The 114,982-nt window shown below is 64.4% G+C and carries 98 protein-coding genes and 1 pseudogene; 43 read left to right on the forward strand and 56 right to left on the reverse strand.

Annotation, left to right across the window (positions count from 1 at the left end; genetic code table 11):
• Positions 1-157 (forward strand): annotated as a pseudogene (locus YUU_RS58830) (IS5/IS1182 family transposase); the annotation flags it as partial.
• A 270-nt stretch (positions 158-427) separates the two neighbouring features.
• Here YUU_RS58830 and YUU_RS58835 read toward each other — a convergent pair.
• A complete protein-coding gene (locus YUU_RS58835; RefSeq protein WP_156944457.1) occupies positions 428-880 on the reverse strand; it encodes a hypothetical protein in 453 nt (150 codons plus the stop codon).
• A 405-nt stretch (positions 881-1,285) separates the two neighbouring features.
• On the opposite strand from YUU_RS58835, the gene YUU_RS56525 reads away from it, so the two are divergent.
• A complete protein-coding gene (locus YUU_RS56525) occupies positions 1,286-1,567 on the forward strand; it encodes a hypothetical protein (RefSeq protein ID WP_084801511.1) in 282 nt (93 codons plus the stop codon).
• 180 nt (positions 1,568-1,747) lie between these two features.
• Here the strand turns inward: YUU_RS56525 and YUU_RS0123115 are convergent, their stop codons facing one another.
• On the reverse strand, positions 1,748-2,023 hold the full coding sequence (locus tag YUU_RS0123115) for a hypothetical protein (protein ID WP_027524541.1): 276 nt from the start codon (positions 2,021-2,023) through the stop codon (positions 1,748-1,750).
• A 195-nt stretch (positions 2,024-2,218) separates the two neighbouring features.
• The gene (locus YUU_RS0123120) at positions 2,219-5,983 is read right to left on the reverse strand and encodes a vitamin B12-dependent ribonucleotide reductase (RefSeq protein ID WP_027524542.1); all 3,765 of its coding nucleotides are present in this window, start codon (positions 5,981-5,983) and stop codon (positions 2,219-2,221) included.
• Between the two features lie 748 nt (positions 5,984-6,731).
• Between YUU_RS0123120 and YUU_RS0123125 the strand changes: the two genes are divergently transcribed.
• Entirely contained in the window at positions 6,732-7,628 is an 897-nt protein-coding gene (locus tag YUU_RS0123125; RefSeq protein WP_027524543.1) for a DMT family transporter, read from the forward strand.
• 59 nt (positions 7,629-7,687) lie between these two features.
• Here the strand turns inward: YUU_RS0123125 and YUU_RS0123130 are convergent, their stop codons facing one another.
• The 4 genes from YUU_RS0123130 to YUU_RS0123145 all read right to left on the reverse strand — a co-directional run bounded on the left by YUU_RS0123130 (position 7,688) and on the right by YUU_RS0123145 (position 11,786).
• Positions 7,688-8,230, reverse strand: a complete 543-nt coding sequence (locus YUU_RS0123130; protein ID WP_027524544.1) for a transposase — start codon at positions 8,228-8,230, stop codon at positions 7,688-7,690.
• 62 nt (positions 8,231-8,292) lie between these two features.
• Complete coding sequence (locus YUU_RS0123135) at positions 8,293-10,545, reverse strand: CHASE3 domain-containing protein (RefSeq protein ID WP_027524545.1); 2,253 nt, start codon at positions 10,543-10,545, stop codon at positions 8,293-8,295.
• Entirely contained in the window at positions 10,542-10,952 is a 411-nt protein-coding gene (locus YUU_RS0123140; RefSeq protein ID WP_027524546.1) for a response regulator, read from the reverse strand. The genes YUU_RS0123135 and YUU_RS0123140 overlap by 4 nt, the downstream gene beginning before the upstream one ends.
• Before the next feature lie 228 nt (positions 10,953-11,180).
• A complete protein-coding gene (locus YUU_RS0123145; protein WP_027524547.1) occupies positions 11,181-11,786 on the reverse strand; it encodes a BA14K family protein in 606 nt (201 codons plus the stop codon).
• Positions 11,787-12,018: 232 nt separating this feature from the next.
• Between YUU_RS0123145 and YUU_RS0123150 the strand changes: the two genes are divergently transcribed.
• Positions 12,019-12,426 carry an NADH:ubiquinone oxidoreductase subunit NDUFA12 gene (locus YUU_RS0123150; protein WP_027524548.1) on the forward strand — a complete coding sequence of 136 codons (408 nt, stop codon included), beginning with the start codon at positions 12,019-12,021 and terminating at the stop codon, positions 12,424-12,426.
• A gap of 476 nt (positions 12,427-12,902) precedes the next feature.
• Here the strand turns inward: YUU_RS0123150 and YUU_RS0123155 are convergent, their stop codons facing one another.
• Positions 12,903-13,589 carry a DJ-1/PfpI family protein gene (locus YUU_RS0123155; RefSeq protein ID WP_027524549.1) on the reverse strand — a complete coding sequence of 229 codons (687 nt, stop codon included), beginning with the start codon at positions 13,587-13,589 and terminating at the stop codon, positions 12,903-12,905.
• A 105-nt stretch (positions 13,590-13,694) separates the two neighbouring features.
• On the opposite strand from YUU_RS0123155, the gene YUU_RS0123160 reads away from it, so the two are divergent.
• On the forward strand, positions 13,695-14,633 hold the full coding sequence (locus YUU_RS0123160) for a GlxA family transcriptional regulator (protein ID WP_027524550.1): 939 nt from the start codon (positions 13,695-13,697) through the stop codon (positions 14,631-14,633).
• Here the strand turns inward: YUU_RS0123160 and YUU_RS0123165 are convergent.
• Positions 14,630-15,634, reverse strand: coding sequence for a Na+-dependent transporter (locus tag YUU_RS0123165; RefSeq protein ID WP_027524551.1), 1,005 nt, complete (start codon positions 15,632-15,634; stop codon positions 14,630-14,632). The genes YUU_RS0123160 and YUU_RS0123165 overlap by 4 nt on opposite strands.
• A gap of 209 nt (positions 15,635-15,843) precedes the next feature.
• Positions 15,844-16,806, reverse strand: a complete 963-nt coding sequence (locus tag YUU_RS0123170) for an alpha/beta hydrolase (protein WP_027524552.1) — start codon at positions 16,804-16,806, stop codon at positions 15,844-15,846.
• Between the two features lie 248 nt (positions 16,807-17,054).
• Here YUU_RS0123170 and YUU_RS0123175 point away from each other — a divergent pair, with 248 nt between their 5' ends.
• A complete protein-coding gene (locus tag YUU_RS0123175; RefSeq protein ID WP_027524553.1) occupies positions 17,055-18,116 on the forward strand; it encodes a DUF2155 domain-containing protein in 1,062 nt (353 codons plus the stop codon).
• On the opposite strand, the gene aat is transcribed toward YUU_RS0123175, so the two are convergent.
• The 10 genes from aat to YUU_RS0123225 form a co-directional block, all read right to left on the reverse strand.
• Entirely contained in the window at positions 18,113-18,790 is a 678-nt protein-coding gene (aat, locus tag YUU_RS0123180) for a leucyl/phenylalanyl-tRNA--protein transferase (protein WP_027524554.1), read from the reverse strand. The genes YUU_RS0123175 and aat overlap by 4 nt on opposite strands.
• Positions 18,791-18,851: 61 nt before the next feature.
• Positions 18,852-19,955 (reverse strand): sensor histidine kinase, encoded by a 1,104-nt coding sequence (locus tag YUU_RS0123185; protein ID WP_027524555.1) that lies wholly within the window; start codon positions 19,953-19,955, stop codon positions 18,852-18,854.
• Positions 19,952-20,392, reverse strand: coding sequence for a response regulator (locus YUU_RS0123190; RefSeq protein WP_027524556.1), 441 nt, complete (start codon positions 20,390-20,392; stop codon positions 19,952-19,954). The genes YUU_RS0123185 and YUU_RS0123190 overlap by 4 nt, the downstream gene beginning before the upstream one ends.
• Positions 20,389-21,915, reverse strand: coding sequence for a CHASE3 domain-containing protein (locus tag YUU_RS0123195; protein ID WP_027524557.1), 1,527 nt, complete (start codon positions 21,913-21,915; stop codon positions 20,389-20,391). The genes YUU_RS0123190 and YUU_RS0123195 overlap by 4 nt, the downstream gene beginning before the upstream one ends.
• Before the next feature lie 107 nt (positions 21,916-22,022).
• Positions 22,023-23,372 carry an acetyl-CoA carboxylase biotin carboxylase subunit gene (accC, locus tag YUU_RS0123200; RefSeq protein WP_027524558.1) on the reverse strand — a complete coding sequence of 450 codons (1,350 nt, stop codon included), beginning with the start codon at positions 23,370-23,372 and terminating at the stop codon, positions 22,023-22,025.
• A gap of 82 nt (positions 23,373-23,454) precedes the next feature.
• Positions 23,455-23,940, reverse strand: a complete 486-nt coding sequence (gene accB, locus YUU_RS0123205) for an acetyl-CoA carboxylase biotin carboxyl carrier protein (protein ID WP_027524559.1) — start codon at positions 23,938-23,940, stop codon at positions 23,455-23,457.
• A gap of 36 nt (positions 23,941-23,976) precedes the next feature.
• The gene (gene aroQ, locus YUU_RS0123210; RefSeq protein ID WP_027524560.1) at positions 23,977-24,444 is read right to left on the reverse strand and encodes a type II 3-dehydroquinate dehydratase; all 468 of its coding nucleotides are present in this window, start codon (positions 24,442-24,444) and stop codon (positions 23,977-23,979) included.
• 231 nt (positions 24,445-24,675) lie between these two features.
• The gene (locus YUU_RS0123215) at positions 24,676-25,491 is read right to left on the reverse strand and encodes a DUF1236 domain-containing protein (RefSeq protein WP_027524561.1); all 816 of its coding nucleotides are present in this window, start codon (positions 25,489-25,491) and stop codon (positions 24,676-24,678) included.
• A 196-nt stretch (positions 25,492-25,687) separates the two neighbouring features.
• Positions 25,688-26,455, reverse strand: coding sequence for a DsbA family protein (locus YUU_RS0123220; RefSeq protein WP_027524562.1), 768 nt, complete (start codon positions 26,453-26,455; stop codon positions 25,688-25,690).
• 112 nt (positions 26,456-26,567) lie between these two features.
• Complete coding sequence (locus YUU_RS0123225; protein WP_027524563.1) at positions 26,568-27,971, reverse strand: M48 family metalloprotease; 1,404 nt, start codon at positions 27,969-27,971, stop codon at positions 26,568-26,570.
• A gap of 165 nt (positions 27,972-28,136) precedes the next feature.
• On the opposite strand from YUU_RS0123225, the gene YUU_RS0123230 reads away from it, so the two are divergent.
• The 4 genes from YUU_RS0123230 (at position 28,137) to YUU_RS0123245 (ending at position 33,643) form a co-directional block, all read left to right on the forward strand.
• Positions 28,137-29,324, forward strand: a complete 1,188-nt coding sequence (locus YUU_RS0123230; protein WP_027524564.1) for a pyridoxal phosphate-dependent aminotransferase — start codon at positions 28,137-28,139, stop codon at positions 29,322-29,324.
• Positions 29,325-29,408: 84 nt separating this feature from the next.
• Positions 29,409-29,966 carry a biotin transporter BioY gene (locus tag YUU_RS0123235; protein WP_027524565.1) on the forward strand — a complete coding sequence of 186 codons (558 nt, stop codon included), beginning with the start codon at positions 29,409-29,411 and terminating at the stop codon, positions 29,964-29,966.
• A gap of 84 nt (positions 29,967-30,050) precedes the next feature.
• On the forward strand, positions 30,051-31,388 hold the full coding sequence (locus YUU_RS0123240) for a dicarboxylate/amino acid:cation symporter (RefSeq protein WP_027524566.1): 1,338 nt from the start codon (positions 30,051-30,053) through the stop codon (positions 31,386-31,388).
• A 170-nt stretch (positions 31,389-31,558) separates the two neighbouring features.
• Complete coding sequence (locus YUU_RS0123245) at positions 31,559-33,643, forward strand: tetratricopeptide repeat protein (protein ID WP_027524567.1); 2,085 nt, start codon at positions 31,559-31,561, stop codon at positions 33,641-33,643.
• On the opposite strand, the gene YUU_RS0123250 is transcribed toward YUU_RS0123245, so the two are convergent.
• From YUU_RS0123250 to YUU_RS0123260, 3 genes are read right to left on the reverse strand one after another with little or no spacing between them, the layout of a single operon-like run.
• Entirely contained in the window at positions 33,640-34,872 is a 1,233-nt protein-coding gene (locus tag YUU_RS0123250; RefSeq protein WP_027524568.1) for an FAD-binding oxidoreductase, read from the reverse strand. The genes YUU_RS0123245 and YUU_RS0123250 overlap by 4 nt on opposite strands.
• A gap of 13 nt (positions 34,873-34,885) precedes the next feature.
• Positions 34,886-36,115 (reverse strand): MFS transporter, encoded by a 1,230-nt coding sequence (locus YUU_RS0123255; protein ID WP_027524569.1) that lies wholly within the window; start codon positions 36,113-36,115, stop codon positions 34,886-34,888.
• 51 nt (positions 36,116-36,166) lie between these two features.
• A complete protein-coding gene (locus tag YUU_RS0123260; protein WP_027524570.1) occupies positions 36,167-37,663 on the reverse strand; it encodes an amidase in 1,497 nt (498 codons plus the stop codon).
• Positions 37,664-37,871: 208 nt separating this feature from the next.
• On the opposite strand from YUU_RS0123260, the gene YUU_RS0123265 reads away from it, so the two are divergent.
• The gene (locus YUU_RS0123265) at positions 37,872-38,534 is read left to right on the forward strand and encodes a helix-turn-helix domain-containing protein (RefSeq protein WP_027524571.1); all 663 of its coding nucleotides are present in this window, start codon (positions 37,872-37,874) and stop codon (positions 38,532-38,534) included.
• A gap of 64 nt (positions 38,535-38,598) precedes the next feature.
• Here YUU_RS0123265 and YUU_RS0123270 read toward each other — a convergent pair whose 3' ends face one another.
• Positions 38,599-41,658: a ribonuclease E/G gene (locus YUU_RS0123270; protein WP_027524572.1), complete on the reverse strand. Its 3,060-nt coding sequence runs from the start codon at positions 41,656-41,658 to the stop codon at positions 38,599-38,601.
• Positions 41,659-42,378: 720 nt separating this feature from the next.
• On the opposite strand from YUU_RS0123270, the gene YUU_RS0123275 reads away from it, so the two are divergent.
• From YUU_RS0123275 to YUU_RS0123295, 5 genes are all read left to right on the forward strand, one after another.
• Positions 42,379-43,674 carry an N-acetylmuramoyl-L-alanine amidase gene (locus YUU_RS0123275; protein ID WP_027524573.1) on the forward strand — a complete coding sequence of 432 codons (1,296 nt, stop codon included), beginning with the start codon at positions 42,379-42,381 and terminating at the stop codon, positions 43,672-43,674.
• 255 nt (positions 43,675-43,929) lie between these two features.
• Positions 43,930-46,434 (forward strand): penicillin-binding protein 1A, encoded by a 2,505-nt coding sequence (locus tag YUU_RS0123280; RefSeq protein WP_027524574.1) that lies wholly within the window; start codon positions 43,930-43,932, stop codon positions 46,432-46,434.
• Positions 46,435-46,557: 123 nt separating this feature from the next.
• Positions 46,558-47,689 (forward strand): peptide chain release factor 2 gene (prfB, locus tag YUU_RS0123285; RefSeq protein ID WP_156944459.1). Its coding sequence is split into 2 segments (ribosomal slippage): positions 46,558-46,626 and positions 46,628-47,689, totalling 1,131 coding nucleotides; the frame shifts between segments, so codons are not numbered across the junction.
• Positions 47,689-48,561: an NAD(P)-dependent oxidoreductase gene (locus tag YUU_RS0123290; RefSeq protein ID WP_027524576.1), complete on the forward strand. Its 873-nt coding sequence runs from the start codon at positions 47,689-47,691 to the stop codon at positions 48,559-48,561. The genes prfB and YUU_RS0123290 overlap by 1 nt, the downstream gene beginning before the upstream one ends.
• A gap of 84 nt (positions 48,562-48,645) precedes the next feature.
• On the forward strand, positions 48,646-49,572 hold the full coding sequence (locus YUU_RS0123295) for a DMT family transporter (protein ID WP_027524577.1): 927 nt from the start codon (positions 48,646-48,648) through the stop codon (positions 49,570-49,572).
• Here YUU_RS0123295 and YUU_RS51445 read toward each other — a convergent pair.
• From YUU_RS51445 to YUU_RS60325, 5 genes are read right to left on the reverse strand one after another with little or no spacing between them, the layout of a single operon-like run.
• Positions 49,552-50,796 carry an O-antigen ligase gene (locus YUU_RS51445; RefSeq protein WP_051389850.1) on the reverse strand — a complete coding sequence of 415 codons (1,245 nt, stop codon included), beginning with the start codon at positions 50,794-50,796 and terminating at the stop codon, positions 49,552-49,554. The genes YUU_RS0123295 and YUU_RS51445 overlap by 21 nt on opposite strands.
• Positions 50,797-50,806: 10 nt before the next feature.
• Complete coding sequence (locus tag YUU_RS0123305) at positions 50,807-52,192, reverse strand: glycosyltransferase family 1 protein (protein WP_027524578.1); 1,386 nt, start codon at positions 52,190-52,192, stop codon at positions 50,807-50,809.
• Complete coding sequence (locus YUU_RS0123310) at positions 52,189-52,929, reverse strand: ABC transporter ATP-binding protein (RefSeq protein WP_027524579.1); 741 nt, start codon at positions 52,927-52,929, stop codon at positions 52,189-52,191. The genes YUU_RS0123305 and YUU_RS0123310 overlap by 4 nt, the downstream gene beginning before the upstream one ends.
• 4 nt (positions 52,930-52,933) lie before the next feature.
• Positions 52,934-54,853, reverse strand: a complete 1,920-nt coding sequence (locus YUU_RS0123315) for a glycosyltransferase (RefSeq protein WP_027524580.1) — start codon at positions 54,851-54,853, stop codon at positions 52,934-52,936.
• A gap of 19 nt (positions 54,854-54,872) precedes the next feature.
• Positions 54,873-55,031 carry a hypothetical protein gene (locus YUU_RS60325; protein WP_198031807.1) on the reverse strand — a complete coding sequence of 53 codons (159 nt, stop codon included), beginning with the start codon at positions 55,029-55,031 and terminating at the stop codon, positions 54,873-54,875.
• A 129-nt stretch (positions 55,032-55,160) separates the two neighbouring features.
• Here YUU_RS60325 and YUU_RS0123325 point away from each other — a divergent pair, with 129 nt between their 5' ends.
• Together YUU_RS0123325 and YUU_RS0123330 are read left to right on the forward strand one after the other, a co-directional pair.
• A complete protein-coding gene (locus YUU_RS0123325; protein ID WP_027524581.1) occupies positions 55,161-56,042 on the forward strand; it encodes a DUF6502 family protein in 882 nt (293 codons plus the stop codon).
• Positions 56,039-57,235: a DUF5666 domain-containing protein gene (locus YUU_RS0123330; protein WP_027524582.1), complete on the forward strand. Its 1,197-nt coding sequence runs from the start codon at positions 56,039-56,041 to the stop codon at positions 57,233-57,235. Before YUU_RS0123325 ends, YUU_RS0123330 begins: the two co-directional genes overlap by 4 nt.
• Before the next feature lie 55 nt (positions 57,236-57,290).
• Here YUU_RS0123330 and YUU_RS0123335 read toward each other — a convergent pair whose 3' ends face one another.
• Both YUU_RS0123335 and YUU_RS0123340 read right to left on the reverse strand, forming a co-directional pair.
• The gene (locus tag YUU_RS0123335) at positions 57,291-58,646 is read right to left on the reverse strand and encodes a M23 family metallopeptidase (RefSeq protein WP_027524583.1); all 1,356 of its coding nucleotides are present in this window, start codon (positions 58,644-58,646) and stop codon (positions 57,291-57,293) included.
• Positions 58,647-58,757: 111 nt separating this feature from the next.
• A complete protein-coding gene (locus tag YUU_RS0123340; protein ID WP_084801514.1) occupies positions 58,758-59,450 on the reverse strand; it encodes a peroxiredoxin in 693 nt (230 codons plus the stop codon).
• A 195-nt stretch (positions 59,451-59,645) separates the two neighbouring features.
• Here YUU_RS0123340 and YUU_RS0123345 point away from each other — a divergent pair, with 195 nt between their 5' ends.
• Complete coding sequence (locus YUU_RS0123345) at positions 59,646-63,473, forward strand: DUF3971 domain-containing protein (RefSeq protein WP_027524585.1); 3,828 nt, start codon at positions 59,646-59,648, stop codon at positions 63,471-63,473.
• A 57-nt stretch (positions 63,474-63,530) separates the two neighbouring features.
• On the opposite strand, the gene YUU_RS58840 is transcribed toward YUU_RS0123345, so the two are convergent.
• The 4 genes from YUU_RS58840 to tyrS form a co-directional block, all read right to left on the reverse strand.
• Positions 63,531-63,716: a hypothetical protein gene (locus YUU_RS58840; RefSeq protein ID WP_156944462.1), complete on the reverse strand. Its 186-nt coding sequence runs from the start codon at positions 63,714-63,716 to the stop codon at positions 63,531-63,533.
• A gap of 11 nt (positions 63,717-63,727) precedes the next feature.
• Positions 63,728-64,159 (reverse strand): DoxX family protein, encoded by a 432-nt coding sequence (locus YUU_RS0123355; protein ID WP_035663121.1) that lies wholly within the window; start codon positions 64,157-64,159, stop codon positions 63,728-63,730.
• Positions 64,160-64,383: 224 nt separating this feature from the next.
• Entirely contained in the window at positions 64,384-65,631 is a 1,248-nt protein-coding gene (locus YUU_RS0123360; protein ID WP_027524587.1) for an MFS transporter, read from the reverse strand.
• 57 nt (positions 65,632-65,688) lie between these two features.
• Positions 65,689-66,942 carry a tyrosine--tRNA ligase gene (gene tyrS / locus YUU_RS0123365; RefSeq protein WP_027524588.1) on the reverse strand — a complete coding sequence of 418 codons (1,254 nt, stop codon included), beginning with the start codon at positions 66,940-66,942 and terminating at the stop codon, positions 65,689-65,691.
• A 161-nt stretch (positions 66,943-67,103) separates the two neighbouring features.
• Between tyrS and YUU_RS0123370 the strand changes: the two genes are divergently transcribed.
• Together YUU_RS0123370 and YUU_RS0123375 are read left to right on the forward strand one after the other, a co-directional pair.
• Positions 67,104-68,207, forward strand: a complete 1,104-nt coding sequence (locus YUU_RS0123370) for an anhydro-N-acetylmuramic acid kinase (protein WP_027524589.1) — start codon at positions 67,104-67,106, stop codon at positions 68,205-68,207.
• Between the two features lie 95 nt (positions 68,208-68,302).
• Positions 68,303-68,980, forward strand: a complete 678-nt coding sequence (locus YUU_RS0123375) for a glutathione S-transferase family protein (protein WP_027524590.1) — start codon at positions 68,303-68,305, stop codon at positions 68,978-68,980.
• A gap of 22 nt (positions 68,981-69,002) precedes the next feature.
• Here YUU_RS0123375 and YUU_RS0123380 read toward each other — a convergent pair whose 3' ends face one another.
• From YUU_RS0123380 to YUU_RS51450, 4 genes are all read right to left on the reverse strand, one after another.
• Positions 69,003-69,278 (reverse strand): DUF1330 domain-containing protein, encoded by a 276-nt coding sequence (locus tag YUU_RS0123380; RefSeq protein WP_198031808.1) that lies wholly within the window; start codon positions 69,276-69,278, stop codon positions 69,003-69,005.
• Positions 69,279-69,289: 11 nt separating this feature from the next.
• Positions 69,290-69,808 carry a DUF1697 domain-containing protein gene (locus YUU_RS0123385; RefSeq protein WP_027524592.1) on the reverse strand — a complete coding sequence of 173 codons (519 nt, stop codon included), beginning with the start codon at positions 69,806-69,808 and terminating at the stop codon, positions 69,290-69,292.
• Between the two features lie 9 nt (positions 69,809-69,817).
• Complete coding sequence (locus tag YUU_RS0123390; RefSeq protein WP_027524593.1) at positions 69,818-70,465, reverse strand: alpha/beta hydrolase; 648 nt, start codon at positions 70,463-70,465, stop codon at positions 69,818-69,820.
• Positions 70,466-70,844: 379 nt separating this feature from the next.
• On the reverse strand, positions 70,845-71,792 hold the full coding sequence (locus tag YUU_RS51450; protein WP_051389862.1) for a LytTR family DNA-binding domain-containing protein: 948 nt from the start codon (positions 71,790-71,792) through the stop codon (positions 70,845-70,847).
• Positions 71,793-71,836: 44 nt separating this feature from the next.
• Here YUU_RS51450 and YUU_RS0123400 point away from each other — a divergent pair, with 44 nt between their 5' ends.
• The 9 genes from YUU_RS0123400 (at position 71,837) to YUU_RS0123440 (ending at position 80,627) form a co-directional block, all read left to right on the forward strand.
• Positions 71,837-73,030 (forward strand): acyltransferase family protein, encoded by a 1,194-nt coding sequence (locus YUU_RS0123400; RefSeq protein ID WP_027524594.1) that lies wholly within the window; start codon positions 71,837-71,839, stop codon positions 73,028-73,030.
• Between the two features lie 54 nt (positions 73,031-73,084).
• Positions 73,085-74,224, forward strand: a complete 1,140-nt coding sequence (locus YUU_RS0123405) for a cysteine desulfurase family protein (protein ID WP_027524595.1) — start codon at positions 73,085-73,087, stop codon at positions 74,222-74,224.
• Positions 74,225-74,337: 113 nt separating this feature from the next.
• Positions 74,338-75,834 carry a Fe-S cluster assembly protein SufB gene (gene sufB, locus YUU_RS0123410; protein ID WP_027524596.1) on the forward strand — a complete coding sequence of 499 codons (1,497 nt, stop codon included), beginning with the start codon at positions 74,338-74,340 and terminating at the stop codon, positions 75,832-75,834.
• A gap of 62 nt (positions 75,835-75,896) precedes the next feature.
• Entirely contained in the window at positions 75,897-76,649 is a 753-nt protein-coding gene (sufC, locus tag YUU_RS0123415; protein WP_027524597.1) for a Fe-S cluster assembly ATPase SufC, read from the forward strand.
• A gap of 11 nt (positions 76,650-76,660) precedes the next feature.
• Entirely contained in the window at positions 76,661-77,968 is a 1,308-nt protein-coding gene (gene sufD, locus YUU_RS0123420) for a Fe-S cluster assembly protein SufD (RefSeq protein ID WP_027524598.1), read from the forward strand.
• Positions 77,965-79,212, forward strand: a complete 1,248-nt coding sequence (locus tag YUU_RS0123425; RefSeq protein ID WP_027524599.1) for a cysteine desulfurase — start codon at positions 77,965-77,967, stop codon at positions 79,210-79,212. Before sufD ends, YUU_RS0123425 begins: the two co-directional genes overlap by 4 nt.
• On the forward strand, positions 79,209-79,580 hold the full coding sequence (locus YUU_RS0123430) for an SUF system Fe-S cluster assembly protein (protein WP_027524600.1): 372 nt from the start codon (positions 79,209-79,211) through the stop codon (positions 79,578-79,580). The genes YUU_RS0123425 and YUU_RS0123430 overlap by 4 nt, the downstream gene beginning before the upstream one ends.
• A 53-nt stretch (positions 79,581-79,633) precedes the next feature.
• Positions 79,634-80,041: an iron-sulfur cluster assembly accessory protein gene (locus YUU_RS0123435; protein ID WP_198031809.1), complete on the forward strand. Its 408-nt coding sequence runs from the start codon at positions 79,634-79,636 to the stop codon at positions 80,039-80,041.
• Positions 80,042-80,177: 136 nt separating this feature from the next.
• On the forward strand, positions 80,178-80,627 hold the full coding sequence (locus YUU_RS0123440; protein WP_027524602.1) for a TfoX/Sxy family protein: 450 nt from the start codon (positions 80,178-80,180) through the stop codon (positions 80,625-80,627).
• Between the two features lie 67 nt (positions 80,628-80,694).
• Here the strand turns inward: YUU_RS0123440 and YUU_RS0123445 are convergent, their stop codons facing one another.
• From YUU_RS0123445 to YUU_RS0123455, 3 genes are all read right to left on the reverse strand, one after another.
• Positions 80,695-81,762: a GGDEF domain-containing protein gene (locus tag YUU_RS0123445; protein ID WP_027524603.1), complete on the reverse strand. Its 1,068-nt coding sequence runs from the start codon at positions 81,760-81,762 to the stop codon at positions 80,695-80,697.
• A 230-nt stretch (positions 81,763-81,992) separates the two neighbouring features.
• Positions 81,993-83,540, reverse strand: coding sequence for a DEAD/DEAH box helicase (locus YUU_RS0123450; protein ID WP_027524604.1), 1,548 nt, complete (start codon positions 83,538-83,540; stop codon positions 81,993-81,995).
• 320 nt (positions 83,541-83,860) lie between these two features.
• Positions 83,861-84,823 (reverse strand): helix-turn-helix domain-containing protein, encoded by a 963-nt coding sequence (locus YUU_RS0123455; protein WP_027524605.1) that lies wholly within the window; start codon positions 84,821-84,823, stop codon positions 83,861-83,863.
• 210 nt (positions 84,824-85,033) lie between these two features.
• Between YUU_RS0123455 and YUU_RS0123460 the strand changes: the two genes are divergently transcribed.
• A complete protein-coding gene (locus tag YUU_RS0123460) occupies positions 85,034-86,557 on the forward strand; it encodes a caspase family protein (protein WP_027524606.1) in 1,524 nt (507 codons plus the stop codon).
• A gap of 12 nt (positions 86,558-86,569) precedes the next feature.
• Here YUU_RS0123460 and YUU_RS0123465 read toward each other — a convergent pair whose 3' ends face one another.
• The 3 genes from YUU_RS0123465 to YUU_RS51455 form a co-directional block, all read right to left on the reverse strand.
• Positions 86,570-87,457, reverse strand: coding sequence for a carbon-nitrogen hydrolase family protein (locus tag YUU_RS0123465; protein ID WP_027524607.1), 888 nt, complete (start codon positions 87,455-87,457; stop codon positions 86,570-86,572).
• Positions 87,458-87,527: 70 nt separating this feature from the next.
• Entirely contained in the window at positions 87,528-89,027 is a 1,500-nt protein-coding gene (locus YUU_RS0123470; protein WP_027524608.1) for a M81 family metallopeptidase, read from the reverse strand.
• A gap of 173 nt (positions 89,028-89,200) precedes the next feature.
• Entirely contained in the window at positions 89,201-90,418 is a 1,218-nt protein-coding gene (locus YUU_RS51455; RefSeq protein WP_198031810.1) for an MFS transporter, read from the reverse strand.
• Positions 90,419-90,520: 102 nt separating this feature from the next.
• On the opposite strand from YUU_RS51455, the gene YUU_RS0123480 reads away from it, so the two are divergent.
• The 4 genes from YUU_RS0123480 (at position 90,521) to YUU_RS51460 (ending at position 94,861) form a co-directional block, all read left to right on the forward strand.
• Positions 90,521-91,432 (forward strand): LysR family transcriptional regulator, encoded by a 912-nt coding sequence (locus YUU_RS0123480; RefSeq protein ID WP_027524609.1) that lies wholly within the window; start codon positions 90,521-90,523, stop codon positions 91,430-91,432.
• A gap of 79 nt (positions 91,433-91,511) precedes the next feature.
• Positions 91,512-92,729 (forward strand): FAD-dependent oxidoreductase, encoded by a 1,218-nt coding sequence (locus YUU_RS0123485; RefSeq protein WP_084801515.1) that lies wholly within the window; start codon positions 91,512-91,514, stop codon positions 92,727-92,729.
• A gap of 183 nt (positions 92,730-92,912) precedes the next feature.
• The gene (locus YUU_RS0123490) at positions 92,913-93,689 is read left to right on the forward strand and encodes an outer membrane protein (RefSeq protein WP_027524611.1); all 777 of its coding nucleotides are present in this window, start codon (positions 92,913-92,915) and stop codon (positions 93,687-93,689) included.
• A gap of 272 nt (positions 93,690-93,961) precedes the next feature.
• A complete protein-coding gene (locus YUU_RS51460; protein WP_198031811.1) occupies positions 93,962-94,861 on the forward strand; it encodes an outer membrane protein in 900 nt (299 codons plus the stop codon).
• A 71-nt stretch (positions 94,862-94,932) separates the two neighbouring features.
• On the opposite strand, the gene YUU_RS0123500 is transcribed toward YUU_RS51460, so the two are convergent.
• From YUU_RS0123500 to parE, 8 genes are all read right to left on the reverse strand, one after another.
• A complete protein-coding gene (locus tag YUU_RS0123500) occupies positions 94,933-95,703 on the reverse strand; it encodes an SDR family NAD(P)-dependent oxidoreductase (protein WP_027524612.1) in 771 nt (256 codons plus the stop codon).
• A 30-nt stretch (positions 95,704-95,733) separates the two neighbouring features.
• On the reverse strand, positions 95,734-95,919 hold the full coding sequence (locus YUU_RS0123505; RefSeq protein WP_027524613.1) for a hypothetical protein: 186 nt from the start codon (positions 95,917-95,919) through the stop codon (positions 95,734-95,736).
• Positions 95,920-96,260: 341 nt separating this feature from the next.
• Positions 96,261-97,040, reverse strand: a complete 780-nt coding sequence (locus tag YUU_RS51465; RefSeq protein ID WP_051389852.1) for an outer membrane protein — start codon at positions 97,038-97,040, stop codon at positions 96,261-96,263.
• A gap of 524 nt (positions 97,041-97,564) precedes the next feature.
• Positions 97,565-98,305 (reverse strand): outer membrane protein, encoded by a 741-nt coding sequence (locus YUU_RS0123515; protein WP_027524614.1) that lies wholly within the window; start codon positions 98,303-98,305, stop codon positions 97,565-97,567.
• Between the two features lie 415 nt (positions 98,306-98,720).
• Positions 98,721-99,521: an outer membrane protein gene (locus YUU_RS0123520; RefSeq protein ID WP_027524615.1), complete on the reverse strand. Its 801-nt coding sequence runs from the start codon at positions 99,519-99,521 to the stop codon at positions 98,721-98,723.
• Between the two features lie 240 nt (positions 99,522-99,761).
• Positions 99,762-100,550 (reverse strand): outer membrane protein, encoded by a 789-nt coding sequence (locus tag YUU_RS0123525; RefSeq protein WP_027524616.1) that lies wholly within the window; start codon positions 100,548-100,550, stop codon positions 99,762-99,764.
• A 243-nt stretch (positions 100,551-100,793) separates the two neighbouring features.
• A complete protein-coding gene (locus YUU_RS0123530) occupies positions 100,794-101,579 on the reverse strand; it encodes an outer membrane protein (protein WP_027524617.1) in 786 nt (261 codons plus the stop codon).
• 244 nt (positions 101,580-101,823) lie between these two features.
• A complete protein-coding gene (parE, locus tag YUU_RS0123535) occupies positions 101,824-103,869 on the reverse strand; it encodes a DNA topoisomerase IV subunit B (RefSeq protein ID WP_027524618.1) in 2,046 nt (681 codons plus the stop codon).
• 275 nt (positions 103,870-104,144) lie between these two features.
• Between parE and YUU_RS0123540 the strand changes: the two genes are divergently transcribed.
• From YUU_RS0123540 to argC, 3 genes are all read left to right on the forward strand, one after another.
• A complete protein-coding gene (locus YUU_RS0123540) occupies positions 104,145-104,675 on the forward strand; it encodes a DedA family protein (protein ID WP_027524619.1) in 531 nt (176 codons plus the stop codon).
• A 228-nt stretch (positions 104,676-104,903) separates the two neighbouring features.
• Positions 104,904-105,584 (forward strand): FMN-binding negative transcriptional regulator, encoded by a 681-nt coding sequence (locus YUU_RS0123545; RefSeq protein WP_027524620.1) that lies wholly within the window; start codon positions 104,904-104,906, stop codon positions 105,582-105,584.
• On the forward strand, positions 105,581-106,564 hold the full coding sequence (argC, locus tag YUU_RS0123550; RefSeq protein WP_027524621.1) for an N-acetyl-gamma-glutamyl-phosphate reductase: 984 nt from the start codon (positions 105,581-105,583) through the stop codon (positions 106,562-106,564). Before YUU_RS0123545 ends, argC begins: the two co-directional genes overlap by 4 nt.
• Positions 106,565-106,676: 112 nt before the next feature.
• Here the strand turns inward: argC and YUU_RS0123555 are convergent, their stop codons facing one another.
• Both YUU_RS0123555 and YUU_RS0123560 read right to left on the reverse strand, forming a co-directional pair.
• Complete coding sequence (locus tag YUU_RS0123555; protein WP_027524622.1) at positions 106,677-107,075, reverse strand: MAPEG family protein; 399 nt, start codon at positions 107,073-107,075, stop codon at positions 106,677-106,679.
• A gap of 65 nt (positions 107,076-107,140) precedes the next feature.
• The gene (locus YUU_RS0123560; RefSeq protein WP_027524623.1) at positions 107,141-108,949 is read right to left on the reverse strand and encodes an alpha/beta hydrolase; all 1,809 of its coding nucleotides are present in this window, start codon (positions 108,947-108,949) and stop codon (positions 107,141-107,143) included.
• Positions 108,950-109,214: 265 nt separating this feature from the next.
• Here YUU_RS0123560 and YUU_RS0123565 point away from each other — a divergent pair, with 265 nt between their 5' ends.
• The 5 genes from YUU_RS0123565 to YUU_RS0123585 all read left to right on the forward strand — a co-directional run bounded on the left by YUU_RS0123565 (position 109,215) and on the right by YUU_RS0123585 (position 114,247).
• On the forward strand, positions 109,215-109,499 hold the full coding sequence (locus tag YUU_RS0123565; protein ID WP_027524624.1) for a hypothetical protein: 285 nt from the start codon (positions 109,215-109,217) through the stop codon (positions 109,497-109,499).
• A gap of 229 nt (positions 109,500-109,728) precedes the next feature.
• On the forward strand, positions 109,729-110,949 hold the full coding sequence (locus YUU_RS0123570; protein ID WP_027524625.1) for an LL-diaminopimelate aminotransferase: 1,221 nt from the start codon (positions 109,729-109,731) through the stop codon (positions 110,947-110,949).
• 27 nt (positions 110,950-110,976) lie between these two features.
• On the forward strand, positions 110,977-112,293 hold the full coding sequence (locus YUU_RS0123575) for a homoserine dehydrogenase (protein ID WP_027524626.1): 1,317 nt from the start codon (positions 110,977-110,979) through the stop codon (positions 112,291-112,293).
• Between the two features lie 93 nt (positions 112,294-112,386).
• A complete protein-coding gene (gene glpX, locus YUU_RS0123580) occupies positions 112,387-113,388 on the forward strand; it encodes a class II fructose-bisphosphatase (protein WP_027524627.1) in 1,002 nt (333 codons plus the stop codon).
• Between the two features lie 139 nt (positions 113,389-113,527).
• Complete coding sequence (locus tag YUU_RS0123585; RefSeq protein ID WP_027524628.1) at positions 113,528-114,247, forward strand: haloacid dehalogenase type II; 720 nt, start codon at positions 113,528-113,530, stop codon at positions 114,245-114,247.
• Between the two features lie 51 nt (positions 114,248-114,298).
• On the opposite strand, the gene YUU_RS51470 is transcribed toward YUU_RS0123585, so the two are convergent.
• The gene (locus YUU_RS51470) at positions 114,299-114,904 is read right to left on the reverse strand and encodes a glutathione S-transferase family protein (protein ID WP_156944464.1); all 606 of its coding nucleotides are present in this window, start codon (positions 114,902-114,904) and stop codon (positions 114,299-114,301) included.
• Positions 114,905-114,982: the final 78 nt, after the last annotated feature.

Genomic DNA, 114,982 nt, shown 5'->3' on the forward strand with positions numbered 1-114,982 from the left:
CCAGGCCCGCACGATCTGCGAATGCATCCATGCCCGATGGCGGAACTGGGACCTCAGGCAATTGACCGTGCGCGGTATCGAGAAGGTCCGTGCCGTCGTGCTCTGGTACGCCCTCATCAACAACATCTTGCAGGGACACTATCTCGCTAAAGCATAGACCGTAGAAGCACACCGGACGGCCTGACGCCGCCGGCTCCTTGCCATCAAGGGGCGCTACCGCTCCTTGATGTCGAATGCAGAAAAGCGAATTGGCTCACACGCTCTACGGGCTACTGCGGCTTGCAGATGACGCTTCGCTCGAAAGCGAAAGTGATAGGCGAGTTGAGTGCACTGTCAGCGTAGTCCCATGACAGCTTCTTGCTGCCGGCGTTCACTGTCGTGACTGGCATGACTAGAAATTTGAACGCCGCATTGCGTTGCCTGCTCATCACTCGCCTGCGGGTGGGCTACGCAATTGAGATGAAAGTGCCGGATTTACGAGTTGTATGCCTGACGGCGTGATCTGCCATTTGCCGTTGCCCACGGAGACGATAAGGCCTCGGTTCTTCATGCGATGGAGCATGGTTCGAAATGTTCCTTCCTTCAGTGTACCAACGATCAAACAGGCATCTTGGTAAAGGGATCGAGTACCTCGTATTCGTCCGGTCTGCGTCAGAGTCTCCAGTACTGAACTCTCGACTAGCACGCGCCCGACGCTATTCCTTCTTGTGACGTCGACTCGCTTCACCAGTTCGTTCTGCCGGCGCGCTTTGAGCAGCATTTGTTCGAATGAGCGAATTTCATTTTGGAGCTCGCGAATCTTGACCTGTCGTTCCGCGATCTCCTCGCGTATTCGCTTCTCAAGTTCGGCGGCGGTGTTTTGGTCGCGGAAATCGGTCATGTTGCAGACATCTATTTTGTAACGCAGATCGCGAGATCGTTCTTTTCACAGCTTTGTATTTTCAAGGCCTTAGGCACCCTAGGCGAATCGTAGAAAAAATGTTAGTGACGCAGCGTCACTTGACGCTGCGTCACTAACATTTTCGACGCGTTACAGAAACGGTAGACGTTGCGGTAGAGCGTTTTCTATGTATGATCGCCATCGGCGATCGTTGCGCGTTGACACTGCCGCGCGCTTCGATATGAAAAAAGGGCACTAGCAAAAAGCTGCTAGTGCCCTTTCGTCGTTGTGACCCTTAATCGGAGGGGCAGATTGCCCACGACGACAACGGATCTCACTCTTCGCAAGCTTGAGATATCTGGAAAGGTCCCTTAAGGCAACCCTGCCCCGGTACGGAGGCCTTTCTTGGCTAGTTTTACTAAGCGTGTAGAGCTCCATAATGCTGATTGGAGCGACTACGAATTGTTGCATAAGAAGATGGCGGCGCAAGGCTTTTCGCGCGTCATTACCTCTGACAACGGCAAACGTTATCAGTTGCCGCCGGCAGAATATAACTTTGAAGGATCGTCAACCCGTGGTGACGTTTTGGCAAAAGCCCAAACCGCAGCGGGGCAGGTCAAGACGTCATATGCAGTGTTTGTTACTGAAGCTGTTGGCCGTACCTGGTCCGGCCTTGACGCTGCCTAGCAGTCGATTGCGGATAAGCACTAAGGGCGGCCTTTTGGCCGCCCCTTTTCGTGGACGCCCGGAAGTCAATAGGTAGGGAGGGTTGAGCCTTGGCGAAACCCATCATCTTCGCGGTTGGCAATTGATGGTATCGCTTCGCTCCACCCATCCTATGGGTTGCGCGCCCTCATTACACATCAACTATTTTTCAACCTCGGAAAGCCAGCGGTCGATGCGACGGCGCTCGCCGTCGACTTCCGTAATCCCCGCCCACTCGATTCGTGGATGCTGTCTGCGTAGCTCCGCGACGGCGCTGTCATAGCGGGTAAGCGCGTCGATTGGCATGACGCCGGCGCCGGTCATCCAGTTTGTGTCATCGGCACTCTTCGCGGAGCGCTCTGTCAATGTGATTGCGCACCCTCTTGGGGGGCGGACGTGACGAACAAGCTCTTCGATAAACTCCTGGGCGCCCTTCATCGCGATCCTCCAAAACTGGTACTGGCTCAAATGGGAGCCGGTGGGCTGCGTTTCAAGGACGGTCGGCAGACGGGATACATCGCATCAGTCGTTGTTCGCGTAAAACCGTGGCAGCAAAAAAAAGGCGGCCTTCCGGCCGCCCTTCGTGGATGCCCGGGTCAAGCCCGGGCATGACGATCGTCGCGATCTAGCCGCTCACGAACACCCCGTCGTACTTCCGCAAGTATCGCACTTCATACAAGTGCCATTCCGCACCAGCGTGAAGTTGCCGCACTCTGAGCACATCTCGCCTTCATAGCCCTTGGCCTTCGCTTCCGCGCGGCGCTCGGCCTTGGTGGGCACGACCGTCTGCGCGGTGCCGGCCTTGCTCCACTGGAGCTGCTCGAGCTTCTCGGTCGGCGAGAGGTCGTGGCTGGCTTCCTGCTTCAGTGCGACGGCGCCTTCGATCGTATCGCCGGCGCGCACCGATGCGCCGTGCAGGGCGGTGACGCGGTGGCCGCCGGCGGGGGCGCTGTCGTTGCCGGAGGAGACCGCGGCGGAGCCGCCGCGCATCACGACCAGATTGTCCGTGCGCGAGCGGGTGAGGCCGCGCGAGACCAGCTTGGTCGCGTGGTGGCCCGGCTCGTCGTCCGGCTCCTTGCCTTCCTCGACGCCCTTGCCGAGCGCGTCAAAACCCGTCTCGCTGGGATCGACGTGGGCGAGGTCGAAGCGGCTGAGATAGCTCACCGCCAGCTCGCGGAAGACGTAGTCGAGGATCGAGGTCGCGTACTTGATGCTGTCGTTGCCCTGCACGGGGCCCGCCGGCTCGAAGCGGGTGAAGGTGAAGGCGTCGACATATTCATCGAGCGGCACGCCGTATTGCAGACCGAGCGACACGGCGATGGCGAAGTTGTTGATGAAGGAGCGGAGCGCTGCGCCTTCCTTGTGCATGTCGATGAAGATTTCGCCGAGACGGCCGTCGTCATACTCGCCGGTGCGGAGATAGACTTTATGTCCGCCGACGACCGCCTTCTGGGTGTAACCCTTGCGGCGATCCGGCATCTTCTCGCGTTCGCGCATCACGATGATGCGCTCGACGAGCTTTTCGACGATCTTCTCGGAGACCTGGGCGGCACGCGCGGCAAGCGGCTTCTCGTAGAGCTGCTCGACCGCATCGTCCTCGTCCTCATCATCGCTGATGAGCTGCGAGTTGAGCGGCTGGGACAGCTTCGAGCCGTCGCGGTAGAGCGCGTTGGCCTTCAGCGCCAGCTTCCACGACAGCATGTAGGCGGACTTGCAGTCCTCCACCGTGGCGTCGTTCGGCATGTTGATGGTCTTGGAGATCGCGCCCGAGATGAAGGGCTGGCTCGCCGCCATCATGCGGATATGGCTCTCGACCGACAGATAGCGCTTGCCGATCTTGCCGCAGGGGTTGGCGCAGTCGAACACCGGATAGTGCTCGGCCTTGAGGTGCGGAGCGCCTTCCACCGTCATCGCGCCGCAGATGTGGACGTTGGCCGCCTCGATCTCGCGCTTGGTGAAGCCGACGGCCTGGAGCAGGTCGAAGCCGGGGGTTGCGATCGCCTCGGCGCCGATGCCGAGCTGGTCGCGGATGAAATCCTCGCCAAAGGTCCACTTGTTGAAGGCGAACTTGATGTCGAAGGCGGTCGGCAGGGCCTTTTCGACCTTGGCGATCGCTTCATCGGTAAAGCCCTTGGCCTTCAGCGTGGAGGCGTTGATGCCGGGGGCATTCGACAGCGAGCCGTGGCCGACGGCATAAGCCTCGATCTCCGCGATATCGCTCTCGCGATAGCCGAGCGCACGAAGCGCTGCGGGGACCGCGCGGTTGATGATCTTGAAGTAGCCGCCGCCGGCGAGCTTCTTGAACTTCACCAGCGCGAAGTCGGGCTCGATGCCGGTGGTGTCGCAATCCATGACGAGGCCGATCGTGCCGGTCGGCGCGATGACGGTCGTCTGGGCGTTGCGATAGCCGTGCTGCTCGCCGAGCTCGAGCGCCGCATCCCAGGCTGCCTGCGCATGCGCGACCAGGTCGGCCTGCGGGCAGGAGGCGTGGTCGAGCGGCACCGGGTTGACGCTGAGCGCCTCGTAGCCCGAGCTCTGGCCATGCGCGGCGCGGCGGTGGTTGCGGATGACGCGCAGCATGTGCGCGGCGTTCTTCTTGTAGCCGGGGAAGGTGCCGAGCTCGGCCGCCATCTCCGCCGAGGTCTTGTAGGTGATGCCGGTCATGACGGCGGTCAGCGCGCCGCAGAGCGCACGGCCTTCCTTCGAGTCGTACGGCAGGCCCATCGTCATCAAGAGGCCGCCGATATTGGCGTAGCCGAGGCCCAGCGTGCGGAACTCGTAGGAGAGCTCGGCGATCGCGCGGGACGGGAACTGCGCCATCATCACGGAGATTTCGAGCACCAGCGTCCAGAGCCGGCAGAGGTGCTCGTAGCCCTCGACGTCAAAGTGCTTCGTCGTCGTGTTGTAGAAAGTCAGCAGATTGGCGGAGGCGAGGTTGCACGCCGTGTCGTCCAGGAACATGTATTCCGAGCACGGATTGGACGCGCGGATGTCGCCGGACGCCTTGCAGGTGTGCCAGTCGTTCATCGTGGTGTTGAAGTGCAGGCCCGGGTCGGCCGACGCCCAGGCGGCGTAGCCGATCTTCTCCCAGAGGTCGCGGGCACGCAGCGTCTTCGTCACCTTCTTGTTGGTGCGGCCAATGAGGCTCCAGTCGCCGTCGGTCTCGACCGCGCGCAGGAAGTCGTCCTTCAGCGAGACCGAGTTGTTGGAGTTCTGGCCGGAGACGGTGAGGTAGGCTTCTGAATCCCAGTCGGTGTCGTAGGTGTCGAACTGGATGTCCTTGTAGCCCTGCTTGGCAAACTGAATGACCCGCTTGATGTAGTTGTCGGGCACGAGGCTCTTGCGCGCCAGCTTGATCTCGCGGCGCAGGGCAGGGTTCTTCTCGGGGTCGAAGCAGTCGTCGCCCGAGCCTTCGCAGTTCACGCAGGCCTTCAGCACCGCCTTGAGGTGCTTCTGGTTGATCTTGGATCCCGTGACGAGGGCTGCGACCTTCTGCTCCTCCTTCACCTTCCAGTCGATATAGGTCTCGATGTCGGGGTGATCGACGTCGACCACGACCATCTTGGCCGCGCGGCGCGTGGTGCCGCCGCTCTTGATGGCGCCCGCCGCGCGGTCGCCGATCTTGAGGAAGCTCATCAGGCCGGACGAGCGGCCGCCGCCGGAGAGCTTTTCGCCTTCGCCGCGCAGGCGCGAGAAGTTGGAGCCGGTGCCGGAGCCGTATTTGAACAGGCGCGCCTCGCGCACCCAGAGGTCCATGATGCCGCCCTCGTTGACGAGGTCGTCACCGACGCCCTGGATGAAGCAGGCGTGCGGCTGCGGATGCTCGTAGGCCGACTTGGACTTGGTCAGCTTGCCGGTGAAGGGATCGACGTAATAGTGGCCCTGGCCAGGGCCGTCGATGCCATAGGCCCAGTGCAGGCCGGTGTTGAACCATTGCGGCGAGTTCGGCGCGACCATCTGCATGGCGAGCATGTAGCGGAGCTCGTCATAGAAGGCCTGGGCGTCCTCGTCGGAGGAGAAGTACTTGCCCTTCCAGCCCCAATAGGTCCAGCAGCCGGCGAGGCGGTCGAACACCTGCTTCGCCGAGAGCTCGCTGACATAGCGCTCCTTTTCAGGCAGAGCGGCCAGCGCGTCGGTATCGGGCACGGAGCGCCACAGGAAGGAGGGGACGGATTCCTCCTCGACCTTCTTCAGGCGCGCGGCAACGCCGGCTTTGCGGAAATACTTCTGGGCCAGCACGTCGGAGGCGACCTGCGACCACTCGGTCGGCACTTCGACGTTATCAAGTTTGAATACGACCGAGCCGTCGGGATTGCGGATCTCCGACGTGGTCAGCCGGAATTCGATTCCGGCATAGGGTGACTGTCCTACCGTGGTGTGGCGCCGCTCAATTTTCATAGTTTGCCCCGTCCTTTTCTAGCCGGACCCGCCTTTCGTTCAGGCGGTGCCGGGTCGTTATTCTCTCGCGACTCCTCCCGGCCGTTTCGGCTTCAAGGCTTCGCAGTTCAGCCGGTGGATCCGGCCCAGTTTCTCCCGACGGAGCGACCAGTACCGAAGCACCGATCATCCGCCGGCATGTCCACGTGCACCCGCCCCCAAGGGGATGCGCGCGACATGCGTTCAACGCCACCACACTACGCTTGCTCCGGGCCTGTCTCGGCCCGTTCGAGCGCCCCGAGAGTCGGCAAATCAAGGGCAGACAAGCCCTTCACCCGCTGCCCCCTTCGGCTGGCGGAGTGGTCATTTGCGAGGACCCTTTGGGGAGTGACCGGCGGGACGCAAACACACTCGCGCCGAACGGACCGAAAGCTAGGACTCTCCGTTGCGCACGTCAAGAACTAGTGCGAGTTCCTGAATCAAATACTAAATATGGTGGAAAGACGGGGATAACAGGGGTCGGAACCGCGCCTGTTGTGGAGGCAAGTATCAGTGAGTCCTGAGAGATTCCCAACCAAAAAAATTTGCGTTCGGTGATGCCTGGCGGGCTTCGTCCCGCTGTTCACAGGGTGCGTTTATTTTTGCCTCGGGGCTTGCGTCAGCAGGACTCACGTAGCGCTACGGAACGTACAGGCAGCCATGCTCGCTTGGGTGGTGGTGGAGCGCGCCAATAGGCGACAAGGTGGGCCCGTTTCTGCCGGGCTACCACATGCATGATTCGACAAAACGGGGGATGCGGACGCGCATCGCCCCGGCCGGCCTGATGTTCCTCGCCATCACCTCGGTGGGTTGGGGCTTCAACTGGCCGGTGACCAAGTTTTTGCTCTCCGAACTACCGCCGCTGAGCTTGCGCGGCGTCACCGGCGTGCTCGGCGCGCTCCTGCTCGCAGCCCTGGCCGTGATCCGCCGCGACAGCCTGAGGATCGCCCCCGGCATATGGCCGCGGCTTCTGGTCGCGGCCATTCTCAACGTCACCGGCTGGATGGTGCTGATGGGGCTCGCGCTCTTGTGGTTGCCGGCGAGCGAGGCGGCGCTGATCGCCTACACCATGCCGGTCTGGGCCTCGCTCTTTGCCTGGCCGGTGTTAGGGGAGCGGCCGACGCTTCTGCGCACCGTCGCGCTGGTGATGGCCTTTGCAGGCCTGGCCTCGATCATGGGCGGCAACGGCGTCTCCGCGAGCGTGGAAAAGCTGCCGGGCATCATCATGGCGCTCGGCGGCTCGATTGGCTTTGCGGTCGGCACGGTGGTCTCAAAGAAATATCCGATCCATCTGCCGCCCATCACGGCGGCCGCCTGGCAGATCGGTCTCGGCTGCCTGCCGGTTGCGATCGTGGGCCTGGCGCTGGAGACGACGCATCTGTCGCAGGTGACGCCGGTCGGCTGGGGCTTGCTGGTCTATTCGGTCGTCGGGCAGTTCTGCATCGCCTATGTGAGCTGGTTCGCCGCGCTGTCGCGCCTGCCGGCCTCGGTCGCCGCGATCGGCACCATGGCCGTGCCCGTCATCGGCGTCGTGACCTCAGCGCTCGCGCTGCACGAGCCGCTCGGCGCAGGCCAGATCGCCGCGCTGGCCTTCACCCTCGCCGGCGTCGTGCTGGCGACGCGGTGAGGCGGCGCAATATTTGTAGGATGGGTAGAGCGAAAGCGAAACCCATCAACTTTCTTCTCTCAAGTTCTTTCGCCGAATTGGGGACCGTCCTCGTCGCGGGAGACGACTCCGGCCCAGTCCGCCGGGTAAATCCCAAGCTTGACGAAGCGATGGAACGACGACGGCGCCCAGTCTGACACCCGCCCGACCAACCCATGCTTGACGGGATTGATGTGAACATAGTCGATGTGCCTCGCCAGATCCGTCTCGTTCCGGATGGTGTGCTCCCAATAGCGGCGCTGCCACACACCGCGCTCACCCCTGCCGGCACGGCTCGCTGAAATTCGCTCGACCCGCGCGAGGTTGCGAGAGAATGTTGATTTGATCAATCGCCACCGCGTCGCGAAATCCGCATGACCTTCGGGCATGCTCCAGACTGTGTGAAGATGATCAGGCAGCACAACGATTGCATCGATCGTGAATGGGTGCCTTTGACGTGTCTCTCGGAACGCCGCGCGCAGCAACTCGATATGGGTCGTCAACAACGAGAGCTTCCGTTCGACCAGATTGACGGTGAAGAAGAAGGTCCCGCCGGGGACGAAATTGCGGCGATACGAGGTCATTGCGCAACGATAGCACAACTTGGGCGTGATGAGTTTCGCTTCGCTCTACCCATCCTACAATTCTAACCCACCGGCTCCTTGCCGAGCGCCAGGCGGATCATCTCGGCGAGCTGGTTGCGGCGATAGGGCTTGGTCAGCAGCAGCACGCCTTCGTCGAGCTTGCCCTGGTGGACGATGGCGTTGTCGGTATAGCCGGAGGTGTAGAGCACTTTGGTGCCCGGCCGGCGTTTTTCGACCTCCTGCGCCAGCGCGCGTCCGCTCATGCCGCCGGGGATGACGACGTCGGTGAACAGGAGGTCGAACGGCTCGCCGCGGTCGACGAGCGCCAGCGCCGTGCGGCTGTCGGCGGCGGAGATGGTCTTGTAGCCGAGGCTTTGCAGCTGCGCGGTGACGAAGTTGCGCACGAGATTGTCGTCCTCCACGACCAGGATGGTTTCGACGCCTCCGGTCGCCGGAGCAGCCGCGCTGACCGCCGTCTCGCTCGCGCCTTCGCCGGGCGGCAGATAGAGCTTGATGGTCGTGCCGTGGCCCGCCTCGCTGTAGATCTTGATGTGGCCGCCGGACTGCTTGACGAAGCCGTAGACCATGGACAGCCCGAGCCCCGAGCCCTTGCCGATTTCCTTGGTGGTGAAGAACGGCTCAAAGGCCTTTTCCTGCACGTCTGGCGGCATGCCGCTGCCGGTGTCGCTGACCGCGAGCATCACATAGGCGCCGGGCGTCACGTCCGGGTTGGCCTGCGCGTAGGCCTCGTCCAGCGTCACCCGGCGCGTCTCGAGCAGCAGCTTGCCGCCATCGGGCATGGCGTCGCGGGCGTTGATCGCCATGTTGAGCACGGCGTTGGTCAGTCGCGACGGATCGATGTGCGAGGTCATCGGCCCCTGTTCGAGCGCGGTCTCGATCTGGATCTGCTCGCCGAGGGCGGGACGCAGGAGCTTTGCGCTGTCTGATATCGCGGCGTTGACGTCGACGTTGCGCGGCTCCAGCGGCTGCTTGCGGGCGAACGCGAGCAAATGCTGGATCAGCTCGGCGCAGCGCTGCGCGGCATCGTCGATCAGCCGCGCCACACGCTGCAGTTCGGGTTGCTTCCCGAGGCTGCCGACCAGCGTCTCGGTATTGCCCGAGATCACGGTCAGCATGTTGTTGAAGTCGTGCGCGACGCCGCCGGTCAATTTGCCGATGGCGTCCAACTTCTGCGACTGGTGCAGCTGCCGCTCGGTCTCGCGCGAGATGGTCGCATCGTGATAGACCAGCACCGCGCCGGAGATCACGCCTTGCGCGGTGCGCATCGGCCGCCCGCTGATGAGGAGATGGCGGGCGGGATCGCCGCTGTGCGGGCGGACGATCATCTCCATCTCTTCGAATTCGTCGCCGCGCAGCACGCGCGCCGACGGCAGCTCCTCGGACTGCAGCGGCGTCACGCCGTCGCCGTGGAACACGTCCGACATCGCGCGCAGGCTCGTCAGGTTCATCCCGGCGCGATGCAGCAGGATGCGCTCTGCGGCGGGATTCGACAGAAGGACGTTGCTGTCCTTGTCGATGACGAGCACGGCTTCCGCCATGCTGTGGAAGGTGCTTTGCATCACGTTCACCGAGATGCGGAGCTCGTCATGGGCGGTGACGAGGTGCTCGGTTCGCTCTGCGACCGCCGCCTCCAGTGCCTCGTTGGCAGCCCTGGTCTCGTGCAGCGTGCTTTGCAGAGCGACACTGGTGCGCCGGGTCTCGCGTATCAGGAGCGCGACCAGGAGCAGGATGATCAAGGCCCCGACAATGTCGATGCCGAGCAGGACGATGCCGGTACGGCGAGACTCCACCGCGCGAGCGGCAAGCTGCTGATCTTCCTCCGCGGTCAGCCGGTCGAGATTGGCGGTCACCGCCTCCATCAGGCCGCGGCCTTCGGCCTTGCCCTGGAGCGCGGCGATGCCGTCGCCGTCATTCGCGGCGCGCAGCCGCATCGCTTCGGCCGCGATATCGAGCCGGCGCAGAATCAGCGGTTCGGTGCCCTCAAGCAGCGCAACTTGATCGCGATTGTCGTGGAGCGCGCGCTTGAGATCGGCGAGTGCAGGCGCGACGGCCCGGCGCGTCGCCTGGAACTCGTCGTTGAAGGCGGGGCTGCGATAGAGCTCATAGCCGCGCGCCGCACTTTCGGCGCGACTGACGAGCAGGCGCAGGTCCGAAATCTTCTTCAGCGCCCCGACGGTGTGGTTGGCCCATGAGGTGTCGGAGCGCGCCTTGACGTCGAGACCGATCGAGGCGGCGGTGATGATCAGGAGGATCGCAAGTCCGGCACCGAGAATGACACGCTGCGAAGCAATCAAGGGGATTTGTTGTCCTTCACCGGCGTCGCCTCGTCGAGGCATTCCTTGATTGCCGTCAGCAGCGTCTCGGGCGTGAACGGCTTGCGCAGGCAACGCGTCGCGCCGAGCTCGAGTGCCATGCGGAGAAAATCGGGCGAGGGCGATGCGGACGAGGCGAAGGCGTAGCCGGACATCGCGATCAGCGGGATCGTCGGCGCACGCTCATGGAAGATGCGGATCGACTCGAAGCCGCGCATATGCGGCATGAAGATGTCGACCAGCATCGCGTCGAAAATCTGCTGCTCCAGCGCAGCCAGCCCGGTTTCGCCGCCGTCAGTCAACGTGACGTCGAAGCCTTGGCGTTGGAGGAGGACCTCGATGGTCGCGCCGACCATCGGATCGTCATCAACCACGAGAATACGCGGCATGACTCTGCCTAACCAATCGAAGTCCCCACAGTCTTTGCTGATATAGGCGAATCGTGGATCGGGTCAATTTTGGATTGGATTAGGACAGATATGCACGGTGGGGTGCATAAAACGCGCGATGTATGGCGTTCGTGTGAAAGCCCGCGCAGCTCAACGACGCGTCAAAAAGGCGCCGCGTGAAAGCGGCGCCTTTTTCGATCAAATTAAAGCAGTGCAACTAACCTGCCCCTAGGGGCAGGGATGTCGCAGACCGTCATAGCCGAGATAGGTGCCTGACGCGGGGTCATAGGACCTGTAGCGCTGGGCACAATAGGCCGCGGAATCGCCGCCGGTGTCGGGCACGACGGCAACGCTCGGACCCTCGTCATAGTAATAGTCATCGTTGTAGTAGGAGTCGTTGTAGTAGGGGCTGCCGTAGTAGGCATACGACCCCAGCGTCCCGATCGCGGCGCCGGCAGCCACGCCGGGCCAGAAGCCGCCACCGCGATGGTGCCAGCCGCCGCCACGCCAGTTACCGCCGTTCCAGTTGCCGGACGGAGCGCCGGCAGCAATACGGCCGCCTCCGGTGAAGGCTGGCGCGGAGACGCCAGGACGAACCGCTGTGGAGGCTGCGAAATTGCCGCCACCACCGCGGATCGCCGCGGCACCGCCGCCAAAATTACCGCCGCCCATCCGGGCTCCCCCGCCGCCGCCTCCGACCGAGACGTGTCCGCCACCGCCACCGCCGCCACCGACGGCCTGAGCGCGGGATTGGGCAAAGCTGGCGGCCGGCGTCACCAGCGGGAGAACCAGTGCCAGCGTCGCCGTGGCGGTCAAAACTCTGAGATTGTTCATTTTCGGCTCCTTTTCCCGAAATCAAACCGCTCAAGCAGGCAGTGGTTCCCGGGCGCCCGCGTGGTTTGCATGGGAAGCGCAGGATTCCAGCCCGCATCTGTACCCGCCATGAACGGATCGCGTCCTCCTTGCGGCGGATCAGCGCATTCCAGATGGTTCATTCGCAGTGCCGCAACTGGACAAGTTCGCTTGCGGATGGCATCAGGACCCCACGAAGCAGGGCCCTTGCCGCATGAAACAATTCTTTCTCAAGCTCTTCACCTGGTGGAACGGCCAGACCTTTGGCACGCAGCTCTGGACCTGGCGGTTCGGCGAACTGGTCGGCGAGGACGAGCAGGGCAACCGCTACTACCGCACCCGCGGCGGCGTGATCGATCCGACGCTCGGTTTCGAGCGACGCTGGGTGATCTATAACGGCTATGCCGAAGCGAGCCGCGTGCCGCCGGCCTGGCATGGCTGGCTGCATCACGTCGTCGACGTGCCGCCTACCGAGCTCAACTACAAGCCGCGCGAGTGGGAAAAGCCGCATCAGCCGAACCTGACCGGCACGCCCAAGGCCTACCGGCCCTCGGGCTCGACGCTTGCGAGCGGCAAGCGCCCGAAGGCGACCGGCGACTACCAGCCCTGGACGCCCGGCTAGACCGGCAAACTCAGTGATCATTGGTGCTGGATGCATTCGCATCCAGCTATCGCAGCTGTGAACAACGGGAACAGCGGGGACGCCGCGCGCGCCGCCGTTGCACTTTCGCGAGCGATACGGCTCAATGAACCCATCTTACGGAGATGGGAGACCATCGCGTACGGTTCGGGCAACAGTTCGCGGCTGTCCCGAAATGCAGCGGCTGCCGAAGAGGACTCGATCGGGAGATAGGCCCCCGGTCTGGAAGCTCCGAAATCGCCCGTTGGAATGTGCAGCTGTCGTAAGACAGGAAAGGCCGCCCGGGAAACCAGGCGGCCTTTTTCTGTTTGTCGGTCGCGTGCCCCGGACGCAGTGCAGCGCGCCAGCGGTGCACTGCTGAGCCGGGGCCCAGTCTCGTGCGCAGTGGCTCGATGGGTCCCGGCTCTGCGGCGCAGCGTTGCACGCTGCACCGCGTCCGGGACACGAGTGCGGCGTCCTCACATTACCCTGGCCGCGGCCTGCTTGGCGGCTTCGATGCGGCGCGCTTGCGCCGGCGCGATGCGTTCCTTCATCAGTGCGAGCACTTCAGCGGGGGCTGTCTCCGGCGAGCCCGCATTGAACGGCGGTGCCGGATTGTATTCGAGGCGGAGCTGGATCGCTTCCGCCATGGTGCGGTCGACCAGCATCGAGACCAGCGTCAGCGCGAAATCGATCCCGGCCGTGACGCCGCCGCCGGTGATGCGGTTGCGGTCGATGCAGACGCGTGTTCGCGTCGGCGTCGCGCCGAACAGCGCCAGCACCTCCATCGCGCTCCAATGGGTCGCGGCGCGATAGCCCTTCAACAGGCCGGCTGCGCCCAGCACCAGCGATCCCGTGCACACCGAGGTGACGTATTTGGCGCCCTCGGCCTGCCTGCGCAGAAAGTCCAGCACCTCCTCGTCATTGACGAGCGCATCGGTGCCGAAGCCACCGGGCACGCAGATCACATCGAGTTGCGGACAATCGGCGAAGGTCGTGGTCGGCGTCAGCGTCAGCACGGAATCGCTCGGAACGGGCTCGATCCGCTTCCAGATCAGGTGCACCTCGGCGCCGGGCACGGAGGAAAACACCTGCACGGGACCAGTGAGGTCGAGCTGGGTGACACGCGGAAAAACCAGACATCCGATTCTGAGCGGTGACGACATGAGAGCCTCCAGACAATCAGCTTGACGGGCAGACGATGCCATGATGCTCTTCTGTCAGAAATGGCATAATTCCCTCAATTTCGGACATAACGCAGGGTTCGGCCCATGATCGGCGTCCTGATCTTCCCCGACTTCCAGTTGCTCGATGCGGCGGGCCCGATCTCGGTGTTCGAGATCGCTGCGCGCTATTCGAAGAAGGTGCCTGCTATCCGCGTGCTGGCGCTGAACGCCGGGCCCGTGCGCAGCTCGTCCGGCGTCGAGATGATGGCGCGTGATTTCAAATCGGCGCACGCGATCACGACGCTGGTCATCGCGGGCGGCGAGGGCGTGGCGGGCGCAGCGCGCTGCCCGGCCACGCTTGCGTTCGTGCAGCGGCTGGCCAGGCGCGGCGTGCGCGTCGCGAGCGTCTGCTCGGGCGCCTATGTGCTGGCGGAGGCTGGTTTGCTCGATGGCAAGCGCGCGACCACGCATTGGGGCCGCACGCGCGATTTCGTCGCGCGTTATCCCAAGGTGAAGCTCGAGCCGGACCAGATCTTCACCCGCGACGGCAATGTGTGGACATCGGCCGGCATCAGCGCCGGCATTGACCTCGCGCTTGCGATGGTGACCGACGACCATGGCGAGGCCGTCGCGCAGGACACCGCGCGCCAGCTCGTGCTGTACCACCGCCGCAGCGGCGGGCAGTCTCAATTCTCCTCGCTGCTCGAATTGAAGGCGCCGAACGGGCGCTTCGGACCGCTTCTCGCCTGGGCGCGCGAGAACCTCGATACGCCGCTCACGGTCGAGGACCTAGCCGAGCGTGCCAACATGAGCGCCCGGCACTTTGCGCGCGCCTTTGCGGCGGAGACCGGCTCGACGCCGTCAAAGGCGATCGAGCGCTTGCGCGTCGAGGTGGCGCGCGAGCGCGTGCAGTCGTCAAGCGAAGCGATCGAACTCGTTGCGCAATCGACCGGCTTCCGCGACCCCGAGAGGATGCGCCGCGCCTTCATCCGCGCCTTCGGCCAGCCGCCGCAATCGCTGCGGCGGGCGGCGCGGGCGGGCTAGGATGTCGTTCCGGCGGTCGCACCGACCGCAGTCGACTGCGCCGTCAAGCGTCGGGCGATCGGCGTCAGCATCTGCGGCGCGACGTAGTAGGGAAACTGGGTGAGGGCGAAATAGAGCCAGGTCACGCCGGGCAGGGTTCCGGCCGTCGCGGCCAGCATCAGCCCGATATTGCGCTGCGAGACCATCAGCCCGAGCGCGAAGGCCTGTTCGTAGCCGATGCGGCGGAACAGCAGCGTCGTGACGATCAAGAGCGCAAAGAAGATCGCGAAGGCGAGCAGCGCAATGGCGATCGACAGCAGGGGATCGGCGAGGAAGTCGGCGATCACATTGCCCATCACGGCCGCGACGAAGACGAGCAGGATGATGATGTTGATGCCGTCGATCGGCCGGCGTTGACGCTGGATCGCGTCGGCGCCGAACAGCCAGCGGATCACGGTTGCGACCATGAGCGATCCCGCGAGGATCGCGAGCAGTTTTGCGCCGAGCGCAAGCGGCGAGATGCTGAGCGTTTCGCCAAGGAAGAGTGCGGCGAACAGTGACGCCGTGAACGGCACCAGCGCCGTGGAGGTCACCAGCGTGACCAGCACCAGCGTGGCATCGAGGCCCATCAGCGCCGCGATCGCGGGCGATGCCATCATCGGCGAAGCGATGGCCTGGAGCATCAGAGCGAGGAACAGCTCGGGCGAACGGGCATCGAAGCCGGACAGATGCGCCACGAGGCCGAAGATCAGGGGAACGCCGATCGTTGTCCAGGCGGTGGCCGCGACGATCAATCCCGGCCGGCGCAGATGCGCGCGCAGCGCGGCGAGATCGACGCGCATGAAGGAGATGACGAGCAGAAGGAAGATCGCTTCGGTCACGTAAGGCCGCAGCAGCGCGCCGAGGGGCGGGATCGCGATCCCGAACAGCACCAGCGCCGCCACCGCGCGGGTACCCTGGTCGCCGAGCCATGCCAGCCATCGCACGGGGGCGACCAGGATGCGTTGCAGGCTGAGGGACATTTTGTCTTCCAGGAGAGGGGCCACCTCGCGCGAAGCGGTTGAGGCGATTTGCGGAGTGCAACTCTTGAGGCACTGGCCTTGTTGTTCAAAGTAACAAAGTGATTACCGTGCATTGCCATGAGCGGTAGCCCGGATGAGCGAAGCGATATCCGGGGACAGGTGCTTCCTCGCAGCGACAAAGTCCGCGCATGTCGCTTCGCTCATGTGGGCTACGATCGATCATCGCTGGCTGAGATCCTCAACCACGCGCCGATCTCTTTGGCCGCGACATCGGCCTGCGGCAACAGCTTGCCCATGGTGAAGAAGCCGTGGAATTGGCCGGGGAAGTGTCGATAGGTGACGGGCACGCCGGCAACTTTCAAGCGCTGCGCATAATCGTCGCCTTCGTCGCGCAACGGATCGCCGCCTGCGGTCAGCACATAGGCCGGGGGCAGGCCGACAAGCGTCGGAGCGCGCGCAGGCGAGGCGCGCCAATCATGGGTGTCGGCGGTGCCATTGAGATAGTGGTCGCGAAACCAGCGGATCACGGAGTGGGTGAGGAGGAGGCTGGTTTCGGGCTCGCTGTGCGAGGCGTGAGTCATCGCGAAATCGACGGCGGGATAGATCAGCACCTGGCCTGCGATGGCCGGGCCGTTGCCGTTCCGGGCGGCGATGGCGACCACGGCGGCGAGATTGCCGCCGGCGCTGTCGCCGCCGACGCAGAGGCACGACGCATCGATGCCAAGCGCGCTTGCGTTCGCTGCGATCCAATGGGTCGCGGCGATGGCGTCGTCGACCGCGGCGGGAAACTTGTGCTCGGGCGCGAGGCGATAGTCGACGGAGATCACGATGAGCTCGCCCTCGACGGCGAGCTTGCGGGCTGCGACATCATGGGTGTCGAGATCGCCGATCACCCAGCCGCCGCCATGGAAGAACACCAGAGCCGGCGATAGACCGTCGCGTTGGCGCAGCTTCATTGGCACGTAGAGGCGGGCGGGGATCTTGCCGTGCGGCGCCGGGATCGCAAGCGCTTCGACGCGTGCCAGCTCCGGCGGCTCGGGATTGGTCGCAAAGCGCGCTTGCGAATAATCCGCGCGGGCTTCCGCTGCGGTCAGCGCTTCATAGGGCGGGCGGTCGGCGTCGAGGAACGTCTTGTAAACGGCGGCGGCATCGGGATCGAGGACGACTGGCATGGGAGGCCTTATCGAGGAATTGGCAGGGCGCTTTCGGAGTCGCCTGTTGGAGGCTCCCCGGAATGATGGGGAGGCGCCGCCCGTCAGGGCCCGCCGGAAAGGGTTCATCGACGCAACTATCCCATCCACCGGGCGGTGTGGCCAGCCAAGGGACCGGGAACGGGCCGGCGGGCGGGGGAAACCGCCCTTTCCCCGCCGTATTCGGCGTGTTAACCGGATGGTCTGCGAGCGGCCGTAACCCCTGTACAATGCTCGATAAACCCGATTCGCTGTTGAAGCCGCGCGAGATGTCTCGAAACCTGATCCTGACCGGCCTTGCGGCGCTTTTTGCCGCCACAGCGATGACCGTCTCGCCTCCGGCGCAGGCGCAGATTGGCACGATCTTCTCCGATCCGCCGCCGCTGCGGCCGCCCGGCAGCATTCCACGCGGCAACCAGCCGCAGCAGCAGATGCCTGACGACGACGAGGAAGTGCCGGAGCTGCCGCCGCAGGGCCGCGTGCTGCCGACGCCGAACCGTCCGGCCGCCCGCCAGGGTAATGCTCTGCCCGGTCCGGTTGAGACGCAGCCTCTGGCGCCGCCGCCGGGAAGCACCGTGCTGCCGCAGAACCAGCAGCCCTCCATCGCGGTCGCACCGCCCAATCCTCAAAGCCCCCCGCCGCAGCCGGGCGCCAATCCGACGCTGCCGGGCTTGCCGCCCGGGCAGCGCCAGCCCAAGGGCACGCCGCAAAACGGTGTGCCGCAGACGCCGGCCAGCCTTCAGCCGGGCGATGAGGTCGTCACCGAGCCTCCGGCGCAGAAGATCGTGAACAAGAAGGCGACCTTCTCCGGCCTCGACAAGATCACCGGCCGCATCATCAATTTCGACGAGGAGATCGGCGAGACCGTGCAGTTCGGCGCGCTGCGCGTCAAAACCGACGCCTGCTACACGCGACCGGCGACGGAAGCCGCCAATACTGACGCTTTCGTCGAGGTCGACGAGATCACGCTGCAAGGCGAGGTGAAGCGGATTTTTTCGGGCTGGATGTTTGCGGCAAGTCCCGGCCTGCACGGCGTCGAGCACCCGATCTACGACATCTGGCTGACCGACTGCAAAGAGCCGCAGCAGACGATCGCGACCGCGGCGCCGGATCCGGCGAGCAGGCCGGCCGCGCCACCGCCGCCGGCGCAGAAGAAGGCCGCACCCAAGCAGGCCGTGCAGCAGCCGCGTCCGCCGCAGCCGCCGCCGCAACAGCAGCAGGTGCCGCCTCCGCCGCCGCCACCGCAGCAGCAGCCGGGCCTCTTCGGGCTCCCGGGCTTCGGCCGGAATTAGCTTCGCGTCGCGATGATCTCGAGTGCGCTCGCCCCCGGGATCGCGTCTCCAGGCAACTTCAGGAAGTCGGCGGACTCGCCCGCCAGCGCCTTGTCGAGCAGGGCGGTGTAACGGCGCCTGGAAATCTCGACCGCACCGAAGCTGCGCAGATGCTCGGTGACATATTGCGTGTCGAGCAGCTCGAAGCCGCCGCAGATGAGCCGCGCCACCAGATGCACCAGCGCGACCTTCGAGGCATCACGCGCGGTGTGAAACATGCTTTCGCCGAAGAAAGCGCGTCCCAGGCTCACGCCATAGAGACCACCGACGAGGTCGTCGCCCTGCCAGGCCTCGACACTGTGGCAATGGCCGAGCTCGTGCAGGCCGCCATAGAGGTCACGAATACGCTTGTTGATCCAGGTGTCCTCGCGTCCGACCTGCGGCGCGGCGCAGCCCGCCATCGTCGCCTTGAAGGCGGTGTTGACGGTGACGCGAAACACATCCGAACGCACGGTGCGCGCAAGGCGCGAGGCGACGCGAAATCCATCGAGCGGGATCACGCCGCGCATCTCCGGCTCGACCCAGAACAGAGTCGGATCGTCCGCGCTCTCGGCCATCGGAAAGATGCCGCAGGCATAGGCACGCAGCAGCACGGCGGGGGTGATTTCAGACGAGGCGGAGTCGCGCGCAGTCATGCGCGGCACATTAGCAGGATCGCGGCAGCCTTGCGATGGGGTCGATGCGGGGCTTCGCGGATCAGCTCGCGGCGGCGCTGTTCGTCGTGCTCGACGGCGCGGGCAGGCGGCGGAACTTCAGCAGGATCTTCGTCCCGGCGTGATCCGGATCGCGTTCGACGGAGGCGTCGAGCTTGGAAGCCATCGCCGCGACGATGCGCTGGCCCATCCCGGTCGAGCGCGGATCGGCCTTGGCGTTGTCGCCGACGCCATCATCGGCGATTGACAGAACGAGATCCTCGCCCTGCGAGGTCAGCTCGACGTGAATGGGGCCTGCCCCGTCCGGATAGGCGTATTTCACCGCGTTCATGACGAGCTCGTTGACGATGATGCCGACCGCGACTGCGCGGTCCGGATCGATCTCGATCGGCTCGGCCTTCAGCGTCAGGCGCGACATCCGGTTGCCCTCGGCCGAGCGGCGGAGGTCCTCGAGCAGCGAATCCAGATACTGGTTCAGGACCACGCTCTTCAGATCTTGCGAGGTGTAGAGACGGCGGTGCACCTGTGCGACCGCGGCGACGCGGCCCATCGCATTGGTCAGGGCGGCCTTGACCTCCTCCTGCGCAGCCGAGCTTGCCTGGAGATGCAACAGCGAAGCGATGATCTGGAGCGAGTTGCCGACGCGGTGGTTGACCTCGCGCAGCAGCATTTCGCGCTCGGCGGCAAGCGCCGCGTAGCGGTCGCGCGAGGCGTGGATCTCGGCTTCCGCCTCCTCGCGCGCCTTCTGCAACTCGGCCTGACGCAGGGCGCCGTCGGCCGCGACACGCAGCAGCGGGATGAAGTCGCCCGTGACATCCTTGACGAGGTAATCGGCGGCGCCCGCCTTCAGCGCGGTCACGGCAATGCTGGAATCCTGCGAGGCCGTGACGAAGACGACGGGCGGCGCGTCCGGGATCGCCATGATCTGTTCGAGTGTCTCGAGACCGTCGAGGCCCGGCATGTACTGGTCCAGCGCCACGACGTCGATGTCGCCGTCGACGTTGCCTTGCCGGATGCGAGCGAGGCCTTCCTCGCCGCTTGCGGCAAGAACGACCTTGTAGCCGCGGCGCGACAGGCCGCGCTCGACGAGGCGCGCCAGCGCGTCATCGTCGTCGATATAGAGCAGCGTCGGCGTGGTCTGGCTCATGTGGCGGCGGCTGGGATCTGGATGACGGAGAAGAATAGCCCGAGCTGGCGGATCGCGTTGGCAAAATTCTCGTAGTTGACCGGCTTTGTGATGTAGACGTTGCAGCCGAGCTCGTAGCAACGCTTGATTTCCTGGGAGTCGTCGGTGGTGGTCAGCACCACCACGGGCGATGCCTTCAGGTACTTGTTTTCCTTGATCCGCCTCAGGATATCGATCCCGGTCATGTCGGGCAGGTTGAGGTCGAGCAGGATCAGGAGCGCGTTGCCTTTGTGCGCCAGGCCGTTGCCATCAGCGCCGAACAGATATCTGGTGGCGTCCGTGCCGTTCGCGAACGGTACGATCTCGTTATTGACGCCGGAGCGGCGGATGTTGCGCTCGATCAGGCGGGCGTGCCCTTCGTCGTCCTCGATCATGATGATGGTGACGGGCTGGGTCATTGGTTTCTGTCCCGATTGCTGGCGTTCCACTTGATCGGCAGCGTGATCGTGAACGTGCTGCCGACGTTAAGTTCGGAGGAGACCGACATCGTGCCGCCGAGGCGCCGCACCAGGGCGCGGACGTGGGCAAGGCCGATGCCCTGGCCCGGCTTGTCCTGGAGGCCGGCGCGGCGGAACAGATCGAAGATGCGCTGGTGATCCTTCGGGTCGATGCCGCGGCCATTGTCAGAGATCTCGAAGATCGCATAGCCGAGCTTGGTGCGGCCGCGCAGCACGATCTCGCCGGGAACGCCGGCCTTGAGATACTTGATGGCGTTGTCGATCAGGTTGGAGAAGATCTGCTCCAGCGCCAGGCGGTCGCTCACGATATCAGGCAGCTCGCCGACGCGGATTTCGGCCTGCGCCTCGGCGGCCTGATGCGCTACCGTCGCCACGATCGTCTCGATCAGCTCGCCCGTGTCGATCCTGACCGGCTCGAATTCGCGCCGGCCCTCGCGGGTGAGGTTGAGGATCGCCGAAATCAGGCGGTCCATCTTGCCGATCGAGGATTTGATGAAGCCGAGCGCCTCGGAAAAATCCTGCGACAGCTGCTTGTCCGGTTCCTCCAGCGCGCTTGCTGCGGCATCATTCATTGCCAGCGGTGGCCCGTCCGCCGGCACGTGGGTGAGGCTGCCGATGCGCCGGAAGATGTCGTTGCCCAGTTCCTCGAGCTCGCTGGTGAAGCCCATGATGTTGACCAGCGGCGAGCGCAGGTCATGACTCACGATATAGGCAAAGCGCTGGATCTCGTTGTTGGCTTCGCGCAAGTCCGCCGTGCGTTCATCGACGGTGGTCTCGAGATTGAGATTGGCATCGCGCAGGCGTGCCTCCGCCTCGTCGCGGATGGCCGCCGAGCGCCGCACCAGCCAGATCGAGATCAACGCGAGCACCACGACGAGACCGGAGCCGATGCCGGTGAGCGATGCCGCCAGCGTCTGACTGTTGTTGGCATTGGCCGAGCGGAGCGTGAATAATCGCTGTTCCTCGCGGAGCATGGCGTCTGCGGCGTCGCGGATCGTGCTCGTCGTGTCGCCGGCGGCCGCTTCGCGGACGAGCGCGGAGGCGCGTGCGAAGTCGCTCTGCTCGATGTAATTCATCTCGCGCGTGAACTGGTCGAGCCTGGTTTCGACCGCCGGCCGCAGCTTGCGGACGCTTTCCGCCTGCGCGGGATTGTCCTTGGTCAGCTCCACCAGCCTGTTGAGATGCGGCGGGACCCCCGCCACCGCGGCCTGGTGGTCGGTCCAGAATTCCGGCCCGCGCGTGAGGAGAAATCCGCTCGCACTGCTCTCGGCGCGGCGAATTTCCAGGAGCAGCGTGTGGATCTGGTTCTCGACCTCGATGGTGTGAATGACCGAGGCGTTGTCGTCACGCGCCTTGTTGACGAGGTAGACGGAGCCGGCGCTGATCACCGTCAGCACCAAGAGTCCCGCCGCGAACAGCAGGATCTGCCAAAGTGCGCGCCGCCGTCTCAGGTCAGGCGTCACGCCAACTCCAGTTCCGACCTTAAGAATTTCCACTCCCCCATGCAGAAAACCCGCCGATAACGCCGCAAGCGGCGTTCGGTTCCATAGCAAGGGTAGGACGGTGGCCGCTAGTTGCCGGATTGGCCGGCCAGGTACTGTTCGAGCCAATGGATGTGATAGTCGCCGTCGATGATGGCGGGTTCACGCACCAGGGATCGGAACAGCGGCAGCGTCGTCTCGATGCCGTCGACCACCATCTCGTCCAGCGCGCGGCGCAGCCGCATCAGGCACTCGGTGCGGGTCTTGCCGTGCACGATCAGCTTGCCGACGAGGGAATCGTAGTAGGGCGGGATCGTGTAGCCCTGATAGACGGCCGAGTCGATCCGTACGCCCAGACCGCCGGGCGGATGGTACTGCGAGATCCGGCCAGGTGAGGGACGGAAGGTCTGCGGGTTCTCCGCGTTGATGCGGCACTCGATCGCGTGCCCGATGATCTGGATCTCCTCCTGCTTCGCCGGCAGGTCGCCGCCGGCGGCAATGCGGATCTGCTCCAGCACGAGGTCGATATCGGTGATGCTCTCGGTGACGGGATGCTCGACCTGGATACGCGTGTTCATCTCGATGAAGTAGAACTCGCCGTCCTCGTAGAGGAACTCGATGGTGCCGACGCCGAGATATTTCATCTCGCGCATTGCCTTGGCGCAGGTTTCACCGATCTTGGCACGCGCGGCCGCGGAGAGGACGGGCGAGGGGCCTTCCTCCCAGACCTTCTGGTGACGGCGTTGCAGCGAGCAGTCGCGTTCGCCGAGGTGGATCGCGCCGCCGCGGCCGTCGCCGAGGATCTGGATTTCGATGTGGCGCGGCTTCTTCAGGTATTTTTCCAGGTAGACGGACGCGTCGCCGAAGGCGGATTTCGCCTCGTTGGCGGCGGTCGACAGCGCCAGCGCAAGGTCTGCCTCGCTGTTCGCGACCTTCATGCCGCGGCCGCCGCCGCCGGCGGCAGCCTTCACCAGCACGGGGAAGCCGATCTGCTTCGCGATCGCCGTCGCGTCGTCGTTGGGACCGACCGCGCCGTCCGAGCCGGGCACCACAGGGATGCCGAGCCGCTTGGCGGTCTTCTTGGCCTCGATCTTGTCGCCCATCAGGCGGATGTGCTCGGCCTTCGGACCGATGAAATGCAGATTGTGCTCGGAGAGGATTTCCGCGAAGCGCGCATTTTCCGACAGGAAGCCGTAGCCCGGATGCACCGCATCGGCGCCGGTGATCTCGCAGGCCGCGAGCAGCGCTGGAACGTTGAGATAGCTGTCCTTCGACTGTGGCGGCCCGATGCAGACGCTCTCGTCGGAGAGGCGGACATGCATCGCGTCCGCGTCGGCGGTGGAGTGCACGGCGACGGTCGCGATCCCGAGCTCCTTGCAGGCCCGCAGGATGCGAAGGGCGATCTCGCCGCGATTGGCTATGAGGATCTTGTCGAACATGGTGCCTCAGCGGGCAAATAGCGAGTAGCGAATGGCGAATGGAAGTGTAGCAACCATTCGCTATTCGCCATTCGCCACTCGCTTATTCAATGATGACCAGCGGCTCGCCGAACTCGACCGGCTGGCTGTCCTCGACCAGGATCTGAGTCACGGTTCCGGCGCGCGGCGAGGGGATCTGGTTCATGGTCTTCATCGCTTCGATGATGAGGAGCGTCTGACCGACCGAGACCTTGGAGCCGACCTCGATGAAAGGCTTTGCGCCCGGCTCGGGCGACCAATAGGCGGTGCCGACCATCGGCGAGGTGACGGCGCCGGGATGTTTCGACAGATCTGCCGGCGCTCCGGCCGCAGTCGCCGTGGCAACTGCCGCGACAGGGGCCGCGATGATCGACGTCGGCACGGCCGCGGCGACGCTGATATTGCGCGCGACGCGCAGGCGAAGTCCTGCGCGTTCGATCTCGATCTCGGTGAGGCTCGTCTCGTCGAGCAGGGTCGCGAGTTCGCGGATGAGCGCGGAGTCCTCGCTGGAAAACTTTGCGGCTGCTTTATCGTCTGGCTGGCGCGCCATGATCTTGATTCCGAACCTTCTGTTTGAAAAGGGGCGTCAGGCTTTGGGCTGGATGCCGAGCTTGGCGGCAAGGCCCTGGATCGCGAGGCGGTAGCCTTCGATGCCGAAGCCGCACAGCGACGCGAAGGCGGCGCGGGCGGTGTAGGAATGGTGACGGAAACTCTCGCGGGCGTGGATGTTGGTGACGTGCACCTCGACCGTCGGGATCTGCACCGCGAGCAGTGCATCATGCAGCGCGATCGAGGTGTGCGAATAGCCGCCGGCATTGATGATGATGCCTTTCATCTTGCGGGCGTGCGCCTCGTGGATGAAGTCGATCAATTCGCCTTCGCGGTTGGACTGCCGGCAGTCGGCCTTGAGGCCGAAGTTCGCTGCGGTCTCCCGGCAGAGCGTCTCGACATCGGCGAGTGTCGCGTGTCCGTATTTCTCCGGTTCGCGCGTCCCCAGCATGTTGAGGTTCGGCCCGTTGAGGACGAGGATCGTGTCGGTCGCAGGTTCAGCCATTCAAAATCCCGTCAGGTGCTTCGGCGGAGGTGGCGGGGGTTATAGGTAACAAAGGGGCTTAGGGGAAGCCTTCAACGACCTCCCGCGGGGCTTCAGATAGCTCATCCAGCCCGCAAAAAGCTGTGCGGAAGCTACGGAAATTGCTTGTTAACCAGTCCAAATCATGGCCGGCCGATGGCAAAAAGGGCGGGCATTGCTGCCCGCCCCTGGGGGGTGCCGATCTGCCGGCCGTCAGGCGTTGAGAACCGCGATGATCTCGTAGGTGACAGGATCGATGATCACGATCTCCTCGCGGACCAGGATGTACCTGTAGCTTCGCCACTCCGGATATATCGTCGCCACCCGCGACGGCAGGGCGTGCAGCTCGATGCCCTCACGCGGAATCCGCGTGCCGACCGAAACCGAGAAGTTGACGTTGCTGACGGGAGCCACGTGCTCCTCGTGGATCACTGACGTGATCTGCGTGCGCTGCTCGGTCGAGAGCTTGGCGCCGGCGCCGGCCTGGCCGGTGGTCTGTGTCTGGGTCGACGTGCCGGACTTGGTTTGCGTCTCCGAGCTCATGCCCTTCGACCTGTCCTGCTGGCCCTGGGCGCGTTCGTCAGTGCGTTGGCCCTTCGTTACACCCGACTTCTCCTCAGCCGTCGGATTCTTGTGCATCGTGCCCGAGGACTTTTCGTCCTTCATCGCGCCTGAGGATCTCTCTTCAGCGCCGGACTTCATTGACCCGCCGGCCTGTCCCACGGTGCCCTTTTCCTTGCCCGTCGAATCCTTGTGCATGGCGCCGGACTTCTCGTCCTTCATCGCGCCCGAGGACCTCTCTTCAGCGCCGGACTTCATGGATCCGCCAGCTTGTCCCACGGTGCCTCTTTCCTTGCCCGTGGATTCCTTATTCATGGCGCCGCCGTGCTCGGTCGCGCCAGCTGATGGCTGGTGCTGCTGCGTCTGCTGACCGCCGTACTCCTTGGTCCCAGTTCCCTGCGCATTCGCGAGACCAGTGCCCGCGACGAGTGCCAGCGCGGCAACCGAGATCATAAAGCGATTAGTCATTGAACCTCTCCTCACGTGTTTTGTGCGTCATTGCCCGCGCCGACAACGAAAGGAGAAATGAGATGTTCCGAAACTTCATCGGTTCCGAGGTTTTTGTTTGTTGAATGCGAGATGAATGGTCGCACCAAGATTCCGACAACAAAAAAGGCCGGTAAAAACCGGCCTTTTTCAATGTTCGGATAATCGAAAACGGGAACTAGCAGGTCGCCTTGCCGCAGCGTGCGACGCCGATCTTTTCCTTCAGGCCGTCGAGGCCGATGGCGCCGACCACGATCTGCTTGCCGATCACGTAGCTCGGCGTGCCGTTCATGCCCATCGCTTCGGCGAGCTTGAAGTTCTCCTCGATCGTGGCGCGCACTTCCGGAGTGGCCATGTCCTTCTCGATCTTCGCGACGTCGAGACCGGCTTCCTTGGCGGCGGCAAGCGCGTGCGCCTTGTCGGCCTGGCCGCGGCCGCCGAGCAGCTTCTGGTGGAAGTCGAGATACTTCTTGCCGGTGGGATCCTGCATGCGGACGGCGACCGCAACCTGCGCCGCCTCGACCGAGCCCTGGCTCAGCACCGGAAACTCCTTGAGCACGACCTTCAGCTTGGGATCGGCCTTCATGAGATCGAGCATGTCGGTCATCGCGCGCTTGCAGTAGCCGCAATTGTAGTCGAAGAACTCGACGAAGGTGACGTCGCCGTCCTTGTTGCCGAGCACGACCTGGCGCGGCGAGTTGAAGATCGCATCCGCATTCTGCGCAATGCTTGCTTCGTGCTTCTGCGCTTCGGCTGCCGCCTGGCGCTTGCTGAGCTCGGCCATCGCATCCTCGAGCACCTCGGGATGGCTGACGAGATAGTTCTTGATGATCGTCTCGATGTCGGAGCGCTGGGTGTCGGTGAAGCTGTCGGCCGCGGCCGGCCCGGTTGCGCCGAACACGGCGAGCGCAAACAGGGCGGGTACGATCAGGCGCAGCGAAGGCATTGGCAAATCCTCTGGTCGAAAGCAGGTTTCGGAAGACATCCCGGCCGATCTAACCTGGCCGCGCCGTGACGTCGTGGTGTTGGTGTCATTGCGTCGGTGTCGTTCTAAGCGTCTAATTGTTGCGTGGCGGTTTTGACGCCACGATGTCATCGGCCTTGACCCAGCCGGGCGTGCCAATGGCGAAACGGGTTTTTGCGCGCGTCGCAAGCTCGCGTGCGGTCTTGTTGTCGCCGCGCAGGTAAGCTGCCTGCGCCGACGCCAAATCGGCCTCCGCATAGTCCCCCTTGCGGCCATAGGCCATGGCGAGCTGTGTGTAGCCGATCGGCGCCTCCGGCTCCCGCGCCACCGCGGCACGGAGAATCCGGATCGCTTCGTCCGTGTAGGACTTATTATCAGTTCCGACCAGAGCCTGCCCAAGTAACATCTCGATGAGCGGGGCGTTGCCGGACAGCTGCACCGCCTTGTGCAGGGCAGGGATCGCTTCCGCCGCCTTCCCGCTCTCGAGCAGTGCCTGGCCGCGCACCTCGTAGAAATACGGGTTGTTCGGCTGCGCCTGGATCAGCGCGTCGATCTGGGACAGCGCGCTGCGCAGGTCGCCGTGCAGATAGGTGCTGATGGCGCGGGCATAGCGGGCTGGTATGCTGTCGTTGGACAGCGGATAGCGGCGGTAGACAGTCTCGGGCCGCTCCATGAAGGCGGAGACCTTGGCGCGAACCATGTCATGGCGCGCCTGGAGTGCCGGATCGTCCTTCTTGTCCCAATAGGGGCTGGCGCGGGCGAACTGGGCGAGCGCCTCGACGCGCTCGGCCGGCATCGGATGCGACTGCAAATAGGGATCGGCGCCGCGCGCGGCGAACAGGCTCTCGCTGGTGAAGCGCTTGAACGTCTCGTACATGCCCTTCGGCGACTGCTGGGTCGCGGTCAGGAACTTCACGCCGGCACGGTCGGCGTTCTCCTCCTGTTGGCGCTGATAGGACAACAGCGAGCGGCGGATCATCTCCTGCGGTCCGGCGACGGCGGCCGCGCCGGCATTGGCGAGACCACTGTTCGCGTTGCCGCTGCGGGCGCCCGCGACCATGGCGCCTGCGCCGAGCAGCATGGCGATGATCATCTGCGTCTGGGCGTTGGCGAGCTGCTCGCGCAGCTTGGCGAGATGCCCGCCGGCCAGATGCCCGGTCTCGTGCGCGAGCACGCCGATCAGCTGGTTCGGGGTTTCCGACTGCATGATCGCGCCGTAATTGACGAAGATGCGGCGGCCATCAGCGACGAACGCGTTGAACGATGCGTCGTTGAGGATCACCATCTGGATGTTCTGCTTCTCCAGACCCGCGGCGCGCAGGATGGGTCGGGTATATTCGCGCAGCAGTTGCTCGGTCTCGGTGTCGCGCAGCACCGGCGGACCTCTGGGGCTCTCCTGCGCCTTGATCGCCGGGAGCGGCGCCAGCACCATGGCGGTCGCGGTCACGATGGCGGTGAGAGCGGAGGCCTTCTTGCGCAAAGCGAGCTGTAGCAACATCGATCGGTCTTGAAATGCAGTTTTGTGATTGGTCTTGGTGATTGGCGTCGGACCGGATACGGGCTATGCCCTAATGAGCCGCACAATGCGGCCAGTCTGGGGCGCGGACGCCCCCGTTCCCGGCCCCCCAAGGGTTCCGAACTGGAAGCGAAATAGCAGATATTGATGGCCGATGCGATATTGAGGAACCGGCTGGAGCCTTGGCTGACGCCATCCCGCCGCAGTGACGTTCCCCCCTTCATGGTGATGGACGTGATGGCGGCGGCCGCGCGTATAGAGGCAGCCGGCGGCCACGTCATTCATATGGAGGTCGGACAGCCCGCCGCGCCGGCCCCGAAGACCGCGATCGCGGCCGCCCACAGGGCACTGGACACCACGCGGATCGATTATACCTCCGCGCTCGGCATCCCCTCGTTGCGCGAGCGCATCGCGCGCCATTATCGCGACGCCTATGGCTGTGCGGTGAGCCCCGAGCGGATCGTCGTCACCACCGGGTCTTCCGGCGGCTTCATTCTGGCCTTCCTTGCCCTGTTCGAGCCAGGTGACCGCGTCGCGGTGACGGTGCCCGGCTATCCGCCATACCGTCATATCCTGACCGCGCTGGGCTGCGAGCCGGTGCCGATCGAGACCACCAGCGAGACCCGTCACGCTCTGACCGGCGAGGCGCTGCTGGCTGCCCATCGCAAGGCGCCGCTCAAGGGCGTGCTGGTTGCAAGCCCCGCCAACCCCACCGGGACCATGATGTCCAGGGAAGCGCTATCCAGCCTGATCGCAGCCGCCGAGGGCGCCGGTATTCGCTTCATCTCGGACGAGATCTATCACGGCCTCGACTATGCTTTTCCCGCCGTCACCGCAGCGGCGCTGTCGGACCATGCGCTCATCATCAATTCGTTCTCGAAATATTTTTGCATGACTGGCTGGCGGGTCGGCTGGATGGTCGTGCCGGACGTCCTGGTGCGGCCGGTCGAGCGGCTCCAGCAGAACCTGTCGATCTCGGTGCCGTCGCTGTCGCAGATCGCGGCTGAAGCAGCATTCGACGGCGCTGCCGAGATGGAGGAGATCAAGCACGGCTATCAGGAGAACCGCCGCATCCTGATCGAGGGCCTGCCCAAGGCGGGCCTGACCAAGTTCCTGCCCGCCGATGGCGCATTCTATCTCTATGCCGACGTGTCGGATTTCACCTCCGACAGCTTTGAGTTCGCCAAGCAGATGCTGGAGCAGGCCCATGTCGCGGCCACGCCCGGCATCGACTTCGATCCCGTGCACGGCCGCTCTTTCATCCGCTTCTCCTATGCGAGATCGGGGGAGGAGATGCGGGAAGCAGTTGACCGGATCGCCCACTGGCTTAAATAGCCGCCAGTTTTTGAGAGCCTTCCGGAGTTCAACGTGTCCGATAGATCGCCTGCCGCCGCGCCGCATTTTCCTCTCGCCACCATCGTGTGGCCGGTCCAAAGCGGCGAAGCCGCGGGCGCGCTGCGCGCGGTCGTGCTGGTTGCGTTTGGAACGGCCTTGATGGCGCTATCAGCCAAGGTCAGCCTGCCGCTGCCCTATGTGCCCATGACCTTGCAGACCCTGGTCGTGCTGATGATCGGCGCTGCCTTTGGCTGGCGCCTCGGTAGCGCAACCATGATCGCGTATCTCGCGGAAGGCGCAATGGGCCTGCCGGTGTTCGCAGGCCCGGTGGGCGGCCTCGCTCCGCTCGTCGGCCCCACGGCCGGATATCTGTTCGGCTTCGTCGCGGCGGCCTTCGTCACGGGCTTTCTCGCGGAGCGGGGCTGGGATCGGAGCATGGCCTGGCTGTTCGCGGCCATGGCCATCGGCCACATCGTCATTTTGGCGATGGGCTTCGCCTGGCTTGCGTTCGGCCTCGGGCTTGGCGCTGTCAAGGCCTGGCAGGTCGGTATCGTGCCGTTCATCGCGGCGTCGCTGATCAAGAATGCGCTCGGGGCGACCTTGATGCCGGCCGCGCGCCGGATCGTCGATCGCCGCCACTAGGCGGTCAACGGTCGAGCAGTTCCATTTGACTCGGCCCGCCAAGTTGATCTTGGCTAGAACCAAGAGAATTGAGGGGAGGGAGCAATGACAACGACAACGATGACGGCGGCCGCGCCTGCCGCAAAGGCCGCGGCCAAGCCGTGGTACAAGGTTCTCTATGTCCAGGTGCTGATCGCCATCTTCCTGGGCGCCATCGTCGGCTGGCTGTGGCCTACGGTCGCAACCAACGACTGGATCAAGGCGATGGGCGACGGCTTCATCAAGCTGATCAAGATGGTGATCGCCCCGATCATCTTCTGCACCGTGGTCTCGGGCATCGCCCACATCCAGGACGCCAAGAAGGTCGGCCGCATCGGCGTCAAGGCGCTGGTCTATTTCGAGATCGTCTCGACCTTCGCGCTCCTGATCGGGCTCGTCGTCGGCAATCTGGTTCGTCCCGGCGCGGGTTTCGGCAGTGCGGCGGCGAACGCGCAGGCGGTTGCCAACTACGCCAAGCAGGCCGAGGGACAGAAGAGCGTCGACTTCATCCTGCACATCATCCCTGACACCGTGGTCGGCGCCTTCGCGCAAGGCGAGATCCTCCAGGTGCTCTTGTTCTCGGTGCTGTTCGGCTTCGCCATCATGGGGCTCGGCGAGCGTGGCCATACGATCCGCAGCTTCATCGATGATGCCGCCCATGCCGTGTTCGGTGTCATCTCGATCGTGATGCGCGCAGCGCCGATCGGCGCATTCGGCGCGATGGCCTATACGATCGGCAAGTTCGGCACCGGCGCGATCCTCAACCTGATCGGGCTGATCGCGACCTTCTATGTCACCGCTGCGCTGTTCGTGTTCGTCGTGCTCGGCACGATCGCGCGCTTTGCGGGGTTCTCGATCTTCAAGTTCCTGGCGTACATCAAGGACGAGCTCCTGATCGTGCTCGGCACCTCGTCGTCGGAAAGCGCGTTGCCGTCCTTGATGGAGAAGCTGGAACGGCTCGGCTGCTCCAAGTCGGTGGTCGGCCTCGTGGTGCCCACTGGCTACTCGTTCAACCTCGACGGCACCAACATTTACATGACGCTGGCGACCCTGTTCATCGCGCAGGCGCTCGGCGTCGATCTGAGCTTCGGCCAGCAAATCACCATCCTGGTGGTGGCGATGCTGACCTCGAAGGGTGCCTCCGGCATCACCGGCGCCGGTTTCATCACGCTCGCTGCGACACTGGCGGTGGTCGATCCACGGCTCGTGCCGGGCATGGCGATCGTGCTCGGCATCGACAAGTTCATGAGCGAATGCCGCGCGCTGACCAACCTCTGCGGCAACGGCGTCGCCTGCGTGATCGTCGCCTGGTGGGAGGGCGAGCTCGATCGCGAGAAGCTCAGTGCGCGACTGAGCCAGCAGATCGATCCGACCGACATGGAGACGGCGCTCACGACGGACTGAGCCGCAAGCTGATCGTAACGGCGCCTCGCGCCGCTGCGCCTTGAAACTGGAGGGCTGGTCGACATCGTCGATCAGCCCTTGCTGTTTTTGCCAGGCGCCAAAGTGACGGAATTTTCGCGCCCGTCCGTTTAACCCCCATCGGGATTTCGGGGTGAAGGGCGGGTGGCATCGTGGGCAAGGCGGCGGTCGATCGGATTCTGTTGCAGGCGGTGGAGCATTACGAGGCGGGGCAGCCGGATCAGGCCGGCCTGTTGTGCGGCGAAGTCCTGAAGGCGCATCCCGACCATGTGCCGGCGCTGCATCTGTCCGCCGTGGTCGCTTTTGTGACCGATCGCGCGAGCGACGGGGCGAGCCTGCTGAGCCGCCTGTTCAGCCTCGATCCCGACCACGCGCCGGCCCTCGTCACGCTGGGCGATGCGCTTGCCGTAAAGGGCGAGCGGGACGGCGCGGTGGCGGCGTTTCAGCGCGCGCTGCTGGGGCGGCCGCGCGACGCGGCCCTCTACAACAAGCTCGGCGTGGCGCTGGCTGAGCTGTCGCGCTTCGAAGAGGCGGAAGCCGCCTATCGGCGCGCCATCGAGATCGATCCGCATCTGATCCGTGCGCATTTCAACCTGGCCGTCGCGCTGGCGGGGCAGGGACGGCTCGCAGAGGCCGAGAACGCTTATCGCGAGGTCATCGCAAGGGATCCAGCGCATCGCGGCGTCTGGCTCAATCTCGGCAACGTGCTTGCGGATCGGAAGAAGCTCGACGAGGCCGTGATGGCCTATCGTCGCGCCCTCGAAGCGGGCGCCGAGGATCCGGGCCTGCTTTGCAATCTCGGCGCTGCGCTCTACCGCAAGGGCGAGCTCGAGGAGGCGATCGCGCATTATCGCCGCGCGATCGCGCTTGATCCGGACAACCTTCCGGCGCTGCGGTTGCTCGGTCTCGTCCTGCACGAGGCCGGCCACCTGCATCAGGCGGCCGCGACCTACCAGCGGACCATCGCGCGCGATCCGGCTGATCACGTGATCACCAGCAATCTTGGCGCCTGCCTGTGCGAGCTCGGACTTTTCGACGAGGCCATCGCGGCCTGCGAGCGCGCGCTGGAGCTGAAGGCCGATCATGCGCCAGCCCACACCAATCTCGGCATCATCTTCGAGAAGCAGGGCCGTGTCGAAGCGGCTGTTGCCGCTCATCGCCGCGCCGTCGTCGCCGATCCCGCCTATGCCAAGGGCCATGCGAACCTCGCGGTGGCGCTGCGTAACGCCGGCGAGATCGACGCGGCGCTTGCCGCCTCGCACCAGGCCATCGCGCTCGATCCGGAGCAGCCGCTCGCGCAATATAACCACGCGCATTTCCTGCTGATGAACGGCGACTTCGCCAGCGGCTTTGAAGCCTATCAATGGCGGCGCAGGTGCAAAACCCTCTCGGACGGCGATCCGATCTTCAGCGAGCCGGAATGGCGGGGCGAGCCGCTTCTAGGCTGCAGGCTTCTGCTGTTCGCCGAATACGGGCTCGGCGACGCCCTGCAATTCGTGCGCTACCTGCCGATGGTGGCCGCCCAGGGCGGCTCCATCATCCTCCAGGTCCAGCCGGCGCTCGCCTCGCTGCTGCGCATGATGGAGGGCGTCACCGTGATCGCGCGCGGCGAGCCGCTGCCGCCGTTCGACGTGCAGCTGCCGCTGATGAGCCTGCCGCGCGTGTTCGGCACGACGCTCGATACGATCCCGTCGAACGTGCCCTATCTGCATCCGGATCCGGCAAGGGTCTTGCGATGGCGCGCCGCGCTCGATGGTCTAAGCGCGCTGAAGGTCGGCGTGGTCTGGGCTGGCAATCCCAGGCACAAGGGCGACGCGCAGCGCTCCCTGTTGGCAGAAGAGGTCTTGCCGTGCCTGATCACGCCGGGCGTGCAGCTTTACAGCTTGCAGAAGGAGCCGCGCGAGGCTGACGTCCCGGTGCTGGCGGCGCTTGGCACCGACATCATCGATCTCGCGCCGGCGCTCGGCGATTTTTCCGATACCGCCGCGGCGGTCGCAGCGCTCGATCTCGTCATCGCCGTGGACACCTCGGTTGCGCATCTTGCCGGCGCGCTCGGCCGCCCGGTCTGGATGCTCCTGCCTTACGCGCTCGACTGGCGCTGGCTGCGCGATCGCGAGGACAGCCCATGGTATCCGACCATGCGGCTGTTCCGACAGCGCAGGCCGGGCGAATGGGACGATCCGCTAATGCGAATGTCGGCCGCGCTGGCGGTTCTCGCCGCGAAACACGCTGGCTAGAAGCGCTCCGGCCGGTACGGCGCGGGATCGATCGACGGCCTCTCGCCGCTCATCATCTCCGCGAGCAGGCGTCCGGTCGCGGGCCCCAGCGTAAAGCCCTGGTGACCGTGGCCGAAATTCATCCAGAGCCCGCGATGGTGCGGCGCAGGCCCCAGCACCGGCAACATATCGGGCGTGCAGGGCCGCGTGCCATACCACGGCTCGGGTTCGGCGCGGCCGCCGAGATCGAGCAGTTCTCGCGCGGAGGCCTCAGCACTGGCGAGTTGCACGGGCGTTGCCGGCGCATCCGGTCCGGTCAACTCGGCGCCGGTGGTGATCCGGATGCCCTTGGCCATCGGCCCCATGGCATAGCCTCTTGCCGTATCGACCAGCGGCAGGTCGAGCGAAGCGCCGCCGCTATAGTGCATATGGTAGCCGCGCTTGCGCACCAGCGGAATGCGGTAGCCGAACTTTTGCAACAGATCGGGCGACCACGGTCCGAGGGTGACGACGACATTGGCCGCATCGATCGGTCCGTCGTCGGTCTGCACCGACCATCCGGACGAGGTCTGCTGCAACGTCTGCGCATCGCCGAGAAGGATATGGCCGCCGAGGCGCTGGAACAGTTCGGCATAGGTGGCGACCAAGGCGCCGGGATCCGACACGGTCCAGGTGTCGAGCCAGTGGATGGCACCGGGAAGATCATCGCGCAGGATCGGTTCGGCCTTCGCGAGCTCGCTGCCGGACAGCACGCGGAAGTTCACGCCGAAGTCGCGCTGGTTTTCCTCCGCGGTCTTGATCGCGAGCTCGAGCGCGGCGGGATCGCGATGCAGCAGCCGGTAGCCGGCGCGACGAATGAGATTGTCGGCGTGCGCCTCGCGGATGAGGGTATCGTGCTCTGATGTCGCATAGGCGATCAGGCGCGCCCATGCCTCGATCGCCTCGCGATGCCGCTTCGGCGCCGAATGCCACCAATAGCGGAGCAGGGGCTCGACGTGGCGGTGCAGGGACGCAAGGCTGTAGCGGACGTCGTTGGTGCGGCCGGTCACGATCTTCAACAGCGTCGCAAAGTCGCGCGGCATTGGATATGGCCGCACAGCCTCCGCCTGGATCATTCCGGCATTGCCGTAGCTGGTCTCCCGGCCCGGCTCCCTGCGGTCGACGAGCGTCACCGACCAGCCGCGCCGCTGCAAGTGCAGCGCCGCGCTGACACCGATCATGCCGCCGCCAAGGACGATTGTGCTTTGCATCGGCATGTGCCCCTCAGGCCGGCTGCGGCGCGAGTTTGGGTTGCGCCGTGTTGATGGTCGCCGCGACGACGACCGACATCGCGGTCATCGCCACCAGGAAGCCGAAGGCCGCATCGAACGATCCGGTTCCGGTCACGATGAAGCCAATCGCCGCCGGCGCCACGAAACCTGCGCTCTGGCCGCCGAGATTGACCATGCCGACGCCCGATCCGATCTGGTCGTCGCGAAGCAGTTTCGTCGGAAGCGCTACCACCGAGGCCAGCACGAAGGATTTGAAGAAATAGACCAGCGACTGGTAGGTGATCAGCACCGCGATCGTTTCCGCCTTGTACATGGCGTAGAGGAAGATGCCGGTCAACGCGGAGCTGCCGATCAGCAGCCATTTTTCGCGCTCGGCGAAAAACCTCGTCATTACCCAGCCGCCGATCGCGGTCGCGATCGTCGCCATCACGAACGGGATCGGCGCCACGATGCCGACGGTCTTGAGATCGAGTCCGCGCTGCTGGAGCAAATAAAGCGGCATCCAGGAATCCAGGCCCTTGTTGACGCAGCTGAGGCCGAACCACACCACCATCAGCTGCCAGATCAGCGGGTTCTTCATCAATTCGCGCATCGGCGTGCGGTCCGCAGGCTTCGCCGTCGCCGTGCTCGCCGGGGCCGCGCCCAGGCGCCGCAGATGAGGGACGAAGAGGAAATAGACGATCGCGAACACCAGGCCGGCGATGCCGATCGTATTGAAGGCGTGGCGCCAGCCGAGCCAGAGGATCAGCGGCGCCATGATCAGCGGCGCGATCATGCTGCCGGCATAGTTCGACGACAGCAGCAGCGCCGACATTTTTGGCCGGCTGTCCTTCTTGAACAGCTCCGCGATGGCGCGAATGCTCGCCGGCGGAAAGCCGCCCTCGGCGATGCCGAAGATGAAGCGGATCGCGATCAGCGACGTCAGTGACCAGGCCAGGCTCGTGAAGGCCGTGAACAGCGACCACATCACGATCGTGACGATCACCACATATTTCGAGCCGAAGCGGTCGGAGAGCCATCCGCCCGGCACCTGCATCGCGGCATAGCCGAGGAAGAACGCGCTGATGACGATGCCGAGATCGGCGGCCTGGAGATTGAAGTCCTTGCCGATCTGCGCCAGCGCCAGCGAGATCGCGGCGCGGTCGATGTAGGAGATACAGTAGGCGATGTAGAGCAGGACGAACGCGACGACCCCGGTTTTCCGCTGCGACAATTCAGTCATGCTCATCTCCGTTTCGCCGGCGATCCGGTGGCTGCTAACTCTGCTGTGGGGTCATTCCCAGGTGAAGAAGCCTGGCGCCGCCGAGAGCGGCGGCGCCCCGGCGAGCCGTGCCAGATCGGGGATCGGGCGGCAGAGCTGCGGGTCGCTCGCAAACGCCGCCTCGATGCTCGCCGCAATCGAGAGCACGATGGCGTCCCCGCCGCGCGGGCCCACGATCTGGAGGCCGAAGGGCAGGCCCGCTTCATCGACGCCGAGTGGCAGGCTGAGCGCGGGATGGCCTGGAAGCGTCACGGCATAGGCGAGCGCAAGCCAGTGGAAATAAGATTTGGTCGGCGTGCCGTCGATCTGCGCCGGATAGAGCTCCGACCAGGGGCGCGGGCTCAGCGTGATGGTCGGGCTGATCAGCACGTCGCAGCTTTCGAAGAAGTTTTGATAGGCGCGATAGATCCGCGTCTGCGTCGTCGCCGCGCGCGCGTAGTCTTCGAGCGTGTAGTTCAGGCCTTCCTCGACATTGGCCCGCACATTGGGGCCGAGCATCTCGGGACGCTCCTTGTAGTTCTTGCCGTGCATCCCGAGGAACAGGCCTGCGCGCAGCACGGCGAAGGCATCGTCCGCGCCGGAGCAATCCGGCGTCGCCTCGCGGCAGTCGGCAAACAGCGGCGCAAGCTTGCCAACGCGGTGGCGGAATACGCGGCGGATCGCCTGCTCGGTCGGGGCAAAGCCAAAGTCTTCGGTGAAGGCGACGCGCAGCTTGCCGAGCTCGGCGGGGCGCGGCGCTGTCCAGCGTTCGGCGCGTCCGCGCAATGGTTCGCCGGGCAGGGTGTAGGCGAGCGGATCACGCGCGTCGTCGCTCGCCATCACCGACAGCATCAGTGCGGTGTCGGCGACATTGCGCGCCATCGGCCCGTCGGTCGACAGGTTGGACCAGCCGAAGGCGCGCTTTTCGCTCGCCACGAGGCCATAGGAGGGACGCATGCCGACGATGCCGGCAAAGCCGGCCGGATTGCGCAAGGAGCCGCCGGTGTCGGAGCCCGAAGCGAGCGGGGCCATGCCGCAGGCGAGCGCCACCGCCGAGCCGCCGGAGGAGCCGGCTGCCGAGCGCATGGGATCGAAGGGATTGCCGGTCGCGCCGAACACCGGGTTGCGGGTGTTGCCGCCCGCAGCCCATTCCGGCGTGTTGGTCTTGCCGAAGATGATCGCACCGGCCGCGCGCAGCCGCGCAACGGAAGCCTGGTCGGCGGCTGGAATGTGATCCCCGAACAGCGGGCTGCCATAGGTCGTGCGTAGCCCGGCGGTGTCCTGTGTATCCTTGATGAGGACCGGCAGGCCGTGCAGGGCGCCACGATCCTCGCCGCGCAGGATGGCGGCCTCGGCTTCCTTGGCCGCAGCGCGCGCGCCGGGCTCGTCCAGCGTCACGACGGCGTTCACGGCGGGATTGGTGGTGGCGATGCGCGACAGGCAGGCGTCAAGCAGCTCGACGGGCGAGATCGCCCGCGCGGCCAGCAGGCGGCGCAGCTCGACGGCGCTGGAATCGCAAAGCTCGGACAATGCCATGGCCTTTCAAATTATGAAAACGATTTAGCATATCGGAAAGTGTGGCCGGCGCATCAATTTTTGTCAAAACCGGCCGTTTCGTGCACAAATGCTGGCAAAGTTGCCTTTCGGGCGGCCAAGTGGAACTCTTCGACATAAGCTGAGCCCAAAAGTTTAGGCGGATCGGCCAACAATTTTTCTATTGCCGTGTTAGGCTTGCTGCATGAGCGAGATCACGACGTCCGAAGGTGCCAATTCCCAGCTCGGCCTATGCCTCAAGGCCGCCCGCCAGGCGCGCGGCCTGACGCTCAAGCAGGTAGCGGAGCGGACGGGCATGGCGCTCTCGACCCTGTCCAAGGTCGAGAACGGGCTGATGTCGCTGACCTATGACAAGCTGGTGCAGCTCACCTCAGGCCTGAAGATGGAAATCGCCGAGCTGTTCAACCCGGCGACCCCGATGCGCCCCGAGCACGACCGACCGGTAACCGCTCGGCGCAGCATCAGCCGGGCCGGGCAGGGGCAGGTGATCACGACGAAATTCTACACCTACACGTATCAATGCACCGACCTGATCGGCAAACGCATGGTGCCGATCCTGGCCGAGGTCCGCGCGCGCTCGCTGGAGGAGTTCGGCCCGCTGCTGCGCCATGCCGGCGAGGAGTATTTTCTGGTGACGAGCGGCCGCGTCGCCGTCCACACCGAGTTCTACGCGCCGGAGATCCTGGGCGAGGGCGACGGCATCTATCTCGACAGCACCATGGGCCACGCCTACCTCAACGCCGGCGATGCGCCTGCCGCCAAAGGCGTCTGTCTCTGCACCAGCGAAGCGCCTGACCTCTACGACCAGCTTCGCCAGATCGCCTCCCGCGACGTGCCGCCGCTATAGCGGTAGCTGATCCAAACGAAAAACGCCCGGCTTGGCCGGGCGTTTTTGTCTGTTGGCGTTCGGCCTATTCGCCGCCGCCGAAGCGGCGCGACCACCAGCCGGCGCGACGCGGCTGCGGCGCCGGTGTTTCGACTGCGGCCTCTGGCGCCGGCTCGGCGGCGGGAGCGGGGGGCGCAACCTCGGTGGGCGTTTGCGCGACCTCGGCAGCGGGCTCGGGCTGGCTGCTGAAGAAGCTCACCTTTTCACGCACGGTCGAACGACGCCGCGCGGCCTTATCGCTATCCGACGTTGACTCATCAGCGGCGGCCTCGGACTGAGCCGGGGCAGGTGCTGCGTCGGCCGGTTCCTCAGGCTGAGGCGCCGCAGGTTGAACGGTCGCTTCGGTCTGCGCGATCGAGGGAGTCTCTAGCGTGAGGCCGTCGAAATCGGCGACCGCCTCCGTCGCCTCGGGCGGCAGATTGGCGCTCAGCTCGTCGCTGATCGAACCGGAGAGACCTTCCTCGCCACCGCCACGCCGGCGGCGACCGCCGCGACGTCCACGCCGGCGACGGCGCTCGCCGCCCCCCTGCTCACCACGGGCCTGGTCGAGCTGCTCCTCGGTCTCTTCGCCTTCCTGCTCCGCGTCGGCTTCCTCGTCGGACTCGCCTGCAGCCATGGCCGGCTCGGGAACGGTCGGCGCTGTATCCTCGCGAAGCTCGCCCTCGCGCTGGCCGCCGCGGCCACGACGACGCCGACGGCGCCTACGGCGCTGGCCGTCCTGCTCGGGCGCAGCATCGCCTGCGGCCTGTTCCTCAGTGAGACCCTCGGTCTCGTCCGTCTCGACCTCGGATTCGGTTTCGAGATCGAAACCGTCCTCGTCGTCATAGGCCTCTTCAACCACGGGCGGCGGGCTTGCCGCGGCCTGCGCCGCAAGCAGCGCCTTGGCGGCTTCCAGCGTGTGGACCTGCTCGCCGCGGTCGATGACGTAGGCCTGCGGCCCGCTGACGCTCGCGTCGGCGATGATCGACAGCGTGACCTTGAAGCTGTTCTCGAGGTCGCGCAGATGGCCGCGCTTGTGGTTCAGAACATAGAGCGCGACGTCGGTGCGGGTACGGACCACCAGATTGTGGGTCGCGCCCTTCATCAAAATCTCTTCGAGCCCGCGCAGGAGCTGGAGCGCGACGGAGGAGACCGAGCGCACGTGACCGGTGCCACCGCAATGCGGGCAGGGATCGGTCGAGCTCTCGAGCACGCTGGCGCGGATGCGCTGGCGCGACATCTCCAGAAGGCCGAAATGCGAGATGCGGCCGACCTGGATGCGCGCGCGGTCCTGCCTGAGGCAATCGGACAGCTTGCGCTCGACCGCGCGGTTGTTGCGCTTCTCGTCCATGTCGATGAAGTCGATGACGATCAGGCCGGCGAGGTCACGCAGGCGAAGCTGGCGCGCAACCTCTTCGGCCGCTTCCAGATTGGTCTTGAGCGCGGTGTCCTCGATATGGTGCTCGCGCGTCGAGCGGCCCGAGTTGACGTCGATCGAGACCAGCGCCTCGGTCTGGTTGATCACGATGTAGCCGCCGGAGCGCAACTGCACGGTCGGCGAGAACATCGCGTCGAGCTGGCTCTCGACGCCCATGCGCGAGAACAGCGGCTGGCCGTCGCGATACTGCTTCACCGCGCTGACATTGGCCGGCATCAGCATCTTCATGAAATCGCGCGCTTCGCGGTAGCCGCCTTCGCCCGCGACCTGGATCTCGTCGATTTCCTTGTTGTAGAGGTCGCGCAGCGAGCGCTTGATCAGCGATCCTTCCTCGTAGACGAGGGTTGGCGCCTGCGATTTCAGCGTCAGGTCGCGCACCGTCTCCCACATCCGGATCAGGTATTCGAAGTCGCGCTTGATCTCGGGCTTGGTGCGGGAGGCGCCGGCCGTGCGCAGGATGATGCCCATGCCCTCGGGCACGTCGAGATCCTGCACCACTTCCTTCAGGCGCGAACGATCCTGCGCGCTGGTGATCTTGCGGCTGATGCCGCCGCCGCGCGCTGTGTTGGGCATCAGGACGGCATAGCGGCCGGCGAGCGACAGATAGGTCGTCAGCGCGGCGCCCTTGTTGCCGCGCTCTTCCTTGACGACCTGCACCAGCATCACCTGGCGGCGCTTGATGACCTCCTGGATCTTGTACTGGCGGCGCGGGCGGAAGGTGCGCTCCGGCACTTCTTCCAGCACGTCGTCGCCGCCGACGGACTCGACGACTTCCTCTTCGGCCTCTTCACCGTCCTCGCCATCCTCGGCGTCGTCCTCAGCCGGAGCCTCGGGATGCGGCACTTCTGCGCTTTCATCGGCCGCGTACACGGCGTCGGCGGGTTCGATCGCGGTTGTCACGGCTTCCGCCAGCGCCGCGGCATAGGGTTCGGGCACTGGCGCTTCGGAGGCGGCGGCCTCCTGCGGCTCGGCTACCTCGGGCGCGACAACGGGTTCGGCTCCGACTGCCGCGACGGCCGCGGGCGCCTCGTCGGCATGGTCGTGCTCGTGATCATGATCGTGCCCGTCATCATCATGGTGATGGTGGTCGTGATCATGATCGTCGTGCCCATGCTCGTCATGATCGTGGTCATGAGCCTCGAACGCGTCGTGATGCTCCGCTTCGGCGTGCAGATGCTCGCCCTCGTGCGCGACGCCCTCGGCGTGCTCCGGCAGCACCCCGCCTTCGAGCGGCTGGGCGGCGGGATCAGCGCCGGCCTCGAGGCCCTCGACGATGTCGCTCTGCACGCGCTCGCCATGGCCGCGACGACGGGCGTTGCGGTGGCGCGAGCGGCGGCGGTTGTGGGAACGGTTCTCGTTCTCCTCCTCGGCCTCGCGATGAGCCTGCTCCTCGGCCTCGATCAGCGCCTGCCGATCGGCAACCGGGATCTGGTAGTAATCGGGATGGATTTCGCTGAAGGCGAGGAAGCCGTGGCGATTGCCGCCATATTCGACGAAGGCGGCCTGGAGGGACGGTTCGACCCGTGTGACCTTGGCGAGGTAGATATTGCCGCGCAGTTGCTTGCGTTGCGCGGTCTCGAAATCAAATTCTTCGACGCGATTGCCGCGGACCACGACGACCCGGGTCTCTTCCGGGTGGGTGGCATCGATCAACATCTTGTTGGGCATGTCTTAACTCTTGGCGGCGGCGGGCGCGATTCACCGTGGGCGCGATGAGCGCTGCCGGGTGACGCGACGGTCCACCTGATTCGGGGGTGAGGGGAAGGCCAAAACACCTGCGCTCGCGCCGCGCCGAACCGAAAGCCGAGAGGACAACGCGGCGCGCGGAAGTTTCGCTCCGCAATGTCGCGAATTGTCTCTCAGTTTTGGTCGGCACAGTCTGGCGCATCAAGCGTCGGCCCGTATGAAACATCGGACGGCGAGCGCGCCGCCCCTTAATCAGTTGCTGCTGGCCAGGGTATGGCGCGAAAGCGCTCGCCCCTTGGGAACACCGCCGGGTCCTTGGGATTAAGGAACCGGGTTACGGGCTACGCCGCCTGTCAAAGCCGTCCCTGGAAATGGTGGTAACCTGGGACCGGCGCCACCGGAGCCTTGACCCGTCCAACCTCGCTGCCGCGCGCAGCGCTGGCCGTGAAGGAGGGGGGAAAACGCTGGAATCCTCAAATCTTGAGAGTTCCGGCGCTGCACCGTGAGGCTGAGAGCGACACAACCGGAAATATTGGCCGTCAGCAGTTCGTACATACGAGGAATGCGACCTTGGTGCAAGGGAGCGTGGCGCGAGCGTCGCGCGCCGGTCACACTTGGCGAGATTTGGTCATTGCGTCATTAAGGACTGATTCACCCTGTGGCTCTATTGCGTTAGAAGAGCTGCTCGGAGGCACGGAATCGGTGGCGAGCCGCGCAAATCATCTGATTTTGCTGGGATGTGCGCTGCTGTGCGCCGCAGCATTGCCGTGCTCTGATTCTAGGCCTGTCGCGGCTGCGGAAAGCCAGCCGCAAGCTGCCGTTTCGGCGTCGAATTTCCCGATTGTCTCGGCGGCGCGCCTGGCCGGGGACACCAGCCAGACCCGCCTTATTCTCGATCTCGACCAGACCATCACGTTCCGGGCCTTCACCCTGGCGGACCCGTATCGGGTGGTGGTCGATGTTCCCCAGATCAATTTCCAGCTTCCTGCCGGCACCGGGGCAGCCGGGCGCGGGCTGGTCAAGGCGTTCCGCTATGGCCTCGTGATGCCAGGCGGCTCGCGAATCGTGCTCGACCTCGCGGGCCCTGCCAAGATCGCCAATTCCTACGTGCTCGAGGCCGCCAACGGCCAGCCGGCCCGGCTGGTGCTGGAGCTGGAGGAAGTCGATCGCGCTGCTTTCGTGCAGTCGGTGGCGCCGGAAAGCCGGGCCGCTCTGCACCCTGCGACAACCGATGCTCCTCCGGCGCCAGCGGCGCCTGAGCCTTCCCAACAAAAGCCCGCAGCGCCGACGGATTCACGTCCCGTGGTGGTGATCGATCCCGGCCATGGCGGCATCGACAACGGCACGCAGTCGAGCGGCGAGAGTGAAAAGAATCTGGTGCTGGCCTTTGGCCTCGCGCTGCGCGACCGGCTGGAGAAGACCGGCAAGTACCGCGTAGTCATGACCCGGGATGACGACACCTTCATCCCGCTCAACGACCGCGTCAAAGTCGCCCGCTCCATCAATGCCGCGCTGTTTGTCTCGATCCACGCCGACGCGCTGCCGCGTGGGGAGGGCGACGCCCAGGGCGCCACCATCTACACGCTGTCGGACAAGGCCTCCGACGCGCAAGCCGAGCGGCTGGCGGAAGCCGAAAACAAGGCCGACGCCATCGGTGGGGTCAATCTGTCCGATGAGCCGGCCGACGTCGCGGACATCCTGATCGACCTCGCCCAGCGGGAAACCCGCACCTTTTCAAACCGTTTCGCCCGCCTCTTGATGGGCGAGATGAAGACCACGGTGCGGATGCACAAGCACCCCCTGAAATCGGCGGGGTTCCGGGTGCTGAAGGCGCCCGACGTGCCCTCGGTGCTGGTCGAACTGGGCTACGTCTCCAACAAGGGGGACCTCGAGCATCTGGTCTCGGAGAGCTGGCGTTCCCGGACTGTGGCGTCAATGGCCCAGGCCATCGACGCCTTTTTGGCCAAGCGGCTCGCGACCGCCGGACAGGCCAATTGAAAAGCGAGTTTTGGCTGGTCCCGCAAAGCCCTAGTTTGGCCACAGCGGGCGCTCTATAAAATCTGCGGATGGGGGGCAGGAATCGACAACCCCCGCGGCAAGCGTGTTAGGGCTAGAGGCCCAGCGAAGCTCTTGAGTGGTGTAATCTGGCACGCCGGTGAATTCGCGACTTGAGGAAGGCGCCCTTTTGCCGGCGCCGAGAATCGTTCCATGGATATCCATGGGTTGTTCAAGGTTTGAACGGATAAACAGATAATGCGCTTGCTGATACGGTTCATGGGCTTCCTGTTCGCTGCGGGAACCGTGGTGTTCCTGGTGGGCGTCGGGGCCATGGCTGGCCTGATCTGGCATTTCTCCAAGGACTTGCCCGACTACTCTCAGCTTCAGGATTATGAACCGCCGGTGATGACCCGCGTGCACGCGGTCGACGGCTCGTTGGTCGGCGAATACGCCAAGGAGCGCCGGCTCTATTTGCCGATCCAGGCCGTGCCGAAGCTCGTGATCAACGCCTTCCTCGCCGCCGAGGACAAGAATTTCTACGAGCATGGTGGCATCGACTACACCGGCATGGCGCGCGCCGGACTGGTCTACTTGCAGAACTACGGCTCCAACCGCCGTCCGCAGGGTGCCTCCACGATCACTCAGCAGGTCGCCAAGAACTTCCTTCTGACGAACGAAGTGTCGTTCGCCCGCAAAATCAAGGAAGCCTTGCTGGCGATGCGGATCGAGAAGACCTACTCCAAGGACAAGATCCTCGAGCTGTATCTGAACGAAATCTATCTCGGCCTCGGCGCCTACGGCATTGCCGCGGCCTCGCTCGTCTATTTCGACAAGTCGGTGAACGAGCTGACGGTCGCCGAAGCGGCCTATCTGGCGGCGCTGCCCAAGATGCCGGCGACGCTGCATCCGGTGCGCAACCGTGACCGCGCCATCGAGCGCCGCAACTACGTGATCGACCGTCTGCAGGAAAACGGCTGGATAAAGCAGGCTGACGCCGAGAAGGCGCGCAAGGAGCCGCTGGCGGTCACCAACCGCTCCAACGGCGCCCACACCTTCGCCGGCGAATATTTCGCCGAGGAAGTCCGCCGCGACATCTTCGAGCGCTACGGCGAGAAGAAGCTCTATGAGGGCGGCCTTTCGGTGCGCACGACGCTCGATCCGAAGATCCAGGTCATGGCCCGCAAGGCCATGGTCACGGGCCTCGTGAACTATGACGAGCAGCAGGGCTATCGCGGTGCGATCAGCAAGCTCGACATTTCCGGCGACTGGGGCGTCAAGCTCGCCGACATCAAGTCGCTCTCCGACATCTCGCCCTGGCGCATGGCGGTGGTGCTCGAGACCAGCGACCAGTCGGCACGTCTGGGCTTTCAGCCGGCACGCGAGCTCGGCGGCGCCGTCAGCAAGCAGCGCGAGACGGGTATCGTCACGCTCGATGGCGTAAAATGGGCGCGAGCGGCCTCGGGTCCCGCGAAAGGCAAGGCGCCGACCGCGGTGTCGCAGGTGCTGCAGCCCGGCGACGTGATCTATGCCGATCCGCTCTACAGCAAGGAGGGGCAAGCCGTCGAAGGTCAGTACCGGCTGCGCCAGATCCCCGAAGTCTCGGGCGCGATGGTGGCGATGGATCCCTGGACCGGCCGCGTGCTCGCGATGGTCGGCGGCTTCTCGTTCGACCAGAGCCAGTTCAACCGCGCTACGCAGGCCTATCGGCAGCCGGGCTCGTCCTTCAAGCCGATCGTCTATTCGGCCGCGCTTGATAACGGCTATACGCCGTCGACTGTCGTGGTCGACGCGCCGATCGAGATCGACCAGGGGCAGGGTGGTGGCGTCTGGCGGCCGGAAAACTTCTCGAACGGCAAGTACCAGGGGCCGGTAACGCTGCGCAACGCGCTGCGGCTCTCGCTCAACACCGTGACGGTGCGCTTGGCGCAGGATATCGGCATGCCCTTGATCGGCGAGTACGCGCGTCGCTTCGGCGTCTATGACGAGTTGCCGAACTATCTCTCGTTCGCGCTCGGCGCCGGCGAGACGACGGCGATGCGAATGGTCACGGCCTATTCCATGATCGCCAATGGCGGCCGTCGCGTGAAGCCGACCCTGATCGACCGCATCCAGGACCGCTACGGCCACACCATCTTCAAGCATGACCAACGCGAATGCCGCGGCTGCGATGCGCCGGGCGGCTGGAAAAACCAGAACGAGCCGCAGCTGGTCGACCGCCGCGAGCAGGTGCTCGACTCGATGACGGCCTATCAGATCACCGAGTTGATGGAAGGCGTCGTCCAGGCCGGTACCGCGACCGTCGTCAAGGAGGTCGGTAAGCCGATCGCCGGCAAGACCGGCACCACCAACGAGGCCAAGGATGCCTGGTTCGTCGGCTTCTCGCCGGATATCGCAGTCGGCATCTATATGGGCTACGACAAGCCGCGCGCGCTGGGTAAGGGCAATGCGGCGACCGGCGGCCATTTGGCCGCGCCGATCGCGCGCGATTTCCTCAAGCTCGCGCTCGCCGACAAGCCGGCAGTTCCGTTCAAGGTTCCGGCCGGCATCAAGCTGATCCGCGTCGTCGCCAAGACCGGCATGCGCGCTGGCCCGGGCGAGACCGGCGGCACGATCCTGGAAGCCTTCAAGCCCGGCACGGCGCCGCCGGATAACTACTCCGTCATCGGCGTTGCCGATGCCGATGGCCGCGGCGGCGTGCCGCAGCAGGCGCCGCCCGATTCCGGCTTCTTCATGCGGCCCGGTACCGGCGGGTTGTACTAGGGCTCAGAGGGCTCAGGATAAAGCTGGCGATCCAAAGCTCCGGCGGTTGCGCTTTGCAGCCGCCGCCGTTACATCCCCATTTCATTCATACGCGGGAACAATTCCGCGAGACCAGAGAACGACATGCGCGCCGAAATCGAACGGTTGGTAGAAGAGATCAAGCAGTCAGTCGGGCTGCTGAGGAGGCATCTTTGACGTCGAGAAATCGACGGCGCGCCTCGCTGAGCTGAATAAGCTCGCAGAAGATCCCAATCTCTGGAACGATCCGCAGAAGGCCCAGAAGCTGATGCAGGAGCGCACCTCGCTGGAGGATGCGTTATCGGGCATCGGCAAGGTCGAGCAGCAGCTCGAAGACGACGTCGGCATGATCGAGCTCGGCGAGGCCGAGGGCGATGAGGGCGTGGTCGCCGAAGCTGAGGCTGCGCTCAAGAACCTGAAAAAGGAAGTCGCACGGCGCGAGCTGGAGGCACTGCTCTCGGGCGAGGCCGATCGTTTCGATTCCTATCTTGAAGTCCACGCCGGCGCCGGCGGCACCGAGAGCCAGGACTGGGCGCAGATGCTGCTGCGCATGTACACGCGCTGGGCCGAAACCCACGGCTTCAAGGTCGAGTACCTCGAAGAGTCCGAGGGCGAAGAGGCCGGCATCAAATCCGCGACCATCCAGGTTTCCGGCCATAACGCCTATGGCTGGCTGAAGACGGAAGCCGGAGTGCACCGTCTGGTGCGCATCTCGCCGTTCGATTCCAATGCACGGCGGCACACCTCGTTCTCGAGCGTGCAGGTGTTCCCGGTCATCGACGACAGCATCAAGATCGACATCAAGGAATCCGACGTCCGCACGGACACCATGCGTTCGGGCGGTGCCGGCGGCCAGCATGTCAACAAGACCGAATCCGCGGTGCGGCTGACGCATATCCCGACAGGTGTCGCGGTGGTCTGTCAGGCCGGCCGCTCCCAGCACAAGAACCGCGCGCAGGCCTGGGACATGCTGCGCGCGCGGCTCTACGAGATCGAGCTGAAGAAGCGCGAGGAAAAGGCCGCCGCCGACCAGGCCGCCAAGACCGATATCGGCTGGGGCCACCAGATCCGCTCCTACGTGCTGCAGCCCTACCAGATGGTGAAGGATCTGCGCACGGGCGTGCAGACCTCGGACACCTCGGGCGTGCTCGGCGGCGATCTCGACGAGTTCATGGCCGCAACGCTCGCCCAGCGCGCCTTCGGCACCACGAGCGGCGAGATCGAGGACGTCGACTGATGCCGCGCGTCGCCTTTATCGGGCTTGGACGGATGGGTCACGGAATGGCCGGCCGCTATCTCGATGCCGGTTTCACCGTGTCGCTCTGGAATCGCAGCAAGGCCAAGGCGGAAGACCTGATCGCGCGCGGTGCGCGCTGGGCGACCTCGCCCGAGGACGCCGCGATCGATGCGGACGCCGTGGTGACCATGGTCGCCGATGATGAAGCTTCGCGCAGTGTATGGCTTGGTCTCAACGGCGCCGCGAAGACGGCAAAGGCCGGCACCATCGCGATCGAGTGCTCGACGGTCTCATATGATCACGCACGCGAAATGGCGCGCGAATTGAACGGGCGGGGGCTCATCTATATCGATTGCCCCGTGACCGGCCTGCCGGATGCGGCGGCGGCGGGAAAGCTGACGCTGCTGGTCGGTGCCGACGCCGCCGATCTCGAACGCGCCCGGCCGTTCCTCGAGCCGATCGGCTCGACCATCCGCCATTATGGCGCGGTGGGTTCGGGTACGGTCTACAAGCTCATCAACAACCTCATGGGTGCGATCCAGATCGCAGGGCTCGCTGAAGGTCTTGCGATCGCCGAGCAGGCCGGGCTCGACATGAAGCTCGTGCTGGAGTCGATCCAGGCCGGCGTCGCTGCAAGCCCGCAGGTGCTGAGGCACTCCAAGCGCATGGTCGCGCGTGATTTCAGCGGGGCGACGTTCACGTCAGCGCTGCGCCACAAGGATGCGGACTACGCCGTGAAGCTCGCCGAAAGCCTGCTCGCCGACAAGCCGCTCGTCGGCCACGCTGCGGTTGAGGCTTACGCCAGGGCGAAGGCGGTGATGCCCGACGATGACGAGGGCAAGATGATCGAGCTCGTGTCGCGGCCGAAATAGGCCCGCTCATCCCAATCGGAAATCGGGTGGCAATACCCGCGGCTCCACAGTAAGCGATCCGTTTGATCGCCGAAGTGAGACGCCATGCCCCCCAATGACAACCGGATCGACGCACGAGACTGGTCGCTGCTCTCTGTGCTCTCAGTCCTCTGGGGCGGCTCGTTCTTCTTCAATGGCGCTGCGCTGCGAGAATTGCCGCCTTTGACGCTGGTGTTGCTGCGAGTCGCGCTCGGCGCGGCCATTCTGCTGCCGCTGCTGCGCACCCAGAAGATCGCCTTTCCCAAGGGCGTTGCAGGCTGGCGGACGTTCTTCGCGATCGGACTGCTCAACAACATCGTCCCGTTCTCCCTGATTGTGATCGGCCAGACCTTCATTCCGAGCGGCCTCGCATCGATCCTGAACGCCACCACACCGCTGTTCACGGTAATCGTGATGGCGATGGCGGGCGAAGAGACGTTGCAGATGCGGCGCGTGGCCGGCGTTGCCTTGGGGCTCGTCGGCGTGGTCATCCTGAGGGGATGGGGCGTCGAGGCGAGGACGGGGCAGGGCCTCGGCATTTTCCTCTGCCTCGGCGGCGCCTTCAGCTATGGCCTCGCGGCACTGGCGGCACGCCGATTGCTGAAGGATTCGCCGCCGCTCGGGACGGCAACCTTTCAACTGCTGGCTTCGACAGTCATGATGGCAATTGTCGCCGGCGCCATCGAACAGCCATGGCGACTTCCAATGCCTGATGTAACGACCTGGCTTGCCGTGCTTGGCCTCGCTGGGCTGTCGACGGCGTTCGCCTATATCGTTTTCTTCCAGATCCTTCGACGTTCGGGCGCAACCAATGTCATGCTGGTGACGCTGCTCATTCCAGTGACTGCCATTCTTCTTGGCTGGCTCGTTTTGGGCGAGGCGGTCTCGCTGCGCGAGATCGCGGGGGCGATGGTCATCGGCAGCGCATTGCTCGTGATCGACGGACGCGTGCTGGCGGTATGGCGCAGCGCTTCAGCGACGTTCGGTCTTTAGCGCCATGCCGCCGGCGACGCCAACGCCGAGCACGTAGATCCAGCCGGCATGAAAATCGAACAGATGCGAGTTCAGCAGCGAGCTCGTCATGTTCTGCACGACGACGACGAGTCCGATCCAGGCCGCGAGGCCGTCTCCCGTAAACAGCGAGAGATGGACAAGCCACATCGCATAGAGCAGGACGACGCCGAGCAATCCCCATTGCATGGCGACGTTGAGGGTCTGGTTGTGGGGATTGTTGACCACTTCGGCCTCGAGGCCGGCCTGTCCCGCCGCGGCGCGCTCGAACTGCCGCTTGATCGCGCCGGTACCGTGACCGAGCAGAGGCGCCTCGGCAAAGGAGGCGGTCGCCTTGCGCCAATAGGTCAGCCGCTGCGCGGTGGAGGCGTGGCTGATGTCCTCGTGTCCATGCTTGTATTCGACGGCAATGTCCGTGATCCGCTGACGCAGATACGGCGATGTCGTCCAGGCGAGAAAACTCGCCGCGACGGCGCCGGCCAGCAGCAGCATGGCGGCGCGCCGGCCCAGATGCCGCCAGGCGAACAAGGCGAGCAGTGCGGGCATACAGAGTAGCGCGGTGCGGGCCGAGGCGACGAACAGCATGTTAGTGACGAACAGCAGGATCAACGCGAGGCAGCCCAATGTCGTGGTCAGCCGTCGCTCGCGCCAGAACGTCAGCGTCGGCAGCGCCAGCGCAAAGGCGCACAGGGTGAATTCCTGGCTCTGGTCGATGTAATTCTTGACCGGCACGCCGGCGGACGCGGTCGCTGTGAGCTTCCACTCGGCGTGGAACAGCACGATCCAGGAAAAGATCGCGAGCAAGACGCACGAGGCGAGAAAGGCAGCGAAGATCCACGTGCCGCGCTCCGAGCGTCGGACGTGATACAGCAGCGGCGGAATGATGATGAGCTTTGCCACCGGCTTGATGGCGTGCAGCCGGTCGGCCCAGGCGGCGTCGGACCAGAGCAGGCCTGCGAGCGCAAGACCCAGAAATGCGAAGGGCAAGGCGAAGGCCGGCTGCTTCAGGCAGCCTGCATAGTCCCGCCAGTCGATGGTCGGCGCCAGGACGAGCAGCCATAGCGCCACGAAAATCGAGGGCAGCGAGGTCGACCATGGCAGCGACGCCGCGATCATCGCGGCGAGCAGGTCGGCACCGTGCTGCAGCCTTGCCGTGCTGCGCGAGGGCGCAAGCACGCCGCGCGTGTCGGCGGCTTCAACGGTCATGATGAAGCGCCTATTGCGCGGCCATCATGCTTTCGGCCGGCCGATACTGGCCGAGGAAGTCGGCGGCCTGGGTCTGGTAGCCGAAGCGTTTGGCAAGCTCGCCGCGGTGGTCCCTGATGTCGCGGCGGCATTCTTCCTGCCGCGCGATGACGCGCGTGACGGAGGCGCGGATCGACTCGGCCGAGAAAGGATCGAAATAGTCGGCGAGCTCGCCCGCGACCTCGCGAAACACCGCGATGTCGGAGCAGAGAACGGGCGTGTTCGCCGCGAGCGCCTCGATGATCGGCACGCCGAACCCTTCGGCGAAGCTCGGCATGATCAGGCCGTGCGCCTCGGAGATCAGCGTCGCTTTCTCATGCTCGTCGACATAGCCGGCAAAGCGGATATTGGGCGGCAGGTTGCGCATCTGCGAGGCAAGGCCGGCATAGCCGATCACGACGAGGTCGGCTTGCGGCATGCCGCGGAAGGCACGGATCACGGTGGCGACGTTCTTGCGCGGCTCGTTGGAGACGATGACGACGAAGCTCGGCCGCCCCGGACGCCCCGTCGGGGCTGGCAGTTGCAGGACGTCCGGAGCGTCGAACTGCGTGCGGGGGTAAACGACCCTCGCAGGCAGATGGGCAAATTGCGGCAGCAACTCTCTGAACCGCATCATGCTGTAGTTGGAGACGAAGGCGAGCTCGTCGGCCTGGCGCAAGCTCGTCAGCAGGCGCGACAGGAACAGGCGCGTTGCGACGTCGCTGAGCTTGAGATCGGTGAGCGGCAAGAGGTCGTGGACCACGCAGATCACCTTGGCGCCGGGCTTGCGCTTGATCGCCACGCGGGTCGGCGTATCCACCAGGATGACGTCGTAATCTCGGGCATCGATCCGTGGCGGCGGCAGCAGGAAGAGGGCCGAGGAGTCCTGGTAGCTGTAGAAGCCGGCCTCGAGCTGGAAGTCGCGGAACAGCTCGAGATGACGCAGATCTGGCGGAATGTATTCGAGCGCGGCGCTCTTGTTCTCGATCAATCGCGTGCTCATCCCGCGCAGGCCGATCGCACGCAGGAAGCAGAGCGCGTATTCCCACGACGTCGCCATGTCGATCCGGTGCCGGATCCAGCCGAGCAGGCGACGCAGGCCGCCATGGCTGCGCATCATCGGCTCGCTCATGTTGACCTCGTCGAGGTAGCGGTACAGCGCCAGGAGCTCGATGTTGCGCGATTGCCGCGGAAACAGCCCGGTACGCCGCTCGCGTGCGCGCAACTTGCGATAGCGGCGCGTGGTCTCGACGAGCAGGGTCAGCGCGTGGCCGTCGGCTTCGAGCGAGCGGATCAATTCGCGGCTGAAGTGGAAAATGCCGCGCTTGTGGTTGGGCTCGCCGAGCGCCTCGGAGACGACCAGAATGCTCTTCTTCATGCGCGTATCTCGCGGAGCTCGAATGGATGGGCCGCGGGCGGCTCGACGGCGACCGTCGAGGCGACGCGCCCGTGGTCGAGGTTGATGATGGTGGAGCAGGTTCGGCGCAGCAGCGGCTGGTCATGGGACGCGATGATGACGATCGCGGCCTGCGAAACCAGTTTGAGCAGACGGGCCTGCGCCTTGGCCGAGAAATTCTCGTCGACGACACTGAGCCACTCGTCGAGCAGCAGGATGTCGGCCGGGAATGCGGTCGCGGTCGCAAACAGGACGCGCATCAGCATGCCCGAGGAGAACATCCTGAGCGGCAGCCGCTGCATCCGCTCCTCGAGCTCAGTGAAGGCCCAGATCTCGTCGATGATGGCGCGGGTCGGCTTGCGGCCGGAGATCCGCAGCAACAGCGCGATATTGTCCTCGGCCACGAAGTCCAGGTTGACGCCGGCATTGAGGCCGAGCAGGGGCACGATGTTGCCCTTGATCGCGACGTTGCCGCTGCTCGGCGGATAGACCCCGGCAATGAGCCGGAGCAGTGTCGACTTGCCCGAGCCGTTCGGTCCGGCAAGACCGATCCGCGCGCCGGCCTCTGCCTCGATCGTGATGTTGTCGACGGCGCGAATGATCCGCATCCCGCCTTGCTCGCGGATGAGATGGCCGAGCAGGCGGCGCTTGAGCGAGTAATCGTAGGCACCGTAGAGGGGATAATCGAGACTGACGTTACGCAGGTTGATCGAGGCCATGACGCTAGATCCAGAAGGCCGCTTTGCGCAGGTGCACGAGCGTCAGCCAGCTTGCGAGCATGAGCACGGCAAGGCACGCCAGCACATAGAAGATGCTGATCGTGTCGACGTGACCGCCCGCCAGAGGCTCGCGCCACACCGCGAACAGGTGCGTCAGCGGATTGATCCGCATGATGGTCGAGCGATGATTGATCATCTCCGACGACCAGATCACGGGTGAGGAGAGGAAGCCCAGCATCAGCGAGGATTCGATGATCGGCTTGAGGTCGCGATACCGCGTCGCCATGGCGCCGAGCACCAGGCTCAGCGCGAAGGTGCAGGCGATGAAGAGCAGCAGCCCCGGCAGGGCGGCGAGCGCGTGGGAGAGATCGCGCGGGGTCAGCACCAGCCAGAGGATCAGCGGCACACAGGCGTTGTGGAGCGCGAACAGGGCCTGGCGGAAGGTGCATTGCAGAAGGAAGATCACCGGCGGCAGCGCGCGGTCGCGGATCAGGCTAGCCGAGCCCTGGAGCGCCGTGGTGGCATCGAGCACGACGCTGTTGAGGAAGGTCCAGGCCGTCATCGACAGCGCGAGCATGGGCAGCCGCGCGAGCACGCCGGCGTTGGACATCTGGCCGATCACCGAGCCCAGCACGGCGACCACGATCGCCATCTGGAGCGACATCCAGAACGGGCCGAGCAGCGAACGCACATAGCGATGGCGCATGTCGGACCAGGCCAGCGCGCCTGCGATCCGGATCATTTCGAGCCAGCCCGGCGTGGCGGACGAGCTTGTGCTCGCGGCCGAGGCCTGTGCCAATGCCTGGGCGTATACCGTCTCCATACCGTTCTTGAAGGCCGTGGCGGAATAGCGCGTGGCCGCACGCGTTCGCGCGGCAAGGCCCATGCGGCGGCGGCGTTCGGGATCGCGGATCAGGGAATCGATGGCGTTGCCGAGCGCTGCGGCATCGCCGGGCGGCACGGTGATCGCCTCGATGCCGTCACGCGCAACATGAGGTACGGCCGTATCCAGCGCGGTGTTGACGACAGGCCGGCCTGCCGCCATCGCCTCGAGCTGGACGAGCCCGAACGTCTCGGCGTTGGTCACCGACGGCATCGCGAACACGTCGGCGATGCACATCAGCTTGACGCGCTCGCAATCGGGTACGGAGCCGAGCAGGCGGACGCGGTCGCCCACACCGAGCTCGGCGATCAGTTGCTCGAGCGGCGCGCGCTCGGTGCCTTCGCCGATGATCCAGACCTCGAAATTCCACCCCTGGGCGGCGCGGATCAGCACCTCAAATCCCTTGTAGGGAACCAGCCGGCCGCAGGCGAGCACGAGCCGTCCGCGATCGTTGACGTGCTCGGGCTCGATCCTCGGCCAGTCATACTTCGTGGTGTCGATGCCGAATGGCACGACGTGGCACTTGTCGGCGAATTCCCGCAGCAGCGGCGTTGTGTCGACCAGCACGCGGTCGGAGACGATGATGGCGGCGGCCTGACGCAGCGTCCGGCGCATCAAGGGTTCGATGAACCAGCGCAGGCCGGCATGGGTGACGATGTCGGCGTGCCAATGCACGACCAGCGGCCGCTTGCGAGCAAGGCCGAACGCGAAGACGAGGTCGGCAAGCGGGAAGGGGGCGTGCAGCGCCAGCAGGTCGTGCTGCGCGATCTTGCGCCACAGGCGCCACGGATAAGTCGGCGCAGCCGGCAGCGAGAGCACGTCGCCGAATGACTGCACGCGCTCCACGGCCACGTCGTCGACGACGATATCGCGGCGTTCTTCGGCGGATTTCGAGCAGACCAGCACGGCGGAGGCGAAGGCGTCCTTCAGGCTCGCGCAGATGTCGCGGATCACAGTGAGCGTGCCGCCGAACAGGTCGGGGTAGTAGACCTTGAAGATATGAAGAACCGACGGGCGGGTGGGTTCGCTGACAGGGGTCATGCTGTTCGTCGCGCTCCGCTCAGCCGGCCAGGAGGGCGGCGACGAAGGGCACCGCGAGCGTCGAGATGAAGATCGCGCCGCGCAGCAGCGCAGGCAGCATCGGTTCGACGGCGTCAGGGCGGCGTCGGCCGAGATGTGCGGAAATCATGCTGGAATTGCAGACCAGGCGGTCAGGCATTGGGTCAACTTTCCCTTTCGAGTCGTGCCCTCAGTTGCGTCTCCTATATGTGGGAAAATTTACCACGTCAACGGCGCAAACGAAAAATGTGGGATTGTGTCCCACGCGAGGCGCCGTTACAATTCAGACATGAATGCCAAGCCCGGGTCCAAAGCGGCGGATAAGCCGGCTGCGCCACAGCCGAACGCCGCGGCAAAGCTGCACGCGCCCCTCGCGCGGCTGTTGCGCCCGTTGGTGCGCCTGTGCATCCGCAGCGGCATGACGTTTCCGGCGCTGGCACAATTGCTCCGCGAGCTGTTCGTCAACGTCGCTGAGCACGATTTCGCGCTCGAGGGCAAGGAGCAGACCGACAGCCGCGTCAGCCTGCTCACGGGCATCCATCGCAAGGAAGTGGCGCGGCTGCGCGGCGCCGGTGCGCCCGTGCACGAGGCGCCGGCGGCGGTGTCGCTGACCAGCGCGGTGATCGCGCGCTGGCTTGCCGCGCCCGAATTCACCGATGCGAAGGGCGAGCCGCTGTCGCTGCCGCGCACGGCCGAAGGCGCGGCTCCCTCGTTCGAGCAACTTGTCGCCTCCGTCACCAAGGACGTCCGTCCCCGCGCGGTGCTCGACGAATGGCTCGATCGCGGGCTCGTCACCATCAACGGCGATGACGCGATCGAGCTGGTCGAGGCTGCCTTCGTTCCGCGCGGCGAGGACGACAGCAAATGGCACTATCTCGGCCGTAACCTGCACGACCATATCGCGGCGGCGGCCGAAAACGTCTCTGGGCCTGCGCCGCGCTTTCTCGAACGCGCAGTGCATTACAACGGCCTGTCGCCAAAACTTGCCAAACGGCTCGAGGCGCGCTCGCGCGAGCTTGCGATGGAGGCGCTCAAGACCGCCAACCGCGAGGCGAACCGCGCGCTCGCCAAGGACAAGGGCGGCGATGCCCGCTGGAATTTCGGCATCTACATTTATTGCGAGGACGTCGAGGAGGAGAGCGACGGCAGCGGCGAGGGCGGTCGCTCATGACCACGCCGCCGCGCATTTCCCGCCGCCTGCTGCTGACGGGATTCTGGCTCGCCGGAACGGCTGCCGCCTGGGCGCAAACCAGGCGCGGCACGGACCAGGGCATCGGCGGCACCGGAATTACGCGCGGCGATGATCAGGGCATCGGCGGCACCGGCATCGTCGGCGTGATCCAGCGCTTCGGCAGCATCTACGTCAACGGCGAGCGCGTCGCTTACGCGGCCGACGTGCCGGTGCGGATCGACGGCGAGCAGGCTACGACCAAGAGCCTGCGCATCGGACAGCTCGCGCGCGTGGTCGCCGTCCGGCAGGCCGACGGCACGCTGGCGACGCGCAGCATCAACATCGCCAGCGAGGTTGCAGGCCCGATCGAAGCGGTGAAGGGCAACGAGATCACCGTGCTCGGCCAGAAGGTGGTGGCGAGCGGCCAGGAGAGCTGGCGCCGCGTCGGCACGCATGTCGCCGTGTTCGGGCTGCGCCGCACCGACGGCACGATCGTCGCAAGCCTCGTCGAGCAGCGTCGCAAAGCCACCGCGCGGGTTTCCGGTCTGCTCGAGCGCGGTCCGGACGGGCTGCATATCGGCGGCCTGCGGCTGAAGGGTGCCGATGTCGCGCTGGTCGGCCAGCGCGTTCAAGTCGAGGGCAGCGCGAGCCAGGGCATGCTCCAGGTCGCGCACGCGAGGGTCGACAATTTCCAGGATCTTGCCGGCGCGACGAGATTGTCGGTCGAAGCCTATGTGCAGCGCGAGGGCGCCAACCTCCAGCTTGGCTCCGGCCTCATCGCCCATGACGGCTCGCGCTTTGCGCCGAGCGCAGGCGAGGCGCGGGTGGTGCTGAACGGCATATTCGATCCCGCGCGTGGCTTGCAGGTCGAATCGGTGCAGGCCGTCACGCAGTTCCCGGGATCGTCGCTGCAGGGGCCGGGCAGCCCGCCTGGCTTTGGCGGCCATTCGCCGGGTGGCTCGATCCTGCATCCGGGAAGCGGCACGCCTGGTTCGCCGAGCGGCCAGCCCGGCGCACCACCTGGTGGTGGGCCCGCGCCTGGTTCGAGCCCCGGTTCAGCTCCCGGCTCCGGGCCATCCGGCCCGGGCGGTCCGTCCGGTCCCGGCGGCCTTGGCTCACCCGGCGGTCCCATGGGGCCCGGCGGTGGCGGCTTCGGTGGTCCCGGCGGCGGGATGGGTGGCGGCAGGCGTTAAATAAAAAGCGACGAGCCGCATGCTCGTCGCCGTTGAACACTCTGCTTGTCGCGGATTAGCCCGCGCTGAGGCGCACGCCGGCGCGCAGGAATTTCTGCGGGTCGACCGCTTCGCCGTCGATGCGGGTTTCGTAGTGCAGATGCGGGCCAGTGGAGCGGCCGGTCGATCCGACCAGTCCGACAACCTGGCCGATCTTCACGATCTCGCCGACCTTGACGTTGATCTCCGAGAGGTGGCCGTAGCGGGTCGAGAGCCCGTTGCCGTGGTCGACCTCGACCATGCGGCCGTAGCCACCTGACCATCCGGCCGACACCACCTTGCCGTTGGCGGTGACGCGGACGGGATCGCCGGTCGCGGCGCGGAAGTCGAGGCCGGTGTGCATCGCCGGCCGGCCGAGGAACGGATCGCTGCGCACGCCGAAGCCTGAGGTGAACTCGACCTCGCCGATGACCGGCTTGCGATAGGGCACCAGCGCCAGCGTGCGGTTGAGCCGATCCACCTCGGCGCGCGTGACGTTGATACGATTAAGCTGCTTCTCGAACGGACCGGCATTCGCGGTGAGTTTGACGGGTACAAAAGGCCCGCCCATCGCGGTCCGCGGCACGGCGGCTTCGAGATCGGCGAGGTTCAGGCCAAGATCACTGACCACGCCGCGCATCCGACGCGCGCGCGATTCCATGCTGTCCTCGACGGCGCTGAGCGCGGCGATCTGGCGTCTCTCGACCTGGTCAAGCGAAGTCTGCAAACGCACCAGGACGTTGTCAAAACCCTGAACCTTGGCGAACTGGTTCAGCTGCGGGCTGGTGATCACTGGTGTGCGGGATTCAAGCCGCGCCTCGCGATCCGGCGGCGCCACGAAAATCACGGTGTCGCTGATCGGCGAGGGTTTCGGTGTGCCCTGAGGAGGGGTGGCGTCGCCGCGCTGCGGTGTCGCGCGCGGGATCGATCCGGTCACGTCGGGCATGGCGCCGAGCGCCGTTGCGCGCGACTCGAGCGCGGTCTGGCGCTTCATGATCTGGTCGAGCTTCTGGTCGAACTGCTCCTGGTCGAGCAGCTGCCGGCTCGTGGTGCGATCGACCTTGGCCCTGAGCTCGGCGATGCGATCCTCATAGGCATATTGCATCTCGGCCTGGCGGGCGATCAGCCGCGTCAGCACGTCGTCGCGGAAGGCGAAATAGGTGGCGGTCGCCGCCGACCACAGCCCGAGCAGCACGACGGTCCCGACCACGATCCAGAACACCACGGGCCCGAGGCGGACCTGCTTGCCGTGATGCACGATGGTGTAGGCGTCGTCGGCGGCGGGCAGGGGTATAGCGGTGGCGGAGCTGACAGGACGGCGGTTGAAGGGCCGCCCGTGGTCGTGAGGGTGATGCTGGGAGTAGTGCGAGTATTGGGCAGAACTTTTCGACATCGGCACTCCCGCGCCGGTCGGAGAGGTTCCGTACGGCTCAATTGCCGCAGCAATCTGGGCCGCTCATGGTTAATTTTCCGGAAACGGGAACGCTCGAATTCGCGCAACTGGTTAAAGAGATGTTGCCGCCGCCAGCACGTCCTCGGCGTGGCCGTCGACCCGGACGTTACGCCAGATTCGCGCCACCTTGCCGTCGGCGCCGACCAGCACCGTGGTGCGAAGAATCCCGAGGAAGGTCCTGCCATACATCGATTTTTCGCCCCAGGCGCCGTAGGCCTCGAGCATCTCGTGCTGCTCATCCGAGATCAGGGGAACAGCCAGCTTGTGCTTGTCGCGGAACTTCTCCTGGGCCTTCTGGGGATCGGCCGAGATGCCGAGCACGCTCGTGCCGGTCGCGGCGAAGGCATCCTTCAGCCGGGTGAAGTCGATTGCCTCGCGGGTGCAGCCCGGCGTGTCGGCGCGGGGATAGAAGAACAGGACCAGCTTCTTGCCGGAATAGTCAGCCAGCCTCGCCACGCCGCCGCCGTCGCGCGGCAGGCTGAAGGCGGGTGCCTTCTGGCCTTCGGACAGGGCACCCTTGGTCCCCTTGGCGGGGGCGGCGGTCGATTCGGAAGATTTTAACCGTTTCGACGTGGCCTTGTGCGATGCTGCCACGGTTGAGGTCTTTGTTGATTTGCGTGTTGCGGCCCGCTGCGTCCTAGCGGGCTTTGTTGTCGCCATAGTCCGCGTTTGCGTCCGCTTTTTCCTAGGGGTTGGGCTGCCGGAGGCCGTCTTGGACGATTTCTTTCGCGTTTTCTTGGACATACGCCTTCCTTTCGACGCTTTCGGCGGGTCAACCAAAGCGGTATTGCAGCTCTCGTCCGGCGTGCCGGATTCGTGCCCTCGGCTGGGCAACTCTGACGGCGCCGGAGTATGGTTACAAGGAATTCCAAGCACCACCCCACTGCTCGTTGAACGCGCGCTCGGGGCGATATGACGAACAGCAGGAATATCAAGGGAATGGCGGCAATGCCGGCGCAGGGACGTTTGGTCCCCGCGGACGGCTGCGGCCCCGGCGGCGCTCAATCTAGGGATGGGCGCCTGTATCGAGAGGCAATGGCAAGGAATACGTCGCCCCAGGACCACAACGGGGACCTCTATCGGGACCTCGATCGGCGCGCCGGAGTGCAAGAGCCCGTCGAATGGGACGAGGTCGATTGGGATCCGGACCAGGAGGCGGCCGCAGGCCACCGGGCGCGCCGGCTGTTGTCCCGTTCCAACTCCCGCTTTCATCGCGTAGGCGACGGCTTTGGCGCGTTCGGCCGCTGGCTCGCGGCCGATCGCTGGGTCAAGCGGCTCGCCCTCGTCACCTGTACCCTCGTCATCATCTTCGTCTGTTGCTTCGCCACGCTGTGGTGGCGGCTCGGCGCGGGTCCCATCAATCTCGACATGGCGACGCCATGGCTCGCGGCGGCGATCGAGGACAATATCGGCCACGGCAACACCGTCGAGGTCGGCGGCACCCAGATCGAGCGCGCAGGGCGGATCCGCATCGCCGTGCGCATTCGCGACATCATCGTCCGCGACCGCGATCGCGCCATCGTCGCAAGTGCGCCGAAGGCCGAAGTGCGGCTGTCGGGCGTGGCGCTCCTGATGGGCCGGCTGCGCGCCGAAAGTCTCAATCTCGTCGATGCCGAGCTCGCGATCCGGATCGCGCCTGACGGTACCGTCACAGTGTCGGCCGGTGACACCGCCAAGCCGCTCGCCACCGGCGTCGCGTCGAAAAAGGAGGCGGGCCTGCCGCCGACCTTCCCGCGTCCGGGATCCGCGCCGCCTCCCGCAACGACTGCTCCCGCCACCCCGTCCGGTGCGGACGCGGCCGCAGCGTCTTCGGCCAGCGGCAGCACGCAGAGCGGACTGCTTGCCGGGCTCGACTGGCTCGACAGCCTGAGCATGACCGGGCTCGACGGCCAGAATCTCAACGAGATCGGCCTGAAGAACGGCAATCTGATCGTCGACGACCAGCAGCGTGGCAGCAAGTGGAGCTTCGAGAACATCAGCCTCAGCCTGCGCCGTCCGCACGGTGGCGGCGTTGCGCTCAGCTTCGGCGAAGAGGGCGCGCGGCCATGGTCGCTCCGCGCAACGATCGGCCCGGCCGAGAACGGCGTGCGCTCGGTCGATATCAAGGCCGACAAGGTCTCGACCTCGAACATCCTGCTGGCGTTGCGGCTGAAGGACCTGACCTACAATGCCGACCTGCCGCTGACCGGCGAGCTCAAGGGCGAACTCGGCCGCGACGGCCTGCCGACCTTCTTCCGCGGCAAGATTCTCGTCGGCGCGGGCAACATCATCGACACCGACACGCCCGACTATCCTATGGCGATCGACTCGGCCGAGCTCAATCTCGAATGGGATGCCGGACGCCGGGTGCTGGTGGCGCCGTTCAAGATCATCTCGGGTGCCAACCGGGTCACGCTGCTCGCGCATCTCGAGCCGCCCAATGGCACCACCAACGACTGGCAGCTCGGGTTCAGCGGCGGATCGATCCTGCTCGGCGGCATCGACAACGAGCCGCCGCTGGTCTTCAACCGCATCGCCATCGGCTTCCGTTTCGACACCGACCACAAGCGCGTCGTGCTGACGCAGGCCGACATCAGCAATGGCGAGATCGGCGTCGCCGGTACCGGCGCCATCGACTATTCCGGCGAGCCGCGGCTGATGCTCGGCTTTGCGGGCACGCCGATGTCGGCGTCCGCGCTCAAGCGGATGTGGCCGACGCTTGTTGTTCCGGAGCTGCGTGAGTGGGTGATCGAGCGGATCGAGCGCGGCACGCTCCAGCGCATCGAAGTCGGCGTCAACTCGCCGACGCGCAATCTCCCCCGGAAGGGCCCGCCGATCCCCGATGACGGACTGTCGGTCAACATCGTGGCGAGCGGGGTTGCGGTTCATCCGGTGGACGGCATGCCCTCGGTGCACGACGCCGACCTGAAAGCGCACGTCACCGGACGGACCGCGACGGTGACGATCGGGCAGGGCATTGCCGATACGCCGGCGGGGCGCAAGATCACGATCTCGGATTTCACCTTCGAGGTGCCTGACATGGCGCCAAAGCCCTCGCCGTCGCGCAGCAAATTCCGCGTCGATGGTCCGGTGCCGGCGGCTGCGGAAATTCTTGCCAATGATCGCTTGAGCGATCTATCCGCCACCTTCGTCGATCCCAACACCAGCAAGGGCACGTTCTCGGCCAACATCACGCTCGCCTTGCCGGTGAAGGGCGAGCTGACCAAGGCGGACACGAGCTACACCGTCGCCGCCGACCTCAACGGCTTTGCTGCCGACAAGCTGGTGATGAACCAGAAGCTCGAGGCGAACAGCCTCAAGATCGTCGCCACCAACCAGGGCTACCAGGTCAAGGGCGACGTCAAGATCAACGGCCAGGCGGCCTCGCTCGATTACCGCAAGCCGGCCGAGGGCGATGCCGACGTCAAATTGCAGGCCACGCTCGACGATGCGAGCCGCGCCCGTCTCGGTTTCGATCTGGGTCCCGCCATCAGCGGTTCGATTCCGGTCAAGGTCTCCGGCAAGATCGCCAGCGGGCCCGAGCAGACCACGCGCCTGGGCATCGAAGCCGACCTGACCTCACTCAAGCTCGACAACATCCTGCCGGGCTGGGTGAAGCTGCCGGGCAAGTCGGGCAAGGCCAGCTTCAAGGTGGTGCCGACGGCGCAATCGACGCGGCTGGAGGACATCGTCGTCGAAGGCGGCGGCGTCTCGATCAAAGGCTCGCTCGAGGTCGACCAGAACGGCGACCTCATGAATGCGAACTTCCCGACCTATTCGCCGTCCGACGGCGACAAGGCCTCGCTGAGGGTCGAACGCGGTCCCGACGGCGTGGTGAGGGGCACCATGCGCGGCGACGTATTCGACGGCCGCGGCTTCCTGAAGTCGGCGATATCAGGGAATTCCGGCAAGGACGACAACAAGAGCAAGCTGAAGAACGTCGACTTCGACATCGACGTCAAGTTCGGCGCGGTCGCCGGCTTCAATGGCGAGGCGATGCGCAGTGTCGATGCCAAGATGTCGCGGCGAAGCGGCGCGGTGAAAGCTTTCACGCTAAGCGGCAAGGTCGGCCGCGACACGCCGGTGACGGCGGACTTGCGTGGTGGGCGTGCGCAGGGCAGCCGCGAGGTGATCTATCTCCAGACCAACGACGCCGGCGCGTTCCTGCGCTTCTCCGACACCACCAACAAGGTGTTTGGCGGCCAGATGGTGGTGGCGATGGAGCCGCCGACATCGGAGCCGACGGCGCGCGAAGGTCTCATCAACGTGCGTGACTTCACCGTCAAGGGCATGGAGCAGCTCGATCGCGTTGCGGCGGGTGGCCCCAACGGCACACAGAGCGGTGTGTCCTTCTCCGCATTGCGCGCGGAATTCACCCGGCAGAACGGCGCGCTCACGATCCGCGACGGCGTCGTCAAGGGACCGATGATCGGCGCCACCATCGAGGGCTCGATCGACTATCCCGGCAATCAGGTGTGCATGAGTGGCACCTTCGTGCCGGTATACGGGGTGAACAACATTTTTGGCCAGATTCCGTTGTTCGGCATCTTCCTCGGTGGCGGCGACAAAGAGGGGCTGATCGGCGTCACCTATGAGGTCGTCGGCACGCCGTCTGCGCCCGTGATGCGAGTCAATCCGATCTCGGCGATGGCGCCGGGCCTGTTCCGCAAGATCTTTGAGTTCAACACCGGTAAACAGAACTCGCCGATTGACGAGCTGCCAACACAGTCGGGCGAGAGCGGATCATCGCGGCCGCTATCGAGCGGCTGCAATCTGGCGCGGCGATAGCTTGAAGACGGTGAGGCGCCTCGCGCCAGCTTGCGTCCGTTCAAATCGTGATGAAAATCAGCCCAAGGCTTTTTCGGCAGCAAGACCGCCGGCGTCTGAACCCGCCTGGGTAAGCCCGCAATGAACCGCTTCGTTCACCGCTTCATCATGGCCGTGCTTCTGGCCGCGGCACTGGCCGTCATCTGGAACGTGCTCGGCGGGCGGTGAAGCGGCACCGGCGAGTTCGCCGGTGCCAATTCGCATTCAGGAGATTCTTAGCGCCGCGCGAAGGCGCCGCTCGGCTCCTCGCCCTCCTTGCGGACCAGCGCGTCGACGCTGATCGGGCCGCCACCGGCCGCGGAGATGTACAGACAGGCGAAGCAGAACAGGATCGCCGCGGTGCCGCCGTTGAGCAGCGGCAGGAACACCGGCGAGCTGCTCTTGAACATGTGGCCCATGAAGTACGCGAAGGCCATTTCGCCCGACAGTACGAACGCAGAGATCCGCGTGAACAGCCCGATCATCAGGGCCGCACCGAGCACGAGCTCGAGGGCGCCGGCCGCATAGATCAGCGGCGGGATGTCGGCGAAGTAGGGGACCGCCGGAAACTTGAAGATCTTGGCGATGCCGTACTGAAGCAACAGCAAGCCAGTGATGAAGCGAAACAGGCTCAGCAGAGCCGGTTGAAAGCGAGACAGTGAATTCATGATTTGCGCCCTTCCATCCAATTCCCATGCGACTTGAATCGCATCCGGTTCCACCCTGCAAGACAGGGACCATCAATTTGTGCTGACATTTTCGTCATGACAGACAAAACACCGCAAGCGATGCTTTGAGCCTGAGGCTTTGCACATTTTGTTTCCGGAACAAACGCATCCGCCGTCCGTAGTTTTCCGGTGGCGATACCGATTGCAGGTTACCTCGGGTACACCTAGCGCCGCAAGGCGGGCACAACCAGGAAGGGAATCATCCCGAGCACCACGCTCGCAAGTGCGAAGGCGAGCAGCGGATTGTAGCTCTGGGTCGCATCGTGGATCAGGCCGCCGCTCCAGGAGCCGAATGCCGAGCCGAGCCCGCTGCCGATCGAGATGCTGCCGTAGATCGTGCCGACGCGCTTGCCGCGGAAGATCTTCATCGCGGTGGCGGAGATGAGCGGTCCCCGCGAGCCCATCATGCTGCCGAAGCAGACGACGAAGCCGGTGAGCAGGATGGTGTTCGGATTGTACTGCAGCAGCCACAGGAGGAGGATGCCGAGGATCGAGATCGCGTAGCTCAACAGCACCGAAGGCCTGCGGCCGATCAGGCCGTCAAGCGCAGACACGCCGAGCATGCCGAACACCAGCACGACGCCCGAAAAGCCCCAGGCGGTTGCGGCCTGCAAAGGCGGGAAGCCGGCATCGATCAGATAGGCGACGATCTGGGCCGCGATGGAGTACATGCCGACCGCGGTGAAGAAGAAGGTCGAGAACAGCGCCCAGAACGCGTGATGACGCATGGCGCGCAAGAGCGTCCAGCCTTCGTCGACGAAATCGGGATCGGTCTTCTTCACGATATGGGGCGAGCCCGACGCGAACATCCGCCACGGTAGCAGCAGCAAGGGAAGCAAGAGGCCGAGGGCCGTGAAGCCGAAGATCTCATAGGTGCCGCGCCAGCCGACATGGTCGATCAGGATTTGCGAGATCGGCAGCAGCACGAGCACACCGCCGCCCATCGCCGAATAGACCACCGACATCGCGGTCGGCAGGCGCGGACCGAACCAGCGGCCGAGCAGGATCGAGTTCGGCACGATGCCGATGAAGGCGATGCCGACCCCGACGCAGAGACCGATCGAGAGCTGGAACTGCCAGAGATAGTTTGCGCGCGCCGCGACCAGGAAGGCGGCGCCGAGCAAGAGCAGCCCGAGCGCATAGACGCTGCGCGGTCCGGAATGGTCGAACAGCCGTCCGACGAACGGCGCGGTGAGGCCGCTTGCGAGCCAGGTCAGTGAATAGACCGAGACGATCTGCGCGCGATCCCAGCCAAAGCTTTCCGAGATCGGCTTCAGGAACACCGTAAAGCTGTCGCCAAGCCCGCGTCCGAGCACAGACAGCGTGAAGCACAGTGCGAGCACGACGAGGGCAGTGCGCACATGCGCGCCCGACTGTGCCGCGGCATTTCCCTTGGACGTGTTCTGATCCATTGCCCCTCAGGGAGCGCGCTTCCGCGCGCCCTGGCAAGCAGTGAAAAGCTCATACGCCTATGCAGGCTTGACGAGCACGTGCTTCTTCTTGCCGAGCGAGAGCTTGATCACGCCCTCCGGCGTGAGATGGGCCGGCGTCAGCGTCATCTTCTCGTCGGTGACGGATTCGTCATTGACCCTGAGGCCGCCGCCCTTGATCTGGCGCCGCGCTTCGCCGTTGGAGGCGACGAGGCCCGCCTTGACGAAGGCGTTGAGCACGCCGAGTCCGGCCTCCAGCTCACCGCGCGGAATTTCGATCGTCGGAAGCGTCTGCGCCAGCGCCCCTTCCTCGAACGTCCGCCGTGCGGTCTCGGCCGCTTCATTTGCGGCGTCGCGGCCGTGCAGCAGCGCGGTCGCTTCGGTCGCGAGCAACTTCTTGGCCTCGTTGATCTCCGAGCCCTGCAGCGCCTCGAGCTTCCTGATCTCGCTCATCGGCAGCGTCGTGAACAGTTTCAGGAACTTGCCGACGTCGGCGTCCTCGGTGTTGCGCCAGTACTGCCAGAAATCGTAGGGGCTGAACTGGTCGGCGTTGAGCCAGACCGCGCCTTGCGCGGTTTTGCCCATCTTGGCGCCCGAGGCGGTCGTGAGCAGCGGCGTCGTCAGCGCGAAGAGCTGCGGCGAGCCCATGCGGCGGCCGAGATCGACGCCCATGATGATGTTGCCCCACTGGTCGGAGCCGCCCATCTGCAACCGGCAGCCGGCGCGCTGCGAGAGCTGCACGAAGTCGTAGGCCTGGCAGACCATGTAGTTGAACTCGATGAAGCTCATCTCCTGCTCGCGCTCGAGGCGCAGCCGCACGGAGTCCATGGTCAGCATGCGGTTGACCGAAAAGTGCTTGCCGACGTCGCGCAGCATCTCGATCCAGTTGAGCTTGGTCAGCCACTCCGCATTGTCGAGCATGACGGCGTCGCTTGCGCCGTCACCGTAACGGAGCACCTTGGCGAACACGCCGCGGATCGAGGCCTTGTTGGCTTCGATCTCGGCGATCGTGCGCATGGCGCGCGTCTCGTCCTTGCCGGAGGGATCGCCGACCATGGTGGTGCCGCCGCCCATCAGCGTGATCGGCTTGTTGCCGGACTGCTGGAGCCAATGCAGCATCATCATGGTCAGGAAGTTGCCGATATGCAGCGACGGAGCGGTGCAATCGTAGCCGACATAGGCCGTGGCTTCGCCCTTGGCGGCGAGCGTGTCCAGCCCTTCGAAATCGGAGCACTGGTGGACGAAACCCCGTTCCTGCAAAATATTGAGGAAATCCGATTTAAATGCACTCATCTGTCGTCGGCTCTGATCATTCTTATTTTACGGTAATTGCGGCCAGTTGCGGAACCCGGAAGGAACGGACTGCCGCGTCGCGGCGCGCTGTGGCATTATAAGATGTGCTTGTTTGATACAAGCCAGGCGTCGGGGTAGGGAGACGTCGAGGCTTATTTGCGATGATGTTAACCGCACTTGGTCTGATGAGCGGGACCTCGCTTGACGGGGTCGACGTTGCATTGATCGAAACGGATGGAAAGCAGATCAAGGCGTTCGGGCCCTCCGGCTACCGGCCTTACAGCAATGCCGAGCGCAGCCTGTTGCGCCGGGCGCTCACCGAGGCTGTCCATTTGCCGCGGCGCGATGCCCGGCCGGGGGTTCTGGCCGAGGCCGAGCGCGCGGTGACGCTGGCCCATGCCGAGGCGGTCGCCGCCTTCACCGCCCAGAATCGGATGAAGCCGGAGGAGATCGACATTGTCGGCTTCCACGGCCAGACCGTGCTGCACCGGCCGGAGCGGCGGATGACGGTGCAGATCGGGGACGCTGTGGCGCTCGCCAAGGCAATCCATATTCCCGTGATGCACGATTTCCGTGCCGCCGACGTCGAGGCGGGCGGGCAGGGCGCGCCCCTCGTGCCGGTTTACCACCGGGCGCTGGCGCAATCGCTGGAGCGCGAGGGGCCGATCGTCGTCGTCAATATCGGCGGCGTCTCCAACATCACCTATATCGACGGCAACGATACGCTGATCGCCTGCGATACCGGTCCCGGCAACGCGCTGCTCGACGACTTCATGTACCGGACCATGAACCAGGCGTTCGATGCGGAAGGAAAGTTCGCCGCGCTCGGCAAGGTGGACGAGGCCTGGATCGCGCGGGCGCTGGGGCTACCATTCTTTGCGCTGCCGCCTCCGAAATCGCTCGACCGCAACGATTTTGCCGCACTCAAGCTAGGCGAGGTCTCGCCGGCAGATGGCGCTGCGACGCTTACCGCCTTCACCACGGCCGCGATTGCCCGGGTCATTCCACTGCTGCCGCGACGACCGCGGAGCTGGATCATCAGCGGCGGCGGCGCGCGCAACCTCACCATGCTGCGCATGCTGCGGGAGCGGGTAGGCTCGGCCACCGTCCAGGCCGCCGAGACGCTCGGCTGGGCCTCCGACGCCATCGAGGCGCAGGCCTTCGGCTTTCTGGCGGCGCGCGGCATGAAAGGCCTGCCGCTGTCCTACCCGGCCACCACCGGGGTGCCGATGCCGATGACGGGCGGGGTGATCGCGAGGCCATAGATCACGGGTGGTTGATGCATATGCATCGATCTTGACGGTTTCATGCAAATGCATATATGTTGATGCGGATGCATTGACCCGCCAGGATCTCCGCCATGACCGCAGCCCTCAAACTGATCAGCCACAAGCTTTGCCCTTATGTACAGCGCGCCGTGATCGCGCTGACCGAAAAGGGCGTGGCGTTCGAGCGGATCGACATCGATCTCGCCAACAAGCCCGACTGGTTCTTGAAGATATCGCCGCTCGGCAAGGTGCCGGTGCTGGTGGTCACGACCGCGCAAGGCGAGGTCGCGCTGTTCGAGAGCAACGTGATCGGTGAGTATATCGAGGAGACGCAAGGAGGCGCCGAGCTGCATCCGGCCGACGCGCTGAGGCGCGCCGAACACCGCGCCTGGATGGAGTTCGGCTCGGCGATCCTCGGCGATCTCTGGGGACTTGAGACGACAACCGATCCAGCAACGTTCGAGAGCAAGCGTCAGGCGCTCTCCGCCAAGTTTGCCCGCGTCGAGGCCGCGCTGGGCGCCGGCCCGTTCTTCGCCGGCGAGCGGTTCAGCCTGGTCGACGCCGTGTTCGCGCCGGTCTTCCGCTATTTCGACGTCTTCGATGAGCTTGCCGAGCTCGGTATCTTCAAGGATTTGCCGAAGGTCCGCGCATGGCGCGCGGAGCTTGCCAAGCGTCCGAGCGTTCGCACGGCTGTTGGCGCGGACTACCCGCAATTGCTGCGCGCGTTCCTTGTGCGCCATGACGCGCATCTGTTAAAGCTTGCCGCGTGAAGCGGCTCGTGATCGCGAGCGGCTAGGTGCACCCGTCGGCGAGCAGCAATCTGCTCGTCGTCGTCGCGTGGCGCACCTTGAACAGCTCCTGAATCTCAGGATCGCTCAGGAATGCTTCCGCGTTTTCGCGCTCTGGAAATTCGATGATGACGAGGCGTTCGGGTGCCCAGTCGCCCTCGATCGTCGTCGTCTGAACCCCACGAACGATGTATTTCCCAGAATGCCTGGCGATGAAGGCGGGGATTTCGGCGATGTATTGCTTGAAGCCTTCGAAGTCATTCACCGAGAGGTCGAGCACCAGATACGCCTTCATTGCTCGAGCTCCGCGGCCATCTTCGCCAGCGTCGCGATCGTGTTCATGTTGCGCGCGGTGCCGGTTTTCGCGGCGGGGATGACGAGCTTCGACGTCCCCATGCCGTCGCCATAATGCACGTAGATCTCGCGGCGGCCGAGGCGGACTTCCTCGTCCTCCTGGCCGCGGATGCCCGTGAGCGCGTCGGCCGGCGGGGGCTTGTCGAGGAAGGTCGCGAGGGTGCGGTTGGGCGCGGCCTTCGGAAAGGGATTGTCGGCTGCAACCTGCGCCATCTCCGCCGCGCTGCGCACGAGCACGCCGACCGGTTTGCCCGCGTAAGCGTGCAGGCGCTTCTCAAGCGCAGCCTTGATTGCAGGTTCGGACTTGCGACTGGTGAACACCACATTGCCGCTGGCTATATAGGTGCGCACGGCGGCAAAGCCGAGCTCCTCGCACATCGCCTTGAGCTCGCTCATCGGCAGCTTGCCGGTGCCGCCGACATTCACGGCACGGAGCAAGGCGACGAACGAGCCCATCAGCAGCCTTTAGCGAACGTTGGCGAGCCGCATGTCGAGATAGGCGGTGATGGTCTCCATCAACGGCTCGAGCTTGCCGTCGAAGAAGTGATTGGCGCCGGGAATGACCTGCTGGTCGATCACGATGCCCTTCTGCGTCTTCAGCTTCTCGACCAGCGTGTTGACGTCCTTCGGCGGCACCACCGCATCCTTTTCACCATGGACGATAAGTCCCGAGGACGGGCAGGGCGCAAGGAAGGAGAAGTCGTAGAGGTTGGCCGGCGGCGCGATCGAGATAAAGCCTTCGACCTCGGGGCGGCGCATCAACAGCTGCATGCCGATCCAGGCGCCGAAGGAGAAGCCGGCAACCCAGCACGCGCGGGCTTCGGGATTGATGGTCTGCGCCCAGTCGAGCGCCGCGGCTGCATCGGACAATTCGCCGGTGCCGTGATCGAACGAGCCCTGGCTGCGGCCGACGCCACGGAAGTTGAAGCGCAGCACGGAGAAGCCGCGGTGCGCGAAGGCGTAGTAGCACTGGTACACGATCTGATGATTCATCGTGCCGTGAAACTGCGGATGCGGATGCAGGATCATCGCGATCGGCGCGTTCTTCTGCTTGGCCGGATGGTAGCGGCCTTCGAGACGGCCTGCGGGGCCGGCGAAAATGACTTCAGGCATGATGATCTCTTGATTGATTCCCTCGAGACGATCCTCAGCGATCAACCGATCGTGGCGGCTTCCACCGGCTGCAGAGCCGACGAAAGCGCGCATGGGAGTGGAAGGGGCGCCCTCGGATGATGCGCGAGTGGCGCGCGGGTGAACTGACGCGCGCGTTCTAACACGAGGCAAGGGTCAGAAAGCAAGCTTCTTCGACATCTCGCAATGCGCTCAAGAGCTTAGCCGGTCATCGCGGCGTCATGAGCGCCCCGCCGCACGCGGCTGTGTCGCCGCCGGGATCGAGCAAATCGACGACGAGGATCGGTGTTGAGTTCAGGATTCCAAGTTAACCAATTGGAATCATGGCGATTTAGCGCCCGCCGGGCAGCCCCGGAGCGATTCACACAGGAGGCGTGCGACCTCCGAGCGAGGCAACCGCTAGCCGATAGCGCCGGCTGCCCTGGAGCGTTTGCCCGTTGTCGAAGGTGAGTTCGAAATCTCCTGACGGTTTCAGGTCCACGCCGCTCACCCGATCGAGATTGGCAAGCTTCGTCCGATGAACGCGAACGATGGCGAAGCGCGAGAGCTCGCTCTCGGCCATCGCGAGCGTACCCCGGATCAGGTGCTGACTGCCGTCGGTAAGGCTGTATTCAATGTAGTTGCCGGCGGAGGCGACCCAGAGAATGTCGCGCGGCGCGAGGCGAATGCGGCTTGCACCGTCTCGCAGCCAGATCAGATCGGGGACAGGCGGCTGTCGCGGGTCGGCAGCTTTGGCAGCCAGCGCGGTTCTTTTCAGCTCACGACGGCTCTCGAATAGCCAGATCGTTCCGCCGATCAGGAGGGCGGCCACGGCATCCTTGCGAAACTCGTATGAGATCGTCGCAAGCGAGAAATGGAAATCGTAGGTGCTTCCCGCGAGCCAGAGCACGAGCTTCCTGACCCAGACCATGCCGGTGATGTGGAGGGTCGAGAAGCCGATCAGGGCGAGCGCTCCGATACCCACCCGGACGACGAGCCCCGGGCTCCGGTGCATGCGCCGGACGGCCAGCACCAGGAGCGGGACGGTCAGCAGGACGACGGCGATGCTCGACATCTCCCAGAACAGCCGCCGGCCGATGTCGTAGCTGTCGCCGCGCCAGGCGGCATCCTGCGCGCCGGAGAGCGCATTCACGATTCCGACCGCAAGCGCGACGGCTGCGATCGCCGCGAACATCGTCCAGTCGCCGCCGCTGATCCCAAAAAGCCCACCGCTCGTCCCAGGGCGTGACGCTTCATCCCGCGTGTTGCGGTTCTGATCCCAAACCGGCTCGACGCGCTCTGCTTGTGGGGCATTTTCGGTGTCAGCCATGGCCAAAGAACCGTGCTTGGCGTCCCGTCAAGGAGCAGAAAACCATGTCAACACCACAGCAACTTTCGACCTCGGAACGGCGCATCGATCTAGACTGGGTGCGGATTGGCGCCTTCGGGCTCTTGATCTTCTACCACGTCGGCATGCTCTACGTGTCCTGGGGATTTCACATCAAGAGCGTCTATAGGCTGACCTGGCTCGAGCCGTTGATGCTGGTCCTCAATCCCTGGCGGCTCTCGCTTCTGTTCCTGGTTTCCGGGGTTGCGACGAGGTTCATGCTCGGCAAGTACCGCCTCGGATCGTTCGTTGGCGCGCGGTCGGCGCGGCTGTTGATTCCCCTGATCTTTGGCATGCTGGTGATCGTGCCGCCGCAGTCCTATCTCCAGATCGTCGAAAGCCTCGGCTATCCGGCCGGCTTTGTCGATTTCTATGTCCATCACTATCTCGCCTTCGGGGCGCAGTTCTGTCCGAACCCTTGCATCGTCCAGCCGACCTGGAACCATCTCTGGTTCGTGGTTTACCTGTGGGTCTACACGATCGCGCTGGCCGGCGTGCTCTGGCTATGGCCGGCCGTGACCGATGAACTCGGTGCGCAGCTTGCCGTTCTGCTCACAGGGCCCGGATTCCTGATCCTGCCGAGTCTGCTGTTCGCGGCCTGGCGCCTGTTCCTGTTCCCGGCCTTTCCGTCCACGCACGCGCTGTTTGGCGACTGGTACAACCACGCGGACTATGCGACGGCGTTCCTGATCGGCTTCCTGCTGGCGAAGCAGGGGAGCGTCTGGTCCGAGATCGAACGCCAGCGCTGGGCGGCGCTGGCAGTCGCAGCCGCTTGCTTCATCATCTTCATCCTGCTGTTCGCAGGCCTGCTCGCGCCGTCGCCGCTGCTGAAGAGGTGCGCCAGCATCGCCTATGGCTGCTATCAGTGGCTTGCCATGGTCGCAGTGCTCGGTTTCGCACGGCGGCACTTCACGGCCGACGGACCCGTGCGCCGCTATCTCACGGACGCGATCTTCCCGTACTACATCGTGCATCAGACCGCGATCATCGTGATCGCGCATGGACTGCGTGGCAGCGGATTCTCGGTTGAGGTCGAGGCCCCCATCGTGATCCTCGGCACCGCGCTTACATGCGTAGTCACCTATGAGATCGTGCGGCGCATCGCCTGGCTGCGGCCTCTGTTCGGATTGCGGACCGGGTCCCGCCGCCCGGCCGGGATCCCGCAGCAGCAACCGGCCTGATGCGGGCGGGGTCCCGATTGGCGCGCTGGCAAAAGGTGCTAAGAGGGCGATATGCTGCCGACCCGCGTTTATCTCGACTGGAATGCGACCACGCCGCTGCGCCCGGAGGCGCGGGCGGCGATGGTCGCGGCCTATGATCTGGTCGGCAATCCGTCGTCAGTCCACGCCGAGGGGCGGGAGGCACGGCGGCTGGTCGAGGCGGCTCGTGCTGCGCTTGCACGAGCGGTTGCCGGCCTGCCGCGCAACGTCATCTTCACTTCGGCGGGAACCGAGGCCAATGCGCTGGCGCTGTCGCGGGGTCTAAAGGGGACCTCAGGTGGCCCGATGGAACGCCTTCTGGTGTCCGCCGTCGAGCACGCCTCGGTGCTGGCAGGCGGGAGGTTTCCGGCCGATGCCGTCAGTCCGATTCATGTGACGCGCACCGGCGTTGTAGATGTCGGCCACCTCAAGGCGCTGCTTGCTTCCGGTCCGCCGGCGCTGGTGTCGATCATGGCCGCCAACAATGAGACCGGCGCGCTTCAGCCGGTGGCGGAGGCGGCGCGGATCGTCCACGAGGCGGGCGGGCTTTTGCATGTCGATGCGATCCAGGTGCTTGGCAAGATACCTTTTGATATCAATGAGATATCTGCTGATCTTGCCACCTTCTCTGCACACAAGATCGGTGGTCCCAAGGGTATTGGCGCATTGGTGGTGGCCGAGGGCGTAACGGGGCTCGAACCGCTGCTGCGCGGTGGTGGGCAGGAACTCGGCCGCCGCGCGGGAACCGAGAACGTCCCGGGCATCGCCGGTTTCGGCGCGGCCGTGACGGCGGCCGTTCAGGCTCTGGCGGAGGATGCGGAGCGGCTCCGAACCTTGCGGAATCGCTTGGAAAACGGGCTGCGAACGGTGCCGGGCACGATGATTTTCTCGGAGGATGCTGGGCGGTTGCCAAATACCACCTTGTTTACGGCGCCGGGGCTGAAAGCCGAGACCGCCGTGATCGGCTTCGACCTCGAAGGGATCGCCGTATCCTCAGGCTCAGCCTGTTCGTCCGGGAAGGTACAGCCCTCCCACGTGCTCTCCGCCATGGGATTCGACCCCAAAACGGCCCAGGGAGCGGTGCGTCTCAGTCTGGGCTGGTCCACGCAGGAGGCGGACATCAATCGTACCCTTGAGGCTTGGCGAAAGCTCGGTAATAACCTACTTAGAGAGTAAGCGACGAAACACGGCTTGAACGGTTCTAAGCACGTGCTTTCCGCATAGAAACATCGTAATAGTCGTTCGAGTTTGATCCACCGCGGTCCTTGAAACCGCGAGCGGAGGATGGAATGCCAGCCGTACAAGAGACGGTCGAGCGCGTGAAGCGCATCGACGTCGACCAGTATCGTTATGGGTTTGAAACCCTGATCGACTCCGAGAAGGCCCCGAAGGGGCTGTCGGAAGACATCGTAAAATTCATTTCCGGAAAGAAGAACGAGCCCGCCTGGATGCTCCAGTGGCGGCTCGAGGCCTATCGGCGCTGGCTCACCATGACCGAGCCGACCTGGGCGCGCGTCGAGTATCCCAAGATCGACTTCCAGGACATCTACTATTACGCGGCGCCGAAGCCGAAGAAGACGGTCTCCTCGCTGGATGAGATCGATCCGGAGATTTTGAAGACCTACGAGAAGCTCGGCATTCCCTTGAGGGAAGTGGCGATGCTCGAAGGCGTCGAGCCGAAGCCCGGTGAGGAAGACCCGGCCCGGCGCAAGATCGCGGTCGATGCGGTCTTCGACTCGGTGTCGGTTGCGACCACCTTCAAGGCCGAGCTGAAGAAGGCTGGCGTGATCTTCATGCCGATTTCGGAGGCGATCCGCGAGCATCCCGAGCTCGTGCAGAAGTATCTCGGCTCCGTGGTGCCGACCTCTGACAATTTCTACGCGACGCTGAACTCGGCAGTGTTCTCCGATGGCTCGTTCGTCTACGTGCCGCCGGGCGTGCGCTGCCCGATGGAGCTCTCGACCTATTTCCGCATCAACGAGCGCAACACCGGCCAGTTCGAGCGCACGCTGATCATCGCCGATAAGGGCTCCTACGTCTCCTATCTCGAGGGCTGCACGGCGCCGCAGCGCGACGAGAACCAGCTGCACGCCGCCGTGGTCGAGCTCGTCGCGCTCGATGACGCCGAGATCAAGTATTCGACGGTGCAGAACTGGTACCCCGGAAACTCGGAAGGCAAGGGCGGCATCTACAACTTCGTCACCAAGCGTGGCGACTGCCGCGGCAACCACTCCAAGATCTCCTGGACCCAGGTCGAGACCGGCTCGGCGATCACCTGGAAATATCCGAGCTGCATCCTGCGCGGCGACAATTCGAGCGGCGAGTTTTACTCGATCGCGATCTCGAACGGTTTCCAGCAGGTCGATAGCGGCACCAAGATGATCCATCTCGGCAAGAACACGTCGAGCCGGATCATTTCCAAGGGCATCGCGGCCGGCAAGTCGCAGAACACCTATCGCGGTCTCGTCACCGCGCATCGGAAAGCGACCGGCGCCCGCAACTTCACCGCCTGCGACTCGCTGCTCATCGGCGACAAATGCGGCGCGCACACCGTGCCCTACATCGAGGCCAAGAACTCCTCGGCCACCTTCGAGCACGAGGCGACGACCTCGAAGATCTCCGAGGACGTGCTGTTCTACTGCGTCCAGCGCGGCCTCAGCCAAGAGGAAGCCGTCGGCCTCGTCGTCAACGGCTTTGTGAAGGACGTGCTCCAGCAGCTCCCGATGGAGTTCGCAGTGGAAGCGCAGAAGCTGATCTCGATCTCGCTTGAAGGGTCGGTCGGTTAATTGCCGGCTCTCGCGGCGCGCTTCGGCGCTCCCTGGATCATTTGAATAGACTGGAAACCAATATGGCTTTGCTTGAAGTGAAAGACCTGAAGGTTCGTGTTGAGGAACGTGAGATCCTCCACGGACTGACGCTGACCGTGAACGAAGGCGAGGTGCATGCGATCATGGGGCCGAACGGCTCCGGCAAGTCGACGCTCTCCCACGTCATCGCCGGCAAGCCCGGCTATGAGGTCACCGACGGCCAGATCCTGTTCAAGGGTGAGGACCTCCTGGAGATGGACCCCGAAGAGCGCGCCGCCAAGGGCGTGTTCCTGGCGTTCCAGTATCCGGTCGAGATCCCCGGCGTCGCCACGATGAACTTCCTGCGCACGGCGCTCAACGCGCAGCGCAAGGCGCGCGGCGAGAGCGAATATTCGACGCCGGACTTTTTGAAGAAGGTCCGCGAGGTCTCGAAATCGCTGAACATCCCGCAGGACATGCTCAAGCGCGGCGTCAATGTCGGCTTCTCCGGCGGCGAGAAGAAGCGCAACGAGGTGCTTCAGATGGCGTTGTTCGAGCCGAGCCTGTGCATTCTCGACGAGATGGATTCCGGTCTCGACATCGACGCGCTGCGAATTGCCGCCGACGGCGTCAACGCGCTGCGTTCGCCGAAGCGCGCGATGGTGGTGATCACCCACTATCAGCGCCTGCTGAACTACATCGTACCGGATTTCGTGCACGTGATGTCGAAGGGCCGCGTCGTGAAGAGCGGCGACAAGCAACTGGCGCTGGAGCTGGAGGAGTCCGGCTACACCCAGTTCGAGGACGCGGCGTAAGGGATTTTGCGATGAACGTTGCTTTGGCCAAGACCGGGACCGGCCGCGCGGTGAGCGATCTCTTCACCAGCGCCGAAGGCCGGCTGCCCGGCTCGCCCGCGGTCATAGCAGTGCGCCGCCAGGCCTTCGAGACCTATGAGCGTCTCGGCCTGCCGCACCGCCGGCTCGAAGAATGGAAATACACCGATCTGCGCGCACTCGTCGGCGAGGTGCTGCCGCTTGCGGCCACCCCCGACGCCGCGGCGCTGTCGCGCGCAGCCGAGGCGGTGAAGGCGCATGGCTTCGCCGGCGCCCGCAAGCTGGTACTGGTCGACGGCATGTTCGCGGCCGACCTGTCCGACGTGAAGGCGCTCGCATCGGAAGTCAGCGTCAAGACGCTGCGCGAAACGCTGGAGAAGGAGTCCGGCGACCTGCTCGCGACCGCCTCGACGGACGCGATGATTTCTTTGAATGCGGCGATGGCGACCGACGGCGTCGTGGTGTCGATCGCGGACGGTGCTCAGCTTTCAGCTCCGATCCAGATCATCCACATCGCGACCGCCGCCTCCGCGTCCGCCTTCACGCGCTCGCAATTGCGAATCGGGAACGGCGTCCGCGCCACCATCATCGAGAGCTTCGTCGCGGCTGGCGCTGCGGCCTACCAGGTCAACGACGCCGTGCTGGTGACGATCGGCGACAACGCCGATGTCGCGCATATCCGCCTGATGGATGATGCGCCTGACGCCGTGAACATCACCTCCGAGATCATCACGGTCGGCGCGAATACGAAGCTCAACTTCTTCAACATGACGACCGGCGGCGCTGTGAGCCGCCTGCAGGGCTTCATCACGCTGGCAGGCGAGGGCAGCGAGCTCGCGGTCAATGGCGTGAACCTCCTGAAGAAGACCGAGCATGGCGATTCGACGCTGGTCGTCGACCACGCCGTGCCCCATTGCACCAGCCGCGAGATCTTCCGCGCCGTGATCGATGATCGCGCGCATTCGGTGTTCCAGGGCCGCATCATCGTCCGCCCCGACGCACAGAAGACCGACGGCAAGATGATGACGCGGGCGCTGCTGCTCTCGGACGAGGCTGAGGCCGACAACAAGCCCGAGCTCGAGATCTTTGCCGACGACGTCTCCTGCGGCCACGGCGCGACCGCCGGTGCGCTCGACGACAGCCTGCTGTTCTATCTGCGCGCCCGTGGGTTGCCCGAGAAGGACGCTCAGGCGCTGCTGATCCAGGCCTTCGTCGGCGAGGCGATCGAGCAGATCGCCGATGATGATTTGCGCGAGCACGTGATCGGCATTGCCGAGCGCTGGCTGGAGCGGCGGTCATGAGCACGCATCCGGCGGTCCTGAACGGTTCTTATGACGTCGCGCGGGTGCGCCAGGATTTTCCGGCGCTCGCCATGCAGGTCTACGGCAAGCCGCTGGTCTATCTCGACAACGCGGCCTCGGCTCAGAAGCCGCAATCCGTGCTCGACCGCATGACGCAGGCCTATACGAGCGAATATGCCAATGTGCATCGCGGCCTGCACTACCTCGCCAATGCGGCGACCGAGGCCTATGAGGGCGGCCGCGCCAAGGTGGCGCAGTTCATCAACGCGCCCCGACCTGAGGAAGTGATCTTCACCCGCAACGCGACGGAGGCGATCAACCTCGTCGCCTCGTCCTGGGGTGAGCCCAATATCAAAGAGGGCGACGAGATCGTCCTCTCGATCATGGAGCACCACTCCAACATCGTGCCCTGGCATTTCCTCAGGGAACGCCACGGCGCGGTGATCAAATGGGCTCCGGTCGATGATGAAGGCAATTTCCTGATCGACGAGTTCGAGAAGCTCTTGACCGCGAAGACCAAGCTCGTCGCGATCACGCAGATGTCGAACGCGCTCGGCACCATCGTGCCGGTCAAGGACGTGGTGAAAATCGCGCACGCCCGCGGCATTCCCGTGCTGGTCGACGGCAGCCAGGGCGCCGTGCATATTCCGGTCGACGTCCAGGACATCGGCTGCGACTTCTATGTCTTCACCGGCCACAAGGTCTATGGGCCGACCGGCATCGGCGTGCTCTGGGCCAAATACGACCACCTCGTCGCGATGCGTCCCTACAATGGCGGCGGCGAGATGATCCGCGAGGTCTCCCGCGAAATCGTCACCTATGGCGATCCCCCGCACAAGTTCGAGGCCGGCACGCCCGCGATCGTCGAGGCAGTCGGGATTGGCGCGGCCATCGACTACGTCAACTCGATCGGCAAGGAGCGCATCGCCGCCCACGAGCACGATCTCCTCACCTATGCCCAGGACCGCCTGCGCGAGATCAACTCGCTGCGGCTGATCGGCACCGCGCGCGGCAAGGGCCCGGTGATCTCCTTCGAGCTGAAGGGGGCGCACGCCCACGACGTCGCCACCGTGATCGACCGCCAGGGCATCGCGGTGCGCGCCGGCACCCATTGCGTGATGCCGCTTTTAGAGCGGTTCAACGTGACCGCGACGTGCCGGGCATCGTTCGGCATGTATAATACAAGGGACGAAGTCGACCATCTGGCACATGCGCTTTTGAAGGCGCGGGATTTGTTCGCATGAGTGACACGGCCGAAATCAAAGCCAATCCGATGGAGACGCATTCGGCGCTGCCGCCGGAGGAGACCGAGCGTCTGACGCGCGAGATCATCGCGGGGCTCAAGACCGTGTTTGATCCGGAAATTCCCGCCGACATCTACGAACTCGGCCTGATCTACAAGGTCGAGATCAAGGACGACCGTTCCGTCGACGTCCTGATGACGCTGACGACGCCGAATTGCCCGGCCGCAGGCGAGCTGCCGACCATGGTCGAGAATGCGGTTGCCAGCGTTCCCGGCGTCGGCGTGGTCGATGTCAAGGTCGTCTGGGAGCCGGCCTGGACGCCGGAACGCATGAGTGACGAGGCGCGCCTCGTCCTCAACATGTGGTGACATCAATCAGGCTCTTGCACATCCGGCATTGAACTTGCTCCGCAACGGACCAAATGACTGACATGACCCAGGCTTCTCCAGTTTCGACTCCCAAGCCGCGGCGGCCGCGTCCGCAGGTGATGCGGCTGACGGATGCTGCCGCGCAGCGCATCATCGAGCTGACGCAGCGTGCGGACTCCGAGATCGTCGGCTTGCGCGTCGGCGTGAAGAACGGCGGCTGCGCCGGGCAGTCCTACACCGTCGAATACGCCCACGAGATCCGCCCGACCGACGAGGTCGTCGAGGACAAGGGCGTCAAGATCCTGGTCGATCCCAAGGCCGTGCTGTTCCTGCTCGGAACCGAGATGGACTACAAGGCCGACAAGATGCAGGCCCAGTTCGTCTTCAACAACCCCAATCAGATCTCCGCCTGTGGCTGCGGCGAGTCGGTCGAGCTGCGGCCGGCCAAGGTCGAGGGGTAGCCCCAGGCGTCATTGCGAGGAGCGAAGCGACCAAGCAATCCAGGCCGTCTCCGCGGGGGCGGCCTGGATTGCTTGGCTTCGCTCGCAATGACGAGGATGCTATGAGGGTTCGCTTGCACGCGCAGGGAAGCCTCCAATGGATCGCGAATTCCTGATCGACCTGTTTGCCGATTTCGGGCCCGTCACCATCCGCCGGATGTTTTCCGGCTACGGGATCTCCGCCGACGGCACCAATTTCGCGCTGGCTCTGCGCGCCGGCCTGTTCCTCCGCGCCGATGAGCAGACGATCCCGAGCTTCGAGGCCGAAGGCTCAGCGCCGTTCCAGTACCAGACCCGCGCCAAAACCGTGATGGTGAACTCCTACTGGCAGTTGCCTGCACGCCTGTTCGACGATTCCGAGGAGCTTGCGGAGTGGGCGAGGGCCGCGCTCGCCGCCGCCCAGCGCGCCAAGGTGAAGAAGCGGCCCAAGGCAAAGAAGGCGACAAAGAAGGCGGTGAAGAAGGCCGCCAAGCCTGCGAAGAAGGCGCTGGTGAAGAAGCCGACCAAGAAGGCTGCGGTTCGCAAGCGCGCGAAGCGGAAGGCGTAGCTCTAACCATTCGTCATTCCGGGCTCGCGGCTTCGCCGCGTCCCGGAATGACGGCGGTGAATAAGGCTCAAGCCACCTGGCCGCGCCTCTCGACGCTGTATTCCGGGTCGGTCTCGCAGATCACGCGGTTGCGGCCGTTGCGCTTGGCGGCGTAGAGGCAGGCATCGGCGCGCTCGATCAGGGAGTCGGTGTCGTCGCCCGGCTTCACCATGGAGACGCCGACTGAGATCGTGACGCGGCCAAGGATCTCACCGGTCGATTTCTTCTTCAATTCCTTCGCCATCACGGCGCGGCGGATGTGGTCGGCGACCGTGAGCGCCTGGCGCAGCGCGGTGTTGGGCAGCACGACCGCGAACTCCTCGCCGCCGTAGCGCGCGGTGATGTCCTGGCCCTTGATGGTTTGCTTCAGTGACAGGCCGACGAGCCGCAGCACTTGGTCGCCGGTGAGGTGGCCATAGGAATCGTTGAACGACTTGAAGTGGTCGATGTCGAACAACAGCAGCGACAGCGGCTCGCCGCTTGCGAGCGCGTTCTGCACGGCCATGCCGATCATGCGATCGAAATATTTGCGGTTGCCAAGACCGGTGAGGGGATCGGTCAGGCTTTCGGCGCGGATCGCCTCGAGGCTCTGCTGGAGATTGCTGATCTCGTTCGCGGACAAGGTCAGGCGGTCCTCCAGCGCCTTGTTGGTCTCGCGCATGTCGCGCGTCGCATCGAGCAGCGTGTCCACGATCGCCTTGATCTGGTCGCGGTCCTTGGCGGTCGACAGCTTTGCGGCGGCGCCTGACAGGCTCGCATCATAGGAGGCGGACATGCCCAGCGCTTCGGTGAGCACCTTCATCACGTCGTCGATCTCGCCGATGACGCGCGCGCCGACCTTGTCGATGCGGTCGGTGGTCTTGATGTGGGAGAGATAAGTCTCGTAGATCTGCTCGAGATCGGCTTCGGTCAGCTTGCCGTTGCGCGCCAGCGTCTCGTTGATGATCTTGTTCAGCGGGGCGTTGTAGCCGGTGGCGTAGACGTACCAGATCTCGTAGTTGCGGGGAATTGCGGTCTGCTTGAGCGATCGGATCTGACCGAGGGCCACCTCGGCGAACGCCATCGTGCGTTCGTGTTCGTCGAGCACCTTGACCACAGAACATCCCCAGAGCAGCCGGTGCGCCTCCGACTGCAGCAATACTTAAATTATGGTCTCAGGCTAAAGGACGATTCTGAACGGCCGGTAAACGGCCGTTCCCTGGAGCATGATCCGGACCCGAAGGGCCGCGTCAGCGCAAAGTGTGTCGCGATTTTCCCTCGCGACAAACGCGGGACGCGTTTGCGCGGAGATCACGCTCAGACAAACAACCTAAAGCGCGGCGCGCTTTAGGCGCCGGCGGGGGAACGAACCGGTCGCAACAGAAATGCCGGCAGATGCGAATGATCGCCGGGCTCGCTGTCGGCCTCGCGCTGCGGACGGCGGGGCTCGGGCCGGCCGATCGAGGGCACATGCGACGTATTGGCCTGCTGGCGCGAGCCGTGGCGCGGCTCAGAGGCGTGCCTTGCTTCGCGCGCAGGCTTTGCCTCGCGTGAAGGCTTTGCCTCGCGTGAAGGCTTGGGCTCGCGTGCAGGCTTGGGCTCGCGTGCAGGCCGCGCTTCCGCTGCTGGCCTTGCGTCCGAGGCGTGCCGCGCGTCACCACGCTGCTCATGGCCGCCGCGACGCGACTTGCCGCGACCGCCGCGCGACCGCTCCCGGCCACGCTGCTCGCGCGAACGCTCGGTTGGCTCGGCGGACTCGCTGTGGACCTCGAACTCGCCTTCGGCGCGCGGAATGTTCTGGCCGATCAGCTTTTCGATCGCGGCCATCGACTTCTGGTCGAGCGGCGTCACGATCGAGATCGCGGTGCCGGTGCGGCCCGCGCGTCCCGTGCGGCCGATGCGGTGAACGTAATCGTCGGGATGATGGGGAACGTCGAAATTGAAGACGTGGCTGACCTCTGGGATATCGAGGCCGCGGGCGGCGACGTCGGAGGCGACCAGCAGCGGCAGCTCGCCCTTGCGGAACTGATCCAGCGCCGCCATGCGGGCCGGCTGATCCATGTCGCCGTGCAGTGCTCCGACACTGAAGCCGTGCTTCTGGAGCGATTTGTGAACGATCGCGACCTCGCGCTTGCGATTGCAGAAGATGATCGCGTTCTTGAGATCCTTGGCCTCGCGCAGGAGGCGGCGGAGGAGTTCGCGCTTCTCATGCGCCTCGCGTCCGGCGGGGACCTGGGACTGCGTGACTGTGACGGCGGTGGTGGCGGGCTTGGAAACTTCGACCTTCTGCGGATTGTGCAGGAAGGCTTCGGTGATGCGCCGGATCTCCGGCGGCATGGTGGCGGTGAAGAAAAGGGTCTGCCGCGTGAAGGGGACGAGCTTGCAGATGCGCTCGATGTCGGGAATGAAGCCCATGTCCAGCATGCGGTCGGCTTCGTCGATGACGAGCAGCTCGACGCCGGTGAGCAGGAGACCGCCGCGCTCGGTATGGTCGAGCAGGCGGCCGGGGGTCGCGATCAGCACGTCGACGCCGCGCATCAGCTTGGCATCCTGGTCGCCGAAGGAGACGCCGCCGATCAGGAGGGCGACGTTAAGCTTCTGGCCGGCGCCGTAGCGGTCGAAGTTCTCCTTGACCTGGGCGGCGAGCTCGCGGGTCGGCTCGAGGATCAGGGTGCGCGGCATGCGTGCCCGGGCGCGACCCTTTTCGAGGATGGTGAGCATTGGCAGCACGAAGGCCGCGGTCTTGCCGGTGCCGGTCTGGGCGATGCCGAGCACGTCCTTGCGTGCGAGGACGTGAGGGATCGCCTGTTCCTGAATGGGGGTGGGGTTGGTGTAACCGGTGGCCGCCACTGCGGCGAGGACTTTTTCGGATAGTCCGAGATTTGAAAAGGACATTGAGCCTCTAGTCGAAACCGCCGTTCGGAATCGAGGGTAATTTAAGGCTGTCGCGCTCCACCCCGAAACGGCGCGCTCTCAAAGAAGCTGGGGGTGCTGACCTACGCGAGCAAGGCTTTGCGCGAACAACGCGCCAAACTCAGGAATCGCGTTTCGATACCGAGCCGCGTTGCCCGGAACATAGGGGGGAATCGGCCAAAGTCAATGGAGCGAGCGCGGGAAGGCTCTTAAAAACCTAGCGTTTTTGCTCAAATTGCGGGCGAAGTCGGGCTTTTCGCCCGATCGCCGGCCGGGCGACCGGGGGGAGGCCAGGAAGGCGGCTAACGCTTCTCGGCCGCCTGCGCCCGGAAATCGCCTGGCGGCAGCCCGTAAGCTGCGTTGAAGACCCGGTAATAGGTCGCAAGGCTTTCGAAGCCGCAGGCGGTGGCGACGTCGGCAATCAGCCGTTCCGGCGCTTCGCGCAACAGGCGGCGGCTCTGGGCCAGGCGTTGCTCGGTCACGGTCTGGGAGAAGCTCTTCTCCGCCATTTCGAACAGCATGTGGAGGTGTCGCAGGGACACCCCGAGCCAGTCGGCGACCATCGCCGGGGACAATCGGGGATCGTTCAGGTGGCGGACGATCAGGCGGCGCGCCAGCGAGAGCCGGCCGATCCGCAGCGCGTATTGTCCGCGGCGGCCGCCGGGCCTGACGATGCCGCGCTCGATCAAGGCGAGACAGGCCAGCGCCTCCACCAGCGGTTTGGCGTGGGTAGTCTCGTCCCCGCCGGCGAGTTCACCGAGTTCGGCAAAGGCGGCATCGAGTAGGGGGGCCAGCGCAGGGTCGCCGAACGGCCTTGGCGTGAGGTCGCGAGCGCGACTGTCCTGCGCCGGGATGCCGGCCACGGGGATCTTCAGGATCCTCAGGTGAAAGCCGGCGGCGCCGAGCGGCACGGTGCGATAGGGCAGGTCGGTATGGCTCGTGGCAAACCTGCCATTTTCGATTGCAAAATCGCTGCTGCGCATGCCGCCGAACCAGCCGCCGCCGCCGAGCTGCTGGTAGACGCAGATGCTGTCGCTGGCCGCGTCCGCAATGTCGGCTTTGCTACGCTCGACCTGGTAAGGTGAGGCCTTGAGCTCGACGAGGCCGGCACCGCCGACCTTGCGCAGCGTGAACTCGCCGGAGAAATCCGCGCGCTGCTCGCGCGCGAGTTCCGCGGTGACGCCGAACAGCCCCTTGGCGCGCACCTCCCGCCAATAATCGAAGCGGTCCTGCGGCTCGACCTCGTCGGTGCACCAGCGATACACGGAAGACCCTCGGGTAGATAGGTAATGCCGCTTAAGCAAAAGCAGATTCCGCTCAGGCCGGCCATAGGACAGATCGCGCGGGGGCATCCCGCTGGGCGCTTGCCTCGCCTTCTTGAAGCCCTGCCATGAACCCCTGACATGGCTCGGCCGACTATGACATCAGTGGCCGCAGGAACCCAACTGACCCTTCCTGCAATCGGGGATTTTTCGATGACGCGCAGGCTTCTTTCGGTTTTGGCGGCCCTTGGCATCATCGCCAGTCTGACGGCGCTCGCAGCCCCCGCGCACGCCGACAAGCGCGTCGCGCTCGTGATCGGCAACAACGACTACAAGAACGTTCCAAAACTGCTCAAGGCCGTCAACGACGCCCGCACCATGGGCGATACGCTGAAGCAGCTCGGCTTCTCCGTGATGGTGGCCGAGAACCAGAGCCGCCAGCAGTTCACCGAGACGCTGCTTGCCTTCGACAGGGCGATCGAGCCGGGCGACACCGCGTTCTTCTTCTATGCCGGCCACGGTTTCGAGATCGCGGGCCAGAACTATCTGCTGCCGACCGACGTGCCGGCGGCGACCGAAGGCCAGGAAGAGCTGGTTCGCGATTCCTCCATCCTCGCCGACCGCATCATCGAGCGCCTCCAGAACAAGAAGGCGCGCACCTCGATCCTGGTGTTCGACGCGTGCCGCAACAATCCGTTCGAGCGGACCGGAACGCGCGCGGTCGCCGGCGGTGGCGGGCTCGCGCCCATGACGCAATTGCCGGAAGGCGTGTTTTCGGTGTTCTCCGCGGGCCCGCGCCAGACCGCGCTCGATCGCCTCTCGAACGATGACGCCAATCCCAATTCGGTGTTCACGCGCACGTTTGCCAGGGAGCTGTTGCAGCCCGGCGAGAACCTCGTGCAGGTGGCGCAGCATACGCGGCGGCTCGTCAGCGAGATGGCCGACACCGTCAAGCACAAGCAGGTGCCGGTCTATTTCGACCAGATGGTCGACGACGTCTTCCTGAGCGGCGCGGCCAAGGCCGCGGCCGACGCCGCGGCACGCCCGGCCGATCCGCCGGCGCAGAAGGTCGCGGCGCTGCCGCCGGTCTCGGTGCCGCGCGTGCCGAAGGAGGAAGCCACCAACGCGCCGATCGCGAGCTTCTCGCGCCACAACGGTGGCTGGTCGGTGACGTTCTCCTTCGCAGATCCCACGCTCGGCATTTCCTGGCGCATGGCAGGCCAGGGCGACTTCCGCGAGACAGGCTTCATCGACACGCTCGATCCGCGCACCCGCAAGCGGCTGCCGAACCCCTCGATCGAATTGCCGCCGGATGCGCCGGCCGGCACCATCGAAGTCCGCTATGTCGATGCCTCCGGCGATATGCAGGGCCCGTTCCCGATCAAGTTCGAGCCCGAGGCTGCGCTGCTCCGCGACCAGCGCAAGATCCTCGACATGACCGCGACGAGCTGGCTGTCGTTCCGTGAGTTCAATGGGCTGCTCGTCTATTACACGCACCTCGTATCCTATCGCTGCGCCATCCGCGAGGTCCGCATCGGCATCGACACCGCAGTCCCCAACCAGGTGCTGAAGATGCCTGCCTGCGACATGCGCGACCCCACAGCGATCTCCGCCGGCATGCCGCTCTACATGAAGCTCGCGCCGTCGACGCAGGTCGTGTCGGTGGAACTGACTTATCGCGATGGCAGCGTGTCGGAGATCAAGAGCTTCCGGACCGCGAACCGCAGCAACAATTGAGCGCCGAATGCCTCAGACGGGCGCAGTCAGGTATCGTGCGTAGATATCCGCACGCCTGTCTGTCGCGAGCCCGACATAGCTTCTGTAGCGGGCAACGTCATCAAGGTCGATTTCCGCGCGTACGATGTCCTCGTCCTCCGTGGTGGACTGCGCGAGAATCTTGCCGTCCGGCGCAACGATGATGCTTCGGCCCATGAAGGCGCAACTGCCCTGCCTGCCGGCGCGGTTGCAACTGAGGAAGAAGACGCCATTCTCGGTCGCGCGCGTGTAGGCGCGGTGCGTGAAGATCTGCTCGTCTTCCAGGGGCTTGTCTTGCGGGCGGAACGACGCCCAGATATTCGTGACGATCTGAGCGCCTTGCACCATGAGTGCCCGCGTCAGTTCCGGAAACCGGATGTCATAGCAAATCTGCATGCCGATCGGCCCCAACATCGTCTGCTGCACCGAGATGCTCTCGCCGGCAACGAAGTAGAGCTTTTCCAGATGCCAGCGATGAATCTTGTGGTAGGTGCCGAGCACGCCGTGAGGGCCAATCAGGACCGACGCATTATGCATCACGCCCTGCTGCACCGGATGACGGAGGGCCAGCCCGACGACAACATGGAGGCTGTGCTCACGGGCGAGGTCGCACAGCGACGTGATGAAGGGGCCGTTCTCGGGTTCGGCGGCCTGGAATAATCGGAGGGCATATTGTTCGGCTCCGCCGGATTCCGGGCTGAAGGGGGCGCCGGGCGTCACCGGCTCCACGTATCCCGTGTTCGACAACTCCGGGAATACGATCAACTGCGCGCCTGCCTTTGCCTCCGATCGCATCACTGCCTGCATTCGCTCGAGATTCGACGCCGGCTCCAGCACTTGGACGTCAAATTGAATCAAGCTCACGTTTACTTTGCCGGTCATCGCTTGTCCGTTCTCCTGTCGCGGGCCCAGCGATCCGCGCGTGTCGTTCTCTGCTGGCGTTCAGCCGACATCAATGGGCTCTTTCAGGAGCAAGCGGAAATACGCGACGGGTATCCAGCCGCTCATAGGGCAGGAGCCGCAGGTCGGCGACGCCGTGGTCCGGCGTATCCACGATCATGATTTCCTCCGCCAATCCCTCATAGAACGCACGGAAATGGGTCTTTGAACGAAGCACGATGATGTCGAAGTCTTCCGGACGCAACCCGAATACTCCGAATGCATCGCCGTCGACCGCGAATGCAAAAGCGCTGACGACACTCACCGACACGCCATCGACGTCAAGCAACGCCGTCATTCCCAGATCGACAGGCATGCCATGCATGTAGGAGCCCGTCACGCGGTACGATTTTGGGCCTGCCCACTGCACGCGCGCAGTGATGTCCAGCGTCGGCCCTGCCTTCTCGGAGCTGTGGCCGCCAAGCCTTAGGTTCACCAACGCACCAACCCCGGCCTCGAACGCCTTCTGCGCTGCGGCCGCATCCCAGAGAAAGGGCACGGCAGCCCGCGAGACGCCGCGCTTGAGCAGCTCCGCCAGCAGGTACGTTGAGTCGTTCATTCGGTCTGCGTGCTCGACCAGGACGTAGGGGCGCCCCTGCGTCCTGCGCGTCGTCAGGCCTGTGCACGCGCGCGAGACCGCTGACTCTGCGGTGTAGACTTCGAAGGGCCCGGAGAGTGCATGCCGCTCGCTCCAGATCCGTTCCGAAAGATGGTCAGCGATCGCCTGGGCGCGCGCGGGGTCGCCGTCGGTGACGCACAGCACCGAAAAGCCGGCATTGTGCGCGTCGGCATAGGAAAAGCCGGCCATCAGCGAAATGTCGGTGTAGCGCTCGCTGTCACGTTCGATGCGCTGGCCTTCCTCGATGAGATCCGCCAAGGGGCGCAGCGCAGTCGCGCTGAAGATCGACGGGACGAGCACGCCCGGCTTGGCGATCGCCCATGTTGGCGAAATCTCTCCACGCAGTGTGCGGAGCATGCAGATGGCGGCACGGCGTCCCGTGTCGCCCGTATCCGTATGCGGCGAGTTTCGATAGGCGAACGCCGCGGTCGCGTTTTGCAGCGTGTTTGCATCGATGTTGCCATGGTAGTCCAACGCGACGATCAAGGGCTTGTCTTGCCCCAGGGCGGCACGCACCGTGTCGATGATGAAGCGCTCGGGGTCCGGATACGAAGCCGTCCAGCACGCCCCGTGGAGGAAAAGCAGCACGCCGTCCAGGTCGGACAAGACGCGGACGCCCGAAGCCATCTCGTCCGCGTAGCGTCTGACGGCCTCATCGGTGGCCGGACCCACGGCGCCGAGGGCCGTGTGGACGAGCGGAGCCAACGCCACGCTCGCCTGTTCGCAGGCCTCGATGAAGCCGCCCATCACGGTGTTTGTGCCTCGGAGCTCTTCGACGATTTGATCCCCGCGCAGGGCCACCTGCTCGAAATCGTCCCAGGTCGAGACGGCCGGCAGGAAACTCACGGACTCAATATGGAATCCGGCGATAGCGATCCGAAATGGCTTGTGCATGCTGTGCCTGGGGCCGGAAGGGATTGGAGGCTCGTGGACCATAACGCTTCCCTAGGCCGAGACGACATGCCGGGCCATCAGGTGCCGCGGAATCGCAAAGATCAGCGCGGCCGCGGCGAACAGCGCGATCGCCAGCAGCGAGACGCCGGCCGTCATGCTGCCCGTAAGTTGGCTCAGGACGCCCAGGACGGCTGGACCGGCGAAGCCCGCGCTGGCCGCTCCGATATTGACCAGACCGGCGCCGCTGGCCGCGGCCGTTCCGGCAAGCACGCGTGAGGCAGGCTCCAGAACATGGCCAGCGTGCACTGGATGCCGGAGATGCCAATTGTCAGGCACAAGAGGGAGAGCGCCGGCGCGTCTCGCGTCGTCACACTCGCCACCAAGGCGGCGCCGCCAACGATCAGGGGCGCTGCGGTATGCCAGAGCCGCTCGCCGGTCTTCACTGAGTGGATCGAATTGAGCTGCATGGCACAGGCGGCGATCAGGTAGGGCAGTGCGGTCACGACGCCGATCTGGAAGTTCGTCAGCCCGCCGATCGACTTGATCATGCTCGGCATCCAGAAAACGAGGCCGTAATTGCCGAGGTTATAGAGAAACGACGTCGCGAACAAAATCCACAGCGTCGGCTCACGCAACGCTGGCCATAAGCTCGTTTGCTTGTCCTTGGATTCCTGAGCGAGTTCTCGCTGCACCAGGGCCTTCTCGTCGTGCGACAACCATGCGGCATCGTCCGGCCGCTCGACGATCGCCCTGATCGAGACGAGCCCGAGCAGGATCGCCGGGAGTCCTTCGAGCAGGAACATCCATTGCCAGCCTTTCAGGCCGTAGCCGCCATGGGTGACGTCCATGATCCATCCGGACAACGGACCGCCGAGGATCACGCCAAGGGGCAGGGCGAGGAAGAGCAAGGACATCACCTTGCTGAGCCTGAATGAGGGAAACCAGACACTGAAGAAGGCGATCACGGCGGGGAAGAAGGCTGCCTCCGTGATTCCGAGCAGGAACCGAAGCACGTAGAAGCTGGCTTCGTCCCGCGTCAGCAAGGTGGCCATGGAGACGAGCCCCCATGAGATCATCGACGCTGCGATGCACTTCCTCGGGCCGTAGAGCTGAACCAGGTAGCCGGCGGGCACCTGGAGCAGGAGATAGCCGATAAAGAACAGGCCTGCACCGAGGCCATAGGCGGCCTCGCTCAGACGCAAATCGTTGACCATGCCGAGCTTGGCGAAGCCGACGTTCACCCGATCCAGGTAGCCAAAGAAGTAGCAGACGAGGATGAGCGGCATGATGCGAAGCACGATCTTCCGGTAGATCGCATCCGCCTCGGCCACGTAGGCTGATGCAGTGGTGGCGATCGGCACGGGCGACGCTAGTTGCTGCTGGGTGGGCATCGATGCTACCTGTTCCCTTCGATCTGGCTAAACCCCAGGATCGTAGAAACCGCCGACTGCGAGGTCCAATGCGGGTTCGCTTGCGACTGATGAGACTCCCGCATGAAAGTCGAGAACGCTGAACTCGAAGCCTTCGTGATCGCGGCAGAGCTGCTGAATTTCCAACGTGCAGCCGAGAAGCTTCATCTGACCCAGCCCGGCCTGTCGCGCCGGATCCAGAAGCTGGAGCAGACGCTGGGTGTCGAACTGTTCAGCCGCACCACCAGGTCGGTGGTCCTCACCGGAGCTGGACGCCACTTCCTTCCGATGGCTCGCCAGCAGATCAACAACCTGAACGGGATGCTCGATTCAATTCGCGAGGTCGCCGAAAGGCGTTTCGGCAAGATTCGGGTGGCCAGCATTCCGACCGTGGTCTGCCAGGCCTTTCCGCCCCTGCTGAGGACCTTCACCGAGCGGCATCCGAACGTCGGCGTGCAGGTCTTTGACGGTAACCAGGACTTTGTCGTTCGCCAGGTCTTGTCGGGGTTGGCCGAATTCGGGGTCGGCGTGGATCCGGGGCCCGACCCCGATCTGACATTCGCACCGTTGCTAGCAGACCGCTTCGTCCTGGCCGTGCACAAGAACGACGCGCTGGTCGCTCGCCAGGAGGTCGCGCTGCAAGAGCTACAGGCGATGCCAAAGGTTCGGCTCATGATTGGCGGGCGCGACAGCGGCAACAGGCTCCTGCTGGAGGTCTTGCTCGGAAATGCTGCTCTGAAGCTGCGGTGGTTTTACGAAGTCGAACACGTCTCCTGCATCATCGAACTCCTGGAAGCGGGCGTCGGCTGCGCCATCTTGCCGGCAATGGCCCTACCGACACATCCCGGCTCGAATATCCGGTCAGTTCCCATCTCCGCTCCCGAGATCAAGCGGACTGTCGGCGTCATTCGCCACCGGTCCTTGAGCATCTCGCCGCTGGCCAGTGAGTTTCTCGATCTCGTCACTCGGCATCTTAGTGCCGAGCCTGCGCTATAATCATTGTTGCGCATCGAACCACCGCCGAGGACCGGATCATGAACGCTAACGGGCCAGAACCGCCAGCCGCACTCGCTCCATGAAAGTTCGCTGCTGCATCGTCGGCGGCGGACCCGCGGGCATGATGCTCGGCTATCTCCTGGGGCGCGCCGGCATCGACGTCGTGGTGCTGGAGAAGCACGCGGATTTCTTTCGCGATTTCCGTGGCGACACCGTGCATCCCTCGACGCTCCAGGTGATGGACGAGCTTGGCCTGATCGACGGCTTCCTGAAGTTGCCGCATCAGCGCTTGCAGACGCTCGACGGCATGTTCGGCGGCACGCCTGTGCGCATCGCCGATCTCCGCCGGCTCGACACCAAATACCCGTTCATCGCCTTCATGCCGCAATGGGACTTCTTGAATTTCTTGCGCGAGAGCGGTCAGCGTTTTCCCTCGCTCAAGGTGATGATGAGCACGGAGGCAACCGACTTGATCCGGCGCGGTGAGGCGATCGCTGGCGTGCGCGCGACGACGCCGAAGGGCCCGATCGACATCGAGGCGGATCTGACCATCGCCTGCGACGGCCGTCATTCGACGGTGCGCCAGCGCGCGGGCCTCGCGGTCGAGGAGATCGGCGCGCCGATGGACGTGTTGTGGTTTCGCGCCGGACGGCGGTCGAACGAAACCGAGAACGTGTTCGCACGCGTCGAGCCCGGCAAGATGATGATCACGTTCGACCGTGGCGAGTACTGGCAATGCGCCTATGTCATCGCCAAGGGGCAGTTTGACGCGGTGAAGGCGAGGGGGCTGCAAGCGCTGCTCGACGATGTCGTCCGCATGGCGCCGATCCTTTCATCCGGAATCTCCGACGTGAAGAGCTGGGACGACGTCAAGCTTCTCACCGTCGCGATCAACCGCCTCAGCCGCTGGACGCAGCCGGGCCTGCTCTGCATCGGCGATGCCGCGCATGCGATGTCGCCGGTCGGCGGCGTCGGCGTCAATCTCGCGGTCCAGGACGCGGTTGCGACCGCCAATCTGCTCGCGGACAAGATCAGGAACGGTTGCCCATCCGAAGCCGAACTCGACGCCGTGCGCCAGCGGCGTGCGTTTCCGGTGAGGATGACGCAGGCGATGCAGGTCGTCGTGCAGAACAATATCATCAGCGGTGCGCTCAGACCCGGCAATCAGCCCGTGAAGGCTCCGCTGATCGTGCGTCTCGTTACGGCGTGGCCGTGGCTCCAGAAGATTCCCGCACGGTTCGTCGCGCTCGGCGTGCGGCCCGAGCACGTGCATTCGCCGGTCGCGCGCGCATCGTGATCGCGTGATGATCTAATAGGGATAACATCGCGTTAAGTCAGCCTACGCACGTTGCGCACGTGCAACAGCGCGATTGGATTCCGAGGCGCGCGAAAGCCAATGGTGCGGCTTAACTTCGTTGATTCCAATTTTAGTAAGGACTGTCTGTGAGCGTGCAGCCCATCTGAGGACAAGGGGTGTACCATGCGTTCCAAGTTGATTGCCGCCTTCACCTGCACCAGCGCGCTCGTCGCAGCCGGTAGCGTTTCCGCCGCCGATCTCGCCGCGCGGCCCTACACGAAGGCTCCGGCCTATATCGAGCCGCTCTTCAACTGGACGGGCTTCTACGTCGGCGGCAACATCGGCGGCGCCTGGACCAATCAGCAGTGGATCAACAGTGCGAACACGACGCTGTTCGGCGATCTCTCGCCTGGCGAGGGCTTTCGCCAGCGCGGCTCCGGCCTCATCGGCGGTGCGCAGATCGGCTACAACTGGCAGGCCAGCAATTACGTGTTCGGTCTCGAAGGCACCATCTCCGGGCTCGACAACCACGGCACTGTCAACAACACAGTGTTCGGCGTCGGTCTGGACGATCAGTTCAGCTGGCGCACCAACGTGCTGGCGACGATCGTCGGTCGTGCGGGTTACGCCGTGCAGAACAACCTGTTCTACATCAAGGGCGGCTACGCTGGCGCCAACAATCGCCTCTCGGTGTCCGACACTGTCGGAGTTGCGACCGGCTCGGGCGGTCAGACTCATTGGGCCAGCGGCTGGACTGTCGGCGCCGGCTGGGAGTACGGCATTACCCGCAACTGGATCGTCGGTGTCGAGTACAACCACGCCGCCTTCACGAGCCAGACCTATCAGCTCGCCGGCACGGCCGCGGGAACCTACACCTTCGATGCCAAGCCGCGCGACATTCAGTGGGCGGTGGTGCGTGCGAGCTACAAGTTCGACTCGCCCGTCATCGCGCGCTACTGAGACTCAATCGCTTCGGCAATGAAACGAAAAGCCCCGGCATCGGCCGGGGCTTTTTGCTTTTGGCGCAACAGTTAGGGGCGAACTATTGACCTATCGCGGCCTATTTTACCGCTGATTTGTTGCTGAATGTTGCTGGCGCGCCACGACAGCTGAAAAAGCGAAACGAGACGAAGTGGCGCCCAGGGTTCCAACTCGTTTGATCATGTCAAGAAAGCTATCCTTTCTCCCGGAATTAAATTCGCTTTTTCATGAAATTTTTGCAGGGGGAATTAATGAAATACCGCCTGGGCTGGGCGCTTGCAGCGTCACTCTTCTCCGTAGGAATTATCGGGACTGCATCGGCGGCAGACATGGCCGTCAAGGCACCACCTCTTCCGGTTCCGGAAGTCTGGACATGGACCGGCTTCTATGTCGGTGGCAATCTCGGCGGCGCGTGGTCGGACAACAGGCTCGGCTATGACATGCCGTTCACGACACTTGGCAACATCTTCACGTTCTGTGGTTCACCCGCAGGCGTAGCCGCCCCTGTCCTCGTGGGCGCCAATCCCTTCGACCTCTCGACCAACTGCTCGCGTCCGAGCAGTTTCATTGGCGGTGCACAGATTGGCTACAACTGGCAGATGGGAACTTGGGTCGTCGGTATCGAGGGAGACGGTGCCTGGCAACAGCTCATCCAACATAGCTTTGTCCAGTTCGGGACCAACCGTGCGGTCGGAGCGCCCATGGGCACCGTCGCATCGGACACCGCCTATTTCCGCTCTGAGCAGGGTGCTCTCGGCACTGTCCGTGGACGTATCGGCTATACCGGCGGCAACTGGTTGCTCTACGCAACCGGCGGTCTCGCCGTCGGCGCGGTGAAACACTCGATGACGGAAGTCCTTGCCCCGGGCGTCGCTTGTCCGGTTGCCCCCTCGGCAACGTGTCGCACGGTCAGCGACGATACAACGCGCGTCGGTTGGACGGTGGGTGCAGGCGCCGAATGGCTGTTCGCGAGGAACTGGTCGGTCGGCGCCGAATACCTCTATGTCGACCTTGGCAGGACGACGCTCACGCTGGCGCCGGCTGGTGGCTTTTTCTTCAATACGAGTACCGCGCGATTTGACGACCGCGAGCACGTGGCACGGGTCAAGATCAACTATCATTTTGGTGGACCGGTGGTCGCCAGATACTGATACCGGCTTGCCCGATCCTCTGATGCAAAGCCCCGGCCTCAAGCCGGGGCTTTTTTACGCGCGCCGTGATCTCAAGCCATCACCGAGAAGCCGCCATCGACGGGGATCGCGGTGCCAGTGACGAAATCGGAGGCGGGTGAGGCCAGGAACACCGCGATGCCGGCGAAGTCGTCGATATTGCCCCAACGGCCCGCGGGCGTCCGCGCGAGCACGCGCTCGTGCAGCCCGGTCACCTGCTGACGTGCGCCGCGCGTGAGATCGGTGTCGATCCAGCCCGGCAGGATCGCGTTGACCTGGATGTTGTCGGCCGCCCAGGCGTTGGCGCAGGCGCGCGTGAACTGCACGATGCCACCCTTGCTTGCAGCATAGGCCGGCGCGAAGCTCGCGCCGAAGATCGACATCATCGAGCCGATATTGATCACCTTGCCGCGGCCGGATGCCTTCAGCGCGGGATAGGCCGCCTTCGAGCACACGAAGGCGCTGGTGAGGTTGGTGTCGATCACCTTGCTCCATTCCTCGAGCTCGAGCTCGTGCGGCGGCTTGCGGATGCTCATGCCGGCATTGTTGACGAGGATGTCGATGCGGCCGAGATCCTTTGCGACACCCGCGACCATCGCCTCGACCGCGGTCTTGTCGGTGACGTCGGTCGCGACCGCGATTGCCTTGATGCCACGCTGGCGGAGATCATCGACCGCCGCTTTCGACTTCGCTTCGTTGCGGCCGACCACGGCGATGTCGGCGCCGGCATCGGCCAGCCCGCGGGCCATGCCGAGCCCGATGCCGCCATTGCCTCCCGTGACGATCGCGACCTTGCCGCGGAGATCGAACCGGCTGGATGTCATGCTGTGATGTCCTTTTCTTGTTTGGTTTTTCTACTGGCTGCTTTCCCAGATCAGGACCAGGCCGAAACCGGCCATGGCTATGCCATAGCCGGCCCATTGCAGCTGGTTGACCATGAAGCTCGATCGCGGCCAGGGAAACGTGCCCGTGCCCTGTCCGATCCAGATCAGGCCCATGGCAGTCGCGAACAGGCCTGCGGTCAGCAGAAATCTGCGCATGCGTCCCTCCCATTGGTCTGCTTCTGTCGCGCTGCGGCATCGACGATGCCGGCGGTCGCGAAAGGCTTGGACCAGACTAGCCGCAGCTTTGGTGCGGAGACAATGGCAGCCGGGCTGCGGGCCGGGCGAGGAGTCCTTTCGGCGTCGCGCGGGCAGAGGCGAAGGCCTTTCGCAGCGCGCTCGGCGAGACGATCACGGATGCCGTTTCGGTGCGATCAAGACGCAGCTTCAGGACGCCTGCGGGGCACCGGCAAGCGTGCGGAATTGAATGCTGAAGGAAAAAGCCCCGGACGATGCCGGGGCTTTGAGTCTCGCATGAAGAGTGGATCAGTACTTCGCGACTACCGGCCACCCCAGTTGAAATGGTAGACCAGCGTGCTCCGGATCGTTTGAACGTATTTGTGAGAGTCGGTGTATCCAGCTGGGGTCGTGGTACCGAACGCGTAGTACGTGTCGCGCACTGTGCCAAAGTCCGAGAACCGATATTCGGTGTTCCACTTCAAGCCCGGAATCCAGCCCAGATCATATTCGAGACCGCTTCCGATGAACCAGCCATCCCGCCAGCCCGAATTCACACTAAAGAGCGGTGCCGTCGGAACCGGAAAAACGTTCCGGGTGAGATTGAAGCCGCTGAAGTGAGCCTGCGTGTAGCCACCGCTGAAGTAGGTGAGCAGGGTGGGCGAAACGAGCCAGCCGACGCGGGCGCCAACAGCCCAGGATTGGTCAAGCTTCTCGTCTCCGAAGTACGGCCAGGTACCGATCGAAGCGTTCCGAGTGCCGTGAATGTCGGCGAAGTCATAGTCCGCCAGTGCGCCGACAACCATGTTCCAGCTGCCAAGCGCAAACTGGTAATCGCAACCGCCGCCGACCGTCCCGAACGAGCCGCGCCCACCTGACGTTGCCCAAACGGCGGAGTCGGGGGTACCCGCCAAGGTGAACTCCCGGGTATTTTGGCTCAGCAAGCCGCCTCCACCGCCACCACCGATGTAGCAGCCGGTCCAGCTCGCAACTGGAGCAGCAGCCACCGGAGCTTTGGTGTAGGGCCGCGCACCCAGGTCGGCCGCCGAGGCGGAGCCGGTCATTGCGGCCAGTGCGGTGAGTGCAAACAGGTATTTCTTCATGCCAATCTCCCAACCTTCACGAGCGGCCTCGCGTCCCAAAACGTGCGGCCGGCGTGTTCGGCGCAAGATTGGGAATAATCTCCGCGCGTCTTGCCGTCTTGTTCTGTGGCGACGTTCGATTGGTCTGCGGCGAACTCATGGAAACATTGCGCGACAGGTGTTGCCGATAGAGCACCCGCCGGTGCAGCCAACGCCAATCGCATCAAGCGTTTTGCGATAATGTGGCGCGCAAAACCGCGTCTTGCCGCGCCGAGGCATCGGCGACTAGCGATCGACGCGCATGTTGGAGAGCGATCGGGGACGAGGAGGCCTTCGCGGCTTCCGCCTCCCACACCACTGCACGTACGGCTCCGTGTATGGCGGTTCGTCGGAGCTCAGTACTTGGCGACGACCATGCCGTTCGGGTTGGAACGGTAGACGGTCGATGCGCGCCGGCTCACCGTCAGTGCAGAGCAGCCCACAACGAAAAAGCCCCGGGCGATGCCGGGGCTTTTGATGCTTGGACCAGTTCAGTTCAGTGGCGACTAACGACCCCAGTTGAAGCGGTAGACGAGCTCGCTGCGCACGCTATGCTCGCGGAATTTGTTGGTCTGGGCGATTCCAGTCGGACCGACACCAACCTGGTCGATGCTGACATCCGCGCGGTCAAACTCCGAATAGCGATACTCGGTTTTCCAGAACAGGCCGGGGAGGAAGTTCAGCGCATATTCGTCACCGGTGCCAATGAACCAGCCACCTTTGGTGAAGCCATTGCTCGCAAGCGATGCGCCCAGGAAGTTGCCGTAGTCGGTCGACTTCCAGTGGGCCTGTGTGTAGCCGCCGGAGACATAGGTCAGGAGCTGGGGGAGAGCCAGGTAGCCGACGCGGCCGCCGACAGCCCATTGCGAATCCTGCTTCCGCGTTCCCACCAAGAAGCCGGCCGCCGAGGTGTCACCGGACACATCCATGAAGTCGTAGTCGCCGAACAGGCCGATCACGAAATTGCTGACTTGATAGTCGCAGCCTGCTCCCACGGTGCCGAACCAGCCACTCGCGCCAGCCGTCGAGTTTCCGAGCAGCGAAACGCCAGTCGTGGTGATGGACTCGCTGTGATCGTTCCTGGTGTAGGCGCCGCCACCGCCGCCGGCGACATAGCAGCCGGTCCAGTTGGCGACCGGGGCAGCAGCCACCGGAGCCTTGGTGTAGGGCCGCGCGCCGAGGTCGGCGGCCGAGGCGGAGCCGGTCATTGCGGCCACTGCGGTGAGTGCAAACAGGTACTTCTTCATTCCAATCTCCCAAGCCCTTCACGCGAGCGGCGTCGCGTCCCAAAACGTGCGGCCGGCGTGTTCGGCGCAAAATCGGGAATAATCTCCGCGCGTCTTGCCGTCTTGTTCTGTGGCGAATTTCGATTGGTCTGTAGCGAACTCACTGGATCATTGCGAACAGGTGTTGCCGATAAAGCACCCTGCTGTGCCGCCAACGCCAATCGCATCAAGCGTTTAGCGACAACCCGGCGCGCAAAACAACGTCTTGCCGCGCCGAGGCTTCGACGTCGAAGTCAAGTTCCGCTTGCTCGGTACTTGGTGCCGACCACGCCGTCCGAGTTGGAACTGTAGCCGGTTCACCGTCAGTGCGGAGTAGCCCCACAACGAAAAAGCCCCGGACGATGCCGGGGCTTTTGAACTCGGATCAGTACTTCGCTCAGTACTTGGCGACCACCGGGCCCGCCCAGTTGAAGCGGTAGACCAGCTCGCTGCGCACGCTGTGCTCGCGGAATTTCTGGGACTCGCCGTAGCCGGTAGCAGGGCCGCCGTACCCGGTATAGTCGATGGTGACATTGGCGCGATCGAACTCAGAATACCGGTACTCGGTCTTCCAGAACAGACCGGGCAGGAAGCTCGTCAGAGCATATTCGTCACCCGTGCCGATAAACCAGCCGCCCTTGGTTGCTCCGCCAAGAGTTGCCGTTCCACCCGCGAAGCTAAGTGAGGTGAGGGCCGTGCTCTTCCAATGCGCCTGCGTGTAGCCGCCCGACACGTAAGTCAGCAACTGCGGGAGAACGAGATATCCCACGCGGAGGCCGACGGCCCACTGCTGATCCTGCTTCTGGCTTCCAGTCGAGGTTGGGACGATGGTGCCGTCGATGCTGAGGTCGCCTCTAACATCCATGAAGTCGTAGTCCGCGAAGGCGCCGACCAGCCAGTTGGTGCCCGCGAATTGGTAGTCGCAGCCACCTTGGACGGTGCCGAACCAGCCGCGCGCGCCACTCGTTCTATTGGAATTGCTGCTAATCGGTACGCCGGTCGTGGCGTCGTAGGTTTCATTGTGATCGTTGTTGGTCATCGCGCCGCCGCCGCCGGCACCGACATAGCAGCCCGTCCAGTTGACGGCCGGAGCAACGGCCACCGGAGCCTTGGTGTAGGGCCGCGCCGCGAGGTCAGCTGCCGAGGCGGCGCCCGTCATTGCCGCGATCGCCGTGAAAGCAAACACAAACTTCTTCATTTCGAATTCCACCCCAGGAAGGGGGCGCGAGTGCCCCGGAATCGATTCAACCGACGGGTTCCTTATAAAGGGTTCCCTGGAAAATGCTGTTGCTGTTCCAACACAACAGCCGCGCGACTCCGCTGCCTGACGCGACGCGATAAGCTTCTGGCGTCAGCAGACGGTGTGTCCTGACGGGCTTGTCACAACGAAAAAGCCCCGGACGATGCCGGGGCTTTTGAACTCGGATCAGTACTTCGCTCAGTACTTGGCGACGACCGGGCCCGCCCAGTTGAAGCGGTAGACCAGCTCGCTGCGCACGCTGTGCTCGCGGAACTTCTCGGTCACCGAGCCGGCGGTCGTGCCACCGCCTGCCGCGGCAGCTACGTTGAGCGGCACGTTTACGCGATCAAACTCCGAATAACGATACTCCGTCTTCCAGAACAGGCCGGGCAGGAAGCTGGTCAGCGCATATTCGTCGCCGGTGCCGATGAACCAGCCCCCCTTGGTACCGCCGGGCACCGTGAAGGTCGCCCCGATGCCTCCCAGCGGGAAGCTCAGATCCGTGTCTTTCCAATGGGCCTGGGTGTAGCCGCCCGAGACATAGGTCAGCAACTGCGGCAGAACCAGGTAACCGACGCGAGCGCCCACCGCCCACTGCCAATCCTGCTTCTGCGAGCCCGTGAACGGGCCGACGGCCGGCACGTTGATATCGCCCCTGACATCCATGAAGTCATAGTCGGCGAAGGCACCGACCAGCCAGTTGCCAGCGAACTGATAGTCACAACCACCCTGAACCGTAGCGAGCCAGCCGCGTGCGCCAGTCGTAGTGTTTTGATCGACGGCAGCACCAGTAGCAGTGAGGAAGGTGTTATGGTCGTTGTTGGTCATGGCCCCGCCACCGCCAGCAGCGATGTAGCAGCCAGTCCAGCTCGGCACCGGAGCAACGGCCACCGGAGCCTTGGTGTAGGGCCGCGCGGCCAGGTCAGCGGCCGAGGCTGCGCCCGTCATTGCCGCGACCGCCGTCAGAGCGAGCACAATCTTTTTCATATCCAAATCCCCAACCAAGTAGCAGGCGCGAGCGCACTGATTCCGTTCAACTGATGCCTGAGCTTATAGACAGTTCCGGCCGGAAAGCTGTTGCTGCCGAGACACAATTGCCGGGAAACGATGTCGCAGGGGGATACGCCCTTGGCGCGTTGCGCCGCGATTGAGGGGCGGCGCCGATCGGGAGGCAAGAACGAAAAAGCCCCGGGCGATGCCGGGGCTTTTGAACTCAGATCAGCACTTCGCTCAGTACTTGGCGACGACCGGGCCGCCCCAGTTGAAGCGGTAGACCAGCTCGCTGCGCACGCTGTGTTCGCGGAACTTCTCGGTCATCGAGACGCCGGTCGCGCCACCGCCAACTGCAGCAGAGAAGTTAACCGGCACGTTCACACGGTCAAACTCCGAATAGCGATACTCTGTCTTCCAGAACAGGCCGGGCAGGAAGCTGGTCAGCGCATATTCGTCGCCGGCTCCGATGAACCAGCCACCCTTGGTGCCGCCGGGCACAGTGAAGGTCGACCCGAAGCCTGCAATCGGGAAGCTCAGATCCGTGTCCTTCCAATGGGCCTGGGTGTAGCCACCCGAGACGTAGGTCAGCAACTGCGGCAGGATCAGGTAACCGACGCGAGCGCCGACTGCCCACTGCCAATCCTGCTTCTGCGAGCCGACGAACCCGCCAAGCCCCGACGGGGCGAGATCGCCGTGGACATCCATGAAGTCATAGTCGGCGAAGGCGCCGACAACCCAGTTCTGGAACTGGTAATCGCAGCCGCCCTGCACGGTGCCGAACCAGCCACGCGCGCCGCTGGTGGCGTTGTTGGTGAGAGCAACGCCCGTCAGGGGATCGAAGAGGTTGTTGTCGTTGTTGGTCATGGCGGCGCCACCGCCGGCGCCGAGATAGCAGCCCGTCCAGCTCGGAAGCGGAGCCGCAACCACCGGAGCCTTGGTGTAGGGCCGCGCAGCCAGGTCAGCCGCTGAGGCCACGCCCGTCATCGCCACGACCGCCGTCAGAGCGAGTACAACCTTTTTCATATTTACATCCCCAACCTTTGGTCTGAGCACCGAGCGCAAGCGCCGCGAATTCTGTCGCCTGATACAGACTATAGTCGTTCCCAGCTAAAAAGCTGTTGCAGCGCAGGCACAGTCACCGGAAAATAATCCGCACTTCTACGGACGACGACCTCTGGTTGCGCGAGTCGCGTCAAAAATTCCACCGCGTTTATAAGGCGTTGGCGCTGGAAATGGGTAGGACTCTTGCGCCAAACAGGAATAGGACTCAGACGTCCAGCAGGTCCTCGCTGGCGAATTCGGCCTTGTCCGAAATGAAGGCAAATCGTGCCTCCGCCTTGGTGCCCATGAGTCGTTCCACCGAATCGGCCGTGGTGTCGCGATCGTCGGCAAGCAGGACCACCTTGAGGAGCGTCCTCCGCGCCGGATCCATGGTGGTTTCCTTGAGCTGCGCCGGCATCATCTCGCCGAGGCCTTTGAAGCGGTTCACCTCGACCTTGGCGTTGGCGTTGAACTCGCTCTTGAGCAGCGCCTCCTTGTGCGCGTCGTCGCGGGCGTAGACCGATTTGGAACCGTGCGTCAGCTTGTAGAGCGGCGGCACCGCCAGGAAGAGGTGGCCTTCGTCGATCAGCCGCGGCATCTGCCGGTAGAAGAAGGTGATCAGCAGCGAAGCGATATGGGCGCCGTCGACGTCGGCGTCGGTCATGATGATGATGCGCTGATAGCGCAGATCCTCTTCGCGATATTGCGCGAGCGTGCCGGAGCCGATCGCCTGCACGAGGTCGGAGAGCTGGGCGTTTGCCGTCAGCTTGTCCTTGCCGGCAGAGGCGACGTTCAGGATCTTGCCGCGCAGCGGCAGCACGGCCTGAGTCTTGCGATCGCGCGCCTGCTTGGCGCTGCCGCCGGCCGAGTCGCCCTCGACGATGAAAAGCTCGGAGCCTTCCGTTCCCGCGTCGGTGCAGTCGGCGAGCTTGCCGGGCAGGCGCAGCTTCTTGCCGGCGGTCTTGCGCGCGGTCTCCTTTTCCTGGCGGCGGCGCAGTCGCTCTTCGGCGCGATCGATCACGAAGTCGAGCAGCCTGTTGGCCTGGTTCGGATTGCCCGAGAGCCAGTGATCGAACGGGTCCTTCATCGCCTGCTCGACGATGCGCTGTGCTTCAGCGGTGGCGAGACGATCCTTGGTCTGGCCCTGGAATTCAGGCTCGCGCACGAACACCGAGAGCATCACGGCCGCGCCCACCATCACGTCTTCCGAGGTGACGGAGGCCGCGCGCTTGCCCTGGCCGACGCGCTCGGCGTGGTCCTTCAGGCCGCGCAGCAGCGCGCTGCGCAAGCCGGATTCATGCGTTCCGCCATCGGGCGTCGGCACGGTGTTGGTGTAGGAGGACAGGAAGCCGTCGGCGTCCGCAGTCCACGCCACAGCCCATTCGCAGGCGCCGTGCGCGCCGTTGCGGCCCGACTTGCCGGAGAAGATGTCGGGGTGCACCAACGTGTCGGCATGGATCGCGGCGGCGAGATAATCCTTCAACCCGCCGGGGAAGTGGAACGTCGCTTCCGCCGGCACGTCCTCGACGCCCTTCAAGAGCTCGGGCGCACAATTCCAGCGGATCTCGACGCCGCCGAACAGATAGGCCTTCGAGCGCGTCATCTTGAACAGGCGCTGCGGCTTGAACGCCGCCTTGGCGCCGAAGATGTCGGTGTCGGGCTTGAAACGCACGCGCGTGCCGCGGCGATTGTTGATCTTGCCGAGGTCCTCGAGCTTGCCCTTCGGATGGCCGCGCTCGAACGTCATGCGATAGAGTTTCTGGCTGCGCGCGACCTCGACCTCGAGAAGGGAGGAGAGGGCATTGACGACTGAGATGCCGACGCCGTGCAAACCACCCGAAGTCTCATAGACCTTGGAGTCGAACTTGCCGCCCGAATGCAACGTGCACATGATGACTTCGAGCGCCGACTTCTTCGGGAATTTCGGATGCGGGTCGACAGGGATGCCGCGGCCGTTGTCGGTGACGGTGAGAAAGCCGTCCGCGCTCAGGTCGACCTCGATGAAGGTCGCGTGCCCGGCAAGCGCCTCGTCCATCGAGTTGTCGATGACTTCGGCGAAGAGGTGATGCAGCGCCTTCTCGTCAGTGCCGCCGATATACATGCCGGGACGGCGCCGGACGGGTTCCAGACCCTCCAGCACCTCGATATCGGCCGCGGTGTAATCGGCCTCGCCGCCACTCGCACGCGAAGCCGCCTTGGCCGGTGCGCGCGGCTTAGGCTCGTCGCCGCCGAAGAGATCGCCTTTTGCTTTGGTTTTCAATTGCTTGGACATATATCTTGATGGGTTTTGAGGGCCGCGGAGGCGGCGAATCGGTTAGGCCGACTATGCCACGGCTGGCCTGAAAAAGTGACCGTCGGACCGGTCGCCGGTGTCGTTGCGGGCCAATCCCGGCGATTTTACGCCGCCTCGGCCCATTGTTCCCGGCAATTTGACATCGTGGCATGTATTGAGCCGGTCTTTGTGACTTGATGTCACGCAACGCCTTGGCTTACCAGTCCTTTTCACGATCCAGGACGCGAGGCGGGGCGGGGAAGGCATTTTTGGCAATGGAGCAGTATGCGCACGCACTGGCCGACTTCGTGCGCGTTCACCAGGTCTGGGCAGCACCGATCGTGTTCCTTCTGGCATTCGGTGAATCGCTCGCCTTCATCTCGCTCCTGGTCCCGGCCTGGGGCGCGCTGGTTGCGATCGGCGCCCTGATCGGGGTGAGCGGCATCAGCTTCTATCCGGTCTGGATTGCGGGTGCGATCGGGGCTGCGCTTGGCGACTGGGTCTCCTACTGGTTCGGCTTCCGCTACAAGGAGCAGGTCGCGCAGATGTGGCCGTTGTCGCGCTATCCGGAAATCCTGCCGCGCGGCGAGGCGTTCGTGCGGAGCTGGGGCGTGCCGAGCATCTTCATCGGCCGCTTCTTCGGCCCCTTGCGCGCCTCCGTACCGCTCGCCGCCGGCATTTTCGAGATGCCGTATTGGAGCTTTCAGGCCGCCAACTTCATCTCGGCGCTGGTCTGGGCGGCGGCGCTGTTGCTGTTCGGTGATGTGATGGCCAAGATCATGGAGTGGATCTTGCGCCTGGTGTGACAGTGTCAAACCTTGACGCCGGAACCACATGGCCTTATAGCCGCGCGCCATGATCAACGCCGCGACCATTCTGTTCGCCCGTCGCCGCCGCCGCACTTTAGCGGTTTGGGCGGTCGATCGCGTTTGAGATCATCGTCTTTGCCGCTGGATCCGATCCGCGGCATTCTCTCTCCTGTCAGCGCGATCTGATCCGGCGGCCCCCACAAGGAGCCCCAGCAGGAGACCACGATGTACACACCGCCCTTTTTCAAGCAGGACCGCGCCGCGAGCCTCAAGCTTGCGGACGAGCGCGGCTTCGGCACCTTCTGCGCGTGGGACGGCACCAGGCCGATCGCGTCGCAACTGCCGTTCTATGTGAGCTACGCCGCCGACGGCACGCCGCAGGTCGCCTTCCATGTTGCCCGTCACAATCCGCTGGTAAAGCTCGGGGACGGATCGACGTCCTGGCTGCTCGCGATCAATGGTCCGGATGCCTATGTATCGCCGGACTGGTACGTCTCGCCGGACCAGGTGCCGACCTGGCTCTATCAGTCGGTCCATCTGACCGGGCCGGTGCGCGTCTTGTCGGACGCGGAGCTCAGCGTCCAGATCGACACGCTCAGCGCCAAGTTCGAGGACTGGCTGCTGCCGAAGAAGCCCTGGACCTCGGCGAAGATGACGGCGGGTCGGTTCGAGACGATGAAGAGGGCGATCGTGGGGCTGGTCATGACGGTTGAAGAGGTCGAAGGCAGCTTCAAGCTCAACCAGCACAAGTCCGAAGCCGACTTTGCTGCGGTCGTCATCGCGCTCGACAATGGCGATGCCGACGCGAAAGCAATTTCACGATTGATGCGGCAGACGCGGCCGCAAATCTTCGCTGATCAAGCCGTTGCAGATGACACGAACAAGCTCGAAAGGAGCGCGACATGAGCCTCGCTGAGACCAAACAAGCCCCTGACGTCGGCGCTGCAACCAAGAAGCCGGTCGTCTTCGTCGACGGCGGCTCCGGCACGACCGGTCTTGGCATCAACGAGCGGCTCAAGCTGCAAGGTGATGTCGCGGTGAAGACGATCGCCGACGACAAGCGCAAGGATCCCGCGGCCAAGAAGGCGCTGATGGAGGAGGTCGACCTCGTCATCCTCTGCCTGCCCGACGACGCCGCCAAGGAGACGGTCGCACTCGTCGACAGCATGGGTGCCGCGGCGCCGAAAGTGCTGGACGCTTCGACCGCGTACCGCGTCGCGCCCGACTGGGCCTACGGCTTTCCCGAGCTGACGCCCGATCAGGCCGGCAAGATCAAAGCGGCGAAAAAAGTCTCCAATCCCGGCTGCTATCCCACCGGCGCGATCGCGCTGCTGCGGCCGATCGTCGATGCCGGCCTCTTGCCGCAGGACTATCCCGTCACCGTCAACGCGGTGAGCGGCTATTCCGGCGGCGGCAAGTCGATGATCGCGAGCTTTGAAGACGGCAGCGCGCCGTCCTTCGAGCTCTACGGCCTCGGCTTCGAGCACAAGCATCTGCCGGAGATGCAGCTCTATTCGAACCTTACGCGGCGGCCGATCTTCATTCCATCCGTCGGCAACTACCGGCAGGGCATGCTGGTCTCGGTGCCGCTCCAGCTCGACACGCTGCCGGGCAAGCCAGGCGGCGCCGATCTGCAAGCTGCACTCGCCAAGCGCTACGTCGGTTCAAAGTACGTCTCGGTGATGCCGCTCCAGAACGAGGCGACCAAGGGCGGCCGGCTCGAGCCGGAGGCGCTCAACGAAACCAACATGATCGAGCTCTACGTCTTCGCCAGCGACAAGTATCACCAGGCGGTGCTGGTCGCGCGCCTGGACAATCTCGGCAAGGGCGCCTCGGGCGCCGCCGTGCAGAACCTGCGGCTGATGCTGGGATTGCCGGAGGACTAGCCGAGGGTTTCTCCGTCATTGCGAGCGAAGCGAAGCAATCCAGAAATGTCCCCGCGGAAGCGGTCTGGATTGCTTCGTCGCTTCGCTCCTCGCAATGACGAGGAAGAGAGCGTCAGAGCACCTGGAAGATCGCCAGCGCCAGCACGGCCTGGGCGAGGAAGCCGACGGTGAAGGCGAGGGTGCGGAACACCGGCAGGCCGAGCGCGTAGACGATCAGGTGCGCGACGCGGGCCCAGAAATAGACGGCGCAGGCGAGCACAGTCCATTTGCTGGAATAGTCGATCGCATTCAGGATCAGCACCAGCGGCGCGAAGATCACGAGGTTCTCGACCGCATTGTCATGCGCGAACATCAGCCGGTTCGCCCATTCGGCGTGCGGCTTGTCGTTACGCGACGGGTTGGCCATCGCGCCCGAGAGGCCGCGGACCTGGCAGCGGTTGATGATGTAGGGGATCCAGAGGATGCCGGTCAGGATCACCGTCAAAGTCAGCCAGAACAATTCGCGCGTCATAGTCCGATCCCCACTTTATTCACCGTGCTGAAGAGGGAGCTTATACAAAAGCGCGGGAGATTCCGCTACGCGCGAACGCGGACGTAGCTGCCGGGTGCGTCCTCGATCGGCGGCACCGCCGCGCTGCCAACGGTGCGCGCCGGGACCTCCTCGGGGTCGAGCCCGCCCAGCCATTCGCGCCAGTCCGGCCACCACGAGCCCTTGTGCTCCTCTGCGCCCTTCATCCACTGCGTAACGTTGACGTCCCTGATGTTGTCGTTGGTCCAGTACTGGTACTTGTTCGAGGCCGGCGGGTTGACGACGCCTGCAATGTGGCCCGAGCCCGACAGCACGTATTTCACCGGACCGCCGAAGAACTGCGAGCCGTAGAGCACGGATTCGGCCGGCGCGATGTGGTCCTCGCGAGTGGCGAGATTGTAGACGGGCACCTTGACCTTGGAGAGATCGAGCAGCGTGTTGTCGAGCACCAGGCTGCCTGTCGACAGCCGGTTCTCCAGGTAGCAGTTGCGCAAGTAATAGGAATGGTTCGCCGCCGTCATGCGGGTTGCGTCCGAATTCCAGTGCAAGAGGTCGAACGCGCTCGGCTGCTGGCCCTTCAGATAGTTGCTGACGACATAGGACCAGATCAGGTCGTTGGAGCGCAGCATGTTGAAGGCCATCGCCATCTTGGAGCCTTCGAGCACGCCGGCGGCCTTCATGTCGTGCTCGAGTGCCGAGATCTGCTCCTCGTCGACGAACACGAGGAGATCGCCGGCATGGGTGAAGTCGACCTGCGCGGCGAAGAACGTCGCCGAAGCGACGCGCTGGCGGCGCTTCTCGGCAAGCCAGGCCAGCGTGGTCGCGAGCATCGTGCCGCCGACGCAATAGCCGGCGGTGTGCACCTTCATCTCGCCGGTCGCCTGCTCGATCACGTCCATCGCCGTGAGCGGGCCTTCCTTCATGTAGTCTTCCCAGCTCTTGTTGCCGAGCCGCTTGTCCGGGTTGACCCAGGAGATCACGAACACGGTGATGCCCTGGTCGACGCACCATTTGATGTAGGATTTGTCCGGCTTGAGATCGAGAATGTAGAACTTGTTGATCCAGGGCGGCACGATCAGGAGCGGCGTGCGCAGCACCTTCTCGGTGGTCGGCTCATACTGGATGAGCTGCATCATCTCGTTCTGGTAGATCACCTTGCCGGGCGTCGTCGCCATGTTGACGCCGAGCTCGAGATTGTCCGGATTGGATTGGCGGATCTTCAGCATGCCCTTGCCGGCCGCGATGTCCTCGGCCAGCATTTGCAGGCCCTTGGCCAGATTGTCGCCGGAGCTTGCGACTGTCTGGCGGAGCACCTCCGGATTGGTCAGCACGAAATTCGACGGCGACAGCGCGTTGGTGACCTGCTGCACGTAAAACTCCGCCTTGCGGCGGGTGTGCGGATCGAGCCCTTGCGCGTCGTTCACCAGCTCCTGCGCGCGCTTGGTGGTGAGCAGATAGAGCTGCATCATGAAATCGAAGAACTGGTTCGATTTCCATTCGGGATCGGCGAAGCGCTTGTCACGTGGCGAGGGCGCGATCGCGGGCGGCGCGTCCTCGCCGGCCATGCGGCGGGCCGCCGAGCCCCAGAGGTCGAGATAATCCTTGGCGAGCCGCGTCTGGAGCTCCGAGGAGCGCGCATTGTCCGACAGCCAATATTCCGCGACCGCGGTGAAGGTCTTGACCATCTCGGTGAGCTCGGGCGGCGGCCGGTCCTGGACCTCGCCGGTCTCGCGCGGCTTCAGGTAAGCGGCGAGCGCCTTGCCTCCGCTTTCCATGGCCCGCGCGACGTTCATCGCGAAGGCTTCCGAATCGAACTTCTTCTCGGATGTGGTCGTGTCGGTCGTGACGATACTCATGGCAAGAACAGTAACGATTCATTGCGCGTTCGTCACCGCGAAGCTCGTACCATCTACGGTTAATCGCCCGCGAACATGTGCTGCACTGCGATATAGTTCTTGGTTCTGTCACAATCAGGGTTCACCAACGGCGCAGGGGTCTTGTTTAGTAAGCGTCTTGGATGTGGTCGGCTCACGCCATTGAGGGCAGCAATGGTTTGAGCTGAGGCACGCTGTTGGGTAAGCTCCATCGGCCGTGCTGTTGGGACGAGTAGGGGATTCCCTGGTGTTGGCGTTGAGGGACCGACAAACGAGGCGGCTTGCGCCGTGCGCGCTGCTCATTATTGCGTTTACGCTCGGCGGCTGCTCAAGCCAGATCGCCGATTTGATGCCGGCTGACACGCAGCCGCATCCGAAGGAGGCGGGTGGCTATCTGCCCGTGCATGATCTGCCGCCGGCGCGCGACGAGGCGGTGATTCCGCCGGATCAGCGCGCCAAGATCGAAGCCGAACTGGCCGCCGCGCGCGACCGCCAGGCCACGGCGGCGGCCAAGGATGCGAGCGGCAAATAGCCCTGATCCAAGTAACCGCGCGCGAGGTAATCGCTGGCGTGCCCGCTGGTCCGTGCTAAAAGATCGTCATTCAGCCGAAAGTCAGGGTGAGGGAGTTCAGCCCCCGCCTTAAGAATTTTGCTCTAAGCGCTTGATTTGGAGTGATTTTCAGGCGGGATCCGGCATCATCTCGATTGAATTGTCGAGGCCGCCCGATTCTGCCCTGGCCGGTGCTCGGAGCCTGGAACCCATGGAAGAATTTTACCGTATCCGCCGTCTGCCGCCTTACGTGTTCGAACAGGTCAACCGGGCCAAGGCGGCCGCGCGGAACGCCGGCGCCGACATCATCGACCTCGGTATGGGCAATCCGGACCTGCCGGCCCCGCCGCACGTGCTGGAGAAGCTCAAGGAGACCCTCGGCAAGCCGCGCACTGACCGCTACTCCGCTTCGCGCGGCATCCCCGGCTTGCGCAAGGCGCAGGCGGGCTATTACGCCCGCCGCTTCGGTGTGAAGCTCAACCCGGACACCCAGATCGTCGCGACGCTCGGCTCGAAGGAAGGCTTTGCCAACGTGGCGCAGGCGATCACCGCGCCGGGTGACGTCATCCTCTGTCCCAATCCGAGCTATCCGATTCACGCCTTCGGCTTTTTGATGGCGGGCGGCGTGATTCGCTCGGTGCCGTCGGAGCCGACGCCGCAGTTCTTCGAGGCGGTCGAGCGGGCGATCGTTCATTCGATCCCGAAACCGCTCGCGCTCGTCGTCTGCTATCCCTCGAATCCGACGGCCTATGTCGCGAGCCTCGACTTCTACAAGGACCTCGTCGCCTTCGCGAAGAAGCACGAGATCCTGATCCTGTCGGATCTTGCTTATGCCGAGGTCTATTTCGACGAGAACAACCCGCCACCCTCCGTGCTCCAGGTGCCCGGCGCGATGGACGTCACCGTCGAGTTCACCTCGATGTCGAAGACGTATTCGATGGCCGGCTGGCGCATGGGCTTTGCGGTCGGCAATGAGCGCGTCATCGCAGCTCTCGCCCGCGTGAAGTCCTATCTCGATTACGGCGCGTTCACGCCGGTCCAGGTCGCCGCGACCGCGGCGCTGAACGGCCCCGACGATTGCATCAAGGAGATGCGCGACACCTATCGCAAGCGCCGCGACGCGCTGGTGGAGTCGTTCGGCCGCGCCGGCTGGGAGATCCCGCCGCCGGATGCCTCGATGTTCGCATGGGCGCCGCTGCCCGAAGCCTTCCGCAGCGTCGGCAGCATGGAGTTCGCGACCCTGATGGTCGAGAAATCCGGCGTGGTGGTCTCGCCCGGCGTCGGCTTCGGCGAGCATGGTGAAGGATATGTCCGCATCGCCATGGTGGAAAACGAGCAACGGATCAGGCAGGCCGCACGTGGCGTGCGCCGCTTCCTTGAAAGCGGCATCGAAACGTTGCACAACGTCGTTCCGCTCGCCAATCGGCGTTAATTCCTTCCGGCAGGTTTTCGAAGCATTATGGTCGCACCCCTGAAAGTGGGTATCGCGGGGCTCGGCACTGTGGGCGCCGAAGTTATCCGCTTGATTGAAACCCAGGCCCGTGTGCTCGCGGGCCGCAGCGGCCGGGGCATTCGCGTTGTCGCCGTCACCGCGCGCTCCAAGGCGAAGAAGCGCGGCATCGACCTGCGCGGCGTTGAATGGGCCAAGGATCCGCTCGCGCTCGCCTCGCACCCGGACATCGACTGCTTCGTCGAACTGATGGGCGGGGCAGGCGACCCCGCGCTCTCCGCGGTCGAGGCTGCGCTGAGCGCCGGCAAGTCGGTCGTCACCGCCAACAAGGCGCTGCTCGCCAAGCACGGCATCAAGCTGGCGAAAGCCGCCGAAAAGCACGGCGGCGCGCTGAATTTCGAGGCAGCCGTCGGTGCCGCGATTCCCGTCATTAAAACGTTACGCGAAGGTCTCGCCGGAACCGGCATCAACCGCGTCTACGGCATCCTCAACGGTACCTGCAATTACATCCTGACCCGGATGGAGCAGGAGGGCCTGTCTTTTGCCGAATGCCTGAAGGATGCGCAGCGGCTCGGCTATGCCGAGGCCAATCCGTCCTTCGACGTCGACGGCCACGACACCGCGCAGAAGCTCGCGATCCTGGCGAGCCTCGCCTTCGGCACGAAAGTTGCTCAAAAGGCCGTGTATGTCGAAGGCATCTCCTCGATCGCTCCGGAAGATCTTCGCGCGGCCGCCGATCTCGGCTACCGCGTCAAGCTGCTCGGCGTTGCCGTGCGCACCGCCAAGGGCATCGAGCAGCGCGTGCATCCGACCATGGTTCCAAAGTCGTCCTCGATTGCGCAGGTGATGGGTGTCACCAATGCGGTCACGATCGATGGCGAAGGTATTCCGCCGATCACGCTGGTCGGCCCCGGCGCGGGCGGTGCTGCGACCGCATCAGCCGTTGTCGCAGACATCGCCGATGTTGCGCGTGGCATTCGCGCCAATCCGTTCGGCCGGCCGGTCGCGCAATTGCACGACACCAGCAAGGCACCGATGGAGCGGCACGAGGGCGGCTACTACATCCGCCTTTTGGCGCGCGATTTTCCGGGTACCGCGGCCGCGATCGCCACGAGGCTCGCCGAGCAGAAGATTTCGATCGAATCCATCGTGCAGCGCCACCCCAACGGGGCCGCGCCGCAGACATCAGGCAAGGCTGTACCCGTGCCTGTCATCCTGATCACTTATGCGACCCACGAGGACGCCGTGCGCCGCGCGCTTGCCGCCGTTCAGCACGACAAGGTGATCAGCGGACGGCCGCAGGTGATCCGGATCGAGAAGAACTAGAGCATGATCCGGAAGAGCGGTTCGAACCGAACCGAGACGTTGCGAATTGATGCGGCGGACATCCGCTGAGAGCTGTTTTGAAGGAGTGAGCCAATGTCGACCCATATTTCAGTCCCCCCGCAGATGCTGCTCGAGCGCATTCTCACGCTGGAGATCGTGCGGGTGACGGAACGGGCGGCGGTGTCGTCGGCGCGACTGCGCGGGCATGGGCAGGAGAAGGCGGCCGACCAGGCCGCCGTCGACGCCATGCGGCGCGAGCTCAACAAGCTGCCGATCCAGGGCACCATCGTGATCGGCGAGGGCGAGCGCGACGAGGCGCCGATGCTCTATATCGGCGAGCAGGTCGGCCTCAAGGCCGGCCCCCAGGTCGACATCGCGGTCGACCCGCTCGAAGGCACCACGCTGTGCGCCAAGAACATGCCGGGTTCGATCGCCACCATGGCGATGGCCGACGGCGGCACGCTGCTGCACGCCCCGGACGTCTACATGCAGAAGCTCGCGATCGGCCCCGGCTACGACAAGGGCGTGGTCGAGCTCGATGCCTCGCCCGCCGATAACGTCCGGCGTCTCGCCAAGGCCAAGGGGGTCAAGCCGGAAGGCATCACCGTTCTCGTACTCGACCGTCCGCGCCACGCCGACATCATTCAGAGCGTGCGTTCGACCGGCGCGGCCGTGCGCCTCATCACCGACGGCGACGTCGCCGGCGTGATCCACTGCGCCGACCCCGACAACACCGGCGTCGACATGTATCTCGGCACGGGCGGCGCGCCGGAAGGCGTGCTCGCGGCGGTGGCGCTGCGCTGCATCGGCGGCCAGATGCAGTGCCGGCTCATTCTCGACTCCGACGAGAAGCGCGAGCGCGCCGCCAAGATGGGCGTCAACGATCCCAAGATGATCTACGGTATCGAGGACATGGCGCGCGGCGACTGCCTGTTCGCGGCCACCGGCGTCACCACCGGCTCGCTGCTCTCGGGCGTCAAGTTCCGCAAGGACGGCGTGATCGAGACCGAAACGGTCGTGATGCGCTCGGTCACCGGCACCGTGCGCTACATCAAGGCCGAGCACCGGCAGTTGGAGAAGTTCTACCTGGGCTGAGGCTCTCTGTCATTCCGGGGCTCGCGAAGCGAGAACCCGGAATCTCGCGCCACAACTTCTAGATTCCGGGTTCGATGCTGCGCATCGCCCCGGAATGACAACGATAAGAAGACAACGATAAAAATAAGAGGAAGCGCACATGTCCGATCTGTCCGCCGTCAAAGCCCTTGTCTTCGACGTCTTCGGCACGGTCGTCGACTGGCGCACCAGCCTGATCACCGACTTCATGTGGTGGGCGAAGCGCCGCGGCATCGCCGCCGACTGGACCGCGCTGGTCGACGGCTGGCGCGGGATGTACATCGCCTCGATGGACGACGTGCGCAAACACCCCGAGCGCGGCTATGTCATCCTCGACGATTTGCACCGCCGCTCGCTGGAGAAGCTGGTCGAGAAGTTCGCGATCAAGGGCCTTAACGAAGCCGATCTCGATTACCTCACCAAGGGCTGGCATCGCCTGCACCCCTGGCCCGACAGCGTCGCGGGCCTGACGCGGCTGAAAGCCAAATTCGTGATCTCGCCGCTGTCGAACGGCAACGTCGCGCTGCTCACCAACATGGCGAAGTTCGCGAGGCTCCCGTGGGACCTCGTGATGTCGGCCGAGCTGTTCGAGCACTACAAGCCCGATCCCGAGACCTATCTCGGCGCCGCGCGCCTCCTCGGCCTCAAGCCGGAGGAGGTGATGATGGTCGCCGCCCACAATTACGACCTGAAGGCCGCACAGAGCCACGGCTTGAAGACCGCCTTCGTCGCTCGCCCGACCGAATATGGTCCGCTTCAGAAGATCGACTTCGAAGCCACGGGCGACTGGGACATCGTCGCGAAGGATTTTGGCGGGATTGCCGATCGGCTGGGGTGCTAGGGCAGGGCGCTTACAAACTCTGGTGGCCCCCCCGAGAGTGATGCGTCGCTTTCAAGGCTCGGTCGAGCGGAACGTGTCCTCGTCGGCTAAACGCTTCGCTAGTTCGCGCAGGCGTGGCATCCGCGCAGCCGTGTCGATGCCGAGTCCCCTTGCGAGCCGTTCCGCGACGAAAGCGGTGACATCGGCCTGGGTGAGACGGCCGAGCAGCAAATAGGGCGAGCCCTGCTCGATCATTGCATCGATCGTAGCTAGCGCATTCGTCATCTGCGCCATGCAATCGTCGATCCAGGGCTGGTGCAGCTTTTCCGGCGGACGATGATTGCGCTCGTAGGCGGCCTGAAGGCCTTTCTCGCACGCCCCCATCATGAGCGCGGCAACCTTTTGCACGGCGCGGCGGTCCCGGCCGGCGGCAGGCGTCAAGGCGCGATGGCGACCATACATTTCGTCCAGATGGTCGATGATGGCGTTGCTGTCGACCAGCGTCTCACCATCGTCGAGCACAAGCGCGGGGATCCGGCCGAGCGGGTTGCTTGCGAGTACCTTGTCCCGATCGCCGAAGCCTGAAAGAGGCCGCTGCTCGAACGGCACCTCATAGATCTTGAGCGTTATTGCGACGCGCCGCGTGAAGGGCGATCGGTTTACCCCAATGAGCAGCATCTCGTCCTCGATAGAGGGGCGCAACTAGCCCGAAACGAAGCCTGGGCGCGGTGTCCAGATCACTGACCATACGGCATT

This window comes from Bradyrhizobium sp. Ec3.3 (genome assembly GCF_000472925.1).
GTDB lineage: Bacteria > Pseudomonadota > Alphaproteobacteria > Rhizobiales > Xanthobacteraceae > Bradyrhizobium.

Bases quoted from the DNA above. Each gene is read 5' to 3' on its own strand.
- YUU_RS0123390 (WP_027524593.1), bottom strand. From the start codon at position 70,465: ATGCCTGAAGTCATTTTCGCCGGCCCCGCAGGCCGTCTCGAAGGCCGC.
- YUU_RS51460 (WP_198031811.1), top strand. From the start codon at position 93,962: ATGAAATACCGCCTGGGCTGGGCGCTTGCAGCGTCACTCTTCTCCGTA.
- YUU_RS0123130 (WP_027524544.1), bottom strand. From the start codon at position 8,230: ATGACCTCGTATCGCCGCAATTTCGTCCCCGGCGGGACCTTCTTCTTC.
- YUU_RS0123520 (WP_027524615.1), bottom strand. From the start codon at position 99,521: ATGAAGAAGTTTGTGTTTGCTTTCACGGCGATCGCGGCAATGACGGGC.
- YUU_RS0123335 (WP_027524583.1), bottom strand. From the start codon at position 58,646: ATGTCGAAAAGTTCTGCCCAATACTCGCACTACTCCCAGCATCACCCT.
- YUU_RS0123140 (WP_027524546.1), bottom strand. From the start codon at position 10,952: ATGCCGCGTATTCTCGTGGTTGATGACGATCCGATGGTCGGCGCGACC.
- YUU_RS0123220 (WP_027524562.1), bottom strand. From the start codon at position 26,455: ATGCCTTCGCTGCGCCTGATCGTACCCGCCCTGTTTGCGCTCGCCGTG.
- YUU_RS0123460 (WP_027524606.1), top strand. From the start codon at position 85,034: ATGACGCGCAGGCTTCTTTCGGTTTTGGCGGCCCTTGGCATCATCGCC.
- accC (WP_027524558.1), bottom strand. From the start codon at position 23,372: ATGTTCGACAAGATCCTCATAGCCAATCGCGGCGAGATCGCCCTTCGC.
- YUU_RS0123155 (WP_027524549.1), bottom strand. From the start codon at position 13,589: ATGTCGTCACCGCTCAGAATCGGATGTCTGGTTTTTCCGCGTGTCACC.
- tyrS (WP_027524588.1), bottom strand. From the start codon at position 66,942: ATGAGTGCATTTAAATCGGATTTCCTCAATATTTTGCAGGAACGGGGT.
- argC (WP_027524621.1), top strand. From the start codon at position 105,581: ATGAGCCTCGCTGAGACCAAACAAGCCCCTGACGTCGGCGCTGCAACC.
- YUU_RS0123525 (WP_027524616.1), bottom strand. From the start codon at position 100,550: ATGAAAAAGATTGTGCTCGCTCTGACGGCGGTCGCGGCAATGACGGGC.
- YUU_RS0123145 (WP_027524547.1), bottom strand. From the start codon at position 11,786: ATGAACAATCTCAGAGTTTTGACCGCCACGGCGACGCTGGCACTGGTT.
- YUU_RS0123545 (WP_027524620.1), top strand. From the start codon at position 104,904: ATGTACACACCGCCCTTTTTCAAGCAGGACCGCGCCGCGAGCCTCAAG.
- YUU_RS0123170 (WP_027524552.1), bottom strand. From the start codon at position 16,806: ATGCCAGTCGTCCTCGATCCCGATGCCGCCGCCGTTTACAAGACGTTC.
- YUU_RS0123425 (WP_027524599.1), top strand. From the start codon at position 77,965: ATGAGCACGCATCCGGCGGTCCTGAACGGTTCTTATGACGTCGCGCGG.
- YUU_RS0123355 (WP_035663121.1), bottom strand. From the start codon at position 64,159: ATGAATTCACTGTCTCGCTTTCAACCGGCTCTGCTGAGCCTGTTTCGC.
- YUU_RS0123385 (WP_027524592.1), bottom strand. From the start codon at position 69,808: ATGGGCTCGTTCGTCGCCTTGCTCCGTGCCGTGAATGTCGGCGGCACC.
- accB (WP_027524559.1), bottom strand. From the start codon at position 23,940: ATGGCGCGCCAGCCAGACGATAAAGCAGCCGCAAAGTTTTCCAGCGAG.
- YUU_RS0123240 (WP_027524566.1), top strand. From the start codon at position 30,051: ATGACAACGACAACGATGACGGCGGCCGCGCCTGCCGCAAAGGCCGCG.
- YUU_RS0123430 (WP_027524600.1), top strand. From the start codon at position 79,209: ATGAGTGACACGGCCGAAATCAAAGCCAATCCGATGGAGACGCATTCG.
- YUU_RS0123440 (WP_027524602.1), top strand. From the start codon at position 80,178: ATGGATCGCGAATTCCTGATCGACCTGTTTGCCGATTTCGGGCCCGTC.
- YUU_RS0123185 (WP_027524555.1), bottom strand. From the start codon at position 19,955: ATGAGCCAGACCACGCCGACGCTGCTCTATATCGACGACGATGACGCG.
- YUU_RS0123215 (WP_027524561.1), bottom strand. From the start codon at position 25,491: ATGACTAATCGCTTTATGATCTCGGTTGCCGCGCTGGCACTCGTCGCG.
- aat (WP_027524554.1), bottom strand. From the start codon at position 18,790: ATGACTGCGCGCGACTCCGCCTCGTCTGAAATCACCCCCGCCGTGCTG.
- YUU_RS0123255 (WP_027524569.1), bottom strand. From the start codon at position 36,115: ATGACTGAATTGTCGCAGCGGAAAACCGGGGTCGTCGCGTTCGTCCTG.
- YUU_RS0123435 (WP_198031809.1), top strand. From the start codon at position 79,634: ATGACTGACATGACCCAGGCTTCTCCAGTTTCGACTCCCAAGCCGCGG.
- YUU_RS0123570 (WP_027524625.1), top strand. From the start codon at position 109,729: ATGGAAGAATTTTACCGTATCCGCCGTCTGCCGCCTTACGTGTTCGAA.
- YUU_RS0123480 (WP_027524609.1), top strand. From the start codon at position 90,521: ATGAAAGTCGAGAACGCTGAACTCGAAGCCTTCGTGATCGCGGCAGAG.
- YUU_RS0123575 (WP_027524626.1), top strand. From the start codon at position 110,977: ATGGTCGCACCCCTGAAAGTGGGTATCGCGGGGCTCGGCACTGTGGGC.
- YUU_RS0123290 (WP_027524576.1), top strand. From the start codon at position 47,689: ATGCCGCGCGTCGCCTTTATCGGGCTTGGACGGATGGGTCACGGAATG.
- YUU_RS0123125 (WP_027524543.1), top strand. From the start codon at position 6,732: ATGCATGATTCGACAAAACGGGGGATGCGGACGCGCATCGCCCCGGCC.
- YUU_RS0123470 (WP_027524608.1), bottom strand. From the start codon at position 89,027: ATGCACAAGCCATTTCGGATCGCTATCGCCGGATTCCATATTGAGTCC.
- YUU_RS51465 (WP_051389852.1), bottom strand. From the start codon at position 97,040: ATGAAGAAATACCTGTTTGCACTCACCGCACTGGCCGCAATGACCGGC.
- YUU_RS0123400 (WP_027524594.1), top strand. From the start codon at position 71,837: ATGTCAACACCACAGCAACTTTCGACCTCGGAACGGCGCATCGATCTA.
- YUU_RS0123165 (WP_027524551.1), bottom strand. From the start codon at position 15,634: ATGTCCCTCAGCCTGCAACGCATCCTGGTCGCCCCCGTGCGATGGCTG.
- YUU_RS0123375 (WP_027524590.1), top strand. From the start codon at position 68,303: ATGACCGCAGCCCTCAAACTGATCAGCCACAAGCTTTGCCCTTATGTA.
- YUU_RS58840 (WP_156944462.1), bottom strand. From the start codon at position 63,716: ATGCGAATTGGCACCGGCGAACTCGCCGGTGCCGCTTCACCGCCCGCC.
- YUU_RS0123515 (WP_027524614.1), bottom strand. From the start codon at position 98,305: ATGAAGAAGTACCTGTTTGCACTCACCGCAGTGGCCGCAATGACCGGC.
- YUU_RS51470 (WP_156944464.1), bottom strand. From the start codon at position 114,904: ATGCTGCTCATTGGGGTAAACCGATCGCCCTTCACGCGGCGCGTCGCA.
- YUU_RS0123500 (WP_027524612.1), bottom strand. From the start codon at position 95,703: ATGACATCCAGCCGGTTCGATCTCCGCGGCAAGGTCGCGATCGTCACG.
- YUU_RS0123340 (WP_084801514.1), bottom strand. From the start codon at position 59,450: ATGTCCAAGAAAACGCGAAAGAAATCGTCCAAGACGGCCTCCGGCAGC.
- YUU_RS0123315 (WP_027524580.1), bottom strand. From the start codon at position 54,853: ATGACCCCTGTCAGCGAACCCACCCGCCCGTCGGTTCTTCATATCTTC.
- YUU_RS0123265 (WP_027524571.1), top strand. From the start codon at position 37,872: ATGAGCGAGATCACGACGTCCGAAGGTGCCAATTCCCAGCTCGGCCTA.
- YUU_RS0123115 (WP_027524541.1), bottom strand. From the start codon at position 2,023: ATGAAGGGCGCCCAGGAGTTTATCGAAGAGCTTGTTCGTCACGTCCGC.
- YUU_RS0123585 (WP_027524628.1), top strand. From the start codon at position 113,528: ATGTCCGATCTGTCCGCCGTCAAAGCCCTTGTCTTCGACGTCTTCGGC.
- YUU_RS0123190 (WP_027524556.1), bottom strand. From the start codon at position 20,392: ATGACCCAGCCCGTCACCATCATCATGATCGAGGACGACGAAGGGCAC.
- YUU_RS0123555 (WP_027524622.1), bottom strand. From the start codon at position 107,075: ATGACGCGCGAATTGTTCTGGCTGACTTTGACGGTGATCCTGACCGGC.
- YUU_RS0123330 (WP_027524582.1), top strand. From the start codon at position 56,039: ATGACCACGCCGCCGCGCATTTCCCGCCGCCTGCTGCTGACGGGATTC.
- YUU_RS51455 (WP_198031810.1), bottom strand. From the start codon at position 90,418: ATGCCCACCCAGCAGCAACTAGCGTCGCCCGTGCCGATCGCCACCACT.
- YUU_RS51445 (WP_051389850.1), bottom strand. From the start codon at position 50,796: ATGACCGTTGAAGCCGCCGACACGCGCGGCGTGCTTGCGCCCTCGCGC.
- YUU_RS51450 (WP_051389862.1), bottom strand. From the start codon at position 71,792: ATGGCTGACACCGAAAATGCCCCACAAGCAGAGCGCGTCGAGCCGGTT.
- YUU_RS0123325 (WP_027524581.1), top strand. From the start codon at position 55,161: ATGAATGCCAAGCCCGGGTCCAAAGCGGCGGATAAGCCGGCTGCGCCA.
- YUU_RS0123560 (WP_027524623.1), bottom strand. From the start codon at position 108,949: ATGAGTATCGTCACGACCGACACGACCACATCCGAGAAGAAGTTCGAT.
- YUU_RS58835 (WP_156944457.1), bottom strand. From the start codon at position 880: ATGACCGATTTCCGCGACCAAAACACCGCCGCCGAACTTGAGAAGCGA.
- glpX (WP_027524627.1), top strand. From the start codon at position 112,387: ATGTCGACCCATATTTCAGTCCCCCCGCAGATGCTGCTCGAGCGCATT.
- YUU_RS0123270 (WP_027524572.1), bottom strand. From the start codon at position 41,658: ATGCCCAACAAGATGTTGATCGATGCCACCCACCCGGAAGAGACCCGG.
- YUU_RS0123280 (WP_027524574.1), top strand. From the start codon at position 43,930: ATGCGCTTGCTGATACGGTTCATGGGCTTCCTGTTCGCTGCGGGAACC.
- YUU_RS0123310 (WP_027524579.1), bottom strand. From the start codon at position 52,929: ATGGCCTCGATCAACCTGCGTAACGTCAGTCTCGATTATCCCCTCTAC.
- YUU_RS0123530 (WP_027524617.1), bottom strand. From the start codon at position 101,579: ATGAAAAAGGTTGTACTCGCTCTGACGGCGGTCGTGGCGATGACGGGC.
- sufD (WP_027524598.1), top strand. From the start codon at position 76,661: ATGAACGTTGCTTTGGCCAAGACCGGGACCGGCCGCGCGGTGAGCGAT.
- parE (WP_027524618.1), bottom strand. From the start codon at position 103,869: ATGTCCAAGCAATTGAAAACCAAAGCAAAAGGCGATCTCTTCGGCGGC.
- YUU_RS0123250 (WP_027524568.1), bottom strand. From the start codon at position 34,872: ATGCAAAGCACAATCGTCCTTGGCGGCGGCATGATCGGTGTCAGCGCG.
- YUU_RS0123230 (WP_027524564.1), top strand. From the start codon at position 28,137: ATGGCCGATGCGATATTGAGGAACCGGCTGGAGCCTTGGCTGACGCCA.
- YUU_RS0123120 (WP_027524542.1), bottom strand. From the start codon at position 5,983: ATGAAAATTGAGCGGCGCCACACCACGGTAGGACAGTCACCCTATGCC.
- YUU_RS0123225 (WP_027524563.1), bottom strand. From the start codon at position 27,971: ATGTTGCTACAGCTCGCTTTGCGCAAGAAGGCCTCCGCTCTCACCGCC.
- YUU_RS60325 (WP_198031807.1), bottom strand. From the start codon at position 55,031: ATGCCTGACCGCCTGGTCTGCAATTCCAGCATGATTTCCGCACATCTC.
- YUU_RS0123540 (WP_027524619.1), top strand. From the start codon at position 104,145: ATGGAGCAGTATGCGCACGCACTGGCCGACTTCGTGCGCGTTCACCAG.
- YUU_RS0123490 (WP_027524611.1), top strand. From the start codon at position 92,913: ATGCGTTCCAAGTTGATTGCCGCCTTCACCTGCACCAGCGCGCTCGTC.
- YUU_RS0123150 (WP_027524548.1), top strand. From the start codon at position 12,019: ATGAAACAATTCTTTCTCAAGCTCTTCACCTGGTGGAACGGCCAGACC.
- YUU_RS0123450 (WP_027524604.1), bottom strand. From the start codon at position 83,540: ATGTCCTTTTCAAATCTCGGACTATCCGAAAAAGTCCTCGCCGCAGTG.
- YUU_RS0123295 (WP_027524577.1), top strand. From the start codon at position 48,646: ATGCCCCCCAATGACAACCGGATCGACGCACGAGACTGGTCGCTGCTC.
- YUU_RS0123305 (WP_027524578.1), bottom strand. From the start codon at position 52,192: ATGAAGAAGAGCATTCTGGTCGTCTCCGAGGCGCTCGGCGAGCCCAAC.
- YUU_RS0123175 (WP_027524553.1), top strand. From the start codon at position 17,055: ATGCTCGATAAACCCGATTCGCTGTTGAAGCCGCGCGAGATGTCTCGA.
- YUU_RS0123465 (WP_027524607.1), bottom strand. From the start codon at position 87,457: ATGACCGGCAAAGTAAACGTGAGCTTGATTCAATTTGACGTCCAAGTG.
- YUU_RS0123370 (WP_027524589.1), top strand. From the start codon at position 67,104: ATGATGTTAACCGCACTTGGTCTGATGAGCGGGACCTCGCTTGACGGG.
- YUU_RS0123360 (WP_027524587.1), bottom strand. From the start codon at position 65,631: ATGGATCAGAACACGTCCAAGGGAAATGCCGCGGCACAGTCGGGCGCG.
- sufB (WP_027524596.1), top strand. From the start codon at position 74,338: ATGCCAGCCGTACAAGAGACGGTCGAGCGCGTGAAGCGCATCGACGTC.
- aroQ (WP_027524560.1), bottom strand. From the start codon at position 24,444: ATGGCTGAACCTGCGACCGACACGATCCTCGTCCTCAACGGGCCGAAC.
- YUU_RS0123505 (WP_027524613.1), bottom strand. From the start codon at position 95,919: ATGCGCAGATTTCTGCTGACCGCAGGCCTGTTCGCGACTGCCATGGGC.
- YUU_RS0123160 (WP_027524550.1), top strand. From the start codon at position 13,695: ATGATCGGCGTCCTGATCTTCCCCGACTTCCAGTTGCTCGATGCGGCG.
- YUU_RS0123345 (WP_027524585.1), top strand. From the start codon at position 59,646: ATGGCGGCAATGCCGGCGCAGGGACGTTTGGTCCCCGCGGACGGCTGC.
- YUU_RS0123485 (WP_084801515.1), top strand. From the start codon at position 91,512: ATGAAAGTTCGCTGCTGCATCGTCGGCGGCGGACCCGCGGGCATGATG.
- sufC (WP_027524597.1), top strand. From the start codon at position 75,897: ATGGCTTTGCTTGAAGTGAAAGACCTGAAGGTTCGTGTTGAGGAACGT.